Origin of the sequence: Microbacterium oleivorans (assembly GCF_013389665.1) — a bacterium.
Lineage (GTDB): Bacteria > Actinomycetota > Actinomycetes > Actinomycetales > Microbacteriaceae > Microbacterium > Microbacterium oleivorans_C.
Genome location: NZ_CP058316.1, coordinates 169,669 through 285,011, shown reverse-complemented (window position 1 = coordinate 285,011; position 115,343 = coordinate 169,669). Strand labels below are relative to the sequence as shown.

The window sequence follows — 115,343 nt, the reverse complement described above, 5'->3', positions numbered from 1 at the left end:
GGCGATTACGGCGACGTCCGCCGGGTCGACTTCGAGGAGCTCGCGCCCGACGTCGACACCTTCCTCGGGCAGGCGGCTTATCTGCAGCTCGGCTACTTCGAGACGCTCAGCGATCTGATCGCCGCCACGCCGGAGCTGTCGCAGAAGGAGTCGCTCTCGCTCGCGGCGGGCACGGCGCTGCTGAAGCACCGCGAGCTCGTGGGTGTCATCCGCGACCGCGGTGCCGATCCGCTCGAGCTCATGCTCCCGTTCCGCGAGCCGCTGGACGCCTTCCGTCGTGCGACGCACGGGGCGCGGCCGCTCGAGACGATGCTCTCGGTGCATCTGACGGCGGGCATGCTCGACGACTTCTACCTGGCCCTGTCGGCGAGCTACGGCGACACCGGACGGCAGGTCGCGGTCATCCTGCGCGCACACGACGACCGCAGCGCGTTGGTGCGCATCATCACCGAGGCCATCGCGTCGGACGAGCAGTGGCGGAGCCTGCTGTCGCTGTGGGGGCGGCGGCTGGTGGGCGACACACTGCTCATCGCTCGGGCGGCTCTTCGTTCGACGTCGCTCGAACCGGCGAACGAGAAGCGCGTCGAACCCACCTACGCCGATGTCATGGCGGCGCACTCCCGGCGGATGGCCGCGATGGGTCTGGAGGCCTGAGGCCCCGGGGAGCGGATGTCAGCCGATCCGCAGCCGCTGCCGCTCCCGCTCATCGCGAGCAGCCCGTGCGCGCGTGAGGACCGACAGGACGACGGGGGTGACGATCGCGGGTGCCGCGATCGCCGTCACCCAGATGGCGGGGTCCGCGACGCCGAGTCCGGCCCACGTCAGCGCCGCCCATCCCGCTGCCGCCACCAGCGCCCCCAGCACGGGTGCCAGGACAGCCCCGCGGGACTCCCGTCCGCGCACGAGCATCTCGGCGGCGAGGCCGATCGCGGCGCCGAAGATGAGCGCCAGCAGGATCTGCACGATCAGGCCACGAAGCCCACACGCCGAGTCTGGTCGGTGCCGACCTCGACGAAGGCGATGCCCGCCGTGGGGATGATGTAGGCGCTGCCCTTGGCGTCGGTGAGCTCGACGAAGGCCGAACCGGAGGTGAGAGCCTCGGAGATCTTGTCGCGGACCGCGTCAGCGGGGTCGTTCGACTCGAGGCTGAGCTCACGGCCGGTGTTCGCGATGCCGATACGGATCTCCACGGATTCTTCCTCCTCCGCGACCCGTGTCTCGGGCGCTCCTCGACTCTACGACACCGTTCCGGGCCGGACGCGGGCACCGTCACGCCCTGGGCGAACGCGTGTCGGCGGGGGCGGTTACCGTGGAGCAATGGGTCCGGTCTCGGAGGACATCGTCCTCGATGCAGCGCAGTCGCGCGTGGTGGACCTTCCCGCCGAGGCGAGCGCGGTCGTCGTCGGAGCGCCCGGCACCGGCAAATCGGTCGCCATCGTGCAGCGCGTGCGCGCCCTCGTCCGCGGCGGCGTGTCGCCCGACGAGCTCGTCGTGCTGACGGCGACGCGTCAGGCCGCGACGAGCCTGCGCGACGAGCTGGGTCTCGCGGTAGGCGTGGCCACGGCCGGGCCGCTGGCGCGGTCCGTGCCGGCATTCGCCTTCCAGATCGTCCGGACGGAGGCCGTCCGGCGCGGCGCCGAACCGCCGCGGCTGCTGACCGGCGCCGACGAGGACGCGCTCGTGCGCGACCTGCTCGACGGCGACGCGGAGGACGAGCGCACCGGTTCGTCGCGCTGGCCGGAGTGGCTGCCGGCGGGCGTGCGCGACACGCGCGGCTTCCGAGCCGAGCTGCGGGCCTTCATCGCCGAGTGCACGGCGCTCGGCGTCGGCCCGCAGACGCTCGGCGAGCGCGCGCGACGCGAAGGCCGCGAGGCCTGGGCGGCCGCGGCATCCTTCCTCGCGGAGTACGACGCCGTGCGCGACGCGATGCGCTCACCCCACCGCGATGCTGCGGGCCTCGTGAGCGAGGCGGCCGCGATCGTGTCGGCACGGGGCCTGCCGGGGTTGCGCGTCGTCATCGTCGACGATGCGCAGGAACTGACCCGAGGCGGAGTCGAGCTGCTCGAGGCGTGCCGCGACCGCGGCGTGGCCGTGCTCGCGTTCGGCGATCCCGACGTCGGCTCGGGGGCCTTCCGCGGTGCGGCGCCCGAGAACTTCGCCCGGCTCGCGTCGGGCGTCGAGCTGCACGTGCTCGACACCGCTCATCGAGCAGACGGTGCGCATGCCGATCTCGTCTCGGCGGTGACCGCGCGCATCGGTGCGATCGGGGTGGTGGCGCACCGGCGGCCGCCCCGCACGACCGGGGCGGCGCGTTCCGAGCGGGTGCGGGCTCTGGTGCTCCGTTCGCGGTCGGAGGAGTACGACACGATCGCGCGCCTCCTGCGAGAGCGCCACGTGCACCATGCCGTGCCCTGGGAGCAGTGCGCCGTCATCGCCCACGACAGTCGGCAGGTCACCGCCCTTGAGGCGGAGCTCGCCGCGCGCGAGGTCCCGACCGTCACCTCGGGCACCGGCACGGCACTGCGCGATTCCGCCGTCGTGCGCGACCTCCTCCGCCTCATCGACCTCGCCGGCCGCCCCCACGACTCCTGGGAGCGCGATGAGATCGTCGACGCCCTCAGCGGTGCCGGGCTCGACGCCGTGGACCAGCGCCGGCTGCGCTCGGCGCTCCGGCACGGGAGCGCAGACGGCGACGGCGTCGCCGTCTCGCCGTGGGAGACGCTGCGCTCGGCGATGGCGCACCCCGCCGAGTTCGCGCTGCTCGACCTTCGCGAGGCCCGGCGCGCCGCCCGAGTGGGTGAGACCCTCGCCGCCGTGCAGGCCCTCATCGCCGACGGCGCGACCGCCCACGAGCTCCTCTGGGCCGCCTGGGAGGGCTCGGGCCGCGAGCGGAGTCTACGAGAGGGCGCCCGGGGCCACGGGCCGCTCGCCGCGCAGGCCGGCCGCGACCTGGATGCCGTCGTCGCGCTCTTCCAGTCCGCGAAGCGCCACGGCGAGCGTGAGGACGGCACGACGCCGTCGGCGTTCCTCCGCGGCATCCTCGACGCCGACGTCGGCGACGACCGATTCGTGGCACCGCCCTCGAGCGGCGCGGTGCGCGTGCTGACGCCCGCCGCCGCGCTGGGGACGGAGTTCGACACGGTGGTCGTCGCGGGTGTCCAGGACGGCGTCTGGCCGAACCTCCGCGTCCGTGGCAGCCTGCTCGAGACGTGGCGGCTGTCGTACGAAGGCGACGACGCGGCCGAGGCGCTCGACCGCCGCCGGTCGGTGCTCCACGACGAGCTGCGGCTGTTCGCTCGGGCCGTATCGCGCTCCCGCGACCGGCTCGTGGTGACGGCGGTCGACGACGACGACACCGGTCCGAGCCCCTTCTTCGAGATGCTTCCCGATCCCGAGGGCGCACCCTCCGAGGCCGCGCACCCGCTCACCCTGCGGGGTCTGGTCGCGCAGCACCGCCGCACGCTCACCGACCCCCGCTCGACGGACACGGCCCGCCGCACGGCGTCGGAGCAGCTGGTGCTGCTCGCCGAAGCGGGGGTGGCGGGCGCTGATCCCGATCAGTGGTTCGGTGTGCGCGAGCCCACGAGCACCGCGCCCCTCCGCGATCGCGACACCGAGAGCATCCGGGTCTCTCCCTCGCGCCTGGAGACCCTCGAGGAGTGTCAGCTCAACTGGGTCATCGGCGACCTCGGCGGTGATTCCGGCAGCGCCACGGCCGGCATCGGCACGATCGTGCACAGCGCGCTCGAGGTAGCCCGGCCCGACGAGGCTGCGCTGTGGGAGGCGGTCGAGGCACGATGGGGTGAGCTCGAGTTCGAGTCGGCATGGCGCGACCGGGCCGAGCGAACGCGCGCCCGCGACCTCGTCCGCCGGCTCGCGCGCTACCTCCACGACTTCGAGCGCGACGGCGGCCGGCTGCTCGACGCCGAGCCGCGCTTCGAGGTCGAGCTCGCGCGCGACGACGCCGCGGGCCGGATCGTCGTCAGCGGCGCGGTGGACCGGGTCGAGCTCCGCGGTGACGGGTCGGTCGTGATCGTCGACCTCAAGACCGGCAAGCGCGAGCCGCAGACCGACCGCTCGGTGACGACCCACGCCCAGCTCGCCGCGTACCAGCTCGCGCACGAGCACGGGGCGATCCCCGCCGCGGCCGGTCGCCCGGCCGGTGGCGCGATGCTCCTGGTGCTGCGTCCGACGGCGACGACGAAGGACTACGCCGCCCCCCGGCAGCCGCCGTTCGACGACGAGTCGCGGGCGGCGTTCGTCGCTCGTGTCCACGAGGCGGCGCGCGTGATGGGCGGGCGGGAGTTCTCGGCGCCCTTCGAGGAGCACTGCCGCGACGACCACTCGTTCGGCCTGTGCCGCATCCACACGATCGCCCCGGTGAGCGCCACGTGATCGTGTCACCGGCCGCCCTCGCCGCGGCGCTCGGGCAGTTCCCGCCGACCCCCGAGCAGAGCGCCGTCATCGGCGCGCCCCTCGAGCCCGCGCTGGTGGTCGCGGGCGCAGGCAGCGGCAAGACCGAGACGATGGCGGGCCGCGTGGTCTGGCTGGTGGCGAACGGGCTCGTCCCCCGCGAGGGCATCCTGGGTCTCACCTTCACCCGCAAGGCAGCCGGCGAGCTCGACGAGCGCATCCGGCGCCGCCTCGACCGGCTGGCCGAGTTCGAGGACGCGGGGCTCGTGCCGCACCTGGATGCGCTGCACGCACGCGGAGCGCTCGACGTGTTCGGCGAGTTGGAGCGGGGGGCCGGCGCGCCGCGGGCATCACGTTCCGAGGCGATCGAGCGCGCGCGATCGGACACCCGAGCCGAGGCGGCCGGATCCCGTGCCGACACGCTTCTGGAGCGTCCGACCGTCTCGACCTACAACAGCTTCGCGGACGGCATCGTGCGCGAGAACGCCGTGCGCATCGGCCGCGACCCGGAGTCCGCCGTCCTCAGCGAATCGGCGGCGTGGCTGCTGATGCGCCGCGTCGTGCTCGATTCCGACGACGAACGTCTCGAGAGGCGCGAGAACGCCGTGCGCACCATCATCGACGGGGCCCTGCGCATCGCACGCGACGGGGTGGACAACCTCGTCGACTTCGACGATCTCGAGCGCTTCGGCGAGGCGTTCCGCGACGTCCTGGAGCGGCCTTCGACGCGAGCCGGCACGTCGGTCTACGTCGACGTGGCCCGCGCGGCGGAGAACGTCGGGGCCCTTCCGCTCCTGGCCGACCTCGCCCGCGAGTACCAGCGCCGGAAGGCGCGTCTGGGCGTCATCGACTTCGCCGACCAGGTCGCCGGGGCGCTGACGGTGATCCGGCGACATCCCCAGGTGGGCGCCGAGCTGCGAGCCCGGTACCCGGTGGTCCTGCTGGACGAGTACCAGGACACCTCCGTGGTGCAGACCGAGCTGCTCGCCTCGATCTTCGCCGACACGGCGGCGATGGCCGTGGGGGACCCGCACCAGTCGATCTACGGCTGGCGCGGAGCCAGCGCCGGCAACCTCGGCGACTTCGCGGGCGCGTTCGCGCCCGGGGGCCGCTCCGGTCAGTACTCCCTCGCCACGAGCTGGCGCAACAGCGGCCGCATCCTCCAGGCGGCCAACGCCGTGCTCGAGCCCCTGGCGAGCCGGTCACCGGTGCCGGTGGACGAGCTCCGCCCGCGCCCGGGCGCCCCGGCGGGCATCGTGGATCTGGCCTTCGACGTCGACCTCGACGCCGAGACCGAACGGGTCGCCGCGTGGTTCGCACGGGTGCGCGCCGAACGCCGGGCGCGCGGCGCGACCACGAGCGCCGCCATCCTGCTGCGGAGCAAGAAGCACATGACCCGCTTCGCCGATGCGCTCGGGCGCCGCGGCATCCCGCATCGGATCCTCGGCCTGGGCGGACTGCTCAGCACACCGGAGGTGGTCGACGTCGTCTCGGTGCTGCGGGTGATCAGCGATCCGACCGCGGGGTCGGCGCTGCTGCGATTGCTGTCGGGGCCGCGCTGGGCGGTCGGGCTGCGCGATCTGCGCTCGCTCGCCGAGCTCGCGCGCCGTCTGGCGCGCTCGGACGCCGCTCTGCAGCCGCTGCCCCCCGCCCTGGCCGGCGGCGACGAACGGGCCTCCCTGATCGACGCGCTGGACTTCGTGCTGCGGGTCCCCGCCGACCACGGCTGGCTTGCCGGATTCTCCGAGGCGGCGCGCGACCGGCTCCGCGAGGCCGCCGCCGTGTTCGCGGGGCTCCGCCGGGCCGCGGCGATGCCCATCCCGGAACTGGTGCGGCTCATCGAGGCGGAACTGCGCCTCGACATCGAGCTGGCCGCGAACGAGAGCCGCGGCCCGGCCCGAGTCGCCTCCGACCAGCTGCGGGCCTTCGTCGACGAGCTGCAGGGCTTTCTGGCCACCGATGAGTCCGGGTCCCTCCCGAGCCTGCTGGCCTGGCTCGATCACGCCGAGCGGCAGGACGAGTTCGCGCCGCGGACCGAGCCTCCCGAAGACGACGTCGTGCAGATCCTCACCATCCACGGGTCCAAAGGACTCGAGTGGGATGCCGTCGCGGTGGGGCGCGTGGTGGCCGACGAGCTCCCGGCGCGTGCCCGCGACAAACAGGGCTGGCTCGGTTTCGGCGTGCTGCCGTACGGGTTCCGCGGCGACGCGCCCTGGCTGCCGCGGTTCGGATGGGAGGCGCACCTCGCTCCCACGCAGCAGGATCTCAAGGCCGCCCTCGCCCGCTTCGCCGACGACAACGCCGATCGTCAGCGCGACGAGGAGCGGCGGCTCGCCTACGTCGCCGTCACCCGCGCCCGCGACGCGCTGCTCCTGTGCGGCGCGTCGTGGTCGGGCACCCGCAACCCGCGCGGACCCAGCCCGTTCCTCCTCGAGGTCGCCGGGGCGCTCGGACAGCAGCTCGCCGACATCGATCCCGGCGAGAACCCCTACCTCGAACGGCGGCAGGTGCTGTCGTGGCCGCTCGACCCGCTCGGCGCGCGCCGCGACGGCGTCGAGCTCGCCGCACGGTCGGTTCGAGAAGCCGCAGCCTCGGACGTCCGAGCCGAGCCGAGCCGCGACCTCGCCCTTCTCCTCGCCGAGCAGGCGGAGCGTCGCGGCTCGATCGCGCCGGCGGCGCCCACCCGCATCCCCGCGTCGCGGTTCAAGGACTTCGCGGCCGACTACGCAGCCGCCGCCGAGCTCACGCTGCGGCCCCTGCCCGAGCGTCCCCACCGCGAGACCCGACTGGGCACCCGGTTCCACACCTGGGTCGAACAGCGGTCGGGCCTGACGCCGCGCGGACCGCAGCCCGACGCTGCGCTCTGGGACCTCGACGACGACGCCGAGGGCGGGGATGCGACACCGGAGGCCGATCTGCGCCGCCTGCAGGACAATTTCCTCCGGTCCGAGTGGGGCGCGCTCCAGCCGATCGAGGTCGAGACGGAGATCGACTTCGCCGACGACACGCTGCTCGCGGACGGCCGGTCCCACGTGATCATCTGCAAACTCGACGCCGTCTACCGCCGCGCCGACCGTGGTGGGCGCATCGAGATCGTCGACTGGAAGACGGGTCGACCGCCCCGCACACTCGCCGAGCGTGAGGAGCGGATGCTGCAGCTGCAGCTGTATCGGCGGGCCTACGCGGCCCGACACGGCATCGCTCGATCCGAGATCGACGTTGCCCTGTACTACGTCGGCGACGACCTCGTCCTGCGTGGCTGAGCGCAGCGACAGGCGGCCGCCGGCGACGGTTCAGTCGGTGCCGGCCCACCGTCGCAGCGCGTTGCGCGCGGACTCGGAGTGCTCGGGGTCCTGCTCCGCGGCGTCGTCGTCGTGCGCGACCGAGCCGGCGGCGTCGCGCGCGACGGGCCCCGTCGCACCCGGCCCGGCCTCGCGGCGACGATCGCTCGACGCGCCCTCGGGAGTCCAATCCGACAGGTCGATGGGGATCGTCTCGATGTCGGCCTGCTCGGCAGCATCCTGATCGGCGAGGTAGGCGGCGAGGACCGCGGGGTCGTAGGTGTCGGTCTGCATCGACGTGTCACCCGGGGTGGTGGCGGTCGCCGGGGTGCGCCCGAGCATCTCGAGGGCGTCGTCGACGGAGCTGTGATCGTCGGTGAGGAGCGGCTCGTCGCGCACGCCGTCGTCGAGGGCCGTCAGGAGGGCGACGGCGTCGTCGACGACACGCGACGCACCCGTCTCGTGACCGTGGGCGAGCCAGCGCGCGAACTCGAGCTCGGCGTAGAGGCGCGCGCGGGCGGCGAGTTCGGCGTCGGGCGTGTGGTGCGCCGCCGCCGCGTAGGCATCGAGCACATCGTCGCGCGCGTCGGGCGCCGACGCGAGCCATCGGAGGTCTTCCGCCGGGTCGCCGACTCCGAGACCGTGCCATGCCAGCAGGCCCGTGACGGTCGGACCGGCCGAGGTGTCGGTCAGGACGAATCGGCTCGGGTCGACCCCGCCGAGGGTCACCGTCGTCTCGAACCGCCAGAGACGATCGGCAGCGAGAGCGGTGCTCCATCGCCGCAGCAGCCCGAACGGGAGCGCCCCGGTGGCCTCAGCGCGGTCGAGCAGCCGTTCCGCGTCCGCGCGCACCTCGCCACTGGTCCGCGTGCGCAGCCCGGCATTGCGGGCGACATCGGCGGGCAGACCGTGCACTCGGGCGATCGCTGCTCCCAGCGACCACGCCACACCACGGCCGGCGGGGATGTGCGCGGCCTCGACGCGGTATCCGGGAACGAACTCCTGCACCACCGCGATGAACGCATCGATGCGGGCGGTGCCGAGCACGGTGGGGGCGGCGAAGGGGAGCAGGGCTCGAACGCCGGGGGTCAGTGCGCGCAGCGCACGGGTGTCGGCGACCAGCTCGCGGTCGGCATCGGGGTCGTTCGGGACGCGGACGACCACCCGACGGCCGTCGTCCAGTGTCACCAGCGCGCTGTCGTAGCGACCGTCTGCACCCTCGGTGAGATCCGCGGCTCCGACGACGGCGGCACCGGGGAGAGCCGAGCTGACGGACGCGGCTAGAGTGAAGGGAGAGCGAGCCATGCCATCAGGGTAGGTCGGGCGGCGGCGCAGGCCGACGCGCCACGCCCGCGAGAGAGGTCCCCGACATGCGATTGCAGCCGCCGGCTCTTGCCCGGTCCTCCTTCGACACCGCAGCCGCCGAGCGCGCGTCGGAGGATCTGATCCCGCGCCTCCGGGCGGACGCGGGCACCCGTGTCCTGGTCATCCGCGGGGATCGCGCCGAGATCACCGGAGATCGGCTCCGGTGGCGGACCCCGGACGAGGCGGCCGCGGTCGCGGGCACCGCCGAATGGGGCTTCCTCGGACGTGCCGGCGACGGCTCGGCGCGGTTGGTGGCCGCCTCCGTGCCTGCCGCCGCCGGCGACGATGCGGTCGATGACGACGGCTGGGCATCGCTGCGGATGGCCGGCGGCGACCTCGTCGACGAGGACGCCGGGGCCTTCGTGACCGCCGTCGCGCTCGGACGGTGGTTCGCCGACTTCCGGTTCTGCCCCCGGTGCGGAGCCCCCGCGCCGCTGCGCTCGGCCGGTTGGTCGCGTTCGTGCACGGGTTGCGGACGGGAGCAGTTCCCTCGCACCGACCCGGCCGTCATCGTGGCCGTGCGCGACGTACGGAACGAGCGGATCCTCCTCGGACAGAACGCTTCGTGGGCCGCCCACAACCGGTTCTCGACATTCGCGGGGTTCGTCGAGGCGGGGGAGTCGCTCGAGACCGCCATTCGTCGCGAGGTGGCCGAAGAGGCCGGGGTGGTCGTGGACGACCTCGAGTACCGCGGATCGCAGGGATGGCCGTATCCGCGTTCGCTGATGCTCGGGTTCCACGCGGTCGCCGCAGACGCGCCCGCCGCCCGCCCGGACGGCGAGGAGATCGTCGCGGTGCGCTGGTTCACACGCGACGAGATCGTCAGCTCCTTGGCCGGAACCGGGCCGGTATCGCTGCCGGGGACGGCCTCGATCGCGCACCGTCTCATCGCCGACTGGTGCGGGGAGCACGCGTGACCGACCCGTTGGCGGGGCTGGATGAGCAGCAGCGCGAGGCCGCCTCGGCGCTGCGTGGTCCGGTGTGCGTGCTCGCGGGCGCCGGGTCGGGCAAGACGCGGGTGATCACCCATCGCATCGCGCACGGCGTCGACACGGGCGCCTACTCGCCCGGTCGGGTCATGGCCGTGACGTTCACGGCGAAAGCCGCCGGCGAGATGCGGGGGCGCCTGCGCGCCCTGGGCGTCGGCGGTGTCGCGGCGCGGACCTTCCACGCCGCGGCCCTGTCGCAGCTGAACTACTTCTGGCCGCAGATCGCCGGCGACACGGCGCCCACCATCCTCGACAGCAAGGTGCGCCTGCTGGCCCAGGCCGCCGACGAGATCGGGGTCAACCCGGATCCGTCGGTGCTGCGGGACGTGGCGACACGCATCGAATGGCGCAAGATCACGATGCGATCCATCGAGCAGTACGCGCAGGACCGGCCGGAGGGCGTCGGCATGCTCTCGCTCGATGCGGTGGTCGCTCTCCAGCGCTCGTACGAGCGGCTCAAGGACGAGCGTCGCCAGCTCGATTTCGAGGACGTGCTGCTGGCCTGCGCCGGGATGCTCGAGGCCGAGCCGCGCGTCGCCGCCGAGGTGCGCGAGCAGTACCGCCACTTCACCGTCGACGAGTTCCAGGACGTCTCTCCGATCCAGCACCGCCTGCTGGAGCTCTGGCTCGGCGACCGGCACGACCTGTGCGTGGTGGGCGACGCGAGCCAGACCATCTACTCGTTCGCCGGCGCCGACCCGCGCTACCTGCTGGATTTCGGCGTGCGGCATCCGGATGCGCGCGTCCTTCGCCTCGAGCGCAACTACCGATCCGAGGCCACGGTCGTGGCCGTGGCCAACGAGCTCATGCGCGGCCGGCCCGGAGCCCTCGAGCTCGCGGCCCAGCGCGCGACACCCGATCACCCGCGTCCGACCCTCCGCGAGTACCCCGACGATGCCGCCGAGGCGGACGGCGTCGCCGGAGCGATCGCCGACCAGCTCGCGGCGGGCGCCGATCCCCGAGAGATCGCCGTGCTCTACCGGGCCAACGCGCAGTCGGCGCCGCTGCTGGCCGCTCTCGCGCGCCGAGGGATCGCCGCGTCGGTGCTCGGGGGCACGCGGTACTTCGACATCCCCGAGGTTCGGCAGGCGGTCATGGCACTGCGCGGTGCCGCCGTGGCCCCGTCGTCGGGCGACCTGGTCTCGGACGTGCGGGCTGTGCTGCACTCGCTGGGACTCAGCGACGAGCCCCCGGCCGCAGGCGGCCCGCTGCGTGACGCGTGGGAGGCACGAGCCGCGCTGCTGCGCCTCGCCGAGGAGGCGGCTCCGGGCACGAGCATGCGCTCGTTCACCGATGATCTGCAGGCGCGGGCGAAGGATCAGCACGAGGTGGCCACGCGCACGGTGACCCTCTCGACTCTCCACGCGGCCAAGGGCCTCGAATGGCCCCACGTGCATCTCGTCGGACTCGCCGAGGGTCTCCTCCCGATCTCGTATGCGACCACGTTCGAGCAGGTGGACGAGGAGCGCCGTCTGGCTTACGTCGGCATCACGCGGTCTGCGCGGACGCTCTCGCTGTCGTGGGCCCGTGGATCGGGGCGGTACGAGCGGCAGGTGTCGCGCTTCGTCCGGGAGATCGGCACCAGCACGCTGGATGCGGCTCGTGCACGTGCCACCTCGGCTCGACGTTCGACGACCGCAGCGTCGCCGAGCGCGTCCGCGCCTGCACGGGTTCGCTGACCAGGCCGACCGCGAGGCCCACCGCAGCGGTCACCAGCGCCCGATCGCTCGGCGGCGCCGGCCGCGCGATCAGCTGCGCGGCGATGATCGGCCAGTCCGGGTCGGCCTCGCGCAGATGCGCGTGCCGACAGGCCTGACACGGGGTCAGGCCGGGCACGACCAGAGGACCGACCGTGATGCGGTCGCCGCCGAGCTCGATCGCCAGATGGGGCCTCCCGGCAGAAACCAGCGCCGCCGCCCGGCGCGGCTCGACCAGATGCGCGGCCACGAGGAGGACGACAGGCCCCGCCCCACCCGGCTCACCCGCCCTACGCGGCTCGTCCGCGGCGTCGTCGAGCACGTCGTCGCCGACACCCGCGGCGCGCAGAGCCGCACGCACGACGCCGCGGTCGTCGTCCCCGACCCCGGCGCCGAACCGCACGGCGAACGCCGAGGGTGAGGGCGAGGCCGGCTCCAGCACCGGAGCGAGCTCGGACACGAATCGACGGACCTCGGTGGCGGACCCGCCGGAACCGGCCGCGACGGCGACGAGCAGACCTTCCGGCGCTCCCGTTCGGAGCACCTCGATGAGGTGCTCCTGCCAGGGCGCGACGTCGGTGATCCGCACCGCACCGTCGAGGCCGAGCTGGAGAGTGGTCGGCGACCGCCACAGGGGGACGGCGGAGGGGAGGAGGCGCGGCATGCTCACGATTGTGGATCGCCGCCGCACCCGCGGACGCGGTTGTCCACATCGATGCCGCCCCCGGCGTCGGGATGACGCGCGGGGGAGGAATCGGCGGTAGTCAGACCGGGCGGGGACCCTCGGGACCCTCGGGATCGGTGTCCTCGGCGACGGGCTCGGGCTCGGATGCGTCGCCGGGGAGCTCGGACCGGGAGGCGGCTTCGGAGAGCAGCGCGTCGAGCGCATCGTCCATCTCGTCGCGCTCCGGCGCCTCGCCCCGGGCGTGCGCCTTCAGACGCCCGATGAGGGCGGAGGGGTCGTCGATGTCTGCGGGAGTGGGCATGAGATCGGGGTAGTCCCAGAGGCCGTCGCGGGCTTCGCGGCCGACGGCATCCGTGATCGCGCGCCACATCGCCGCCGCTTCGCGCAGACGGCGCGGGCGCAGCTGCAGGCCCACGAGCGAGGCCATGGCCTGCTCCGCGGGGCCGCCCACCGCCCGGCGCCGGCGCACCGCCTCGGCGATGCGGTCCGCGCTCGGCAGACGCGTGGTGGCATCGGCGGTGACGACGTCGACCCACCCCTCGATGGTCGCGAGCAGGTGCTCGAGACGGCCCAGGGCCGCGGCCTGGGCCTCGGACTGCTGCGGCAGGAGCACGCCGCTCTCGAGCGCCTGGCGCAACTCGTCGGGCTGCGACGGGTCGAACCGGGAGGCCAGCTCCTCGAGGGCGTCGGTGTCGACGTGGATACCGCGCGCGAAGTCCGTCACCTGGGAGATGACATGCAGGCGCAGCCACCGTGCGTGACGGAAGAGCCGGGCGTGGGCGAGTTCGCGGGTCGCCAGCGAGAGTGCGAGCTGATCGTCGTCGATGCCGAGATCACGGCCGAAATCGGCGAAGTTCTGCGGGAGGATCGCGGCTTCGCCGTCGGGCATCACCGGAATGCCGACGTCCCCGCCCGAGACCACCTCCTGCGAGAGCTTGCCGATCACCGCGCCGAGCTGAGCGGCGAACAGCGAGCCGCCGACCGTACGCAGGAGCCGTCCGGCGCCGGCGATCATCTCGCGCATCTCCTCGGGCGCCTGCGTCTCGAGGGCCGCGGTGAGCGCGTCGGCGATCGAGCCCGCCACGGGCTCGGCCAGCTCCTGCCACACCGGGAGGGTGGCCTCGACCCACGCCCCCCGCGTCAGGGCGCGCGGCGGCACGGCGAGGTCGGATATCGTCGTCGCCTCGCTCAGCCAGAGCGTGGCGAGCGAGAACGCGTCGGAGAAGTCCTGCCGGTCGCCCGAGCGGATGCCGTGGTCGTCCTTGTTGGCCAGGTGCAGCGCCTGCGTGCGCGTCGCGCTCCAGTCGATGCCGCCGTCGCCGCCGGCCGCGAAGGCACCCTGCAGCTGCCGCATCATCTGCTGCAGCATCGCGGGGTCGACGCCCATCGCGCCGAGCTGCTCGAGTTGCTCGGGACCGAGGGTTCCCCCCTGGCCCATCAGGCTGCGCAGCAGCTCCTGGAACTCGTCCTCGGGGGAGCGGTCATCGTCAGCCATGTCAGGCGCCTTTCAGCAGGGCGGTCAGCTCGCGTTCTACGCTAGCCGCACGACCTCGTCGCACGGCTCGAACGACCCCCGTTCGCTTTCGCCGGTCGCGAACGACCGGGACCAGAAAGCAGCACGTGTCACTTTTCGACGAGAACGCCCCCGTTCCCGCGCCTCGGCGGCGCCTCGGCCGTCCGGCCCTCGCCGGCCTGTGGGCGGTGTCGCTGTCGCTCGTGGCCCTGCTCGTGCTCACGCTGGTGCCCACCTCGTTCGTCATCCAGCGACCCGGGCCGGTCTACGACACGCTCGGCAGCGTCACCACCGGCGACGGCGACGAGCGGCCGCTGATCAGCGTGTCGGGCGCGGAGACCTACCCGACCTCCGGCTCGTTGGACCTGCTGACCGTCGAGGTCCTCGGAAACCGCGAACGGACGCCTTCGTGGTTCGAGCTGGCGGGCGCCTGGTTCGACCCGTCCCGTGCCGTCGTTCCGATCGACGACATCTTCCCCGACGGGGTGACGACCGAGCAGCGCAACGACGAGAACGCCGCGCTGATGGTCGACTCGCAGAAGGAGGCCACGGCGGCGGCCCTGACCGAGCTCGGCTACGACGTCGAGTCGCTCGTGCGCGTCTTCCAGCTCACCGACGACTCGCCCGCCCAGGGCATCCTGGAGCAGAACGACATCATCCGAGCGGTCGACGGCCGACCGGTCACCACGACGGCCGCGCTGCGGGATGCGATCGGCGCCGGCGACGGCGCCCCTGTCGCCCTGACGGTCGAGCGGGGCGCCGAGACGATCGAGCAGGAGGTGACGCCGGCCGAGGTGACCATCGACGGCGAGACCCGGTGGGCCATCGGCGTGACGATCGCGCAGGATTTCGACTTCCCGATCGAGGTCACCCTCCAGCTCGACAACGTCGGCGGCCCGAGCGCCGGCATGATGTTCGCGCTGGGCATCATCGACACCCTCACCCCCGGTGAGTTGACCTCCGGCGAAAGATTCGCCGGAACGGGCACCATCGACGCCGAGGGTACGGTGGGGCCGATCGGCGGCATCCGGCAGAAGCTCTACGGAGCGAAGGATGCCGGCGCCGACTGGTTCCTCGCTCCCGAGCGCAACTGCAACGAGGTCGTCGGGCACGTCCCGGACGGGCTGCGGGTCTTCTCCGTCGCCGACCTCGACGATGCGCTGGCGGCGATCGAGACCGTGACCGCCGGCGGCGACCTCGACGCGCTCCCGACCTGCACGACGGGCTGAGCGCTCGGCGTCCCCCCAGCAGGGCGGCGCCTAGGATGGAGAGGTGACCACGACCTCAGCGCCGAACCCGGCCACACCCAGCAGATCCCGCCGCGCCATAGCCATCACCCTCGCCGTCATCGCGGCCGTCGTGGTGGCCTTCTTCATCTTCGCGAGCCTCTACGCCGACTGGTTGTGGTTCCGCCAGCTCGGTTTCGACAACGTCCTCGTCACACAGTGGACCGCGCGGGCCCTGATGTTCGTCGTCGGCTTCGTCGCGATGGCGGTTCCGGTGTGGCTGTCGATCCAGCTCGCCTACCGGCTGCGTCCCGTCTACGCGCGGCTGAGCTCGCAGCTCGACCGCTACCAGGAGGTCGTCGAACCGCTCCGCCGCCTCGGCATGTGGGGCATCCCGACCTTCTTCGGCTTCTTCGCAGGCTTCGCCGCCTCGGCGCAGTGGGAGACCGTGGCGCTGTGGTTCAACGGCGTGACCACCGGGGTCACGGACCCGCAGTTCAACCTCGACACCGGGTTCTATCTCTTCACGATGCCGTTCCTCTCGGCCGCCATCGGGTTCGTCTCGGCGATCGTCATCGTCTGCCTCCTCGTCACCGCTCTGGTGTCGTACCTGTACGGCTCGGTGCGCGTCGGTCAGCGCGAGCTGCGCATCTCGAAGTCGGCGCGCATCCAGATCGCCATCCTCGCGGGCGTGTACCTGCTCGTGCAGGGCGCGAGCCTCTGGCTCGATCGCTACCGGACCCTGGTGACCCCCAACGACCGCATCACCGGTGCCGCCTACGTCGACGTGAACGCCGTCATCCCCGGGCAGGCGATCCTGGCGATCGCCGCGGGCATCGTCGCCGTCGCATTCTTCGTCACCGCTGTGATCGGCCGCTGGCGCTACCCCCTCATCGGCACCGGTCTGCTCATCGTCTCGTCCCTCGTCGTCGGCATCGCCTACCCGTGGTTCGTCGACAACGTGCAGGTCCGACCGAATCAGCTGACCCTCGAGTCGCAGTTCTACGAGCGCAACATCGAGGGCACCAAGGCGGCCTACGGCATCGACGGCCTCGAGAAGACCGACTTCGAGGCGGTCACCGACGTCGAGCCCGGTCAGCTGCGCGCCGACGCCGACACCACCGCCTCGATCCGCATCATGGACCCGGCCATCATCGGCCCCACGGTGCGTCAGATCGAGCAGTACCGCTCCTACTACCAGTTCGCCGAACCCCTCGACGTCGACCGCTACGAGATCGACGGCGAGTCGCAGGACACCGTCGTGTCGGTGCGCGAGCTCAACGTCAACCAGCTCGGCGACGCCGCCTCGTGGTACAACACGACCCTGGTCTACACCCACGGCTACGGCATGGTCGCCGCCAAGGGCAACGAGCGCACCGCCGACGGCAACCCCGTCTTCGTCGAGCGTGGTATCCCGGCATCCGGCGAGCTCACCCTCGAGCAGGAGTACGAGCCCCGGGTCTACTTCGGCGAGTTCTCTCCCACGTACTCGATCGTCGGCGCTCCGGAGGGCACCTCGCCCATCGAACTCGACTATCCGCGCGGCCAGGAGGGCGAGAGCCAGACGAAGACGACGTTCGACGGCGAGGGCGGCCCCTCGATCGGGGACGTCTTCCACCGCCTCATCTACTCGCTGAAGTTCCAGTCGACCGACATCCTGTTCTCGGATGCGATCAACGAGGACTCGCAGATCCTCTACGACCGGTCGCCGGCTGAGCGCGTGCAGAAGGTCGCTCCCTACCTGGAGCTCGACAACGACCCCTACCCCTCGGTGGTCGACGGGCGCATCGTCTGGATCGTGGACGGCTACACGTTGAGCGCGAACTACCCGTACTCGTCGATCGTCAGCCTCAGCGACGCGATCTCCGACTCGTCCAACCCGCAGCCGCGCGTCGCTCTGGACAACATCAACTACATCCGCAACTCGGTGAAGGCGACCGTCGACGCATACTCGGGCGAGGTGACCCTCTACGCCTGGGACGCGGAGGACCCCCTGCTCCAGACATGGCAGAAGGTCTACCCGAGCACGCTGCGGCCCATCAGCGAGATGAGCGGCGACCTGATGAGCCACGTGCGCTACCCGACCGACCTGTTCAAGGTGCAGCGCGCCATGCTCGGCACCTACCACGTCGACACCGCCCAGTCGTTCTACTCGCGCGACAACGCGTGGAAGACCCCGAACGACCCGCAGCAGGACACCCAGCTCCAGCCGCCCTACTACCTGACGATGAAGATGCCGGGGCAGGAGGCTCCGTCGTACTCGATGTTCTCGTCGTTCATCCCCGGTGGACAGGACACCCGGAACGTCCTGATGGGTTATCTGTCGGTCGACTCCGACGCCGGTGCCGAGGCGGGAACCGTCAGCGGAGAGTACGGCAAGCTCCGGATGCTCGAGATCAACGCCGAGACCCCGGTCGCCGGCCCCGGACAGGTGCAGAACACGTTCGACGCCGATCCCGAGGTGTCGTCGTTCTCCAACATCCTGCAGCAGGGCCAGTCGGAGGTCATCAACGGCAACCTGCTGACGCTCCCGGTCGGCGGCGGGCTGCTCTACGTGCAGCCGGTCTTCGTGCAGTCCTCCGGTGCCACCAAGCTCCCGACGCTGCAGAAGGTTCTCGTGGGCTTCGGTGACGAGGTCGCGTTCGAGAACACGCTCCAGGAGGCGCTCGACGTGCTCTTCCGCGGTGACTCGGGTGCGAGCACCGGAGACACCGACGTCGTGCCCGATCCCGTACCCGGCGAGGAGGGGACCACTCCGACCCCGGCGCCGACCACGCCCGGCGAAGACGGCGGGACTACCGCGCCGACCGTCCCGAGCCTCGACTACCAGCAGGCGCTCGACCAGGCCCGCGACGCCCTCGCCGAGCGCAACACGGCGATGCAGAACGCCGACTGGGCGGCGTACGGCGAGGCCGACGCCAAGCTGACGGCGGCCATCGCCCGACTGCTGGAGCTGGGCGAGCAGGGCTGAGTCAGGCGCGGCGGCGTCACCGCAACAGGGAAGGGCCCCGGCTGATCAGCCGGGGCCCTTCCCTGTTGCGTGAGCTGTGTGCGGGAGCTCGTCGCTCGTGGCCGGTCAGTCGCGGCCGTACCGGCGCGCCCGACCCGCCAGCCCGGCGAAGTGGAACGGCCCCGCGGAGGCGGGCTCGATCTCGACGTCGACGGTGCTGTCGCGGTGCGCGGCGTCGTGCAGATCCCGGTAGGTGGGGACGTCGACCGGTGTCCGAGCCGCGAGGATCGCCTCGGTCTCGGCGCCGCGCGTCGCCTCGCGGTAACCGGGCTGGACGACGAGGGTGAAGAACTCGCTCACCGAACCGGAGCCGTAGCTGAACAGACCGATGCGCGATCCGGCCAGGTCGTTCTCGCCGTCCAAGAGCGCCGCGAGGGCCATGTAGAGCGACGCGGTGTAGGAATTGCCGATACGGCGGTTGTAGCCCGTCGTCGCGGTCACCAGCTCGGGATCGAGTTCCACGCCGACGTGCTGGCCGAGCGCCCGATGCGCCTTGACGGCCATCTTGGTGAACGGCTGGTGGTGGCAGAACCAGTCGATGTCGGCGATGTCCACACCCCCGCGCGAACGGTAGTCGTCCCACGCGCCCGCGACACCGTCGAGGTAGGCGCTGACCGACAGCTTGCCGTCGACGACGGCCGTGACGCTGTCGTTGGGCCGCCAGAAGTCGTCCACCTCGGCCGTGTGCACGCCGGCGGCGAGCTCGAGCACCGCGAGCGCGGGATCGGCAGACACCAGGAAGGCGACCGCGCCCGCGCCCTGCGTCGGCTCGGCCGCGGTGTCGAGCTCGTACCGGGCGACGTCGCTGGCGATGACCAGCACGCGCTCGCCCGGGTTGCGCGCGATGAGGCCTGCGGCTGCCTGCAGGGCCGCGGTCGCCGAGTAGCAGGCCTGCTTCAACTCGACGACGCGCACGGAGCGGGGGAGGTCCAGGAGCTCGTGCACGTGGACACCGGCAGCGCGGGACTGATCGATGCCGGTCTCGGTCGCGAAGAACAGGGTGCGGATGCCGTCGACTCCGTGACGGTCGATGATGCGCTGCGCGGCCGCGGCTCCCATCGTGACGATGTCCTCGTCGAGGCCGGGGATGCTCATCTGCTCCTGGCCGAGTCCGACGCGGAACTTCGCGGGGTCGATGCCGGCGCGTTCGGCGAGGTCGTCGAGCTCGACGACGTGCGAGGCGGTCGCGACGGCGAGGTCGTGGATTCCGATGGTGGTCACTTCGAGGAGTCCTTCCGGCGCTCGAGGAGCAGGTGCGACTGCATCAGCTCCCCAGGGTTGGTCTGGGCGGCGAGCAGGGAGAGCTCGCCGCAGAGGACGGTGGCGGCGATGAGGCTAGCCAGCCGTCGGGCGTTCTCGCCGGGTGCGCGATCCTCGCGGCACCCGAGTCGGGTCAGCGCATCGTCGACGGCGGGCAGGTCCTTGCCGTTGCCGACCGTCCCGACGATCAGGTGGGGGAGTGTGCACGAGAAGTACAGGTCGCCGTCGCCGCGCACCTCGGCCCACGTGAATCCCTGAGAGCCCTCGACGATGTTCGCGGCGTCCTGGCCCGTCGCCAGGTAGAAGGCCAGCAGCATGTTGGCGTAGTGGGCGTTGGCCGAGCGCAGTGCGCCTGCGATGGTGGATCCGACGAGGTTCTTCTGCACGTTGAGGTCGACGATCCGCTGGGCGGTCGATCGGAGCTGCTTGTCGACGAGTTCGGCGGGGATGAGGATCTCGGCGATGACGCTCCGGCCGCGACCGAGGATGCCGTTGACGGCGGTGGCCTTCTTGTCGGTGCAGTAGTTGCCCGAGATCGAGCCGTACGACAGCTCGGGGTGCCACGACAGGACGCGCTCCATCAGAGTCTCGGCGGCGAGGGTGACCATGTTGTGACCCGAGGCGTCGCCGGTGGTCAGCGCGAAGCGCAGGTACAGCAGGTTGCCGACGATCTCGGTGTCGAGGTCGATCAGGCGCGCGTGCCTGCTGCGCTCCGAGACCGCGGCGGCGAGGTCGTCGAAACGCGCGCCGATCGCGCGCGAGGCGGCGACGGCGGCGGCGGCGCTCTCGGCGACGAACAGCGAGGACCTCGTCATCCTCTCGTCGACGACCGTCACGCGGATGCCGTCGTCGACGAGGCGGGAGATGCGGGCGCCGCGTCCGACGGAGGGCCACAGGGGCGACTCGTACGTGGCCAGCGGCACATCCTGCTCGGTCTCGACGTCGCCGGTCAATCGCAGCGGGCCGACCCAGCGCAGGGGGATGGGGGTGAACTCGGCGCTCATCGCGCGTCCTTCCCGCCGGCGCGTCGCGCCAGGCTGTCGAGATCGACGCCGCGGGCGCGCGCGAAATCGGCGGCGCGACCTCGGACGATCAGGTCGGTATGGCGAAGGGCTTCGGGAGTGGTCGCCCCCACCAGTGAATGCAACGCAGCGAGGTGGTCAGACCATTCCCGGATCCGGGAGATCAGCGCCTCGGCGCCGCCGTCGATGACGACCGAGAGGAACGACCCGGACGCGCCGACGGCGCGGGCGCCGAGCGCGAGCCCCCGTGCGACGTCGAGCGGGGTGCGCACACCCCCCGACGCGAACAGCGTCGGAGCGTGCAGCGGCGCCTCCAGCAGGCACTCCACGGCCGACTGGCCCCAGCCCGCGAGGTACGCGTAATCGCGACCGGCGCGGCGGTCGTTCTCGACACGGACGAAGTCGGTGCCGCCGACGCCGGACACATCGGCGTATCGCACGCCCATGTCCGCCAGCCGCGTGAGGGTCGCAGCGCTCAGACCGAAACCGACCTCCTTGACCACGACGGGCACGTCCACGCCCGCGACGATCGCCTCGAGGGAGGCGGGCCAGCTCGAGAAGGAGCGGCTGCCCTCGGGCATCACCGTCTCCTGCACCGCGTTGACGTGAACCTGCAGCGCGTCGGCGCCGAGGGCGTCGACGGCGCGACGAGCGTCGTCGGGCCCGCGCTCGATGCCGACGTTGGCCATGACGAAGCCGTCCGGGTTCTCGTCGCGGATGACGCGGAAGGTGCCGAGCAGCTCGGGGTTGTCCAGGGCGATGCTCAGCGAGCCAGACGCGATGGCGACGCCGGTCTCGCGTGCCGCGATCGCGAGGTCGCGGTTGATGACTCCCGTCGACGCGCTGCCCCCCGTCATGGCGTTGACGTAGAACGGCAGGGCCCAGCGCTTCCCGGCGACCTCGACGCCGAGGTCGACCCGATCCGCGTCGACGCCCGCCAGGGCGTGGTGGACGAAGGTCACATCGTCCCAGCCGTTCGGGCGCGGGGCCTCGCGCTGCTGGGCGTCGGCGAGACGGACGTGGTCGTCCTTGCGTTCGGAGGAGCGCTCAGCCGTCATTGTTCTCTCCTTCGGGCGGGTGCACGCCGATCGTGAGGTGTCGGATGTCGTTGGTCTCCCAGGTGCGCAGCATCCCGGCCACGTCCGCGTCGGCGGGAGCGAGCACGATGCCGCAGTCGCCGCCGCCGGCGCCCGAGGGCTTTGCCGCCGCCCCGATGCCTTCCGCCGCGTCGCAGAGGATGCGCAGCCGGTCGGTCTCGATGGTGACGCCTGAGCGCTCACCCAGATGCTGGAGCAGCCGACGATTACGCCGGATCGCGCGGAGCGCCAGCTGATCGTCGGCCGGTTCGACCGGGTCGCCGGATGCCGCGGGCGAGAGGGCGCGCCACAGGTCGCCGACGCACTCGCGCGAGGCCGACAGGAACGCGGCCTGGTCGGGTCCGGTCGCGCTCGTGCCCCGCGAGACGCCGCTCACGAGGCGCTCCGTCGAGGCGGGGTGCCCCGTCCAGCCCACGAGCAGGTCGAGACCGGCGGGCGGCTCCAGGCGCACGATCTCGGTGTCGGCCCAGACCTCCGAGCCCAGCATCGCGTCGACGCCGATCTGGGCTCGAGCCGCTCGCAGGCGGTCGCGGTCGGGCGAGCGGTAGCCGATCCAGCCGCCGTAGGTGCTGGCCGCGACATCGCCGCCCGAGGCGTTGGGGGCGACGGCGATGGTGGCGAGCATCGCCAGCTCGTATCGCCCGCGCAGGCCCAGTCCGAGACCGTAGAACGCATCGATCGCGGCGATGGTGGCCACCGTGACGGCCGCCGACGATCCGAGTCCGAACTTCCGTCCGCTCGGGTCGTCCAGGCCGCTGTCGATGCGCAAGTCGAAGAATCGCGGCTCGATCCCGCGTTCGGCGCGCAACCGCTCGGCGACCTCGATCGCAGCGATCACGTAGTCGTAGGGGTGGTGCTCGCGGTCGAGGGTCAGGCCGTCGGCGCCGTGCGTCCAGCGCACCGGCATCCGGCCGTACTCCGGCGAGTGGATGCTGCCGGCGTCGACGCCCCGGGTCAGCGAGACGGTGAGGTAGCGGTCCACCGCGATCAGCACCGACGGCTCGCCGGGTGAGACGACGGCGTACTCGCCCGCGACGAAGAGCTTCCCCGGTGCTCGGACGACGATGGCGTCCGGCTGGGTGGGCACGCTCACCCGTGCGCCCGCCCGGTCAGCGCGGCCGCCGGACCCGGGCGCGCCACGGCGAGCTCGGCGAGGCCGGAGAGGGCGGCGGTGACGGCGGGCACGTCGTCCGGGCGGGTCAGCACCACGACGTTGGGGCCGGCATCGGCCGTGGCCCATGCGCCGACTCCGCTCTCGCGCAGCGCGGCCACGCGGTCGAAGATCTCCACACTCACCGGCGTCAGGTATCGGATCGGAGGATCGCACGACTGGATGAGGGCGTGCATGCGCAGCGCGTTGACCTCGGTGATGCGCCCCAGCCGGTCGACGTCGCCGTCGGCACACGCCAGCACGGCGGCATCGAGGGTCTCCGCGGTCGACTCCACCCACGCGCGGTAGTACGGCGAGGTGAGGATCGTGCGACGCATCGCCTCACGGCTGGACACCGGCTTCTCGCGCTTCTCGACCATCGCCACGACCATCGCGAGGTCGGGGGCGTCGAGGGGCTCGGCGAACGACGTCGTGTCGTCGTCGCCCGCGTGCCACACCGCGAACCCCGGGATGATCGAGCGCGAAGCAGAGCCGGAACCCCGTCGCGCGAGCCGGCTCAAGGCGGGGACGTCGAGGTCGAGCCCGTACGCAGCGGACGCGGCGAGGGCGAGAGCCGCGAAGCCCGAGGCCGACGACGCGAGCCCGGCGGCCGACGGCACGGTGTTCGCCGTCTCCACCCGCGCGAAACGATCGCTGCCGGCCAGCTGGCGCACGAGGTCGAGGAAGCGTGTGACGCGCTGCGCCGGACCGTCGGAGCGCATCACGCCGCCGAACACGAGCACGTCGCCGTCGGCCGCGTCGTCGACGGTGACGGTCGTCGTGGTGGGGAAGATGTCGAGCGTCATCGACAGGCTGCCGGTCGCCGGCAGGTTCAGGTCGCTGTCGCGTTTGCCCCAGTACTTCACGAGGGCGATGTTGGGGTGCGCGGTGGCGGTCGCGGAGGTCATGCCGCTCCTTCGACGGTGGTGGTCCAGACCGCGGCGGCGCCGGCGCGGGTGAGTCGGTCGCTGAGTGCGGCCGCGGCATCCAGATCGGGTGCGAGGGCCAGGACGCAGCCGCCGCGGCCGCCGCCGGTGAGCTTGGCCCCGAGCGCGCCCGCAGACATGGCCGCGCGCACGAGATGGTCCAGCGCCGGGTCGCCGACGCCGAGCCCGTCCAGCAGCACGTGCGCCCGGCTCATGGCCGCGCCGATGTCGTCCCGCGCGCCCGACGAGACGTCCCGGCGCAGGGCGGTGGCGAGCGTTCCCAGCTCGTCGAGGGCGGCCTCGACCCCCTCCGGGTCGTCGTGGCGGCGAGCGGCGACGGCGGCCACCGCTTCGCGCGTGCGCCCGCGTACGCCGCTGTCGGCGATGACGAAGGTGAGGTCGCGCCCGACGCTGACGGGTTCGATGCGTCCGCCGTCGAACCACACCGCGGCCCGCGCGCGGACCGTGCGGGCGTCCAGTCCGCTGGGTGAGCCGTGGGCGGCGCGCTCGGCGGTCTGGATGAGCTCGTGGAGGCGTTCGTCGTCGACCGTCACGCCGCAGGCGCGGAGCGTCGCCTCGATGACCGCAGCCGAGACCGCGGCACTCGAGCCGAGGCCGCGCTCGGCGGGGATGCTGCTCTCGATCGCGATGTCGACGGGCACGGCGCGGCCGCCCGCGGCCTCGAGCGCGGCCGACAGCGCCGTCAAGGTCACCCCGAGGCGTTCGGGCGCCCGCGAGATCGCCCCGTGGTAGAGGGCGCTCGACAGGCGGGGTTCTGCGACGGCGGGCCGCGCCTCGGCACGAGCGCCCAGCGCACGCACCGGGATCGCGATGGCCGGACGCCCGTAGACGACGGCGTGCTCGCCGAGGAGGATAGCCTTCGCACCGGCGCGGCCCGTCGCGACGGGCGCCACGGCTGAGCCGTTCGTCGCCGCGTGCGGATGAGCGTCCGGTGCGATGGGGACGTCGGTCGATGCAGTCATGGAATTTCGACGAGCGTAACAGCCCCTCCCGCACCCGGGCTGGAGACGCATCCGATGTGACCGGAGGGCGCTGCGGGCGCTAGGATGGGCGCCGCACCCAGCAACCTTTAACACCGTCCCGTGAGGCGGAGAAGGGAGCGGCGGATGAGCACGCGAACCGTGCTGCATGAAGCCGACATCGCCCGGGCCCTGACGCGGATCTCGCACGAGATCCTCGAGTCCAACCGGGGCCCCGCAGAGCTCGTGATCCTCGGCATCCCTCGTCGAGGCGTCCCGCTCGCCGCCCGCATCGGCGCGATCCTCGCCGACATCTCCGGCGTTCCCGTACCGGTCGGTGCGCTCGACGTGACGATGTACCGCGACGATCTGCACCGCAATCCGACGCGCGCGCCGCAGCCGACCGAGATCCCCGCCGGAGGCATCGACGGACGGACGGTCGTCCTCGTCGACGACGTGCTGTTCTCGGGGCGGTCCATCCGCGCCGCGCTCGATGCGCTGCAGGACATCGGCCGGCCCGCCGCCGTGCGGCTGGCGACCCTGATCGACCGCGGCCACCGCGAGCTCCCGATCCGCCCGGATTTCGTCGGCAAGAACCTGCCGAGCGCCCGCGACGAGCGCGTGAACGTGCGGCTGCGCGAGGCGGACGGCATCGAGGAGGTGACGATCGGCTCATGAGGCACCTGCTCGACACCAAGGGACTCGGCCGAACCGACGCGCTGCGCATCCTCGACGTGGCGGAGGACATGGCCGCTACGCAGCACCGCGAGGTGCGCAAACTCCCGACGCTGCGGGGCAAGACCGTCGTCAACCTCTTCTTCGAGGACTCGACGCGCACCCGCATCTCGTTCGAGGCGGCGGCGAAGCGCCTGTCCGCCGACGTCATCAACTTCTCGGCGAAGGGCTCGTCGGTGTCCAAGGGCGAATCGCTCCAGGACACCGCGCAGACGCTGCAGGCGATGGGTGCCGACGCGGTCGTCATCCGGCACGGCGCGTCGGGCGCACCGCACACCCTCGCCACGAGCGGATGGATCAGCGCGGGCGTGGTCAACGCCGGCGACGGCACCCACGCCCACCCCACCCAGGCTCTGCTCGACGCCTTCACCGTGCGCAAGCGGTTCTTCGGCGACGCGAGCCGCGGGCGGGATCTCGCCGGGCTCCGGGTCACCATCGTCGGCGATGTGCTGCACTCTCGCGTGGCCCGCTCGAACGTGTGGCTGCTCACGACGCTCGGCGCGGAGGTGACCCTCGTCGCCCCGCCCACCCTCGTACCCCAGGACGTCTCGGCCTGGCCGGTGCGGGTCGTCTACGACCTCGACGACGCCATCGCCGACGGCCCCGACGCGCTCATGATGCTGCGTATCCAGCTCGAACGCATGAACGCCGCGTATTTCCCCACTGAACGGGAGTATTCCCGCACGTGGGGGCTGGACGCCGCGCGCTTGGGGGCGCTTCCGGCCGATAGCATTGTGCTGCACCCCGGCCCGATGAACCGGGGGATGGAGATCTCCGCCGCCGCTGCCGATTCGCCGCGCTCGACCGTGCTCGAGCAGGTGGCGAACGGCGTCTCGGTGCGGATGGCCGTGCTCTACCTGCTGCTGGCGGGCGAGCGCATCGAAGCTGAGGAGGACGGACGATGAGCGAGAGCTTCCTCATCCGCGGAGCACGACCGAGCGGCGGCGCCGCGACCGACATCGTCGTCGTCGACGGACGCATCGTCGAGACGGGCACCGGGCTGAGCGCGGCCGGGGCCTCCCTCGTCGACGCCGACGGGCTGATCGCCCTGCCCGGTCTGGTCGACCTGCACACACACCTGCGGGAGCCCGGCTACGAAGCCTCCGAGACGATCCTCACCGGCACGCGCGCCGCCGCGGCCGGCGGCTTCACCACCGTGTTCGCGATGCCCAACACCTCGCCGGTGGCCGACACCGCCGGCGTCGTCGAGCAGGAGCTCGCCCTCGGCGAGGCCGCCGGCTTCGCGCACGTGCAGCCGATCGGCGCGGTGACCATCGGGCAGAAGGGCGAGCGCCTCGCCGAGCTCGGCGCGATGGCGTCCTCGCGGGCGCGGGTCCGCGTCTTCAGCGACGACGGCTTCTGCGTCTTCGACCCGCTGATCATGCGGCGCGCGCTCGAGTACGTGAAGTCGTTCGACGGCGTCGTCGCCCAGCACGCGCAGGACCCGCGGCTGACCGAGGGCGCCCAGATGAACGAGGGCACGGTCTCGGCCGAGCTCGGGCTGGCCGGATGGCCCGCGGTGGCGGAGGAATCGATCATCGCCCGCGACGTGCTGCTGGCCGAGCACGTCGGCTCCCGGCTGCACGTGTGCCACCTCTCGACCGCCGGCTCGGTCGACATCATCCGGTGGGCCAAGAAGCGCGGTGTCGACGTGACCGCGGAGGTGACGCCCCACCATCTGCTGCTGACCGAAGAGCTGGTGCGCGGGTACGACGCACGGTTCAAGGTCAACCCGCCGCTGCGGCGCGACGAGGACGTGCTCGCGGTGCGCGAGGGCCTCGCCGACGGCACGATCGACATCGTCGCGACCGACCACGCCCCCCACCCCGCCGAGGCCAAGAGCTGCGAGTGGGCGGCGGCGGCCAACGGCATGGTCGGCCTGGAGTCGGCGCTGCGCGTCGTGCAGCAGGCCGTCGTCGACACCGGGATGCTCACGTGGGAGGACGTCGCCCGGGTCATGTCGACGGCGCCGGCCCGCATCGGGCGCCTGCCCGGCGCCGGCACGCCGATCGCACCCGGACAGCCCGCGTCGCTGACGCTGTACGACCCCCGCCCCGTGCGCCCGTTCACGGATGCCGATCTGCGCGGGCGCAGCGTCAACTCGCCCTACCTCGGCCGCGAGCTGCCCGGGGAGGTGCGATGGACCTTCTTCGGCGGAGTCCCCACCGTGGCCGACGGCGCGCTCCTGGCCGAGCCGGGAGCGCTCGCATGACCCGCGAGGGCGCCCTGCTGGTCATGGTCGCCGTCGCACTCGTGCTGCTGGCCCTGGGCGTCTGGGCCTGGCGACGACGTACTCGACGCGACGGCGGGCTCGTCGCTCCCGTGGGCGAACTGCCCGTCGGCGCGGTCGAGACCGCCTCCGTTTCGGGCCTCTACGTCGCCACGACGCGCCACGACGAGCCGCTGGAGCGCCTCGCGATCCGCGGTCTGGGCTTCCGCTCCCGGGTCGACGTCATCGTCGCCGGCGGCGCAGCGCCGGGCGTCGCGATCGACCTGACCGGGCAGCCGCGCCTGTTCATCCGGGCCGACCGCATCGTCTCCGTCGACCAGGCGACGGTCGCCATCGACCGCGTGGTCGAGAAGCAGGGCCTGACCCGCCTGTGCTGGCGGATCGACGGCGAGAGCGTCGTCGACAGCTACTTCCGGCCCCAGACCGCCTCGGCCCGCGCCCTGGCCGAGGCCATCCGATCCGTTCTGACCCCCACCCAGACCCCAGGAGGCGACGCGTGACCCTGTTCACCCGCGACCCCGCCGTTCTCGTGCTCGAGGACGGATCCCGCCACGTCGGACGCGCCTACGGCGCTCGCGGCACCACACTCGGCGAGGTCGTCTTCGCCACCGGCATGACCGGGTACCAGGAGACGCTCACCGATCCCTCGTACGCCGGTCAGATCGTCCTGCAGACGGCACCGCACATCGGGAACACCGGCATGAACGCCGAGGACGTCGAGTCCCGACGCATCTGGGTGGCCGGGTACATCGTGCGCGACCCGGCGCGCGTCGTGTCGAACTGGCGCTCCGAGAACTCCCTCGACGAATCTCTGGAGCAGGACGGCATCGTCGGCATCAGCGGCATCGACACCCGGGCGGTCACGCGCGTGCTGCGCTCGGCCGGGTCCATGCGCGGCGGCGTCTTCAGCGGCGACGCCGCCGACATCGATCCCGACGAGCAGCTGCGCATCGTGCGCGAGGCACCGCAGATGAGCGGCCGCAATCTCTCGGCCGAGGTCTCGGTGGCATCGGCCGAGGTGACGGCGGCCACGGGGGAGCGCATCGGCAACCTCGCCGTGCTCGACCTCGGCGTGAAGCAGGCGACGGTCGACAACCTCGCGGCGCGCGGCTTCGATGTGCATGTCCTGCCCCAGAACGTCACGATCGACCAGCTGCGCGCCATCGACCCGGTCGCGGTGTTCTACTCCAACGGTCCGGGCGACCCCGCGGCATCCGATCACCACGTCGCGCTCCTGCGCGATGTGCTCGACTCCCGGCTGCCGTTCTTCGGCATCTGCTTCGGCAACCAGCTGCTCGGGCGTGCGCTCGGCTTCGGCACCTACAAGCTCCCGTTCGGCCACCGCGGGATCAACCAGCCGGTGCTCGACAAGCAGACGGGCCGCGTCGAGATCACGGCGCACAACCACGGATTCGCCGTCGATGCGCCCACCGAGGGCGTCACCGACAGCCCGGCCGGCTACGGCCGCGTCGAGGTGAGCCACGTGGGGCTCAACGACAACGTCGTCGAGGGACTGCGCGCCCTCGATCTGCCCGCCTTCTCGGTGCAGTACCACCCCGAGGCCGCGGCCGGTCCCCACGACGCCAACTACCTCTTCGACCGCTTCCGCGACCTCGTCGTCGCGAACCAGGAGAACGACAACTGATGCCCAAGCGCGACGACATCCACAGCGTCCTCGTCATCGGGTCCGGCCCGATCGTCATCGGCCAGGCCTGCGAGTTCGACTACTCCGGCACCCAGGCCTGCCGGGTCCTGCGCGAGGAGGGCGTGCGCGTCATCCTCGTCAACTCCAACCCGGCGACGATCATGACCGACCCCGACTTCGCCGATGCCACCTACATCGAGCCGATCACCTGGCAGGTCATCGAGACGATCATCGCCAAGGAGCGCCCCGACGCGATCCTGCCGACCCTCGGCGGCCAGACCGCGCTCAACGCGGCCATCGACCTCCACAAGAACGGCATCCTCGAGAAGTACGACATCGAACTGATCGGTGCGAACTTCGAGGCGATCAACAAGGGCGAGGACCGCCAGATCTTCAAGCAGCTCGTGCTGGACTCGGGTGCGGACGTGGCCGACAGCCGCATCTGCCGCACGATGGACGAGGTGCTCGCCGGTGCCGCCGAGCTCGGCTACCCGCTCGTCGTGCGCCCCTCGTTCACCATGGGCGGTCTCGGGTCGGGCTTCGCCTACGACGAGAACGACCTGCGCCGCATCGCCGGCGCAGGCCTGCGCGACTCGCCCACCACCGAGGTGCTGCTCGAGGAGTCGATCCTCGGGTGGAAGGAGTACGAGCTCGAGCTCATGCGCGACACGGCCGACAACACCGTCGTCGTGTGCTCGATCGAGAACGTCGACCCCGTCGGCGTGCACACCGGCGATTCGATCACCGTCGCCCCGGCGCTCACCCTCACCGACCGCGAGTACCAGAAGCTCCGCGACATCGGAATCGACATCATCCGCGCCGTCGGGGTGGACACGGGCGGGTGCAACATCCAGTTCGCCGTCGACCCGGCCACGGGGCGCATCATCGTCATCGAGATGAACCCGCGCGTCTCGCGCTCGTCGGCTCTCGCGTCGAAGGCGACCGGCTTCCCGATCGCGAAGATCGCCGCCAAGCTCGCCATCGGGTACCGCCTCGACGAGATCCCGAACGACATCACCAAGGTGACGCCGGCGAGCTTCGAGCCCACGCTCGACTACGTCGTGGTGAAGGTGCCCCGGTTCAACTTCGAGAAGTTCCCCGCCGCCGACACCACGCTGACGACCACCATGAAGTCGGTGGGCGAGGCGATGGCGATCGGACGCAACTACGCCACGGCCCTGCAGAAGGCGCTCCGCTCGCTCGAGAAGCGCGGGTCGAGCTTCCACTGGGGCGACGAGACGCGATCCGCGGAGGAACTGCTCGAGATCGCGAAGACGCCCACCGACGGCCGCATCGTCGTGCTGCAGCAGGCGATGCGCAAGGGGGCCACGACCGAGCAGGCGTTCGAGGCCACCGCGATCGATCCGTGGTTCCTCGATCAGATCGCCCTCATCAACGAGGTCGCCGAGTTCGTCGCCGGCGCCGCGGAGCTCGACGAGCACGTCCTGCGGATCGCGAAGGACCACGGTTTCAGCGACGCGCAGATCGCGCAGCTGCGCGGCCTGGAGGAGGACGAGGTGCGCAGCGCCCGCCACGGGCTCGGCATCCGTCCGGTGTTCAAGACGGTCGACACCTGCGCCGGAGAGTTCCCGGCGCTCACGCCGTACCACTACTCCTCGTACGACACCGAGACCGAGGTGACGCCCTCGGAGCGCACGAAGGTCGTCATCATCGGCTCGGGCCCGAACCGCATCGGCCAGGGTGTCGAGTTCGACTACTCGTGCGTGCACGCGAGCTTCGCGCTGTCGGATGCCGGCTACGAGACGATCATGGTCAACTGCAACCCCGAGACGGTCTCGACCGACTACGACACCAGCGACCGGCTCTACTTCGAGCCCCTGACCCTCGAGGACGTCCTCGAGGTGCTGCACGCCGAGGCGAAGTCCGGCACGATCCTCGGCGTCGTCTGCCAGCTCGGCGGGCAGACGCCGCTCGGCCTCGCGAAGGGCATCGAGGCGGCCGGGTACACGATCCTCGGCACGCAGCCCGCCGCGATCGATCTCGCCGAGGAGCGCGAGCTGTTCTCGCGCCTGCTCGACGACGCGGGCCTCGTCGCCCCGCGCAACGGCACCGCGATCGACGTCGAGGGTGCCGTCACGGTGGCCGAGTCGATCGGGTACCCGGTGCTGGTGCGCCCGAGCTTCGTCCTGGGCGGACGCGGCATGGAGATCGTCTACGACACCGACAGCCTGCGCGACTACTTCGTACGCGTGGCCGACCAGGCCATCATCGGGCCGGGCCTGCCGCTGCTGGTCGACCGGTTCCTCGACGACGCCGTGGAGCTGGACGTCGACGCGCTGTTCGACGGTGACGAGCTCTACATCGGCGGAGTCATGGAGCACCTCGAGGAGGCCGGCATCCACTCCGGCGACTCGAGCTGCACCCTGCCGCCCATGTCGCTCGGACGCACCGAGATCGACCGCGTGCGGGACGCGACCCTCGCCATCGCCCGCGGCGTCGGGGTGCGCGGGCTGCTGAACGTGCAGTTCGCGGTGTCGGCCGGCGTGCTCTACGTCATCGAGGCCAACCCCCGCGCGAGCCGCACGGTGCCGTTCGTGTCGAAGGCGCTGGGCATCCCGCTCGCCAAGGCCGCCTCGCGCATCATGGCCGGCTCGACGATCGCCGAGCTCAAGGGTGAAGGCCTGCTTCCCGTCGAGGACGGCTCGCGCGTGCCGTTGGACGCGCCGGTCGCCGTGAAGGAGGCCGTGCTCCCGTTCAAGCGGTTCCGCACCGCGGACGGCCGGACCGTCGACTCCGTGCTCGGCCCCGAGATGCGCTCGACCGGCGAGGTCATGGGCATCGATCGCGACTTCCCGACCGCCTTCGCCAAGAGCCAGGCTGCCGCCTACGGCGGGATGCCGACCTCGGGCACGGTGTTCCTCTCGGTCGCCGACGACGACAAGCGAGCGGTGATCCTGCCGGCCCACCGGCTGCAGGAGCTCGGCTTCCGGCTCGTGGCCACCGAGGGCACCGCTGAGATCCTCGCCCGCAACGGCATCCGGGTCGAGGTCGTCGGCAAGTACTCCGAGACCCAGCAGTCGGGGGAGCGCAACGTCGTCGACCTGATCAATGCGGGCGAGATCGACATGGTGGTGAACACCCCTTCGGGCGGTGTGGCCCGCGCCGACGGCTACGAGATCCGAGCGGCCGCCGTCGCCGGCGACCGGGCGCTGTTCACGACGATGGCCGTGCTCGGCGCGGCCGTCAGCGCGCTCCCGGTGCTGCGCGAGGGCTTCGCGGTCAAGAGCCTGCAGGACTACGCCCGCGAGCGGGCGGCGCGCGTGTGATCGGATTCGGTGAGCGCCTCGAGCGCGCGTTCGAGCGCCACGGCCGGCTGTGCGTGGGGATAGACCCGCATGCCGCGCTGCTGGCGGGGTGGGGGCTGCCGGCCTCGGCTGCCGGCGCCCGCGAGTTCGGTCTGCGGGTGGTCGAGGCCGCAGCAGGTCGGGTGGGCATCGTCAAACCCCAGGTCGCGTTCTTCGAGCGCTACGGCTCTGCGGGCTTCGCAGCGCTGGAGGACGTGCAGGCGTCTGCGCGCGAAGCGGGGCTGATCGTGATCGCCGACGCCAAACGAGGCGACATCGGAAGCACGATGGACGGCTACGCGGCAGCCTGGCTCGAGCCCGGCGCGCCGCTCGAGGCGGACGCGGTCACGGTGAGCCCGTACCTCGGACCCGGCTCGCTGCGCGGCGTCATCACCGCGGCCGCCCGCGCGGGCAAGGGCGTCTTCGTCCTCGCCGCGACCAGCAATCCCGAGGCGGCCGGTCTGCAGTCGGCCGAGGTGACCGTCGTCGACGCCGGCCGCGGTCAGACCGTCGCCGACTGGGTCGCCACCGGCGTCGGCTGGGCCAACCGGGGGGCCGGCGCGGCGGGCCGACTCGGTCCGGTCGGCCTGGTGGTGGGAGCCACCGTCGACCGCCGCGAGCTCGGCCTGTCGGACGATGCGCTCCGCGGTGCGCCCATCCTCGCGCCCGGCTTCGGTGCGCAGGGAGTCGGACTGCGCGAGGTGAGGGCCGTCTTCGGGTCTCACGCTCCCCGTGTCATCGCGAGCGCGAGCCGCAGCATCCTCGACGCCGGTCCCGACGGCGTCGGTGCCGCGATCGAGGCCCACCGCGACGAGCTCGCGGCCGCACCCGAGGAGGAAGCCCGTGGCTGAGCGCCCCCACCCGCCCGAGGTCGACCGGGTCGCCGCGTCGCGTCGTGCCGTCGCCGTGCGGCGCGAGCGCGCGAGCCTGAAGAAGGATGTCGCGATGCGCGTCATCTCGCCGCAGGAGCTGCTCCGTCGAGCGTGGGCCGACCCGGACTCGGCCGCCGGTTCCCTGCGCATCACCGATTTCCTCACGGCCATCCCGGCGATCGGCGAGAACAAGCGCGACCGCATCCTCGCCGATCTCGACATCTCGCCGGTGAAGAGGCTGGGCGGCCTGGGCTCGCGGCAGCGTGTCGACCTGCAGGCGTTCCTCGACGCGCGCCTCCCCGAGCCGCAGCCCCGCTCCGGACGATCTCGGCTGCTGGTGCTCGCAGGTCCCACGGCCGTGGGGAAGGGCACGGTGGCCGCGCACATCCGTGACAACCACCCCGAGATCATGCTCTCGGTCTCGGCGACGACGCGCTCTCCGCGGCCCGGGGAGGTCGACGGCGAGCACTACTACTTCGTCGACGACGCCGAGTTCGATCGGCTCATCGCCGCGGACGCCCTGCTGGAGTGGGCCACCGTCCACAACCGGCATCGCTACGGCACGCCCCGCGCGCCCATCGACGCGGCGCTGGCAGCGGGCCGCACCGTGCTGCTCGAGATCGATCTGCAGGGCGCCCGCCAGGTGCGCTCCGCGGCGCCCGACGCCACCCTGGTGTTCCTGCTGCCGCCCAGCTGGGACGAACTCGTCGACCGGTTGGTCGGTCGCGGCACCGAGGACGCCGAGGAGCGGGCGCGCCGCCTGCGCACCGCCCGGGTCGAGCTGGCCTCGCAGGGCGAGTTCGACTTCCGCGTCGTCAACGACACGGTGCCCCGGGCGGCCGCCGAGGTCGCCGCGCTCGCGCACTGACCGCGTCGCCGGCGGCACCCGAGCCCGCGCACTGTAGAATGGCAGGATGCCTGCGCTCGCACAGCGCGGCAGCAGACTCTCCACCACATCGATCCCGGAAGGATCCGCCATGGCCGGAAGCAACGAAGGCATCATCGACCCGCCCATCGACGCCCTGCTCGACAAGGTCGACTCGAAGTACCAGCTGGTGATCTACGCGTCCAAGCGTGCGCGTCAGATCAACGACTACTACTCCGACCTGCACGAGGGCAACCTGTTCGACAACGTCGGTCCGCTCGTGGACTCCTCCGTCGAGGACAAGCCGTTGACCATCGCGATGCACGAGATCCACGAAGACAAGCTGCGGCTCCGCTCGCTCGACTGATCCGACGGTCTCGCGCCGTCACATTCCTGCCCGCGGCAGCCGTACGTCGGTGGCCGCGGGCAGAATCGTTCTCGCCGTCCCGACACCGATCCCGTCCCGTCACGTCTCTGGGGAGCCCCGATGAGCCCGCTGCGCCTGTTCACGTCCGAGTCCGTCACCGAGGGGCATCCCGACAAGATCTGCGACCAGATCTCCGACAGCATCCTCGACGCGCTCCTGGCCGTCGACCCGGGTTCGCGCGTGGCGGTCGAGACCCTCGTGACCACGGGGCTCGTGCACGTCGCCGGCGAGGTCCGCACCGACGGGTACGCCGACATCCCCGGCATCGTCCGCGGCGTGGTCAACCGCATCGGGTACACCTCGAGCGAGACCGGGTTCGACGGCGACTCGTGCGGTGTCACGGTCTCGATCGGCGAGCAGTCCTCCGACATCGCCGCCGGCGTCGACAACGCGCTCGAGCATCGCGAGCAAGGATCGATCGACCCGACCGATGCGCTCGGGGCGGGCGATCAGGGCATCATGTTCGGCTACGCCACGAACGAGACGCCCCAGCTCATGCCGACCGCGATCTGGACGGCCCACCGCATCGCCGAGCGGCTGACCTCCGCCCGCCGCAGCGGCGCGCTGCCGTTCCTGCGCCCGGACGGCAAGACGCAGGTGACCCTCGGGTACGACGGGGCGACGCCGAAGACCGTCGAGACGGTCGTGCTGTCGACCCAGCACCAGCCCGACATCTCGCTGGCCGCGCTGCGGGCGGCCGTCCAGGCCGAGGTCATCGAGCCGATCCTGGCGCAGACCGGGCTCGACCTCTCGAACGTCGAGTACGTGATCAACCCCGCGGGGCCGTTCGTCACGGGCGGGCCGAAGGGGGACGCCGGGCTGACCGGCCGCAAGATCATCATCGACACCTACGGCGGCGCCGCCCGCCACGGCGGCGGGGCGTTCAGCGGGAAGGACCCCTCCAAGGTCGACCGATCGGCGGCCTATGCGATGAGATGGGTCGCCAAGAACGCCGTGGCGGCCGGGCTCGCCGAGCGGCTCGAGGTGCAGGTGGCATACGCGATCGGTCGAGCGGCGCCCGTCGGCCTGTACGTCGAGACCTTCGGAACCGGGACCGTCTCCGACGAGGTCATCACCGCCGCCATCCGGGACGTCTTCGATCTGCGCCCGCAGGCCATCATCGACCGTCTCGACCTTCTCCGGCCCATCTACGCCCAGACGGCCGCATACGGGCATTTCGGCCGTGAGCTGCCCGAGTTCACGTGGGAGCGCACCGACCGGGTCGAGGAGCTGCGCGCCGCCGCCGGCCTGTGAGCACCGCCCCGCGCCGCGTCGCGCGCGTGCTCATCGATTCGCCGCTGCCCCAGCTCGACCGGCTCTTCGACTACCTCGTCCCGGACGAGCTCGTGGCCCGCGCGAACCCCGGTGTGCGTGTGAAGGTCCCGCTGCGGACCGTCGGGCGCACCGTCGAGGGCTATCTCGTCGACCTCGCCGAGGAGAACGACGGCGATCGCCCGCTCTCCTCGCTCGAGGACGTCGTCTCGACCGTCGCCGTCCTGCCGGCGGCGCTGTACGCCACGGCACGCCGGACGGCCGACCGCGCGGCCGGCTCGGCGAGCGACATCCTGCGACTCGTCATCCCCAAGCGCATGGTGAGGGCGGAGAAGGCGTGGGCGAGCGCACCGCCTCCCGAGGCGCCGGTCGTCGACGACGGCGACCGCGCCTGGGCGCAGGGCGTCGCGGGCGCCTATCCGGACCTGCTGAACGCGGTTGCGGCCGGGGAGCGCGTGGCTCTGGATGCACCGCCGCGGCCCGGCGCCGAGGTGCCCGCGTGGGCCGAGCTGCTCGTCGCGATCGCGGTCGAGACGCTCGCGAGCGGACGCAGCGCCGTCATCGTCGTCCCCGACCATCGCGACGAGGCGCATGTGCTGACGGTCCTGGATACCCGCGTCCCGGAGTCGGCCGTCGTCCGCGACGACGCCCGTCGCTCGGGACCCGAACGTTACGCGAGCTATCTGCGGCTGCTCGCCGACACCCCCTGCATCGTCGTCGGCAACCGCTCCAGCGTCTACGCCCCCGCCCACGACGTCGGCGCCGTGCTGATCTGGGACGACGGCGACCCGCTGCTGGCCGAGCCGCTGAGCCCCGGGGTCCACGCCCGGGACGCCGCGCTCGTGCGGCAGGAGCTCGAGGGCAGCGCGCTCGTGTTCGCCGGTCTCACCCGCTCGACCGATGTCGAACGGCTCGTCGCGCTCGGGTGGGTGCGCGACGTGCCCGCACGTCGCCGGGAGAGCCCCAAGGTCGTGCTGTCGGCGACGCGCGAAGGCGAGTCGCGCGGCACCCGCGTGCCCTCGGCCGCGTTCGCCGCCGCTCGCGAGGCGCTCGCGGACGGCCCCGTGCTGGTGCAGGTCGCGCGCCCCGGTTACTCGCCCGTGCTGGTGTGCGCCGACTGCCGCACGCCGGCACGCTGCCCGCACTGCGCCGGTCCGCTGCGGGCCCGTCGCCCCGGAGCTGTCCCCGACTGCAGTTGGTGCGGCAGGTCCGCACCGGCCTGGGCGTGTGCGGCATGCTCGTCGCCGCGGCTGCGCATGGCGTCCTCGGGCAGCGAACGCACCGCCGACGAGCTCGGCCGTGCGTTCCCCAACACCCGGGTGATCGTCTCGGACGGCGAGCATCAGATGACCCACGTCGAACCGCGCCCGGCGCTGGTGATCGCCACGCGCGGCGCCGAGCCGTTCGTGCCCGGAGGGTACCGGGCGGTGATCCTGCTCGACGGCGACCGGATGCTGATGACCGAGCAGCTGCGCATCGCCGAGGCGTGTCTGCGGTGGTGGTCCGACGCCGCCGCTCTGGCAGCGCCCGGCGCACCCGTCCACCTGGTCGGCGTGGCCGGACCGGCCGCCCGGGCGCTCGCGACCTGGACGCAGCCCGCGTACGCCCGTACCGAGCTGTCGGAGCGCGCGCCGCTGCAGATGCCGCCGACCGTGCGGGTGGCCGCCATCGAAGGGTCGATCGCGGCCGTCAGCGGTGCGATCGAGCAGCTGCGCGCGGATGTGCCTCCGCTCGCCGACGGCGCCGTCCTCGGTCCCGTGCCGCGCGAGGAGGGCACGGTACGCGCGCTCGTGCGATTCGAGTACGCCCACGGCCGCGCGGTGGCCGACTCGCTCCGGGCCGCCGTCATCGCCGAGGCGCTACGTGGCCGCCGCCGCCGCGGTGCGAGCCCGGGACCGCGCAATACACTCAAGGTACGGCTCGACGTGCCCGATCTCGACCTGTGAGGAGCGCTATGCGCATCGTGTTCGCCGGGACCCCCGAACCCGCACTTCCGTCGCTGCGACGTCTCGCAGCATCGGGCCACCACGTCGTGGGCGTCGTCACCCGGCGTGACGCGCCGCTCGGGCGCAAGCGCGTCCTCACACCGTCGCCGGTCGCCGCACTGGCCGACGAGCTCGGTCTCCCGGTGCTCAAGACCGACCGGCTGGGTGACGACGCGACCGCTGCGATCGCCTCCTGGCGGCCCGACCTCGGCGTCATCGTCGCCTATGGCGGTCTCGTCCGCGAGCCGCTCCTGTCGCATCCCGCCCACGGGTGGATCAACCTGCACTTCTCGCTGCTGCCGGCCTGGCGGGGTGCGGCGCCGGTGCAGCGCGCTCTCATCGCGGGCGATCGCGTGACCGGGGTGAGCGTCTTCCAGCTCGTGCCGGCGCTGGACGCCGGCGACGTGTTCGCCGAGGCCCGGTACGACGTTCCTCGCGGCGCGACGGCGGGGGAGGTGCTCCGCGACCTCGCCGAAGTGGGAGCGGACACCCTCGCCGGCGTCGTCGACGCGATCGCCGCGGGCACCGCGCACGCGCAGCCGCAGCGCGGCGAGGCGTCACTCGCCCCCAAACTCGCCCTCGCCGACGGTCTCCTCGACTTCGACCTGGACGCCGATGACGTGCTCGACCGGTTCCGCGGCACCACCCCCGAGCCTGGCGCGCACACGACGATCGACGGGCAGCGCCTGAAGATCCTCGCCGCGATGCGCGGGCCCGATGCGTCGGTGCCGCCGCGGACCATCCGCCTCGTCGGCAAGGACGTGCTCGTCGGCACGCGCGCGGGCACGGTGCTGCTGCGCAGCGTGCAACCGGCCGGCCGCGGCGCGATGCCGGCCGCCGACTGGTGGCGCGGGCAGCGCGTCGAGAGCATCGAGGTGGGCTCGTGAGCCCGGCGCGTCGCGTCGCGTTCGAAGTGCTGCGGGCCGTCGACGAATCGGACGCGTACGCGAATCTCCTCCTCCCGCAGGAGCTGCGGCGTGCCGGCTTGTCCGCGGCCGACGCGGCACTGGCCACCGAACTCACCTACGGCACGCTGCGGCGTCGGGGCACCTATGACGCCATCATCGAACACGCCTCGGGGCGGTCGGTCGAGGCGATCGACCCGCCGGTGCGGGACGCGCTGCGGCTCGGCGTCCATCAGCTGCTGTCAACCCGGGTCGCCTCGCACGCCGCCGTCAACGAGAGCGTCGAGCTGGTCCGTCGTGCCGGGGCGGCCGGCGCGTCCGGGTTCGCGAACGCCGTGCTGCGCCGTATCGCGCGCGACAACCCGGGCGACTGGCTGCAGCGCGTCGCGGACGCGGCGCGCTCGGACGACGAGCGGTTGGGGCTGCGCTACGCCCACCCGGTCTGGATCATCCGCGCCTTCCGTCGCGCCCTGGCGGCCGAGGGCCGCCAGGACGAGCTCGAGGAGCTCCTCGCCGCCGACAACGTCTCGCCCTCGGTGACGATGGCGGCCCTGCCCGGGCTCGCCGAGATCCCCGCCGACGCGTCGCGGACGCCCTATTCACCGCTGGGCTTCCGCCTCGGTGGCGGCGACCCCGAGCCGGTCGTGAGAGCGGCCGGGGGCCGCATCCGCGTTCAGGACGAGGGCTCGCAGCTCGCCGTCCTCGCGCTCGCCCGCGCACGTCCGGTTCGTGCCGGGGAGCGCTGGCTCGACCTGTGCGCCGCTCCCGGCGGCAAGACGGCCGTGCTGGCCGCCGAAGCGCTCGCGGGCGGTGCGTCGCTGGAGGCGAACGAGATCTCACCGGTGCGGGCGAAGCTCGTCCGGACGTCCGTCGCGGGCGTGCCGCTCGAGGTTCCGGTGTCGGAGGAGGACGGTCGCACGCGCGCCGGGCGTGGTCGCTACGACCGCATCCTCGTCGATGCCCCGTGCACGGGTCTGGGCGCATTGCGACGCCGGCCCGAGGCGCGGTGGCGCAAGACGCCCGCCGACGTGCCCGACCTGTCGACGCTCCAGCGCGAGCTGCTCACCGCCGCGGTCGATGCCCTCGCGCCCGGGGGGATCGTGGCGTACGTGACCTGCTCGCCGCATCTGGCCGAGACCGCCGCCGTCGTCGCCGACGTCCGACGCGGGCGCGAGGACCTCGACGAGCTCGACGCGCGAGCGGTGCTCCGCGATGCGGCGCGCGGCGACCTCGATCTGCCGGACCCGGGCGACGCGTCGGGGCGAGCCCAGCTCTGGCCTCATCGCCACGGCACCGATGCGATGTCGGTCACGCTGCTTCAGCGACGATGACCCCCGATAATGGTCGGATGAGCGACGCCGTCCGCATCAACCCGAGCATCCTGGCCGCCGATTTCGTCAACATGCAGACGGAGCTCGGTCGCATCCGCTCGGCGGACTTCGTGCACGTCGACGTCATGGACAACCACTTCGTGCCCAACCTCACCTTCGGGCCGCAGATGGTCGAGCGCATCCAGGCGACGAGCCCGGTGCCGCTGGATGTACATCTGATGATCTCCGACGTCGACCGATGGGGGCCCGGATACGCCGAGCTCGGCGCGGCGAGCGTGACCTTCCACCTCGAGGCGGCAGCCGACCCCGTCGCCCTCGCTCGCCGGCTGCGGTCCATCGGCGCGCGTGCGGGGGTCGCGGTGAAACCCGGTACCCCGGTGGAGGGACTGTTCGAGGTGCTCGACGAGTTCGACCAGATCCTGGTGATGACCGTCGAGCCCGGTTTCGGTGGGCAGAGCTTCCTGGCCGACCAGATGCCGAAGCTGCGGCTGCTGTCCGACGAGGCGCGCCGTCGCGGCTCGTCGGTGTGGTTGCAGGTCGACGGCGGCGTCTCGGAATCGACGATCGCGCAGGCCGCCGCGGCCGGGGCCGACACCTTCGTCGCCGGCTCGGCGGTCTTCGGTGCGAGTGATCCGGATGCTGCGATTGCGAGCCTGCGTGGCATCGCCGCGGTGGCCCACCGGCACTGACGCCGGGCCGGTCGGGTCTGCGAGGGCCTCGGCTCCCGGTAACCTGGCTGGGTGAAGACGTTCGACGCCCTGTTCGCAGAGCTCACCACGATCGCCGAGACCCGGCCCGAGGGTTCGGGCACCGTCGCGCAGCTCGATCGCGGCGTGCACGCCATCGGCAAGAAGATCGTCGAAGAGGCGGCCGAGGTCTGGATGGCCGCGGAGTACCAGTCCGACGCCGAGACGGCCGAGGAGATCTCGCAGCTGCTCTACCACCTGCAAGTGCTGATGATCAGCAAGGGGCTGCGCCCCGAGGACGTCTACCGACATCTCTGAGCGACGCCCCGTCCTCCCGCTCCGAGAAAGAAAGACCCCCATGCTGCGCATCGCCGTCCCGAACAAGGGATCGCTCGCCGAGACCGCCGCCGAGATGCTGGCCGAAGCCGGCTACAGCGGCCGCCGCGATTCCAAAGACCTGCACGTCATCGACCCGGTCAACGAGGTCGAATTCTTCTACCTGCGCCCGAAGGACATCGCGACCTACGTCGGCTCCGGCGCGCTCGACGTCGGCATCACCGGCCGCGATCTCCTGTTGGATGCCCGCATGCCCGGCGCCCGCGAGATCGAGCGCCTCGGATTCGCCGGGTCGACGTTCCGCTTCGCCGCGCCGACCGGCACCTTCACCGATATCGCCGAGCTCGCCGGCAAGCGGATCGCGACCTCCTACCCGGGTCTCGTGGACGCGTTCCTCGACGAACGCGGGATCGCCGTGGACCTCGTCCCGCTCGACGGAGCAGTGGAGTCCGCTGTGCGTCTGGGGGTCGCCGACGCCGTCGCCGACGTCGTCGAGACCGGCACGACCCTGCGTCAGGCGGGGCTCGAGGTCTTCGGTCCCGAGATCCTGCGTTCGGAGGCCGTGCTCATCGCCGGCCCCTCCGATATCGACGGCACCGAGCGGCTGCTGCGACGCCTGCGCGGCGTGCTCGTGGCGCGCCGTTACGTGCTGGTCGACTACGACCTGCCCGCCGCCCTGGTCGATGAGGCCGTCGCGATCGCGGGCGGCATCGAGTCGCCGACGATCTCGCCGTTGCGCGACCCGGAATGGGTCGCCGTCCGCGTCATGGTTCCTCGCGCGAGCGTGAACACGACGATGGACGACCTGTACGCGATCGGCGCGCGGGCGATCCTGGTCACGGCGATCCACAACGCGAGGCTCTGAGATGACGTTGGCACGCCGCGTCATCCCGTGCCTCGACGTCGCCGCCGGCCGGGTCGTCAAGGGTGTGAACTTCGAGAACCTGCGCGACATGGGCGACCCTGTCGAGCTCGCACGGCTGTACTTCGACCAGGGCGCCGACGAACTGACCTTCCTCGACGTCACGGCGACCGTGGACGGTCGCGCGACCACCTACGACGTGGTCCGACGCACCGCCGAGCAGGTCTTCATTCCGCTCACGGTGGGGGGCGGCATCCGGTCGGTCGACGACGTGGCGCGCCTGCTCTCGGTCGGGGCCGACAAGGTCGGGGTCAACTCCGCGGCCATCGCCCGGCCCGACCTGCTCGGCGAGATCGCCGACCGTTTCGGCGCGCAGGTACTGGTGCTCTCGCTCGATGTGAAGCGCGCGCCCGGCACCGAGTCCGGGTTCGTCGTCACGACGCACGGCGGACGTACCGCGACCTCCCTCGATGCGCTCGCGTGGGCACGCGAGGCGATCGAACGCGGCGCCGGCGAACTGCTGGTCAACTCGATCGACGCCGACGGCACGAAGGACGGCTTCGACCTCGAGCTGATCGGCCTCATGCGCGAGCTCTCGGGCGTTCCCGTCATCGCCTCCGGCGGAGCCGGCGCGGCCGAGCACTTCGCGCCGGCGGTCGGGGCCGGAGCCGACGCCGTGCTCGCAGCATCCGTGTTCCACTCCGGGCAGCTGACCATCGGCGACGTCAAGGACGCCCTGGCGGCCGCCGACATCGAGGTGCGGCGATGAGCGAGTCGGTCAGCGAGCAGGTCGCCCGGGTCGCGTTCGACGCGAACGGCCTGGTCGCCGCGATCATCCAGCAGCACGACACGCGCGAGGTGCTGATGCTCGCGTGGATGGATGCCGAGGCGCTGCGGCGCACGCTCACCACCGGACGCGTGACCTTCTGGTCGCGGTCGCGGCAGGAGTACTGGCGCAAGGGCGACACCTCCGGCCACATCCAGCTCGTGCGGGGGGCGCGTCTTGACTGCGACGGCGACGCCGTGCTGATCTTCGTCGAGCAGGTGGGTGCCGCGTGCCACACGGGCACCCGCACGTGCTTCGACAGCGACGATCTCGATCCCGTGGTGGCGCCGTCGTGACGCGGAGCACCCGGACGCCGGCGGTCCTCGCCGCCGTCCTCGGCGGCGGGCTGGCCGTCATCGGTTCGACGCAGCCGTGGCTGGAGGCTACGTTGCGCGACGGGGCCCACGCCGTGCTGCCGGTGCCCGGTACGGAGGCCCTGCCGCTCGTGACGCCCCTGGGGCTCGCGGCGCTCGCCCTCGGACTCGCACTGTCCATCGTGGGGACGGTCCTGCGCTACGTGTTCGGCGCGATCGGCGTCCTCATCGGGGGGATGCTGTTCGCGGCGTCGCTGCGCATCGCCCTCACGGCGCCGCCCGAGGCAGTGGTCGGGGTCGTGGCCGACACCACCGGACTCACCGGCGTCGCGGCGGTCGAGGCCCTCGTCTCGGGGATCGCGGTCACGGCGTGGCCGTGGATCACCGCCGTCGGCGCGCTCCTGATCGCCGCCGGCTGTGTCGTCACCCTGGCCACCGCCCGGTCGTGGCGCAGCACCGCTCGCCGATATCGCACCGACCCCGCCGCCGAGACCGCACGTCCGCGCGGGTCACGCCCGCACGACGCCCACGACCCGATCGATTCGTGGGACGACCTGAGCCGCGGGTCCGATCCCACGGCCTGAGCCCCGGTAGACTGATCACAGCCCGAGAGATCCCGCTAAGGAGAACAATGAGCAACATCGGCGACCCCGGCCACGGACATTCCCCGGCGGCGTGGACCGCAGTGGTGATCATGCTCCTCGCGTTCGCGCTGGGCACCCTGTTCTTCTGGCTCGACATGCCGGTGCTCGTCTGGGCATCGGTCGGTCTGCTGGCCGTCGGCGGGATCGTCGGCTTCGCGATGTCGAAGGCCGGCTACGGCGCGTACGGCGACAAGTACATCTCGAAGGGGCACTGACGTGCTGGCCGGTCTCACGGCCGGCGCTGTCGAGGACGCGGCGCTCCGAGCGGCGGAGCGGCCGCTCGATGTCGTCGAACGCGAAGCGCTCGCCCAGAGCCCCGCTCGTGACGCCCTCGCGGCGCTGCGTCCCGCCGAGCGGGTCAAGATCATCGCCGAGGTGAAGCGTGCCAGCCCGTCGCGCGGAGATCTCGCGGCGATTCCCGACCCCGCACTGCAGGCGTCGCGGTACGAAGAAGGCGGCGCGTCGGTCATCTCCGTGCTGACCGAGGGGCGCAAGTTCAAGGGCAGCCTCGCCGACCTCGAGGCGGTCAAGGGCGCCGTGTCGGTGCCGGTGCTGCGCAAGGACTTCATCGCCAACCCGTACCAGGTGCTCGAGGCGCGCGCCTCGGGCGCAGACCTCGTCCTGCTCATCGTCGCCGCATTGGAGCAGGGCCTGCTCGCCGAACTCCACGAGCTCGTCCTCGAGCTGGGGATGACTCCGCTCGTCGAGACGCACTCGCTGGACGAGGTGCACCGCGCCGCCGACATCGGGGCACGTCTGATCGGCGTGAACGCCCGAAATCTCTCCACGTTCGAGCTCGACCGCGATCTCTTCGGCCGCCTGGTCGAGCACCTGCCCGCGGATGCGGTGAAGGTCGCAGAATCGGCCGTGCTGACTCCCGCCGACGTCGCCCACTATCGGGCCGCCGGCGCCGATGCCGTGCTCATCGGCGAGGCGCTGGTGACCAACGATCCCGTGACGACCCTCAATGCATTCCTGGAGGCGGGCGCGTGAGCCTGAGAGAACAGCACGGACCGTTCTTCGGCGAGTTCGGCGGCCGGTTCATGCCGGAATCGCTGATCGCCGCCATCGACGAGCTCACGGCCGTGTACGAGCAGGCGATGTCCGATCCGGCCTTCGCCGCCGAGCTGTCGCACATCCTCGCCACCTACGCCGGGCGACCGTCCGCTCTCACCGAAGTGCCGCGATTCGCGGCGCACGCGGGCGGCGCGCGCGTCTTCCTCAAGCGCGAGGACCTCAACCACACCGGGTCGCACAAGATCAACAACGTCATCGGCCAGGCCCTGCTCACCAAGCGCCTCGGCAAGACACGCGTCATCGCCGAGACCGGCGCGGGTCAGCACGGCGTCGCGACCGCGACGGCGGCCGCTCTCTTCGGCTTCGACTGCACGATCTACATGGGCGAGGTCGACACCAAGCGCCAGGCGCTGAACGTCGCCCGCATGCGTCTCCTGGGCGCCGAGGTGATCCCGGTCACCACCGGGTCCCGCACCTTGAAGGACGCGATCAACGAGGCGTACCGCGACTGGGTGGCCTCCGTCGAGACCACCAACTACGTCTTCGGCACGGCGGCCGGTCCGCACCCGTTCCCGGCGATGGTGCGCGACTTCCAGAAGATCATCTCCGAAGAGGCACGCGAACAGCTGCTGTCCGAGACCGGCCGCCTGCCCGACGCCGTGGTGGCGTGCGTGGGCGGCGGCTCGAACGCGATCGGCATGTTCGATGCGTTCCTCGACGACGACGGCGTGGCGCTCTACGGCGTCGAGGCGGCCGGCGACGGAGTCGACACCGAACGCCACGCGGCCTCGATCGAGCGAGGCCGCCCCGGCGTCTTGCACGGTGCGAAGACGTTCGTGCTCCAGGACGAGGACGGCCAGACCGTGGAATCGCACTCGATCTCGGCGGGACTGGACTACCCCGGCGTCGGGCCCGAGCACGCCTGGCTGGCTTCGATCGGCCGCGCGCAGTACATCCCCGCCACCGACACCGAGGCGATGGAAGCGCTGAGGCTGCTCAGTCGCACCGAGGGCATCATCCCCGCCATCGAGTCCGCGCACGCGCTGGCGGGAGCCCTGCGCATCGGACGTGAGCTCGGCCCCGACGCGATCATCGCCGTCAACCTGTCCGGTCGCGGCGACAAGGACATGGACACCGCCGCGCGCTGGTTCGAGCTGTACGACGAGGGGAGCGACCCGGTCGTCGAGCCGCAGCACGACGAGGCGGCCTCCGGCGAGGGCGTGGAGCTGTGAGCTCGCGGGTCGCCGCGGCGATCGACGCCGCCCACGCCGACGGGCGCGGCGCCTTCGTCGGCTACCTGCCGCTCGGATTCCCCGATCTGCAGACGAGCATCGACGCCGCTGTCGCGCTGGCCGAGGCCGGCGCCGATGTGCTCGAGCTCGGACCGCCTTACTCGGATCCCGTCATGGACGGCACCGTCATCCAGGAGGCCACGCAGACGGCCCTCGCTGCCGGATTCCGACTGCGCGACACCTTCACCGCGGTCCGCGAGATCGCATCCCGCGTCGATGTGCCCGTCCTCGTCATGACCTACTGGAACCCGGTGATGCAGTACGGCGCCGACCGGTTCGCCGACGACCTCGCCGCGGCCGGCGGCGCCGGGCTGATCACTCCGGACATCACGCCGGACGCCGCGCCCGACTGGATCGCCGCGTCGGAGCGCACCGGACTCGACCGGGTGTTCCTCGCCGCCCCGACCTCGACCGACGAGCGACTTCGGATGATCGTCGGCGCGTCGACGGGATTCGTCTACACCGTCTCGACGATGGGCATCACGGGGGAGCGGGCCGAGCTGGACGCCGCCGCGCGCACCCTGGTGTCCCGTCTGCGCGAGCTCGGTGCCGCTCACGCGTGCGTGGGCATCGGCATCTCCACACCCGATCAGGTCGCCGGTGTCGTCGACTACGCCGACGGCGCCATCGTCGGTACCGCGCTCGTCCGCGCGCTGCGCGACGGCGGTGTGCCGGCACTGTCGGAGACCGCCCGAGCTCTCGCTGCGGGCACGTCGCGCAACGGCGTCTAGACTTTTCCGGTCGCACGACCGCCGAATCCCGAGGGACGACCCGATGATCCACGCTGCACACACGCTCGTCGCGAGCATCCCGAGCCCGTCGGTGAGCTACATCGACCTGGGTCCGCTGCGCATCCACTTCTACGCGCTGTGCATCATCGCGGGCATCATCGTCGCGACCCTCATCACCAACCACCGCCTCACCAAGCGCGGCGCAGAGCCGTGGGTCGTCATCGACATCGCCCTCCTCGCGGTGCCCCTCGCCCTCGTCGGCGCCCGTGCCTTCCACGTCCTGACCCACCCGGGCTTCTACTTCGGCCCCGACAAGAACCCGTGGGCGGTCCTGTTCATCTGGGAGGGCGGCATCGCGATCTTCGGAGCCCTCCTCGGCGGCGCCGTGGGCGCCTACCTGGGCTGCAAGTGGACCGGCATCCGGTTCTGGAGCTTCGCCGACGCGCTCGCGCCGGCGATCCTGCTCGCCCAGGCGATGGGCCGGTTCGGCAACTGGTTCAACCAGGAGCTGTTCGGTCTGCCGACCGACCTGCCCTGGGGTCTCGAGATCGACAGCGACAACCCCGCCATCCCCGCGGGGCTCGCCCCCGACACCCTGTTCCACCCGACGTTCCTCTACGAGGTCCTGTGGAACGGTCTCGGCGTGCTCGTCCTGCTCTGGGTCGGCCGGACGGCGTGGGCGCAGTGGGGCAAGCTCTTCGGCCTCTACCTCATCTGGTACGGCGCCGGCCGCGTGGTGTGGGAGTCGATCCGCATCGATCCGAGCGAGATCATCCTCGGCCTGCGCACCAACGTCTGGGCGGCGATCTTCGCCGTCCTGGTCGGACTGGCCGTCATCGTCGTGCAGACGCGCCGGCACCCGGGACACGAGCCTTCGCCGTATCAGCTGGGGCGCGAATGGGTGTCTCCGAGCGCGCTACAATCGCAGAGCACCGAAGACTTCGTGGATCTGAGCGCACCCCCGACGCCCGAAGCTCACGCAGACAGCGCCACAAGCGCGGTCACCTCGAAGCAGTAGTTCCCCAGGGCCGACGTCGTCCCGGTTCAGCACCAATGTGAGGACGGTCAGCATGGCCTCGAACCCTCGACCCCGAAACTCCGGATTCGGTTCGTTCCCCCCCAAGCAGGGCATGTACAACCCTGACTTCGAGAAGGACGCGTGCGGTCTGGCGATGGTCGCCACGTTGCGCGGTCACGCCGGGCACGACATCGTCGAACTGGCGCTCACGGCGCTGCGCAACCTCGAGCACCGCGGCGCGATCGGCTCGGATGCGGGCACCGGAGACGGCGCCGGCATCCTGACGCAGATGCCCGACGCGTTCCTCCGCGAGGTCGTGGGCTTCCCGCTTCCGCCGGTGGGGGAGTACGCCGCCGGCATGGCCTTCCTTCCCCGAGACGCCGACGAGCGCCACGCGCTGAAGTCGAACATCGAGCAGCTGGCCGCCGCCGAGGGTCTGGTCGTCCTGGGCTGGCGCGAGGTGCCCACCGAGGACGAGAACCTCGGCAAGCTCGCGTTCGACGCGCGCCCGTCCTTCGAGCAGCTGTTCGTCGCGCGCCCGGCCGTCGGCGACGCGCCCGCTCTGTCGGGCATCGCACTGGACAGGCGTGTCTACCGACTGCGCAAGCGTGCACGCCATGAGCACGACGCCTACTTCGTGTCGCTGTCGAGCCGGACGCTCGGCTACAAGGGCATGGTCACGACCCTCCAGCTCGAGCCGTTCTACCCCGATCTGCAGGACGAGCGCTTCGCATCGGAGCTCGCGGTCGTGCACTCGCGGTACTCCACGAACACCTTCCCGTCGTGGCCGCTCGCCCAGCCGCTGCGCATGCTCGCGCACAACGGCGAGATCAACACGGTCAAGGGCAACCGCAACTGGATGCGCGCGCGTCAGTCGCAGCTCGAGTCCGAGCTGCTGGGCGACGTGCGGCCGCTCCTGCCGATCTGCACCGACGGCGCCAGCGACTCCGCCTCGTTCGACGAAGTGCTCGAACTGCTCACCCTCACCGGCCGGAGCCTGCCGCACGCGGTCATGATGATGGTGCCCGAGGCATACGAGAAGCAGACCGACATCGATCCGGATCTTCGGGCCTTCTACGACTACCACTCCATCCAGATGGAGCCGTGGGACGGACCGGCCGCCCTCATCTTCACCGACGGGACGCTCGTCGGCGCCACCCTCGACCGCAACGGCCTGCGCCCGGGACGCTGGACCGAGACGACCGACGGTCTCGTCGTGATCGGCAGCGAGACCGGTGTGCTGGACTTCGCCCCCGAGCGCATCAAGCGCCGCGGACGCCTGCGCCCGGGCCGCATGTTCGTGGTCGACACCGCGCAGGGTCGCATCGTGGAGGACGACGAGATCAAGCGCGACCTTGCGGCCCTGCATCCCTGGCAGGAGTGGCTCGACGCCGGCCGCGTGCGGCTGAAGGAACTGCCCGAGCGCGAGCACATCGTGCACCCCATCGCCTCCATCACCCGTCGCCAGCGCACGTTCGGCTACACCGAGGAGGAGGTGCGGATCCTGCTGACCCCGATGGGCCAGGTCGGCGCCGAGCCCCTCGGCGCGATGGGCAGCGACACGCCCGTCGCCGTGCTCAGTGAGCGTCCGCGACTGCTGTTCGACTACTTCACCCAGCAGTTCGCGCAGGTGACGAACCCACCGCTGGACTCGATCCGCGAGGAGGTCGTGACCTCGCTCTCGCTCGGTCTCGGTCCCGAGCGGAACCTCCTGTCGTGGGGGCCCGAGCACACGCGTACCGTGACGCTGGACTTCCCCGTCATCGACAACGACGAGCTCGCGAAGATCCAGCACATCGACACCGCCCTTCCCGGGCGCTCGTCGGTGACCATCCGAGGGCTCTACCGCGTCGAGGCCGGGCACAAGGGGATGCAGAAGCGTCTCGCGCAGATGTGCGCCGAGGCCGATCAGGCGATCGAGGACGGCGCCGAGTTCATCGTCCTCAGTGACCGCGACTCCAACAAGGACCTCGCCCCGATCCCCTCGCTGCTGATGCTCGCGGCGGTCCACCATCACCTCATCCGTCAGGAGACGCGCATGCGCGTCGGCCTGGTCGTCGAGGCCGGTGACGTGCGCGAAGTCCACCACGTCGCAACGCTGCTGGGCTACGGCGCCTCGGCGGTCAACCCCTACCTGGCCATGGAGACGGTCGAATACCTGGTACGCGCCGGGTACATCACCGGCGTCGCGCCCGAGAAGGCGGTCAAGAACCTGATCTACGCGCTCGGCAAGGGCGTCCTGAAGATCATGTCCAAGATGGGCATCTCGACGGTCTCCTCGTACGCCGGGGCTCAGGTCTTCGAGGCGGTCGGCCTCTCCGACGACTTCGTGTCGAAGTACTTCACCGGCACCGAGACGAAGCTCGGCGGCATCGGCATCGAGGTGATCGCGGCCGAGAACGCCAAGCGCCATGCCTACGCCTATCCCGAAGACGCCGCCGTGCGGGCGCACGAGCGGCTGTGGACCGGGGGCGAGTACCAGTGGCGGCGCGACGGCGCGCCCCACCTGTTCAACCCGGACACCGTGTTCCGTCTGCAGCACGCCACACGCACCCGTCGCTACGACATCTTCCGGGAGTACACCAAGCTCGTCGACGACCAGGCCGCCGAGCTCAAGACGCTGCGCGGCATGTTCAAGCTGCGCGCCGGGGTGCGTCCGCCGGTGCCGATCGACGAGGTCGAATCGGTCGCCTCCATCGTGAAGCGCTTCTCCACGGGGGCCATGAGCTACGGTTCGATCTCGAAGGAGGCGCACGAGACGCTCGCGATTGCGATGAACCGTCTCGGTGCGAAGTCCAACACCGGCGAGGGCGGCGAGGACGTCGAGCGCCTGCTCGACCCCGAGCGCCGCAGCGCCATCAAGCAGGTCGCCTCCGGCCGCTTCGGAGTGACGAGCATGTACCTCACCCACGCCGAGGACATCCAGATCAAGCTCGCCCAGGGTGCCAAGCCCGGCGAGGGCGGTCAGCTGCCGCCGGGCAAGGTGTACCCGTGGATCGCGCGGACGCGCGGCGGAACGCCGGGGGTGGGGCTCATCTCCCCGCCGCCGCACCACGACATCTACTCGATCGAGGACCTCAAGCAGCTGATCTTCGACCTCAAGCGGGCGAACCCCGCCGCCCGCGTGCACGTCAAGCTCGTGAGCCAGTCGGGTATCGGCGCGGTCGCGGCGGGAACGGCGAAGGCCCTCGCCGACGTCATCCTCGTCTCGGGGCATGACGGCGGCACCGGCGCCAGCCCGCTCAACTCGCTCAAGCACGCCGGCACCCCGTGGGAGCTGGGCCTGGCGGAGACCCAGCAGACCCTCATGCTCAACGACATGCGCGATCGGGTCGTGGTGCAGGCCGACGGGCAGCTGAAGACCGGACGCGACGTCGTCATCGCCGCCCTGCTCGGTGCGGAGGAGTTCGGCTTCGCCACCACCGCGCTCGTGGTCGAGGGCTGCATCATGATGCGGGTGTGCCATCTCGACACCTGCCCGGTCGGCGTGGCGACGCAGAACCCGGTCCTGCGCGAACGCTTCACCGGCAAGCCCGAGTTCGTCGTCAACTTCATGGAGTTCGTGGCGCAGGAGGTGCGCGAGTATCTCGCCGAGCTCGGCTTCCGCTCGCTCGACGAGGCGATCGGCCGGAACGACGTTCTCGACGTCGACGGCGCGATCGAGCACTGGAAGGCGAACGGGCTCGACCTCTCGCCGATCCTCACCGGACCGGCGTTCGCCGACGGTGCGGCCCGACGACACCTGCGCGACCAGGACCACGAACTCGAGGACCACTTCGACGTGCAGCTCATCGAGCGTGCGCAGGATGTCGTCGCGCACGGCGGGCGGGTCGAGATCGACCTGCCCATCCGCAACACCGAACGCGCGGTGGGCACGATGCTCGGCAACCGCGTCACGCTCGCGCACGGTGAGAACGGCCTGCCGGCCGACTCCATCGTCGTGACCCTGACCGGATCGGCGGGACAGTCGTTCGGCGCGTTCCTCCCGTCGGGCATCACCCTGCGTCTCGAGGGCGACTCGAACGACTACGTCGGCAAGGGGCTCTCCGGCGGTCAGATCGTCGTGCGGCCCCCGCGCGACGCGGCGTTCGACGCGTCCGAGAACGTCATCGCCGGCAACGTGATCGGCTACGGCGCGACCCAGGGCACCATGTTCCTGCGCGGGGTGGTGGGGGAGCGGTTCCTCGTCCGCAACTCCGGCGCGACCGCGGTCGTCGAAGGGGTGGGCGACCACGCTCTCGAGTACATGACCGGCGGGCTCGCCGTCATCCTCGGCGCCACCGGGCGGAACCTCGGCGCCGGGATGTCGGGCGGCAACGCCTACGTCTACCGACTCGAGCGGGCCAACGTGAACCGCGAGGCCCTCGCCAGCGGTGAGCTGGTGCTCGAGGAGATGGGGTCCGGCGACGCCGAGATCCTGCGCGATCTGCTCGAGCGGCACCGGGCCGAGACGGGATCCGAGCTCGCGGCCCGCCTGCTCGAGAACTTCGACGACGAGGTCGCCGACTTCGTCCGTGTGGTGCCGCGCGACTATGCCGCGGTGCTCGAAACCCGACAGACGGCAGCCGCCGAGGGGCTCGACCCCGATGGCGACGAGGTCTGGAGCCGCATCCTGGAGGTGACACGTGGCTGACCCGAAGGGCTTCCTGAAGACGACCGAGCGCGAGCTCCCGAAGCGTCGTCCCGTCCCGGTCCGCATCATGGACTGGCGCGAGGTCTACGAACCCGGCGACAGCGCCGTGCTGCGCCGACAGGCGGGCCGCTGCATGGACTGCGGCGTGCCGTTCTGCCACCAGGGTTGCCCCCTGGGAAACCTCATCCCCGAGTGGAACGACCTGACGTGGCGGGGCGAGGGACGTTCGGCGATCGAGCGGCTGCACGCGACGAACAACTTCCCGGAGTTCACCGGTCGGCTGTGCCCCGCGCCCTGCGAGAGCTCGTGCGTGCTGGGGATCAACCAGCCCCCGGTCACGATCAAGCAGATCGAGGTCTCCACGATCGACGAGGCCTTCGCGAACGGCTGGGTGGAGGCCGAGCCCCCCGGGCGTCTCACGGGCAAGACCGTGGCCGTCGTCGGATCCGGTCCCGCGGGGCTGGCCGCCGCACAGCAGCTCACCCGCGCCGGTCACACCGTCGCCGTGTACGAGCGCGACGACCGCATCGGCGGTCTGCTGCGGTACGGCATCCCCGACTTCAAGATGGAGAAGCGCCACATCGAGGCGCGACTGCGGCAGATGCAGGACGAGGGGACCCGGTTCCGCGCCGGCGTCGAGATCGGCAAGGACATCACGTGGGACGCGCTGCGCGCGCGCTACGACGCCGTGGTGGTCGCCACCGGCGCCACCGAGCCGCGCGATCTGGCGATCCCGGGCCGCGATCTCGCGGGCGTGCACTTCGCGATGGAGTACCTCGTCGAGTCCAACAAGGCCGTCGCGGGCGATCAGGTGTCCAACCAGATCCACGCCGAGGGCAAGCACGTGGTCGTGATCGGCGGCGGCGACACCGGCGCCGACTGCATCGGCACCGCCCACCGTCAGGGCGCGCTCAGCGTGACGAACCTGGCGATCGGCAACCAGCCGCCGTCCGAGCGTCCCGATCACCAGCCGTGGCCGATGATGCCGACCGTGTTCGAGCTGGCCTCGGCGCACGAGGAGGGCGGTGAGCGGTCGTTCCTGGCCTCCACCGTCGAGTTCCTCGCGAACGACGCGGGCGAGGTGCGCGCGCTTCGCGTCGCCGAGACCGAGTTCGTCGACGGCCGCCGCGTGCCCAAGAGCGGCACCGAGCGTGAGATCCCCGCCGACCTCGTGCTCATCGCGATGGGTTTCACCGGCCCGGAGCGCAGCGGGCTCGAGGGACAGCTGGGTACCGTCTTCACCGATCGCGGCAACGTCGACCGCGCCGACGACTACCAGACGGCCACGCCCGGCGTGTTCGTCGCGGGAGACGCGGGGCGCGGCCAGTCCCTCATCGTGTGGGCCATCGCCGAGGGACGGGCGGCGGCCTCGGCTGTCGACCGGTACCTGATGGGAGACACCGACCTGCCGGCACCGGTGCGTCCGACCGACGTCGCGATCGGGCTCCAGCGGGCATAGGCTGGACCCATCCCCTCCCCACCCGACACCACCGGAGATTCAGTGAGACGCGCCAAGATCGTCGCCACCCTGGGACCGGCCACAGCCAGCTACGAGATGGTGCGAGCCATCATCGACGCCGGCGTGGACGTGACCAGATTCAACCTCAGCCACGGAGACTATTCGGAGCACGAGGTCCGTTGGGCCAACGTGCGCAAGGCGGCGGACGACGCCGGTCGCCCGGTCGCCATCCTCGTCGACCTGCAGGGACCGAAGATCCGTCTCGGCAAGTTCGAGAACGGTCCCCATCAGCTCGCGGTCGGCGACATCTTCAAGATCACGACAGAAGACATCCTCGGCACCAAGGAGATCGTCTCGACGACCTTCAAGGGTCTGCCCGGTGATGTGAAGGCCGGTGACTTCCTGCTGATCGACGACGGCAAGGTGCGCGTCGAGGTCGTCTCCGTCGATGGCCCCGTCGTCACGACGAAGGTGATCGTCGCCGGACCGGTGTCCAACAACAAGGGCATCAACCTGCCCGGTGTGGCCGTCAGCGTGCCGGCGCTCTCCGAGAAGGACGAGGCCGACCTGCGGTGGGGGCTGCAGCAGGGAGCGGACATCATCGCCCTGTCCTTCGTGCGCGACGCCGGTGACGTCACCCGCGTCCACGAGATCATGGCAGAGGAGGGCCGCAAGGTCCCCGTCATCGCCAAGATCGAGAAGCCGCAGGCCGTCGACAACCTCGAGCAGATCATCGACGCCTTCGACGGCATCATGGTCGCCCGCGGCGACCTCGGTGTCGAGCTGCCGCTCGAGGCCGTCCCGATCGTCCAGAAGAAGGCCGTGGCCCTGTGCCGCCGCATGGCCAAGCCGGTCATCGTCGCGACGCAGATGCTCGAGTCGATGATCGAGAACCCGGTGCCCACACGCGCCGAGACCAGCGATGTCGCCAACGCCGTGCTCGACGGTGCCGACGCCGTCATGCTCTCGGGCGAGACGAGCGTGGGCAAGTACCCGGTGGGTGTGGTCGAGACGATGGCACGCATCGTCGACTCGACCGAGACCCACGGTCTGGACCGGATCGCGCCCCTGACGGCCAAGCCTCGCACGCAGGGCGGCGCGATCACGCTCGCGGCGATGGAGGTGGCTCAGTTCATCGAGGCGAAGTTCCTCTGCATGTTCACCGAGTCCGGCGACACCGCCCGTCGGATGTCGCGTCTGCGCCCCGAGATCCCCATGATCGCCTTCGCCACCGACCCGGCCATCCGCCGGCGCATGGCCCTCACGTGGGGCATCCGTTCGAGCCTGGTCGAGGAGGTGGCGCACACCGATCTGATGTACCACCAGGTCGACGACTTCTTCCTCTCGAACCGCCTCGCCGAGGTCGGCGACAAGGTCGTCGTCATCTCCGGTTCCCCTCCCGGAATCCAGGGATCGACCAACGACATCCGCATCCACAAGATCGGCGACGCCGTCCACGGCCGCGCGCCGATCTACCAGGCGATCCAGTAGTCGCCGGAATCCGTCGAAACCGTCGCAGGGCGGATGCCTCCTCTCGAGGCATCCGCCCTGCGGTCTTCCCCGGTGCACCGGGCTCGGCGGGTCAGCCGTTGAGCAGGAACAGCACGGCGGCGTACGGCGGGGCCGCGACGAGGAGCAGCTGGCCGAGCTGCGCCGAGAGCGCACTGCCGAAGCGGCGCCACTGCCGGGCGCCGCGAGGCCAGAACCCGGGGACGACGTGGCGCACGCCCCGCATCCCCGAGAAGACCGCCGTGCTCCATCCCGATGCCGCAAGAGGGATGAGCACCGGCCACTGCGCTGCCGGGGTCGTGAGCGCCGTCAACACGCCGAAGATCCCGGCGCCGCCCACGCTCATGACGAGACAGAAGCGGAACCGGTTCTCGGACGCCCGATCGTAGGCGGCGCTGCGGACGTCTATGCAACGGGTGCCGCATCGAGCGCATTCGCGCACGCCGTCGTGAACGTAGACGGACTCGCCGGACGACGGGGGCTCACCGGTGTGGCGTACCAGGACGGCGGCGTGCATCGGAGGGGGCGGAGCCACGACGGATGTCATCGCACCACGCTAGCGGCGGCGAGCCGCCCGTTCTCGTGCCGATGGTGGGAGTCGAACCCACACGTCCGAAGACAACCGAGTTTGAGTCGGTCGCGTCTGCCATTCCGCCACATCGGCGCACGTGTATGGGAGCCTACCGCCTCCCGGGGGCCGGTGATGCGCCCGTCCCCGTCGGCCGTGGTCTCCGGGGCGTCGGGGGAACGGGGCATACCGTAGGATCGAAAGGTGACAGAGCAAGAAGAGGCCCCCACGTCGGCCGCGCCCGCCCCCCGTCGGGTCGTCGTGGCCGAGGACGAGTCGCTGATCCGTCTCGACATCGTCGAGATCCTCCGCGACAACGGATACGACGTCGTCGGCGAGGCGGGCGACGGTGAGACCGCCGTCCAGTTGGCCACCGAGCTCCGTCCCGACCTCGTGATCATGGACGTCAAGATGCCCGTCCTCGACGGCATCTCAGCGGCCGAGCGTCTGGGCAAGGCGCACATCGCCCCCGTCGTGCTGCTGACCGCCTTCAGTCAGAAGGAGCTCGTCGAGCGGGCGACCGAAGCCGGTGCCCTCGCCTACGTGGTCAAGCCGTTCACCCCGAACGACCTCTTGCCGGCCATCGAGATCGCCCTCGCGCGATACGAGCAGATCATCACGCTCGAGGCCGAGGTCGCCGACATGGTCGAGCGCTTCGAGACCCGCAAGCTCGTCGATCGTGCCAAGGGCCTGCTGAACGAGAAGATGGGCCTGAGCGAGCCCGAGGCGTTCCGCTGGATCCAGAAGGCGTCGATGGACCGTCGTCTCACGATGCAGGATGTGGCGAAGGCGATCATCGAGCAGCTCGCTCCCAAGAAGTAGCGGCCACCGCTTCACGCGAAGACCCCGCCCGACGACCGCGCCGCCTTGGCGGGCTCGTCCGGGCGGGGTCTTCGCGTCAGCGCCGGCTCAGGACGCCGGCGCGTCCTTGATGTGGTTGGTGATCCGGATCGTCGAGCACCGACGGCCCTGCTCGTCGGTCACGACGATCTCGTGGACGGTGAGGGTGCGACCGAGGTGCAGGGGAGTGCACACGCCGGTGACGGTGCCGCTCGTGGCCGACCGCGTATGGGTGGCGTTGATGTCCACGCCCACCGCGACTCGTCCGGGGCCGGCGTGCATGTTCGCGGCCATCGATCCGAGCGACTCGCCGAGCACCACGTAGGCGCCGCCGTGCAGCAGCCCGATCGGCTGGGTGTTGCCCTCCACCGGCATCGTCGCGACGCAACGGTCGGTGGAGAACTCCAGGAAGTCGATACCCATGCGTTCGGCGAGGGCGCCTTTTCCGCGGCTCTGCGCCCACGCCATCCCGGTCTCGGAGTCGGTCGTCTCAGGCATGCTCCACCCTCGGTCGCAGCGGGTCGTCATGTCCGCGGCCGTCGTTAGGCTGGACGGGTGACGGACTCCTCAAAGCCTACCCTCCTCGTCGTCGACGGCCACTCGCTGGCCTATCGGGCGTTCTTCGCCCTCCCCGTCGACAACTTCACGACGAAGGACGGCCAGCACACGAACGGCATCTACGGATTCCTGTCGATGTTCGTCAACCTCATCAAGGCCGAGAAGCCGACGCATCTCGCGGTGGCCTTCGACACCTCGCGGCAGTCGTTCCGAACCCGGGAGTACACGGAGTACAAGGCGAACAGGTCCGAGTCGCCGGCCGAGTTCAAGGGGCAGATCCCGCTGCTGCAGGAGTGTCTCGCCGCGATGAACGTCACGGTGCTGACCAAGGAGGACTTCGAGGCCGACGACATCCTCGCCACTCTCGCGACCCAGGGCGCCGAGGCGGGCTACGACGTGCTCGTCTGCTCGGGGGACCGCGACACCATTCAGCTCGTCACCGAGGATGTGACGCTGCTGTACCCCAGCGTGCAGGGGGTGTCGCAGCTCAAGCGCTACACCCCCGAGTCGGTGATCGAGAAGTACGGTCTGCCTCCCGAGAACTACCCCGACATCGCCGCGCTCGTGGGCGAGACGAGCGACAACCTGCCGGGCGTTCCCAAGGTGGGGGAGAAGACCGCCGTCAAATGGCTGACGCAGTGGGGCACGCTCGACGCGCTGATCGAGAACGCCGACAAGATCGGCGGCGTGGTGGGCGGCAATCTGCGCGAGCACCTCGACGACGTCCGCCGCAACCGCTCGCTGAACCGCCTGTTGCGCGATGTCGAGCTGGGCGTCACGCCGGCCGATCTCGAGGTTCGGCCCATCGACGCCGAGGCGGTGCGCGACATCTTCGCCCGCCTCGAGTTCCGCACCCTGCTCCCGCGCGTCTTCGAGGCGGCGGGGGCCGACCCGGCGATGGCCGTCGAGACGGCGCCGCCCGCGGTACCCGCACCAGCCGCCGCCGAGCCCGACGCAGCGGGGATGGCTGCGTGGGCGGCGTCCCAGGACGGCGAGATCGGTGTCACCGTCATCGTCGCGGGCGGCTTCCCGCAACGCATCGGGCTCGCCACGCGTGACGAGGCCGTCGAGGCCACCTGGGACGATGCCATCGCCGAAGCGCTGCGCCCCTGGCTCGAATCCGACGACGTCGCCAAGGTGCTCTCCGACGCCAAGACCCAGGTCAAGGCCCTGAGGCGGGCCGGCGTACGTCTGGGCGGGCTCGCGTTCGACCCGATCCTCGCGGGGTGGCTGCTGCGTCCGAGCTTCCCCGACAAGACCCTCTCCGACCTCGTGCACCGTTACCTCGACGAGAAACTCCCCGAAGCCGACCCGTCGCAGCTGGTGCCCGAGACCGAGGGCGCGACCCCGGGCCAGCTGTCGTGGTTCGCGCTCCGCGTCGCCGACGCCGTCCGCACCGAGCTGCCGGCTCCCGTGGCCGGGGTCCTCGCCGACATCGAGCTTCCGACTCTCGACACGCTCGCCGACATGGAGCTCGCCGGTGTGGCCGTCTCGCACGAGAAGCTGTCGACCTTCTCGGCCGAGCTGGCGTCCCGCGCCGACGACATCGCGCAACGGGCGTTCGCGACGATCGACCGCGAGGTCAACCTCGGCTCCCCCAAGCAGCTGCAGGAGGTGCTCTTCGAGCAGCTGGCGCTGCCGAAGACCCGCAAGACCAAGACCGGCTACTCGACCGACGCCGCCGTGCTCGCCGACCTGCAGGAATCCAATCCGCACCCCTTCCTCGAGCTGTTGCTGCAGCATCGCGAGGCGACCAAGCTGCGCCAGATCATCGAGTCGCTCGACACCGCGATCGCCGCCGACGACCGGATTCACACGACGTACGTGCAGACCGGCAGCCAGACCGGGCGACTGTCGAGCACCGACCCGAATCTGCAGAACATCCCGATCCGCAACGAGGAGAGCCGACGCATCCGTGCCGCGTTCGAGGTCGGCGCCGGGTACGAGACCCTGCTGACTGCCGACTACTCGCAGATCGAGATGCGCATCATGGCGCACCTGTCGGAGGACCCGGGTCTGATCGAGGCGTTCGTGTCGGGGGAGGACCTGCACCGCTTCGTGGGCGCACGTGTCTTCGGCGTCGAGCCGGCCGATGTGACACCGGCGATGCGCACGAAGGTGAAGGCGATGTCGTACGGCCTCGTGTACGGCTTGTCGGCCTTCGGGCTCTCGAAGCAGCTGCGCATCGAGCAGTCCGAGGCGAAGCAGTTGATGCTCGAGTACTTCGCCCGGTTCGGGTCGGTGCGCGATTACCTGCGCTCCAGCGTGGAGCAGGCACGCATCGACGGCTACACCGAGACGATCTTCGGCCGACGTCGGCCATTCCCCGACCTCGCGAGCCCCAATCGGGTACTCCGGGAGAACGCCGAGCGGGCGGCTCTGAACGCTCCCATCCAGGGCAGCGCCGCCGACATCATGAAGATCGCGCTGTTCCGGATCGCGCAGGAGTTCCATGCCGAGGGCCTGCAGTCGCGCGTGCTGCTGCAGATCCACGACGAGCTCGTCGTCGAGGTGGCGACGGGGGAGTGGGATGCCGCGGAGCGGATCGTCCGCGACCGCATGGGGGACGCCGCACAGCTCACCGTGCCGCTCGACGTGCAGATCGGTCGCGGCGGCGACTGGGACGTCGCGGGGCACTGAGCTCACCGACCGTTCCGGCCCGCCTCGCGCGCCCGGTGGCGGCGGACGGCCCGGACTAGGCTCGGAGGATGACCGAAGCACAGCGCACCCCGACGCCGATCGACCGCATCGCGGACGAATGGGTCGACACTCTGGCCGAGCTCTCTCCCGGGCTCGCCACCTATATCGGCCGGTTCGAGCACAACGGGCGTCTCGACGACTACTCGCCGGCGGGCACGGAGCGCGCGCTCGATGCTGCTCGCAACACCCTCGCCGCACTCGAGGCGGCAGACCCGGTGGACCAGGTCGATGTCGTCACCCAGGCCGACCTCGCCGGTGACCTGCGTCTGCAGATCGAGCTCAGCGAGGCGGGCGCACACCTGCGGGACGTGAACGTGATCGCCTCGCCCGCGCAGGAGATCCGCAACACCTTCGACCTCATGCCCACCGACACCGTCGAGGACTGGGCCGTCGTCGCCACGCGACTGGCCGCCGTGCCCGCCGCGATCGAGGGATACATCCAGACCCTCCGCGAAGGGATCTCGCGGGGCATCGTCCCCGCGCGCCGCCAGGTGTCGGAGGTCGCGACCCAGATCGGCCGCTACACCGCCGACACCGGATTCTTCGCGACCTTCGCTGCCGAGGCAGCTCCCGCAGAGGGGGGTCTGCCGGCATCCCTGGCCCGTGACCTCGCCGACAACGCCAACGCCGCCCGCGTCGCGTACGACCACCTCGCCGCTTTCTTCACCTCCGAGCTGCTGCCCGAGGCGGGTCATAACGACGCCGTCGGCCGCGAGCTGTACGCGCTGCACTCGCGTCGTTTCCTCGGGGCCACGATCGACCTCGACGAGACCTACGAGTGGGGGCTGCAGGAGCTCGCCCGCATGGTGGCGGAGCAGGAGTCGATCGCCAACGAGATCCTGCCCGGGGCCTCGGTCGAGGAGGCGGTCGCGTTCCTCGAGAAGGATGAGACCCGCAAGCTCCGCGGCACCGAGGCGCTGCAGCGCTGGATGCAGGAGACGAGCGACCGCGCCGTCGAGGAGCTCGGGCGCACCCACTTCGACATCCCCGAGCCGATCCGCACACTCGAGTGCATGATCGCCCCGACCAACGAGGGCGGCATCTACTACACCGGCCCCACGGACGACTTCTCGCGTCCGGGACGGATGTGGTGGTCGGTGCCCGAGGGCGTGGACTCGTTCGACACCTGGCGCGAGCTGACGACCGTGTACCACGAGGGTGTTCCCGGTCACCACCTTCAGATCGCCCAGTCGGTCTACAACCGGTCGGAGCTCAACTCCTGGCGTCGGCTGCTCGCTGGGTCGAGCGGACACGCCGAGGGCTGGGCGCTCTACGCGGAGCGCCTCATGGAGCAGCTCGGCTACCTCGACGACCCGGCCGACCGTCTCGGCATGCTCGATGGCCAGCGCATGCGCGCAGCGCGCGTGGTGCTCGACATCGGCGTGCATCTGGGCAAAGAGCGCCCGGACGGCGGCGGGATCTGGGACGCGGAGTACGCGCTGGCGTTCATGCAGCGAAACGTCAACATGTCGGACGAGTTCATCCGGTTCGAAGTGAACCGCTACCTCGGATGGCCGGGACAGGCGCCCTCGTACAAGGTCGGTCAGCGCATCTGGGAGCAGATCCGAGACGACTACGCGGCCCGCGCGGGCGACGGCTTCGATGTGAAGGCCTTCCACATGACGGCGCTGCGGCTGGGCGGTGTGGGCCTCGACACCCTGCGGATGGCCCTGACCGGAGAGTGATCGACGCGGCGCGGCCGGGCGGCGGGAATAGACCCGCCGCCCGGCCGTTGTATGCGTGTGAATGAAAGGTGTGCCCATGACCACGACCTCCGTCCAGTTCGGACTCGACACGTTCGGTGACGTCACGCAGGATGCCGACGGTTCCCTGCTCTCGGATGCGCAGACCATTCGCAACGTCGTCGCCCAGGCGGTCCGCGCCGACGAGGTCGGCCTGCACTTCTTCGGCGTGGGGGAGCACCACCGCCGCGAGTTCGCGGTCTCGAGCCCCGAGATCGTGCTCGCCGCGGCCGCATCGCGGACGACCGACATCCGCCTCGGCACGGCCGTCACGGTGCTCTCGAGCGACGACCCCGTGAGGGTGTACGAGCGTTTCGCGACCCTGGACGCCGTCTCGGACGGCCGGGCCGAGATCATCCTCGGGCGCGGCTCGTTCACCGAGTCCTTCCCGCTGTTCGGATTCGATCTCGCGGACTACGAGATCCTGTTCGAGGAGCGGCTCGACCTGTTCGGCCAGCTCCGCGCCGAGCAGCCCGTGACCTGGCAGGGCAAGACCCGTCCTGCCTTGACCAACGCGGACGTGTTCCCGAAGACCGAGAACGGGCTTCGCGCATGGGTGGGCGTGGGCGGCTCGCCGGAGTCGGTGCTTCGGACGGCGCACCACGGGTACGGACTGATGCTCGCCATCATCGGCGGCGGAGCGGCGCGATTCCGCCCCTACGTCGACCTCTTCCACCGCACCCGCGACGCCATGGGCGCTGAACGCCTGCCGGTCGGCGTGCACTCGCCCGGGCACATCGCCGACACCGACGAGCAGGCATGGGAGGAGGTCTTCCCGGCCATGAAGGCCAACCGTGACGCGATCGGAGCGGAGCGCGGCTGGCCGCCGTACTCGCGTCTGCAGTTCCAGCACGACCTCGGCCCCGACGGCGCGGTCTACGCCGGATCGCCCGAGACGGTCGCCCGCAAGCTCGCCGAGACCGTGCGCACCCTCGGTCTCGACCGTTTCGATCTCAAGTTCTCGCACGGCACGCTCGCTCACGAGAGCATGATGCGCTCGATCGAGCTCTACGGCACCCGCGTGGTCCCGCTCGTTCGCGAGATGCTCGCCGACGACTGACTCGGTGGCGTCCCGCCGCCTGCGGGGTCAATAGCATGGAGCAATGACCGATACCGCGACGCCCTCGGTGGCGCGCCGCCTCGACGATCTCCCCTTCGGCCGTCGGCATCTGAAGGTCCTCACCGGCTCCGGCCTCGGGTGGGCCCTGGATGCGATGGACGTCGGGTTGATCTCGTTCATCATCACGGCGCTGATCGCGGAGTGGTCTCTCGAGACCTCGCAGGCCTCGTGGATCGCCTCGGCCGGCTTCGCCGGCATGGCCATCGGCGCGAGCCTCGGCGGGCTGCTGGCCGACCGCTTCGGCCGGCGCTCGGTGTTCGCCGTCACCCTCCTGGTCTACGGCGTCGCGACCGGGGCCAGCGCGGCGGTCGGGGGTCTCGCGGTGCTTCTCGTGCTGCGCTTCGTCGTGGGTCTCGGGCTCGGCGCGGAGCTGCCGGTCGCCAGCACGTACGTCAGCGAGTTCGCTCCGGCGCGCATCCGCGGGCGAATCATCGTCGTGCTCGAGGCCTTCTGGGCCGTCGGGTGGACGGCATCGGCTCTGATCGGATACTTCGTGATTCCGCAGGTCGAGGACGGATGGCGGTGGGCACTGCTCATCGGCGCGGTCCCGGCGGCGTACGCGCTCATCGTGCGTTGGGGTCTGCCCGAGTCGCCGCGCTGGCTGGAGCGCCGTGGCCGCCACGCCGAGGCTGACGCGATCGTGCGCCGGTTCGAGGCCGAGTCCGGCCCCGCGGCGTCGCGGGCGTCTCGCGACCCCGCCGTCGCGGTCGACGCGGCCGAGGTACGTCCGCCCGCCGCCGTCTCTGCGGGAGGACGGCTCCGCGCGCTCTGGTCCGGCGAGTTCCGTGTGCGCACCGCGTGCCTGTGGCTCGTATGGTTCTGCGTCAACTTCTCCTACTACGGCGCCTTCATCTGGATCCCCACGATCCTGTACACGCAGGGCTACGACCTCGTCCGATCGTTCGGATTCACCCTGATCATCACCCTCGCGCAGCTGCCCGGCTACGCCGTCGCCGCCTGGCTGATCGAGGTCTGGGGCCGCCGGCTCACGCTCTCGGTCTTCCTCGTGGGGTCCGCCGTCTCCGCTGTCGCATTCGGGACCGCCGGCACCGAGGCCGTGATCATCGGTGCGGGCATGGCACTGTCGTTCTTCAACCTCGGCGCCTGGGGCGCGCTGTACGCCGTGACCCCCGAGATGTACCCGACATCGTTGCGCGCCACCGGATCGGGCTGGGCGGCCGGCGTGGGACGCATCGCGTCGATCCTCGCTCCGCTTTCGGTCCCGCCCCTGCTCTTGTGGGGCGGCGCGCCGGTGCTGTTCGTGGTGTTCGCGATCTTCTTCATCGTCGCGGCCGTCGGTGCCTGGGGCCTGGCCGACAAGAGAGGAATGGCTCTCGATGAGCGCTGAGGCACGGATGGTGCGGTACGTGGCGATCGGCGACTCTTTCACCGAGGGCGTCGGCGACGAGCTTCCCGACGGCGCCGTTCGGGGATGGGCCGATCTCGTGGCGGCGGGGTGGGCCGACGCGACCGGTCAGCCGGTCGCCTATGCGAACCTGGCCATCCGTGGCAAGCTCGTGCGCCCCATCGTCGACGAACAGCTCGAGCGCGCCCTCGCGCTCAGACCCACGCACCTGTCGTTCAACGGCGGCGGCAACGACATGCTGCGCCCGCGCACCTCGATCGAGAGCATCCTCGAGGCGTTCCTGCAGGTCCTCCGACGCTGCGACGAGGAGAACGTGACCCTCATCCTGCTCTCGGGGGCGAATCCTTCGGCTCAGCTGCCGCTCGGGGGATTGGTCAGCCGGCGCGGTGACGCCCTGTCGGACGCCGTGATCAGCCGCCTCGAGCACCGCGAGGACGTCGTCCGCGCCCTCAACTGGTACGACCGCACACTGACGCATCCCTCGTACTGGTCGCAGGACCGTCTGCACATGAACGTCCGCGGTCATCACCGGGTGGCTGCGCGCGTGCTGGCCGCGCTGGGCCACGACGCACCAGGGGAGTGGTGGTCGCTCCCGGTGACCGAGACGGCGCCGACCCTCGCTCGAGGCGAGTACTTCCGAGACCACCTCGCCCCATGGGTGCGCCGGCGCCTCACCGGACGCTCGTCGGGCGACGGCCGCGAGCCCAAGTTCGGCTCCTGGGTCGAGGTTGCTCCGCGCGCGTGACACGGCGGCGCACCCGGTGTCAACCTGGTGCGCCGCCGGCTACGGCGCACCAGGATCGGGAGCGTCCGCACGCCCCGAAGGAGCTGTCATGAGCATTGGTGCTGGAATCGCCCTGTTCGTCATCGGCGCGATCCTCGCGTTCGCCGTCAACGTCGAGGTCGAATGGGTCGATCTCGACCTGGTCGGCTACATCCTCATGGGCGCCGGCGCGCTCATCTTCCTGCTGGGCATCATCCTGCTCGCCCGCCGCCGGCAGACCGACACCGTCAGCCGCACCGCGGTGGACCCCGCCAGCGGCCAGCGGGTCACGCGCAACAGCACGACGACCTCGGGCGACCCGACTCTCTGAGTCGCCGCGGATCATCGCGTCGAGCGGGGGCGGCGCGGCGCGTCCATGCCGATGTGGATGCGGGTGCGCTTGCGTTCGATCGCGATGAAGGTGCCGCCGAGGACCCAGAGCGGGATCTGCGTCGCGAACGCCAGCCGGAACGCGTCGAGCGTGTAAGTAGCGGGCGTCCCGGCACCTTGGAGATCGAGCGCGAGTCCGATGGAGAAGACCGCGACGAGGGCCGCGAGGAAGCCACCGGAGTTGGTGAGCCCGGTCGCCGTGCTCAGCCGGTGGGACGGGTTGTGCGTCCGCGCGTGGTCGAAGGCGATCATCGAGGCCGGCCCGCCGGTGGCGAGGGCGATCGCGAGGGCGACGAGCAACCAGATCGGCGCGGGCCCCGGCCAGAGCAGCACGGCCGACCACGCGGCCAACTGGATACCGACCGCCGGCAGGACGAGTGCGCGCGACCGGAGGTTCGGAATGCGCCGCGACAGGTCACCCATGATCGGGCCGAGCACCATTCCCGTGAACACGTAGAGGGTGGTCAGGAGGGTCGCCTCGGCCTGCGTTCGTCCCTCTCCTGCGGTGAGGAACGGGATGCCCCACAGCAGGATGAACGCCGTACCCGCGAAGGGCGCGGTGAAGTGCGACCAGAACGCCAGTCGCGTTCCCGGGTGCGCCCACGCGGCGCGGATGCCGACGCCCGTGTCGACGCTCGAGGTGACCACGCGGATGGCCCCGGTGTCGGTGTCGACGCTCACGTCGCGGCCGACCTCGGGTGGATGGTTGCGCACGACGAGGAAGACGAGGATCGCGAAGAGGATGCCGAGACCGGCGATGCTGCCGAACGTGATCGACCACGTGGTGGCGTGGAGGAGCGCGGAGAGCGGGATGACGGCCACGAGCTGTCCGGCCTGCCCGATGATGCCGGTCAGCTGAACCATGACGGGGCCCCGCTGCGCGGGGAACCAGGTCGCGACGAGTCGGAGAACCGCGGGGAAGACCGCGGCATCACCGGCCCCGAGGAGCATGCGCGCGATGATGGCGACCCCCACGCTGGGGGAGAGGGCCATGGTGAGCTGGCCGACGGCCATCAGGACCATACCGATGGTCATGATGGGGCGAGACCCGAAGCGATCGAGGAGGACGCCGATCGGAAGCTGCATCCCGCCGTACACGGCGAGCTGGACGACGGCGAACATCGACAGCGTCGCGGCGTCGGCCTGAAAACGCTCGGCCGCGTCCACGCCCACGGCCGAGAGCGACGTGCGGTTGGTGATCGACAGCACGTAGGCCGCGACGCCCGTGCCCCAGACGAGCCAGGCGCGCAGCCCCGGGCCGTCGGTGCGCGTCAGATCCGTCATGCGTCGCGACCGAGGGGGAGAACGGGCGCGATGGTCACGCCTCCACGCTACTCCCGTCGCGGTCTGCGATGATGCGAGCATGAACGCTGCGGATCGTCCTCGATGACCGCGCTGTCGTCCCTCGAGACCGACACCGCGCACGTCGTCGCCCAGGTGGCGAGCCGGGGGATTCCGGTCGACGGCGAGACGATCGCCCGAGTCCGCGCCGAGTTCCCGCGACTGCACCGCCTCTTCCGCGCGCTGTACGGGGCCCGCGCCGATGGACTCGAGGCGCTGCTTCGTCTCATATCCCTCACTCTCGACGCGCACGACGCACGCCCCGCCGCGCTGCGCGCCCTCGACCGGCGGCGCGCCGCAGAACCCGACTGGTTCCAGTCGGAGCGGATGCTGGGCGGTGTCTGCTACGTCGACCGGTTCGCCGGCGATCTCGAGGGCATCCGTCGCGCGATCCCCTACTTCCAGGAGCTCGGGCTGACGTACCTGCACCTGATGCCGCTGTTCCAGAGCCCCGAGGGCAGCAACGACGGCGGGTACGCCGTCTCGGACTATCGCACCGTCGACCCGTCGCTCGGGACGATGGACGAGCTTCGCGCCCTCGCCGACGACCTCCGGGCGGCGGGCATCTCGCTCGTGCTGGACTTCATCTTCAACCACACCTCGAACGAGCACCACTGGGCTCGGCGTGCCGTGGCGGGGGACCCGGAGTTCGCGGACTTCTACCTGATCTATCCCGATCGCGAACTGCCCGACGCCTACGAGCGGACGACGCGCGAGATCTTCCCCGACGACCATCCGGGCTCGTTCGTGCCTCTGCCCGACGGGCGCTGGATCTGGGCGACGTTCTATCGGTTCCAATGGGACCTCAACTACGCCCATCCCGACGTGTTCGCCGCGATGGCGGGCGAGATGCTGTTTCTCGCCAACCAGGGCGTCGAGATTCTGCGGATGGATGCCGTCGCCTTCATCTGGAAGCGACTGGGAACGCCGTGCGAGTCTCTGCCCGAGGCGCATCTGCTCCTGCAGGCGTTCAACGCCGTGCTGCGCATCGCCGCGCCCGCGGTCCTGTTCAAGTCCGAGGCGATCGTGCACCCCGACGAGGTGAAGGACTACATCTCACCCGACGAGTGCCAGCTGTCGTACAACCCGCTGCAGATGGCCCTGACCTGGGAGGCGCTGGCGACGCGCGATGCCCGCCTGCTGCAGCGTGCGCTCGATGAGCGGCACGCTCTGCCGGAGGGCACGGCGTGGGTGACCTATGTCCGCAGCCACGACGACATCGGCTGGACCTTCGACGACACCGACGCCGCGGCGCTGGGCATCGCGGGCGCCTCGCATCGCCGATTCCTCAACGACTTCTTCATCGGGCGCTTCGACGGATCGTTCTCTCGCGGCTATCCGTTCCAGGAGAATCCGCGCACCGGCGATGCCCGCATCGCCGGCACGACGGCGTCGCTCGCGGGGATCGAGGCCGGCGATGCCGGCGGGGAGGATCGCGTCGTGCTCGCGCACGCGCTCGCCTTCTCGACCGGGGGCGTGCCGCTGATCTACTTGGGGGACGAGGTGGCGCAGTTGAACGACGACTCCTTCGCCGACGACCCCGATCACCGGGACGACAGCCGCTGGGTCCATCGCCCCCGGCGCTCGGACGAGCGCTACGCGCAGCGCCATGATCCGACCACGCCGGCGGGCCGCGTGTTCGGACGACTCCGCGAGCTGATCGAGCGCCGACGCGCGACCCCGGAGTTCGCGGGCAACGCCCTGGTGCTGTTCCACACGCCCCATGCCTCGGTGCTCGGGTACACCCGTCCTGGGCGCGGCGACTCCGACGCAGCCGTCCTCGTGCTGGCCAATGTCGGCGACGACGCTCAGCTCGTCACCGCAGAGACGCTCAGAGGTCTCGAGCCCGAGGCGACCGACGTCATCACCGGGGGAGCGGTGAACCTTGCCGGCGGCCTGATTCTCGCGCCCCATGGCTTCGTCTGGCTGCGGGTGCGGGGTCGCTGATCGCGACCGGCCCACCCGCCGACACCATCACCGCGTCGAGAGTCCGACTCGACCCGCGCCATACGGCAGCCATGGGGCGCGGTACTCCACGCCGGTGTGGTCTGACAACACCGTGATCTGGGCCTCACCGAAGCGCCACAGGCGGTTGAAGAGGAAGACGCCGATCTCGACGCGAGCATCGGCCGGAATCATCCAGGTGCCGAGGCCCCACTGGGCAGGCTGCCCGCGACCGGCGATCACCACGGTCGGGCGGACGCCCGGCAAGAGGTGGATTCGTGGTCGTCGGAGCATCAGCTCGAGACGACGCGATCCGGCGTCCGGCTCGGCGATCACGTCGGCGGTCCTGAGGTGAGCACGGATGCGGGCGATGCGGGCATGCTCGACGGTATCGTGTCGGCGCGCGGCCGCGAGCCGTCGCGACGCCGGTGAAGCAAAGGGGGAACGCGGCAGAGAGGGTCGCGCCGCCCGCGAGTTGACATAATGTGCATTATCAGCGCAACCGTGACGGTGACCGGGCAGCGTCTGACCTAGGCTCGATGGTGTGCAGGTCGTGACCGGATTCGTCGTCATCGGAGTCGCGATCGTGGTCGGCTACGTCATCGGTCGCATCGACCTGCTCGGACCGCACGGGCGCCCGGTGCTCGCGCGTCTGATCTTCTTCGTGCTCTCGCCGTTCCTGATGTTCGTCGTGCTGTCCCAGGCGGACGTCTCGACGCTGTTCTCGGCGCTGCTGCCGGTGTCGGCCATCGCCGCGCTGTCGATGTTCGTCGTCTACGCGATCGTGGCGCGCTTCGTCTGGCGTCGCAGCGTCGGCGAGACCCTCATCGGGACGCTGTCGGCGGGCCAGGTCAACTCCAACAACATCGGCATCCCGCTGTCGCTCTACCTGTTGGGTTCGGCGGCATTGCCGGCCCCGGTGATCCTGATGCAGTTGATCGTGTTCACGCCCGTCACCATGGCGATCCTCGAAGCCGTCACGACCGGTCAGCGCCGCCCGCTCCCGATCCTCAAACGCACGTTCGGCAACCCGATCGTCATCGCGTCGATCGCCGGAGTCGTGGTGTCTGTCTCGGGACTCGAGCTGCCCCCGATCGTCCTCGATCCGCTGCGGTTGATCGCCGATGCCTGCGTTCCCGTCCTTCTCATCGCCTACGGCATGTCGCTCCATGGGCAACGTGTGCTGTCGGCCTCCGGCCGACGTCGCGACATCCTGCTGGCGAGCGCGCTGAAACTCATCGCGATGCCATCGGTGGCCTGGGCCGTGGCGGCGTTCGTCTTCCGCCTCTCCCCCGCCGACATCCTGGCCGTGACAGTGCTGGCTGCTCTGCCGACCGCTCAGAACGTTTTCAACTTCGCCCAGCGGTACGACATCGGCGAGACCATCTCCCGCGACACCGTCTTTCTCACCACCCTCGGTTGTGTCCCCGTGTTGCTGACGGCGACGCTCCTGCTCGGGTAGGAGTGCCGGCGCGCTACCGGCTGCACTAGCGTGTGGCGTGTCGGGGGTGTGCGACCCCCGCACGAAGGAGGTCCTGTCATGTCAACAACGCAGAACACCACGTCGACGTTCGTGCGGTCACTGCGTACCGCGTTCATCGTCGGCGGCATCCTGTCGGTGATCCTCGGGGTCCTCATCCTCGTCTGGCCCGGCCGGACGGCGCAGGTGGCGACGGGCATCATCGCCGCCTACACGATCATCGCGGGAATCGTATATGCCGGACTCGGCATCTTCTCGCGTACCAAGGGCGGATGGTCCCGTGTCGGCCACATCGCGCTCGGCGTCTTCTTCATCGTCGTCGGGGTCGTGGCGTTCGCGAATCTCGCCGCTTTCACCGTGTCGTTCGCTCTGTTCCTCGGCGTCCTCGTGGGCATCCTGTGGATCATCGAGGGGGCCGTGTCGCTCTCGGTCGTGGGCGAGTCGTCCTCCCGCGGGTGGACGATCGCTTTCGCCGTCCTGTCGATCATCGCCGGTGTGACGCTGCTCTTCTCGCCGCTGTGGGGCGCGATCGTGCTCTGGTGGCTCCTCGGCATCTCCGCGGTGGCATTGGGCGTGGTGAACATCGTGCGCGGGCTCTCGTTCCGCCCCTGACGCCGCTGGGGCGCAGCCGTCGCCTGCCGTCGTGTCAGACCGGCAGGTGACGGCTCCACCACTCGAGGATCGCCTCGAAGCGTTCCACGCGGTGACGCGGCCGGCCGGACCGCGTGAGTTCGTGGTCCTCCCCCGGGAAGATCAGCAACTCGGCCTCGATGCCCTGTCGCCGCAGCGCCGAGTAATAGCGCGTGGCCTGTTCGAGCGGGCAGCGATAGTCCAGCTCCGAGTGGATCACGAACGTCGGCGTCGTGACCCGATCGACCACGGCCATCGGGCTCTGTGCCCGGATCGCGTCGGGATCGGTTCCGACGTACTCGTCGCCGAAGAAGGAGCCGATGTCGCTCGTGCCCTGGAAGCTCACCGGGTCCAAGAACCCGCGCTCGACGATCGCGGCCGCGAACCGGTGATCGTGCGCGATCGCCCACGCCGTCAGGTAGCCCCCGTACGACCCGCCCATGATCCCGACTCGCGTGCCGTCGAGGCGATCGTCCGAGGCGAGCGCGCCATCGAGGAAGGCCAGCACGTCGACGAGGTCGTCGGTGCCCATCCGGCCCCGGATGCTGCGCCCGTGGCTGCGCCCATACCCCGCACTCCCCCGCGGGTTGCAGTACACCACCGCGTAGCCCGCGTCGACGAGCACCTGCGTCTCGTCGAAGAGGTGCACGCCGTACGAGGCGTACGGGCCGCCGTGGATCTGAAGGAGAACCGGGAACGGCCCGGGCCCCGTGGGCGTCGCGACCCAGCCGTGCACCGGATAGCCATCGGGTGCGGCGACCTCGAGCTCGCGGGGCAGCACGTATCCCGCGCGTCCGGCGGCATCGCCGAACGCCGTCAGCAGCCGGGCGTCGGCCCCCTCGGAGTCCAGAAGGAGGATCTCGCCGGCCGAGCGGCTCGTCGCGACGGCGCAGACGATGCGCTCGCCCGCAGCATCGGCGGCGTGGCCGGCGACCTCGAGTCCGGCGCGCAGCCGCTGCACCGTGCCGTCACGCGTGACACGCAGCAGCTCGACCTGCCCGCGGGTGCGGTTCTGCACCAGGAAGTCCTCACCGACAGGGGTGATGTGCGACCCGACCTCGCCGAGATCGACGGTCTCGGGGTCGGTCAGGCGGCGCGGCTCGTCGCCGTCGAGCACCCAGAGTGCGACCCCGGGAGCGACGAAGTCGCGTCCGTCGGGTCCGGGATCGGACGCGAGGAACGCGACGGCACCATCGGACGCCACTGCGACGTCTCCGATCGAGAAGCGGGGCGCGAGCACCTCGCGCTGGCCCGAGCCGTCGACCCTGACTGCGACGAGCGGCGTCCGGAGGTCTCGATGGTCCGGTTCGATCGCGTCGATCGTGGTGAGCACCTCGCTGCCGTCGGAGGTGAAGACGACACCTTCGTGCGACGACGAGCCCTCGGTGAGCTGTCGAGCCTTACCGGAACCTCCGGTCGCGCGCGCCGCTGCGGCATCGTCGTGCAGCACCGGGGCGTCCTCGTAGGCCGGCTCGTCGCCGACGTCGGGCACGGCGACGACGAACACGTGACCGGGCCGGTCGAGGACGTACCCGACACCGTTCGCGTGCCACCGCACGCCGGTGATGCGCCGCGGCGACTCTGCCTCGGGGGCCAGACCGTCGACGGTGCCGTAGCGTCCGGGTTCGGGCACCCGTGCGACGAACGCGATCCGGTCACTCGTGGGCGACCACGCGAACGTGCTGACACCCAGCGGCGCGTCGGTGACCTGGAGGGCCTCGGAACCGGATGCCGCGACGACATGAACCTGCGCCCGACCGCCCGCGTCGGCACGCAGGAAGGCGACGTGACGGTCATCCGGTGACAGCCGCGGCGAGGCGTCTGCGATCCCTCGCGTCAACCGTCGGGGCAGGCCAACGGGAAGGTCGATCCGCCACAGCTGGCCGACGTTGCGGTTGGCGGCGACGTCGGCGCGGGAGGTGGCGAAAACGGTGAACGAGCCGTCCGAGGCGATCGCGGGGCGACCGACCGAGACGAGAGCCTCGATGTCGGCTGGACGCACCGTCACTCACCGCCGAACGACGAGATGTCTCCCACCAGGCGGGTGTTGTCGGCAGGGATCGGCTCCACCGCGGCGAGGGCGATCTCGGCGGCGAACTCCGAGACGTTGTAGAGCTTGCCGGCCGACTCGCGGCGGGTGGCGATGGCCCCCGGGTTCGCGCGCTCCAGCAGGGTGGCGGTGATCGTGCCTTCGATCATGTCGCCCGAGACGACGACGAAACCGATGCCGCGCTCGGTCAGCTCGCCGACGCGCTCGCGGAGCGCATCCTCCCCCGCGCGCTTGGAGAGTGCGACGGCCTCGTACTCGGGCATCGTCGGGGTCGTTCGGATGAAATGCGCTTGGTGACTGGTGACGAAGACCACGCGCGATCCGTCCTCGAGGACGGGGAGCGCGGCATCGAGCACGCCGAGCTGCGCGTCGCGGTTCAGCTTGAGCGCGTAGTCCTCGGCCATGCCGCCTTCCATGCCGCCCGAGGCGTTCAGCACCAGGAGATCGAGGTGACCGAACGTCTCGCGCACGGCGGCGAACATCTCGTCCACCGATGCGCGGTCGGTCAGGTCGGCTCCGACGACGAGCACGTCGACGCCGAACGCGCGCAGCTCAGCGGCGAGCTTCTCGGCGCGCGGGGCCTTGTTGCGGAAGTTGATGACGACGTTCGCGCCCGCCTGCGCGAAGTAGCGCGCGGTGTCGGCGCCGATGCCCCGCGAGGATCCGGTCACCAGTGCGGTGCGCCCGCTGAGGGTTCCGGCGGGAAGGGGCTGAGTCATGGGGTGCTCCTGCGGGGAAGGTCTCGGGGCGCCGCGGATCGCCGGCACCGCACGAGCCTATCAACCGGCCCTCGCTCGCCCCTCGACTGCTAGGTTCGAGCCAGGGACGAAGGAGCGCCGATGTTGCCCGATCTCACGCAGTACCTCTGGATCGCGTGGCTCGTCCTGGCCCTGATCTTCGTCATCGTCGAACTGCTGACGCTGGAGTTCACGTTCCTGATGCTCGCGGCCGGGACGCTGGTCGGCGGTCTCGGCACGAACCTGCTCTCCGCGCCCTGGTGGCTGCAGGTGGCTGCGGCCGCGGCCGTATCCGCCCTTCTCCTGTTCACGATTCGGCCGCTCCTGCTGCGAGCCTTGCGCCGGAGCAGCGCGCACATCCCCACCAACGTCGACGCCCTCGCCGGAATCGGAGCGCGGGTCCTCGTCCCCTTCGTCGACGGCGCGGGATCGGTCAAGCTCGACAACGGCGAGACCTGGACGGCGCGCCTGACCGATCCGACCGCGGACGTCGCAGTCGGCAGCCGTCTCATCGTCCACGCCGTCCGCGGGGCGACCGTCGAAGTCGTCGCCGCTGGTCCGAAGGAGAACACCCATGGTTGATGTCGGCGCCTTCATCGGGCAGATCTTCGTGATCGTCCTGCTCGCCGTTCTCGCGATCTTCGTGGTCGTCGTGCTGTTCCGCGCGATCCGGATCATTCCGCAGGCCTACGCCGGCGTGGTCGAGCGCCTCGGCCGCTACCAGAAGACCCTGACCCCCGGTCTGAACATCCTGATCCCCTTCATCGATCGGGTCCTCCCCTTGGTCGACATGCGCGAGCAGGTCGTCTCCTTCCCCCCGCAACCCGTCATCACCGAGGACAACCTCGTCGTCTCGATCGACACCGTCGTCTACTTCCAGGTCACCGATGCCCGCGCCGCGACGTACGAGATCAACAACTATCTCGGGGCCGTCGAACAGCTCACCACGACGACGCTGCGCAACGTCGTGGGTGGCCTGAACCTCGAGGAGGCCCTGACCAGCCGCGACAACATCAACGGGCAGTTGCGCATCGTCCTCGACGAGGCCACCGGTAAATGGGGCATCCGGGTCTCGCGGGTCGAGCTCAAGGCGATCGACCCGCCCGCCTCGATCAAGGACTCGATGGAGAAGCAGATGCGCGCCGAGCGTGACCGTCGCGCCGTCATCCTGACCTCGGAGGGATCGAAGCAGTCGCAGATCCTCGAGGCCGAGGGGCGCCGACAGGCCGACATCCTGCGTGCCGAGGGCGAGAAGCAGTCTGCGATCCTCCGGGCCGAGGGTGAGGCGCTCGCCATCACCAGCGTCTTCGAGGCGATCCACGCCGGACGTCCCGACGACAAGCTGCTCGCCTACCAGTACCTGCAGACCCTGCCGAAGATCAGCGACAGCGCGTCCAGCAAACTGTGGATCATCCCAAGCGAGTTCACCGAAGCGCTCAAGGGCATGAGCGCGGGGTTCGCCGCGCGGTCGGACGAGCGATCGGCACCGCCGACACCGTGATGCACCCCTACTTCGACCCCGAGAGGCCTCGCGTCCTGGCACATCGGGGGTTCGTGCCGCCCGATGCCGAGAACATCGTCGAGAACACCTTCGCGGCCTTCGCCGCGGCGCATGCCGCGGGTGTGCGCTATGTGGAGTCTGATTGTCATCTGAGCGCCGACGGCGCCGTGATCCTCTTCCACGACACCGATCTCACGCGGGTGGCGGGTGATCCGCGTCGCATCTCGGACGTGCCCCGTCGCGAGCTCGAGAAGATCATGGCCGAACGCGGCGGTCTGATCACCCTCCCCCAGGCGCTCGAGGCGTTCCCGACTCTGCGGTTCAACCTCGACGTGAAGGCCGACGATGCGGCGACGGCGGTCGGCGAGGCCGTCGCGCCTCACGCGGACCGGGTGCTGGTGACCAGCTTCTCGGATCGTCGTCGGATGCTCGCTCTCCGCGCGGCGCGGGCCGCCGGCGGCGACCCGGCCACGTCCGCGGGTACGGTCCGCACCATCGCGCTCGTCGTCGCCGTCGCCTCGGGTGTGCCATGGTTGATACGCCGGGCTCTGCGCGGCATCGATGCGGTCCAGGTGCCCGAACGCCGGGGACCTCTTCGCATCGTCTCCCCCCGAATGATCCGCGCGGTGCACCGCAGCGGTGTGGAAGTGCACGTCTGGACGGTCAACGACGCGGACGACATGAAGCGCCTGCTCGCCGCCGGCGTCGACGGACTCGTCACGGATCACGCCGACCGGGCGCAGCTCGTCATCGGCGGTCCGCGCTGAATACCCCGACACGCTGAACATCGGCTGTGAAACCCCGAGGACACCCGTCCGTTCGGATGATGCACACAGCCGCGCACGTTACAACTGATAGCCGACGAGAGGACCACACAATGGCAGACCGCAGTTTGCGCGGCATCCGACTCGGCGCCTCGAGCCTACAGAGCGAAGAGGGCGTCGTCTTCCACGACCGGGTCAACCACACGTACGTGTGTTCGCGCTGTGCGCACGAGACCGTCATGACCTTTGCCGCCGACGCCGATGCGCCCGAGACCTGGGAGTGCCGCGCGTGCGGCGCCGAGGCCCTGTTGCGCGTCGGAGAGAACGTCGTCGAGGTCGACCACTCGGGTGACAAGGCCGCACGCACCCACTGGGACATGCTGCTCGAGCGCCGCACCCTCCCCGAACTGGAGGAGCTTCTCGAAGAGCGACTCGCGATCCTCCGAGAGCGTCGCGGTTCGCGCCTGAGCGCCTGACCACGCCCCGCGCGCGAAGAGCGCCGGCCCGTCATACGGGTCGGCGCTCTTTCACGTGCGGCGGCGACGGAGGGCGAGGACGAGTCCGGCCGCGAGGAGCGCGATGACGCTGCCCCAGCCGAGGGCCACCTGGACGGCGCCGCCGGCGATCACGGCAGGAGTCAGTCCGGTACGCAGCGGGACATCGGTGATCATGGCACCGGCCACGGCCGCCGGCAGTCCGTCGAGTTCGCGCCCGTCGGGGGCGATGACCTGGCTCGTCCCGACCGTCGAGATGTTGACCACCGAGCGTCCGGTCTCGATGGCGCGCATGCGCGCGAACGCGAGCTGCTGAAGGTTCTCGTCCGTGTCGCGGAAGTCGGCGTTGTTCGTCTGGAACACGTACACCTGCGCCCCCTCGGCCGCGCCCGACCAGATCACGTCGTCGTACAGGACGTCGAAGCAGATCGCGAGTCCGACGCCCACACCCGCCACGTCCATGAACGGTGGATTGCTGCCGGGCGTGTACTCGCGCTGGATGAGGCCGATCAGGTCGGGCACGATCAGCTCGAAGAACCAGCGATCGGGAACGTACTCCCCCATCGGGACGGGACGGGATTTGTCGTGGATCGCGAGCGGGTTGTCCGCGCCCGCCTCCCAGAGCATCGAGGTGTTGTAGATGTTCTCGCCCCGCGCCGTCGCGGCGTTGACGAGCAGGGGTGCGTCGACGCGCGTCGAGAGTCGATCCAGGACCTCGGCGACCGAGTCGTTGGAGAGCGGATCGGCGTCGATGCCGCCCTCGGGCCACACGAGCAGGTCCATCGGCTCATCGATGATCGCTTCGGTCGCGTCGAGCTGTGCGCGCATGACCCCGTAGGGCTCGCGCTCGTCGAAGTACCCGGCAGGGCCGTTCCCCTGCACCGAGCCGATGCGGTACGAGCCGGCGTCGGTGGTGGGGAAGGCCGGCACGACCAGGAGCACGACGGCGACCACGCCCGCCGGAAGGGCGGCGCGGATCCCGACCCGCCGGACGACGCGTACGCCCTCGATCGCAGCGGCGACGACGAAGACCATGAGGAAGGTGAGCCCGGAGACGCCCGTCCATGACGCGATCTGCGCCAGCGGACTCTCGGACTGGCTCATGCCGATGCGTCCCCAGGGAAAGCCGGTGTACGGCCACGAGCCCATGAAGAGCTCGCGAGCGGTCCACAGCCCGGCAACGAGCGCCGGCAGCGCTATCAATCGGGCCCAGCGGCCACCCGCGAGACGGGGCAGCCAGCGGTACGACAGCGCGATGGGGATCGAGCCGAGCGCGAAGAAGACCGTCTCGATGCCGGCGAGTCCGAACCACGGCAGCGCGCCGAGATACCGCGTGATCCACGAGATGTGGATGAAGTAGAACGAGGCTCCGAAGACAGCGCCCACGGCGACGGCACCCCAGCTCGACCGGCCGATCAGGCCGACGAGGGAGAAAGCGACCCCGAAGAACGCGAGCGGCCACCAGCCGATGTCGGGAAAGGCGGCGTCGAGCACCGCTCCGCCCACGAGCGCCCCGACGAGCGCCAACCACAGGGGGATCAGGGGCCGCGACGCGGCCGGGGTCGAATCGGGCACGTCATCGAGCCTAAACGCCCGAGTACGACACGATCCCGCGCCGCACGGCCTCGAGAGCGGCGCGTGCCGTGCGGGCCAGTGGCGCGTCCGCCACGAGCGAGAGCTGGTCGAGCAGGTCGATGGTCTGCTTCGCCCAGCGGACGAAGTCGCCGGCCGCCATGTCGGCCTCGACCAGCACACGGTCGAGCATGACGCCGCGCGCCCACGAGTGCATGGCCTTGGCGATCCCGGTGGGCACCGGCTCGGTACCCGGCAGCCGGTGGTCGCGTTCGAGGTCGTCGAGGACGGCCCAGAGCTCCTGCGTCGCGGTGAGCGCCGTGCGGAACGCGCCGCGGGGAAGCCCGTATTCCCCCGGCCCGTCGCTCTCGCGTCGCGGCTCGTACACGAGGCTGCACGCGAGGGCCGCCAGACCGGCCGGGTCGAGGTCGCGCCAGATGCCGCGTCGCAGTGCTTCGGCGACGAGGAGGTCGCGCTCTCCATAGATGCGTCGCATCGTGGCACCCGCGGGCGTGAGCGAGGTCGCGCCGTCGTCGTCGACCCGCACGTATTCCAACGCCGTCAGCACGTCGACCACACGGTCGAACACCCGCGCGACCGTCCCCGTCCGGGTATCGATCTGCTGGCGCACCTTCTGAACGTCGCGGTGCAGACGCCAGTACCGCTCCGCCCAGCGAGCGTGGTGCTCGCGGTCCGGGCACCCGTGGCACGGATGCCGCTGCATGCGGCGACGCAGCTCGGCGAGGTCGTTCTGGCGCCGCTGACGGATGCGGGCCGGCGCGGTCCGGTCGTTGCGGTTGAGCTTCTCGAGATCACTGAGCTCGCGGCGGATGCCCGAGTACTCGCCGAAATCGCCGCGGTCGCACGACATAGACCCCGCGTACCCGGCGAGGGTCTGCTCCTTGTCCTTCACCTGGCGGGCCAGGCCGACCACCGAGCGGTCGGCCTGGAACTGGGCGAACGACGACTCCAGCACTTCGCGCGCTCGGTCTCGGCCGAACCGGTCGATGAGGTTGACGGCCATGTTGTACGTCGGGCGGAAGCTGGAATTCAGCGGATACGTCCGTCGCGAGGCGAGTGCGGCGACGGCTTGCGGGTCGAGCCCTTCGGTCCACTGGATGACGGCGTGGCCTTCGACGTCGATCCCGCGGCGGCCGGCTCGGCCGGTGATCTGGGTGTACTCGCCAGAGGTGATGGCGACCCGCGCCTCGCCGTTGAACTTCTCGAGCTTCTCGAGCACCACGGTGCGCGCCGGCATGTTGATCCCCAGCGCGAGCGTCTCGGTGGCGAAGACGGCTTTGACAAGCTTGCGCTGGAAGAGCTCCTCGACGACCTCCTTGAACGCCGGCAGCAGCCCGGCGTGATGGGCCGCGACACCACGCTCGAGGTTGTCGCGCCATTCCCAGAAGCCGAGCACCGCGAGATCCTCCTGCGCGAGCGCATGGGTGCGCCGCTCGACGACCGCCCTGATCTCGTCCCGCTCTTCGGGGGTCGTCAGGCGGACACCGGACCGCCGCACCTGCTGCACGGCCCCGTCGCACCCGGCGCGGCTGAAGATGAAGAAGATCGCCGGAAGCAGATTCGCACGCGCGAGGAGCCCGACGACCTCGGGGCGATCGAGCCGTTCGATGCGCTGCGCGGCGGCCGCTGCCGGGGGCCGCTTGCCGTTGCGGTAGGGACGATGCGCCTCGCGCCCGCCTCCGCTGCGGTGGCCCTGGGAGCGTCGGGGGCTCTCGAAGCGCTGACCCTGCGGCGAACGCAACCGCGTGAGCTCCTGATTGACCTGCGCCGTGGCGACGCCCGCTCGGTCGTCGAACAACGGCAGCAGATCGCCGCGTACGAGGACGTGCTGCTCGAGGGGCACGGGGCGGACCTCCGAGACCACGACCTCCGTGTCCCCTCGCACGGTGTCGAGCCAGTCGCCGAACTCCTCGGCATTGGACACCGTGGCCGAAAGCGCCACCATGCGCACCGACGGGTGGAGGTGGATGATGACCTCTTCCCACACCGCGCCGCGGAACCGATCGGCGAGGTAGTGGACCTCGTCCATGACGACGTAGCGGAGACCGCGCAGCGCGGGCGAGTCGGCGTAGAGCATGTTGCGCAGCACCTCGGTGGTCATCACCACGATGCGCGCGTTGCCGTTGATGTTGGTGTCGCCCGTGAGGAGTCCGACGTCGTCGGCACCGTAGATGTCGACCAGCTCGCGGAACTTCTGATTCGACAGCGCCTTCATCGGCGTGGTGTAGAACGCCTTCGTGTCGGGCTCGAGCATCGCCAGATGCATCGCGAACTCGCCGACGATGGTCTTCCCGGCCCCGGTGGGCGCCGCGACCAGCACGCCCCGCCCGTCCTCGAGTGCGTGGCACCCGGCGACCTGGAACGGGTCGAGCTCGAACCGCTGCATCGCCGCGAAGTCGGTCGTGAGCGGGTGCGAACGCGCGGTCTGAGCGGCGAGATACCGCTCCGCAGGACTGCCCCCGCTCACGGAAGCGGATCTGTCGTCGGCACCGGTCCGGGGACCACGAGCTCGGGGCGGCGCCGCGAGCGCCGCAGATCGAGGAGCAGAGAGAGCCCGGCGGCGGCGAAGTAGAGCACGGTGAGGATCGAGGCCAGCATCAGCATGCTGACGATGTCGGCCGCCGGCGTCGCGAGCCCTGAGAAGACGACGGCGATGAGGATCGCCACGCGCCACCCCTTCAGAATCGCCTTGCCGCTCATGATCCCCGCGAAGTTCAGGGCGACGAGGAAGACGGGGATGATGAAGGCCACACCGACGACCAGGAGCAGCTTGAACACGAAGTCGTAGTAGTACTTGCCCTCGTAGAAGTTGGCGGACGATTCCGGAGAGAAGGTCGCCATGATCTCGACGATGTGCGGCATCACGAGCCAGCCCGTGAAGACCCCGGCGAAGAAGAGGGGCACCGCGGCCGAGACGAACCCCACGGTGTATCGCACCTCCTTGCGGGTGAGTCCCGGCATCAGGAACGCCCAGATCTGCCACAGCCAGACCGGTGCAGACAGGATGATGCCCACCGAGAACGAGATGCGCAGACGCATGTCGAACGGCCCGGTGATCGTCGAGTACATCAGCTTGACGGCGTCCGTGTCGCCCCGCTGCTCGGCCACCACACGGATGGGCTCGGTCATGGCCCAGATGATCCAGTCGGTGAGGAAGAACGACACCACCATCGACACGACCAGCGCCAGCGCCGCGAAGATGAGTCGGCGTCGGAGCTCGACGAGGTGCTGCCCCAAGGACATGCGCTTGTCGCGCCGGGGCGCACCGTCCGCCCCTGAGCGCGTGCGCTCAGCCGTCACCACGCGAGGCTACGGCGTGGGTGCGGCCGGGCCGCTCTTGGGCTCCGCCGGCTTCTCCGTCGGCGCGGCGTCCACGGTCGACGACGCCGTGCCAGCCGTCGTGTCGTCATCCTTCATCGCCTTCATCTCACCCTTGAAGATGCGGGCGGACTGTCCCATGCTCTTCGCCAGCGCCGGCAGCTTCGCCGCGCCGAAGAGCAGCAGAATGACGATGAGTAGGATCCACAGGTGCGGGCCTGCGAACAGATTGCTCATGTCGTCTCCTCGTCGGTCGTTTCGGCCAGTCTAACCCGCGGATCCGATGCACCCGCTGTGCGGCGGATATCAGTAGTACTGGTCCAGCGCGGCTTCGGCCCACTCGAGCGCGGCGCGCCGCGCATCGGCGGGCGCGACCACTTCGATCGCGCCTCCCGCTCGCGCGACGAGTCGCTTGAGCGATCGGGCGTCGGCCACCCGGATCCGTGCGAAGCGCCAGGGACCGTCGGCCCGGATCTGCGCGTTCGCGAGGTACTCCCCCACGGCGGCGGCGGCCGTGGCCGGATAGCGGATCTCGGCGACCACCTCGTCCTCGCCGGGTTCGAAGAGCTCGGGCACCGGCTCCGACGCGTGCACGGCGGCGATGTCGGTGAGCACCGGCTCAGCGACGCGATCGAGATGGAAGGTGCGCATCGCGCGGCGGGTGTGACACCAGCCCTGCAGGTACCACTGACCGTCGGAGATCGAGACCTTCACCGGGTCGACGATGCGGGTCGTGACGGGCGCGTCGGGAGCCCGGTAGGTGAATGAGACCGCGACGCGTGCCTGCAAGGCGCGCGCGACCGTCTCGCGCACCTCGTCGACCGGCGCCGGAGCGATGATCACCTGTGCCGGCTCCTGACCAGCTCCCCGGGCGAGCTTGGCGAGCAGGCCCTGCACGACGACGGTGTCGCCGACGCCCGGAAGGGATGCCGCCAGCTGCAGACCCGCGAGCAGGGCGGCGGCCTCGCGCGCTGTGAGACGGGGCGATCGCTCGAGCCCGACGGCATTGGTGATGACGATGCGATCCTCGCGGTCGAGCAGGTCCCAGTCGATGTCGAACAGGTCGTTGGCCATCTGCCAGAACCCGCCCTCGCCGGGCAACCCGATGACGGTGAGCTTCTCGACCATCGCCCGCATCTGCGCGGGCGAGACGTCGAAATCGCGCGCGGCCTCGTCGACGGTGACCTCGCCCTGGGAGATCAGGTAGGGCACGAGCTGGAGGATCAACGCGGCGCGGTCGGTGGCCACGATCGGCTGCGCGCTCACGTCGCCGCTCCCGAATGCTCACGGGCGCCGCGCAACCGTTCGACGACGGCATCGCGCAGCGGCAACGGCTCGATGACGCGCACCTCCGGTCCGTAGGAGGCGAGCTCGTCGGCGAGCACCTGCAGGTCGACGAACGGCACCCGCAGTCCCCGCGTGTCGGTGCCGACGGGATCGGCGCGGCGCCCGAGCCGGACGGCCGCTTCGGTCCCCGCCATGACCTCGACGACCGCTCGCTGACGTGCGGCGAGATCGCGGAGCCCCGCCAGCGCCCGCTCGCCCGCGCCGGCGCCCCCGCCCCCGTCGAAGGAGCGGCGGGTGATCGCGACATCCGAGCAGATCCGCGAGAGCAGGAAGGTGCGCTCTGCATCGACGGAGGTATCGAAGGCGAACAGGTGCCAGCGCCCCTCGAACTCGACGAGGGCGTAGGGACGCACCTGCCGCCGTCGCGGATGGGCGGATCCCGGACGCAGGTAGTCGAACGCGACCTCGCGCGCCTGCTCGATGGCTCGCTGCAGCGGGACGAACGACGCCTCGCGCAGCGTGATGCGGGGAGCGAAGCCGATGATCGGCTCGTCGACGTCGATCCCGAGCGAGCGGATCTTGCGCAGCCCAGACCGTGCGCCCGCCGAGAGGGATCGCTCCTCCCAGACGCCGCCGGCCAGGGTGAGCACCGCCAGCTCCGCCGGCGTGAACTCGATGTCGGCGGGCAGAGCGTACTCGGTCGGCGGGATGCGGTAGCGCGCCTCACGAAGGTCGTCCGGGTCTGCGTAGTCGCCGATCGTCTCGATGGGCACGCCGAGTCCGCGGAGATTCTCCTTGTCGCGCTCGAACATCTTCTCGAGCGCTTCCTTGCTCGCTCCGTCCTCGGCCTGCTCGCGGTAGCCCGACACCGAACCGAGGATCGTGTCCTTCGTGAGCCCCTGCTCGGTGGCCATCAGCGCCACGACGAGATTCACCAGGCGCTCCTCTGGCGCGACGCGGGGAGGAGAAGTGGACACGTCTTCGATTCTAGGCGCGCCCGCCCGCCCGGCGACTCAGGCCGCGGGGTCGAGTCCGAGGATGTCGACGACATAGACGAGGGTGTCGTCCGCGGACGCCCCGCCCTGCGCCGCCCCGGCGGCTTCCTCGGGCGGGATGACCGCCAGGATCTGGGAGCCGACGGTCTGGCCGCGCAGCGCCTCGGCGAGTCCGGGCCCCATACCGTCGATCTCGATCGGACGCGCCCCGGTGCCCCAGGTCGAATCGACGACGTTGCGGTCGCTCCAGGTCACGGCCGTGAAGTGCACCCGCACCGGCACGTCGCCGGTCACTTCGGCGCCGTCGCCGCGCTTGAGGACCTCGACGGCGAGGTCGGTCGGCGCGTCGGCGTCGGGAACGACGATGCCGGGCCGTCCGTCGGGTGCGAGCACCACCGCGGGCATGCCGGGGCGGTCGTTGAACTGGTCGGCGCCGTCCGCAGCGGCCAGGTACACCTTCTGCAGATCGAGCACGACGACGGTCGTGGCGTCTTCGGCCATGCCGAATCGGGCGCGGGTGTCCGCGGTGACCTCGTCGGGTCCGAGGGCCATGACGATGCGGGAACCCTCGGTCGCGCAGTCGAGCGCGTCGACGAGGCCCGGGAAGGTCGCCGACCAGCTGTCGAGCGGGTACACCTGCGACAGGTCGCCGGTGTAGCCCGAGGCCGCGATGGGGGTGCCCGACGTGCCGTCGAGCACGGTGAGGTCGAACACGAGGTCCTGCGTGTCGGTGGTGATCGCCCGTCCATCACCCACGACACGGTCCTGCGCGGCGAGCTCGTCGACGTGCACCGGTGCGCTGAGGGTGATGCTGGGCTCTTCTCCTACCGTCGTGTCGCTGACATCGACCAGGTCGAGTGCGCTCGAGGACGGCAGCTCGCGCGAGCAGGAGCCAGACGTCGACGAGGGCGTCGAGCAGGCCGTCAGGGCGAGCACGGTCAGAGAGAGAGCGCCGGCGGCGGCGAGGATCCTACGCACCGCAGCAGTCTACGCGGACTCGTCGTCGCCCGATGCGGCCGTGCGGGCGCCGTCGGCGGCGCGCTGCGCCTCTCGCAGCCGCTTGCGCAGGTTCTTGTCGGTGATCTCGCGATCGCCGACGGCTCCGGGCGTCCAGAGGTCGACATCGACGTCGGCGTAGCTCGGCTTCTTGAGCGCCCGCTTGCGGACATCAGGCGGCACCGCCCCCGGCGCGAGCCGACGCGCCGTGACGAGGAAGCCCGTGTGCGCGACCATCCGATGATCCGGCCGCACGGCGAGGCCTTCGACGTGCCAGCCGCGGATCATCGTCTCCGATGCGTCGGGGTCGGTGAACAGCCCCGTGCCGCGGATGTACTCCGCGACGCGGCTGAGCTGGGTGGCGGTGGCGATGTAGCAGAGGACCACACCGCCCGGTACGAGCGCGTCGGCGACGGCGTCGATGCACTCCCACGGCGCCAGCATGTCGAGCACCACCCGGTCGACGCTCCCGGGGGCCGCCGCGTCGGGCAGGCTGTCGACGAGGTCGCCGACCACGACGTCCCAGTTCTCCGGACGCGACCCCGTGAACGTCGTCACGTTGGCCTCGGCGACCTCGGCGAACTCGGGCCGACGTTCGAACGAGAGCAGTCTGCCCTCGCCCCCGATCGCGCGCAGCAGCCACAGCGAGAGCGCGCCGGAGCCGACCCCCGCCTCGACGACGGTGGCGCCGGGGAAGATGTCGGCCGCAGCCAGGATCTGCGCGGCGTCCTTGGGGTAGACGATGGCGGCACCGCGCGGCATCGACATGACGAAGTCGCGAAGCAGCGGACGCAGGGCGAGATACTCGTGGCCACCGCTGTTCGTGACGACCGAGCCGTCGGGCTGACCCACCAGCAGCCCGTGGCGGAGCACACCGTGATGGGTGTGCAGCTCGCCCCCGTCCCGCAGGGTGATGGTGTGCATCCGCCCCTTGGGGCCGGTCAGCTGCACACGGTCGCCGTACCGGAACGGGCCGCGCGGCTGGAGGTCGTCGGTCATGCGGAGGCTCCGAGTCTGTGGCGGGCGTGGAGGGCGGCGAGGTCGGCGACCGTGCGGCCGGCGAGCGAATCCCAGAGCTCATGCGCGCCGACGCCGTCGAGCGGGACCATGAGCGGGACCCCGAGCGCGACGGCGCCCGAGGCGACCGCCGAGCGCAGACCGTTCGGGGAGTCCTCGATGGCGACGGTGTCGGCGATATCGACGCCGAGGGCGCGGCTGGCCTGGAGGTACGGGTCGGGATGCGGCTTGGGCCGCGACACCTCATCGCCCGCGACGACGACGTCGAACGCGTCGAAGGGGATGGCGGAGATGACGGTGTCGGCCATGCGGCGCATCGACATGGTCACCAGCGCCGTCTTGACCCCCGCTGCGCGCAGCTCGGAGAGCAGTTCGCGAGCGCCGGGACGGAACGGCGCACCCTCGGCCCGCAGACGGTCCGAGACGGTGTCGGTCAGGTGGTCGATGATCTCCTGCGTCTGCATCCGAACGCCGGCGCGTTGCAGGATGCCGGCGGAATCCTCGAGGCCCATGCCGACCAGTCCGAGAGCCTGCTCGTGCGTCCAGGTGCCGCCGTAGCTCGCGACGAGAGGTCCCTCCGCGGCCATCCAGAACGGTTCGGTGTCGACCAGGGTGCCGTCCATGTCCCACAGGACGGCGGCGGGATAGGGAGAGCTCATCCGCACCATGCTACCGACGCCGACGGAAGGTCCCGGCACTGCGTGCCCCGACCCGGCGCGGACCCCCGCGGCGTATCGTGGACCAGAACCTCACGGAAGGAGCACGGGTGGAGAGTCTCGGACGACGGGTGCTCGTGGTCGCCTTCGACGGGTGGAACGACGCGGGCGAGGCCGCGACGGCCGCCGCGACGCAGCTGCGGGAGTCACGCCCCTACGAGTCCGTCTACTCCGTGGACCCGGAGCTGTACTTCGACTACATGTACACGCGCCCCCATATCGAGGCCGATGCCGACGGCCGGCGCTCGCTGCGCTGGCCCGAGGCGACGATCTGGCGGCCGCAGGCCACCGCGCGCGGCACCCGCCTGTGGGTGCTCAGCGGAGCCGAACCCGCGCGCGCGTGGAAGTCCTTCGCGGCGGAACTGGTCGATGCCGCGCTGCGCGAGGACATCACCGGTCTCGTCGCCCTGGGGTCGATGATGAGCGACGTGCCGCACACCCGGCCGATCACCGTGTTCAGCGGGAGCGACAACGAGGAGCTGCGCACCGCGCTCGGACTCGAGCGCTCGACGTACGAAGGGCCCGTCGGCATCCTCTCGGTGATCGCCGCAGCCGCCGAGGAAGCGGGCATCCCCACCGCCGCGCTCTGGGCGAGCGTCCCCCACTACGTCGCAGGCCACTCCCCCTCGCCGAAGGCGACACTCGCTCTGCTCGACCGGCTCGAGACGATCACCGGAGCCAAGGTCGCCCGGGGCTCGCTCCCCGGTGACGCGCTCGCGTGGGAGGCGACGATCGACGCCGCCGCCGCCGACGACGAGGAGATGACGGAGTACATCCGTCAGCTGGAGCAGACTCGCGACACGTGGGACTCCCCCGACGCCTCGGGCGACGCGATCGCGCAGGAGTTCGAGAAGTACCTCCGCCACCGCGGCGACGGCGACGGCCGAGGCCCGGGTCGCGGCGGGCCGCACCGCTGACGCCTCCCGGTTCGCACCCTCCGCGCGAGTCGGCACGAACCGGGAGGAGCCGGGATCAGGTGGCCTGCAGCACGCCGAGCGACAGCAGCACGATCAGGACGACGCCGAGCACCACGCGGTAGAGCACGAACGGCAGGAAGCTGCCGCGCTTGAGGTACTGCATGAGGAACGCGATCACCGCGAGTCCGACGCCGAACGCGACCACCGTGGCGACAGCGGTCTCGCCGAGCGTGAACACCGAGGCGCCCGGTTCGCGGATGGCCTGCAGCAGCTCGTAGAGCCCACTGCCGAAGACCGCCGGAACGGCGAGCAGGAAGGCGACCTCGGCCGCCGCCGGCCGCGTGTAGCCGAGCGCGAGACCCATCGTCGTCGTCGCTCCCGAGCGCGAGACGCCGGGGATGAGCGCCAGCGCCTGAGCGAAGCCGAGTGAGAGCCCGTGACCGTACGTGAGGTCCTTCTCGGTGCGGATGCGGCGACCGAGGGCGTCCGCGATGCCGAGGATGACGCCGAACACGATCAGCACGATCGCCACCAGCCAGAGGTTGCGGAACGTGTCGCGGATGACGTCCTGGAACAGGAAGCCGAGCACGCCGATCGGAAGCGTTCCGATGATGACGATCCAGCCGAGTCGCACATCGGCGTCGTCCCGCGGAACGGACCCGGTGAACGACCGGAACCACCGGCCGATGATGCGGGTGATCTTCTTCCAGAAGTAGACCAGGACCGCGAGTTCGGTGCCGATCTGGGTGATCGCGGTGAAGGTCGCGCCCGGGTCCTGCGCCGACGGCAGGAACTCGCCCACGATGCGCAGGTGCGCACTGGAGGAGATCGGCAGGAACTCGGTCAGGCCCTGGATGACGCCCAGGATGATGGCCTCGAGGAGCTGCATGGACAGCCTTTCAGTACGTGCGGATGAGATCGGTGAGCACACGCTGCCCGAAGACGAGCGCGTCGATCGGGACGCGTTCGTCGACACCGTGGAACATACCGGTGAAGTCGAGCCCGGCCGGGAGGCGCAGCGGCGCGAAGCCGAATCCGGCGATGCCCAGCTCTGCGAGGGCCTTGTTGTCGGTCCCGCCGCCCATCAGATAAGGCAGCACCGGGACGCCTGGATCATGACGCCCGAGGGCGGCGACCATCGCGTCCACCAGGGCTCCCTCGAAGGGGACCTCGAGTCCGATGTCGCGGTGGACGATCTCGATGCGGATGTCGTCGCCAACGATGCGCTGGATCTCCGCCAGCACGGCGTCCTCCTGACCGGGGAGCGTGCGGACGTCGATCGCGGCGGCAGCGGCGTCGGGGATGACGTTGTGCTTGTACCCGGCGGTGAGCCCTGTCGGGTTCGCCGTGGTGCGGAACGTCGAGGCCAGGAAGGGCGACGTGGCGCCCGTCGCGTCAGCGACGGCGTCCGGGTCCGACGCGTCGCGGTCGCTCAGCCGGGCGAGGTCGGCGACCAGGCGCCGGGTGGTGGCGGTCAGCTCGATGGGCCAGCGGGCGCGGCCGAGCTCTGCGACGGCCTCGGCGAGGCGTGTGATCGCGTTGTCGGGATGCAACCGGCTGCCGTGCCCGGCGCGTCCGGTCGCATGGAGTCGGAGCCAGACGAGCGCCTTCTCGCCCACCTGCAGCAGGTAGGCGCGGCCCCCGCCGACGCCGATGGAGTAGCCGCCCACCTCGCTGATCGCCTCCGTGGCGCCGGCGAACCACTCGGGGCGGTCGCGGACCACGAGCTGCGAGCCCTCGACGCCGCCGTTCTCCTCGTCGGCGAAGAACGTCACGATGAGATCGCGCTCGGGCTGCTCCCCCGCTCGGAGCAGCTCGGCGACGGAGGTGAGGATCATGGCGTCCATGTCCTTCATGTCGACAGCGCCCCGCCCCCACAGCATCCCGTCGCGCACGACGCCGGCGAACGGATCGACAGACCAGTCGTCGGCCACGGCGGGGACGACATCGAGGTGGCCGTGCAGCACCAGGGCCGGCTTCGTGCGGTCGCGGCCGGGCACCCGCACCGAGACGTTGGTGCGACGCGGGATGGGCTCGTAGTACTCGGGCCGCAGCCCCAGCGACTCCAGATAGGCGCCGACGTACTCGGCCGCCTCGCGCTCGCCGCGCGACCGCCCCTCGCCGAAGTTCGTCGTGTCGAAGCGGATGAGGTCGCGCGCGACGCGGGCGACCTCGGGCAGATCGTCGTACTCGGACATGTTCTCAACGGTAGTCGCGAACCGCACGCGGAAATGACGAAGGGCCCCGTCTCCGGGGCCCTTCTGTCCACTGTGCGCGAGGGGGGACTTGAACCCCCACGCCCTATACGGGCACTAGCACCTCAAGCTAGCGCGTCTACCTATTCCGCCACCCGCGCAGTGTTTTTGCGGTTGTTCCCAACCGAGGATCAACACTAACACGTCGGCGGCGCGGCCGAGAATCGCCGCCGTCCCGGGCGTGGCGCGGCCCCGCGGCCCCGCGGCCTTCAGGATCGGACCCGTGAGCGCAGCACCGCGATGCGCGCCTGCAGCTGTGCGACCGTCGCGTGCGAGACAGCGGGTCCGCCGCACACGCGCCGGAGCTCCGCGTGGATCTGACCGTGCGGTTCGCCGCTCTGGCGCGCGTAGAGCCCGACCAGGCTGTTCAACAGCTGTCGCTGTTCCTTGAGCGACCGATGAAGCGGCTCGGGAAGGGTGGTCTCGGGTGCCTCGTCTGCGCCGGACGCGGTGGCGGTCTGCTCCCTCGCCTCGCGGGTGTGACGGTGGCGGGTCTGCCGCGACTGGCGCTGCATGAGCAGCTCGTGGACGTGCTCGGGCTCGAGGAGCCCCGGGATGCCGAGGAACTCCTCTTCCTCGGGGGTTCCCGGCACCGCGAGCTGCCCGAACTCCGCGCCGTCGAACATCACGCGGTCGAAGTGGGCGACCGAGCCGAGCGCCTGGTAGCTGAACTCCTCGGTCAGGGCGTCGGAGGCCTTGTCCTCGCTCTCGGCCTCGGCGAGCAGTGTGTCTTCGAGACCGTCGTCGTCGCCCGCCTCGCGGTCGAGCGCGTGGTCGCGCTGCCGCTCCATCTCTCCCGCGAGTCCGAGGAGCACCGGCACGTTGGGGAGGAACACGCTGGCCGTCTCGCCCCGTCGACGCGCCCGCACGAAGCGGCCGATGGCTTGCGCGAAGAACAGCGGCGTCGACGATGAGGTCGCGTACACCCCGACCGCGAGGCGCGGCACGTCGACACCCTCCGACACCATGCGCACCGCGACCATCCACCGGGTGGTCGCCTGCGCGAAGATCTCGATGTTGCCCGAGGCGGCCTTGTCGTCCGAGAGCACGACCGTGGGGGCCTCCCCGGTGATGTTCCGCAGGATGTCGGCATAGGCCCGTGCCGCCGTCTGATCGGTCGCGATCACCAGGCCACCGGCATCCGGAACGTCCTGTCGCACCTCGCTCAGGCGACGGTCGGCGGAACGCAGGACGGCAGGGATCCAGTCGCCCTCCGGGTTCAGCGCGGTCCGCCAGGCCTGTGAGGTGATGTCCTTGGTGTTGTCCTGGCCCAGGTGCGCCTCGAACTCGTCGCCCGTCTTGGTGCGCCACTTCATGTGCCCCGCGTAGACGAGGAACAGCACCGGCCGGACGACCCCGTCGGCCAGGGCCCGTCCGTAGCCGTAGTTGAAGTCGGTGCGCGAGAGGCGGATGCCCTTGTCGTTCGGGTGGTACTCCACGAACGGGATCGGCGCGGTGTCGCTGCGGAACGGCGTGCCTGACAGGAGCAGCCGCCGCGTCGCGCGGCCGTACGCCTCGCGCAACGCGTCGCCCCAGCTGAGGGCGTCGCCGCCGTGGTGCACCTCGTCGAGGATCACGAGCGTGCGCGCGTCCATCGTCAGGCGCTGGTGCACCGAGGCCTTCACGGCCACCTGCGCGTAGGTGACGGCGACGCCGTGGTACTGCCGCGAGGGCACGGCGTGCCGGTTGCTGAAGCGAGGGTCGAGGCGGATGCCGACACGGCCGGCGGCGTCGGCCCACTGGGTCTTCAGGTGCTCGGTGGGAGCGACGACGATGATGCGGTCGACCACGTCACGGCGCAGCAGCTCGGACGCGAGTCGGAGGGCGAAGGTCGTCTTTCCGGCGCCGGGGGTCGCGGCGGCGAGGAAGTCGCGCGGCCCGCGACCGACACCCTCCGGACCGTCGGCGCCGAAGTACTGGTCCAGTGCCTCGGCCTGCCAGGCGCGCAGCCGCTGCGCGGTTCCCCAGGGCGCGCGCTGCGGGAAGGAGGGCGACAGGTGCTCGGCGGCGAAGCTTCCGAAGTGCTCCTGCGGGTCCTCTGTCACGATGGACCACCCTAAACGACCCCGGGTACACGATCGGCCGTGAGCGGCTACCGTGGAAGGACCGACGTCGCCAGGAGGGTCATGAGGAACAACGAGCCATCCCAGGACGCGAGCCGTACGCCCTACGTGCCCAACGAGACGGCCCATCCCTGGCGCCGATTCGTGGCCATCGGCGACTCGTTCACCGAGGGCATCGGAGACCCCGAGCCCAACCGCCTCGGTGGTCACCGCGGCTGGGCCGATCGCGTGGCCGAGGTGCTGAGCGCCCAGGTGCCCGACTTCGCGTACGCGAACCTCGCTGTGCGGGGCAAGCTCATCGGTCAGATCGTGGCCGATCAGATCGAGCCGGCGCTGGCGCTCAAGCCCGATCTCGTGACGTTCTCGGCGGGCGGCAACGACGTGATCCGGCCCGGTTCCGACCCCGACGCCGTCGCTCAGCAGTTCGAGGACGCGGTCGTGCGGCTGTCCTCGACGGGCGCGACCCTCGTGCTCTTCACCGGGATCGACACGAACTTCACGCCGGTCTTCCGCGGCATCCGAGGGCGGGTGGCGATCTACAACGAGAACATCCGCGCCATCGCCGACCGCTACGACGCCATCGTCGCCGACCAGTGGGCTTTGAAGGAGGTGCAGGACATGCGGTTCTTCGACGATGATCGCCTGCACTACAACTCCCTCGGACACCACGAGATCGCGCGCATGGTGCTGCGAGCCTTGAACGTGCCCAACGACCTGCAGCCGATGCAGCCCGACACCCTGCCGCCCCTCACCTGGCGCGCCGCACGCACGAACGACCTGGTCTGGGCCCGGGAGTACTTCGTGCCGTGGGTGCTGCGTCGGCTCCGGCACCAGTCCTCGGGCGATCACATCACCGCCAAGCGGCCCGAGCCGTTGCCCGTCCTCAGACGCTCCGACGATCGGGACTGATCAGCGCAGCGCCCACAGCGCCACGGCGCTCGCAGCGGCGACGTTGAGAGAGTCCACTCCCCCGGACATGGGGATCGTCACGATCGTGTCGGCCGCCTCAAGAGCACGCCGGCTCAGACCGTCGCCCTCGGTTCCCATCAGCAGCGCGACGCGTTCGGGTCGGTCGGCCGCGAAGACGTCCAGCGGCACCGCGTCGTCCGCGAGGGCGAGAGCCGCCAGGTGCAGTCCCGCCTCGCGCAGCAGCGGTGCCGCATCCGGCCAGGCGGGCAGGCGCGTCCACGGCACCTGGAACACGGTCCCCATGCTGACCCGCACGCTTCGGCGGTACAGCGGATCGGCGCAACGATCGCTCACCAGCACCGCGTCGGCGCCGAGGCCGGCGGCCGCGCGGAAGGCCGCCCCCACGTTGGTGTGGTCGACGATGTCCTCCAGGATCAGCACGAGGCGCGCGTCGGCGACGACCTCGGCGAGGGATGCCGGAGCCGGACGGTGCATCGCCGCAAGCGCCCCGCGATGGACGGCGTAACCCGTCACCGATTCGGCGACGGCGTCCGAGACGACGTACACCGGTGCCTCGCCGGCGAGTCCCTCGACCTCGCTCAGCCACTTCTCCTGCACGAGGAACGACCGTGCCCGGTGCCCGGCGCGGTGCGCCCGCGCGATCACCTTGGCCGACTCGGCGATGTACAGACCGCCGGCGGGCTCGATCACCCGCCGCAGCGCGACGTCGGTGAGGTCGCGATAGTCGGACAGGCGGGGGTCGGACGCATCCTCGACGCGGAGCACGGGCATCCCCCCACTCTCGCACGCATGCGCCTGGGCGTACGGCGACATCGACGCCCGGGACGCTCGTAGAGTAGGAGGGTGACGCCTCCCGACCTCGCTCCGCCCGCCGGCGACGAGGTGCAGCGCGCCATCGACGTCCTCTCGGGGCGGCGCATCGCGGTGCTGACCGGCGCCGGCGTCTCGACCGACTCCGGCATCCCCGACTACCGCGGCGCGGGTGCACCGGTGCGCACACCCATGACCGCGCAGCAGTTCCTCGCCAGCGAGGACGCGCGGCGTCGCTACTGGGTCGGCAGCCACCTGGGATGGCGCGCCTTCGCCGCAGCGCGGCCCAACGACGGCCACGTCGCCCTCGCCGACCTCGAGAATTCGGGGCTCGTCTCGGGTGTGGTGACGCAGAACGTCGACGGCCTGCACCTGCGGGCCGGAAGCCGCCGTGTCGTGGAGCTGCACGGAACGATGCGCCGGGTCTTCTGCCTCCACTGCGGCCAGGTGTTCGACCGTCGGGACCTCGCCGAGCGCGTCGAGTCGGACAACCCGTGGATCAGCGTCCCCGAGAACGTCGAGCTCGGTCCCGACGGCGACGTGCTCCCGTCGACCAGCGACGGGTTCGTGGTGCCGCGCTGCTCGGTCTGCGCCGGCACGCTCAAGCCCGACGTGGTGTTCTTCGGCGAGTTCGTCCCGCGCGAGAAGTTCGCCGAGGCGGAGCAGCTCGTGCGATCGAGCGACGCGCTCGTGGTCGCCGGCTCGTCACTCGTCGTGAACTCCGGCGTACGTCTCGTGGAGCGGGCTCGCCGCCGGCGCCTGCCGGTCGTCATCGTCAACAGGGGCGTCACGCGGTCGGATGCGAAGGCGACCGTCAAGATCGACAGCGGCGCCTCCGAGGTGCTCCGGGCCTTCGCATCGGGTCTGCCGCCGCTCGGCTGACATCGGGCCGTCACGGCCACGTAGGGTCGGAGAGTGACCGTCCTGATTCTCGTACGCCACGGTGAGACCGACTGGAACCGCGACCGCCGGATCCAGGGTTCCACCGACATCCCCCTCAACGACACCGGACGGGGCCAAGCGCGGGAGGTCGGGGTGAGGCTCCGACAGGCCCTCGCGCAGCCCGACCGCGCAGTCGTCGCGTCGAGCGATCTCGTGCGCGCCGCCGAGACGGCTCGGCTGATCGCCGCGGAGCTGGGCACGGCCGCCGCCCCGCCCGCCTACCCGGAGCTGCGCGAGCGGGGCTACGGCGAGGCCGAGGGCGTCGGAGTCGAGGAGTTCCACGCCCGATGGGGCGAATGGGCCCTCGCCGAGGTGCCGGGCGCGGAGGCCTGGCCGGCGGTGCGCGAACGCGCGCTCCGGGGCCTGCGCCGCGCGGCGCGCGATGCGCGGATGCTGCGTGCACCCGCGTCGGTCCCGTTGATCGTCGTGGCGCACGGCGCGCTCATCCGCGAGGTGATCCGGCATGCCACCGGTGACGCGTTCCCGGCGCAGGGGGTGCGCCTGGCCAACGGCTCGACGCATACGTTCCTGCTCGAGCGCGAGCGACTGAGCCTCATGGAGTCGCCGGCTCTCATGACGGACTGAGTCCGCAGGGGGTCGTGACGACGCAGGATGCTCAGCCCGATCGCGGCGGCCGTGTATCGTCCAGCATTATGGCAACGAACGACCAGGTCGATCTGGCGCTCCTCGAGGCCTTGGCCGACGATCCCCGCGCCACCGTGGTGGCGTTGTCGGAGCGCCTCCGGATGTCGCGCAACACGGTGCAGGCGCGGATGGCGAGGCTCGAGCAGTGCGGTGCGTTCCTCTCCTACGAGCGGTCCATCTCGACCCGCGCCCTGGGCTATCCGATCGAGGCGCTCGTGAGCGTCGTCCTGCGCCAGCCGGACCTGCCGCGCATCGCCGCCGAGCTCGCCACGATCCCGGAGGTGCTGCAGGCGCAGGGCCTCAGCGGTCAGGTCGACCTGATGGTGCGCGTCGTCGCGCGCGACACGCAGCACCTGTTCGCCATCGATGCGCAGATCCTGGCGATCGACGGCGTGGAGCGCACCGAGACCTCGCTCATCATGGACGAGGTGATCCCGCAGCGGGTGAAGCCGCTGCTGCGGCAGGGACGCGACGCGTCCTGACGCGTGATCCGCGGTCGGCATCGAGACGGACGAGCACGACGCCGGTGAGGATGAGCGCACCGCCGACGAACTGCACCCCGGCGGGCGTCTCGGCGAGGAGCAGCCAGGCGAAGGCGAGCGCGAACAGCACCTCGGACAGTCCGAGGAACGAGGCCAACCGCGACCCGGTCCGGGGAACGGCGCAGACGCCCAGGGCGTAGGCGAGGCCCGTCGTGGCGCCGACCCACAGCAGCACGATGAGCGGGGGAAGCGGGATCCCGAGCACGGCCGCGGGGTCGGGCCCGGCCGAGAACGGGAGGATTCCGGTGAGCAGCAACAGAGCGATGCACACCGTGGCGACCACCATGCCGCCTGCCGCGAGCACGAGCGGCGGCAACGTGTCGCCCGTGCGCTCGGCCATCACGAAGTAGACGCAGGTGCACACGGCGGCGCCCAGCGCCAGCAGCGTGCCCCAGAAGTCGAACCGCGCGCCGACGATGTCGACGACGAGCACGAGCCCGACCATCGCCACCACGGATCCCGCGAGCACGGTATGCGAGGGGCGGCGGCGGGTGCGTGCCCAGACCCAGATGACCAGCATGACCGGAGCGAGGTACTGGATCAGCAGCGCCACGGCCACCGGCATCCGCTGCATCGCCGAGAAATAGAACAGCTGGCATCCCACGACGGGCATGACCCCGAACGCCACCAGCGCGCCCCCGTGGCGCTGCAGGAAGCGCTTCTCGCGCAGAACCGCCCGGACGAGGAACGGCGAGAGGACGAGTGCGGCGGTGCCGATGCGCACCAGCAGCGCCGCGCCGAGCGACCAGCCGTCCTCGAGGAGCGGCTTGACCAGCGGGCCGCTCGAGGAGAACGCGAGCGCGGATGCCAGCGCCATCGCGATTCCCAGTGTGCGCCGGCGCCCCACGGGCGCGGCGGGGATGTCGGCGACGGGGGCTGGGATGATGGGCAGCGGCGCCGTGGGATTCGTCATCGTGCGACCTCGGATGTCACAGGTAGGGGATGTCACAGGTGAAAGTTATCTACACTCGTGACAGTAACGCTCGCACGAGTCAGGAGTCAATATGGTCTTCATCCATGACACGGAGCTGTCGCTGCGGGCCGCGGCGGCCCTCGTGAACACTCTCCCGCGCACCGGCGCGGGCACGGCGGACACTCTCACCGACAGCGCTGGCCTCGATGCGTACCTCGCGGAGTTCGCCTTCACCGGCGCGATCGTCCGCGACGACGCCGAGCTGCAGGCCATGCGGCGCATCCGACCTCGCCTCCGCGAGCTCTGGGACCTCGGGCGCGACGACGCGGTCGCTCGGGTGAACGCCATGCTGCGCGACGGCGACGCACAGCCGCAGCTGGTGATCCACGACGACTACGACTGGCACATCCACGCCACGCCCGACGACGCACCGCTGGCCACTCGGGTCCTCGTCGAGGCGGCGATGGCCTTCGTCGACGTCATCCGCGCCGACGCCTACGATCGCGTGCGCATCTGTGCGGCCGACGACTGTGCAGCGGTGTACGTCGACTTCTCGAAGAACGGCTCGAAGCGCTACTGCGACACCGGGAACTGCGGCAACCGCATGAACGTCAACGCGTACCGGCGGCGGAAGGCCCGAGAGAACCCCTGATCGCGGATGCCGCCTCGAGCGGCTTCTCGTAGTGGATCAGGTGTCCGACTCCATCGATCTCGACCAGTTCGGCGTCGGCGAAGAGCTCGACCAGGCGGCGCTCCGCCTCGATCGGGGTGATGTCGTCCTGCACCGCCGCGATCAGCAGGGTCGGCTGCGCGATCCGTGGCGCGAACGCACGCACGTCGTTCGACACCGAGGTCACGAACGCGTCACGCAGCACGTCGCGGTCGGCGAAGCTCGAGAAGTAGGCGTCGTGTTGCGCATGGACGAAGCGGCGCAGGGGTGCGTCACGGGTCTTGACCATCGCCAGGCTCATGACCCGCACGATGACGCGGTTGCGCAGCAGCGCCTCGCCGAGACGGCGCGGGAGGCGCGCACCGAGGTCGTAGTACCAGATCGCGAGACGGGTGAACACTCCCCGCGGGCCTTCCAGAGCGGGGGCGCCGATCGGGTTGATGAGGATCAGTCGCGGTGTCGCCAGTCCCCCCGCCACGGCGGCCGATGCCACGATCGAGCCGAAGGAGTGGCCGATGACGACCGCCCCGGGCGCGGCGGCGGCGGCGAACGCGATGAGCCAGTCGGCGTACGCCGCGAGGTCGTGCCGCCGTCCCGGCAGCGGGGGTGTCTCGCCGAAACCGGGCAGGTCGGGCATCACCACGCGGACGCCGGGAAGGTGGGCGACGACGGGTTCGAGTCCGTGGTGCTCGCCGCGGAACCCGTGCACCGCGAGGACGGTGTGGGCGGCATCGTCCTCGCCGTACACCCAGTACGCCGTCGTGCCGCCGAGCACGCCGGCCTCGCGTCGGCGTACCGGGATGCGCGAGAGGAGGTCGGCGTACGGCGACGAGGCGGAGGTCACTCCTCGAGTCTACGGACGCGGCGCGCCGCTCCTCGCGTGTCGGCGACCCGCCCTAGCCTCGGGATGTGGACTCCTCACCTCGACTCGTCACCGGGCCCGACGAGCTGGAGCTCTGGCCACGCGCCGCGCCGGAGTGGACTCGTACGATCGGCGTCTTCGATCTCGAGACCACCGGCGTCGACGTCGTCTCCGACCGGATCGTGACGGCGCACGTCGGTCTTCTCGACGAGTCCGGGCGTCCCGTGCGCTCCGCCAGCTGGATCGCCGACCCCGGCATCGACATCCCCGCCGGGGCGACCGCCGTGCACGGCATCACCACCGAACACGCGCAGCGCGAGGGCCGGCCCGCGACCGAGGTCGTCGCCGAGGTCGTCGCAGCACTCGCGGCGCTCTTCGACGCCGGCATCCCCGTCGTCGCCTACAACGCACCGTTCGACTTCTCCATGCTCAAGCACGAGGCCCTCCGCCACGGTGTCGAGCCGATCCTCGTCCCGAGGCCCGTGATCGACCCGCTCGTCATCGACCGACGCTACGACCGGTATCGCCGCGGCAAGCGCACGCTCTCGGTCGTCGCCGCGCACTACGCGGTCGACCACGCGGCGGCGCATGAGGCCGCTGCCGACGCCATCGCCGCGGGTCGTGTCGCGCAGACGCTCGCGGCGCGCTACGCCGACGGGATGCCGCTCACGGCAGCCGAGCTGCACACCCGTCAGATCGGCTGGGCACGGGCGCAGGCCGACAGCCTCAGCGAGTACTTCGTGAGCATCGGGCGCCTCGACGCCGATGTCGACGGGTCGTGGCCGATCCGCTGAGCGGCGCTGCGCGTCCGCCTCCCCGCGCGGGCGGCGGCCTCTCACTGAGCCGGCAGACAGCCGCCGTCGAGGATGTAGCCGCCCGCCTCGACGGTGACGGCCTGCTCCTCGAGCGCGCCGAACACGCATCCCCCGCCCGGCGGCACGGCCCCGAAGAGCACGTCGCCGGCGCCGGTGCGCGTCTGGATGTCGCTCAGACCGGCCTTCTCGAGCACGGCGCGCACCGATTCCTCCGACCAGCTCCCGTCCGCGCGGGCGTCTTCGAGACGAGCACGCACCTCGTCGACGAGGACGGCAGTGGCCGCCGGCGACGCGTTCGACGACGGCATCCGCTGCCGGTACGCGTCGTTCAGCGCCATCGCCGCGTCAGGATCGTACGGTGCACAGTCCTCGGGGAGCTCGACGCCCGCCTGGACGGGGCAGGCCGCCGTCGGTGACGCCGCGGACGGGGTCGGCGCGCTCGGGCTCGCGAACCCGGGCGCGCCGACCGTGGCGCATCCGCCGGCGAGGAGGACCGTGACGACCGTCCCGGCGACCGCGGCCGCCCACCTCGTCACGGTCATGGCATCACACGGCGGTGAGCTCGCCCGCGCGTTCGCGGGTGCGGATCGCCCGGTTCACGCACGAGACGACGGCCTTCAGGCTCGCTGTGGAGATGTCTCCGTCGATGCCCACACCCCACAGGCGCTGATCGTCCACCTGCAGCTCGACGTACGCGGCCGCCTGCGCGTCACCGCCGCTGCTCAGCGTGTGCTCGACGTAGTCGTAGAGCGCGATGTCGAATCCGCGCTCGCGGAGAACCGCCAGGAACGCCGCGATCGGACCGTTCCCCGTGCCCGACACATCGTCGCGCTCGTCGCCGTCGCGCAGCGTGACGTCGAGGCGGACATCACCCGACATGTCGCTCTGCGTGCGGGTTCCCAGCAGCTCGAAGCGGCCCCACTTGTCATCGGCCGCGGGGGCGGGAAGGTACTCGTCGACGAAGATCGACCAGATCTGATCGCTCGTGACCTCGCCGCCGACGGCGTCCGTCTTCTCCTGGACGACCCCGGAGAATTCGATCTGCAGCTTGCGGGGCAGATCCAACGCGTGATCGGTCTTGAGCAGGTATGCGACTCCGCCCTTGCCCGACTGCGAGTTGACGCGGATGACCGCCTCGTACGAGCGTCCGAGATCCTTGGGGTCGACGGGCAGGTAGGGCACCGCCCACTCGATGTCGTCCACCGACACGCCCTCGGCGGCGGCGCGCGCGGCCATGGCCTCGAAGCCCTTCTTGATGGCGTCCTGGTGCGATCCGCTGAACGCGGTGAACACGAGGTCACCGGCCCACGGGCTGCGCTCGGGCACCGGCAACTGGTTGCAGTACTCGACGGTGCGCTTGATGCCGTCGACGTCGCTGAAGTCGATCTCGGGATCGATCCCCTGAGTGAACAGGTTGATCCCCAGAGCGACGAGGTCGACGTTGCCGGTCCGTTCGCCGTTCCCGAACAGGCACCCCTCGATGCGGTCGGCACCGGCCATGTAGCCGAGCTCCGCGGCGGCGACGGCGGTGCCGCGGTCGTTGTGCGGGTGAAGCGACAGGATGACGTTCTCGCGGTGCGCGAGGTGCCTGCTCATCCACTCGATCGAGTCGGCGTAGACGTTGGGGGTCGCCATCTCGACCGTCGCAGGCAGGTTGATGATGACCTTGCGCTCGGGGGTCGGCTCGAACACCTCGATGACCTGGTTGCAGACGTCCACGGCGAACTCGAGCTCGGTGCCCGTGTAGCTCTCGGGCGAGTACTCGTAGTAGACGGCTGTCTCGGGGATCGTCTTCTCGTACTGCCGGCAGAGCCGGGCGCCGTCGAGCGCGATGTCGATGATGCCCTGGCGGTCGGTGCGGAAGACGACCTCGCGCTGGAGCACGCTCGTGGAGTTGTAGAGGTGCACGATGGCCTGCTTCGCGCCGGCGATCGCCTCGTAGGTGCGCTTGATGAGGTGCTCGCGCGCCTGGGTCAGCACCTGGATGGTGACGTCGTCGGGGATGAGGCCGTCGTCGATGAGCTGGCGGACGAAGTCGAAGTCGGTCTGGCTCGCACTCGGGAAGCCGACCTCGATCTCCTTGTAACCCATCTTCACGAGCAGCTCGAACATCACGCGCTTGCGCTCCGGGCTCATCGGGTCGATCAGCGCCTGATTGCCGTCCCGCAGATCGACGGCGCACCAGCGGGGCGCGGTCTCGATGCGGCGTGAGGGCCAGGTGCGGTCGGGAAGGTCGACCCGGATCTGCTCGTGGAACGGCCGGTACTTGTGCGTCGGCATCGCCGACGGCTTCTGGTTGTTCTCCATGGTGGTCTCGCTATTCCTCATCGGGGGTGGCGGGCCAACGCGAGCTCCGCGACGAGGGAGGCCCTAGAACGAGGACTCGTCGCGGCAGCTAAGAAGGAGAGGCCGGCCGAAGCGCATGCGCCCAGGCTACACCTGCGGGCAGTTCGAGTGTGCACGGGCGTGCCGACGGTGAGACGAAGCCGTCGTCGGCGACACTGACGGAGTATGAGAACTCCGCGCATCGTCATCGCCGCCTTCGTCGTCTCCGTCGTCGTCGCCGCTTCCGGTTGCGCGACCACCCCGGGCGCCGTCGGAGGCTCGCTCTCCCCCGCTCCGCCCGAGGGCGAGGTCGTGGCGCAGGGCACGGTGCTCGACGACGGCACGGGGACGCGGCTGTGCCTCGGCGGGGTGGCGGAGTCCGCCCCGCCCCAGTGCAGCGGCATCCCGCTCGCCGGGTGGGATTGGGACGGCACCACCGACGAGACGGAGATGTCGGGCGTGACGTGGGGCGCCTACGCCGTGCAGGGCACCTTCGACGGAGAGACGATGACGTCGACCCGGCCGCCGGTGTCGCTCGCCCTCTACGACCCGCTCCCCGTCGCCGATCCCACCGACGGCACGCCCGGAACCGCCGACGAGGCGACGCTGCGCGACGTGGAGCAGCGCGTGCGCGACACGCTCGGCGACACCGTGCTGGTGACGGGTGCGTACGACGGGCGCCTATGGGTCACCGTCGTCTGGGACGACGGCACGCTGCAGGCCGCTGCCGACGACGAGTTCGGAGCGGACGTCGTCGTCGTGCAGTCCGCGATCCGCGAGGTGGGCTAGAACCCCAGACGGCCCAGCTGCTTGGGGTCGCGCTGCCACTCCTTCGCGACGCGCACGCGCAGCGACAGGAAGACCCGGCTGCCCACGAGCGGCTCGATCTGCGCGCGAGCGCGCGCTCCGACGTCGGCGAGCCGCGATCCCTTGCGTCCGATGATGATGGCCTTCTGGCTGTCGCGCTCGACGACGATGTTGGCGAAGACATCGGTCAGGTCGGAGTCCTCGCGCGCCGCGACGTCCTCGACCGTGACGGCGATCGAGTGCGGCAGCTCGTCGCGGACGCCCTCGAGAGCGGCCTCGCGGATGATCTCCGCGATGCGGTCGGCGGTGGACTCGTCGGTCACGACGTCGTCGGGATACAGCGCCGGCCCCTCGGGCATGAGAGACAGGAGCTCGTCGGTGAGCACGTCGAGCTGCTCGTCGGTGACCGCGGACAAGGGGATGACGGCGGCCCAGTCCTCGCGGAGACTGTCGACCTCCATCAGCCGTTCCATGATCTCGTCGCGTCCGGCCAGGTCCGTCTTCGTCACGATCGCGACCTTCTTCGCTCGCGGGTACCCGTCGAGAGAGGCCGCGATGCGCCTGTCGCCCGGGCCCACCTTGTCGGTGGCGGGGACGAGGAAGCCGATGACGTCCACATCGCCGAGAACCTGCTCGACGAGATCGTTGAGGCGCTGGCCGAGCAGCGTCCGGGGCTTGTGGATGCCGGGGGTGTCGACGATCACCAGCTGACCGGCGGGTCGATTCAAGATGCCGCGGATGGCCCGTCGTGTCGTCTGGGGCTTGTCGCTCGTGATCGCGACCTTCTCACCGACCAGCGCGTTCGTCAGCGTGGACTTGCCGACGTTCGGTCGCCCCACGAACGTCGCGAATCCGGAACGTGTCGCTCCTGAGGTCATCGGTCCTCTCCTTTTCGTGCCAATCGGATCTCGCCTGTGCGCGGACGTGCGGAATCGTCGTCGACGACGACCGGGGCGCGTTCGACGAACACCGTCGCCAGGCCCCGTCCTCGGCCCCGAGACACACCGCCGGTGATCCTCAGGCCCCCGGCGTCCACGGTGGCGCCCGGCATCGGAACCCTCCCGAGACGTTTGCCGAGAAGGCCGCCGATCGAGTCGACGTCGTCGTCGTCGAGCTCGATGCCGAACAGTTCGCCCACCTCGTCCAGGCCCAGGCGCGCGCTGACGCGGAACCGCCCCGGCTCGATCTCGACGACCTCCGCCGCACCACGGTCGTACTCGTCGGCGATCTCGCCCACGAGCTCCTCGATGAGGTCCTCGAGGGTGATGAGGCCGGCCACGCCACCGTACTCGTCGACGACGAGACAGACGTGCACGGCATCGCGTTTCATCTGCTGCAGAAGGGTCTCGGCGCGCATCGACTCCGGAACGAAGACGGCGGGACGTGCCACCCGGCCGACCGGCACGTCGCGCCACCCCGCGGCGTCGCCGAACGAGAACTGGACGAGGTCCTTCAGGTACACGACGCCGACGATGTCGTCGCGGTCGTCGTCTGTGACGGGAACCCGCGATACCCCCCGCTCGAGGAACAGTGCGAGCGCCTCGTGCGTCGTGGCCGTCTGGGGCACCGTCACCATGTCGGTGCGCGGAACCATGACCGAGCGCACGAGGGTGTCGGTGAAGTCGAAGACCGAGTGGATGAGGTCGCGGTCGTCCGCTTCGATCAGGTCGCGCGAGGCGGCCTCGTCGACCATGCTGAGCAGCTGCTCCTCGGAGGCGAACGAGGTTCCGCGCGAGATCCCCGGCGTGACCCTGTTGCCGACGATCACGAGCAGGTGCGCCAACGGACCCAGGACGATGCGCGCGCCGCGGACGATCGGCGCGCACGCGATCAGAAGGCCACGCGCGTGCTGGCGTCCGACGGATCGCGGGCTCGCGCCGACGAGCACGAACGACACCGCCGTCATCAGCAGCGCCGCTGCCAGGATCGCCCACCACAGGTTCTCGAGCGCGATCGTGAAGGCGGCGGTGACGACGACGGCCGCCGTGGACTCGGCGAGGATGCGGATGAACACCACCGCGTTGCCGTGAGCCGTCGTGTCGTCGGCGATGCGGCGCAGGGCCGGTCCGTTTCGGCCCAACTCGGCCCAGTCGGCCAGGTCCGCCCGCGACGTGACGCCGAGGGCGGCGTCGAGGGCGGCCATGAGCCCCCCGAGCGCGACGAGGATGACCGCGCCGAGGACGAGGAGGATCTCGGTCACGCTCTGCGGCGCTCGCTGGCGTGGAAGGCGGTGATCAGCTCGCGCTGCAGACCGAACATCTCGCGCTCGTCCTCCGGCTCGGCGTGGTCGAAGCCGAGCAGGTGCAGCAGCCCGTGCGTCGTGAGCAGGATGAGCTCGTCGAGGGTCGTGTGGCGGGCCGCCTGAGCCTGGGCCTCCGCCACCTGCGGGCACAGCACGATGTCGCCGAGCAGCCCCGGCGGCGTCGGCGACTCCTCGGTCCCCGGACGCAGCTCGTCCATGGGGAAGCTGAGGACGTCGGTCGGCCCGGGCTCGTCCATCCACTGCACGTGCAGCGACTCCATCGCGCCCTCGTCGACGAGGAGGATCGCCAGGTCGGCGTCCGGGCTGACGTTCAGCTGCGCGAGGTTGTGCTCGGTCAGGCGGAGAAGCACGGTCTCGTCGACCGAGACGCCGGATTCGTTGGTGATCTCGATCGTCATGATGAGCGTCCTCGTTTCGGGAGTCGGTCGCGGGGCCCGGACGGCCGGGACGACGAGCGTCCCTCTGCGCGGCTCGCGAATTCGCTCGCCTCATCGCGCTCCCGGCGCGCGAGCAGTCGCTGCTCGTCGTACTCGCTGTAGGCGTCGACGATGCGGCCGACCAGGGTGTGGCGCACGACGTCCTCGCTCGTGAGCGTCGCGAAGTGGATGTCGTCGACGTTCTTCAGCACGCGCGTCACGGTCCGAAGCCCCGACGTGCCCTGGGGCAGGTCGACCTGGGTGATGTCGCCCGTGACGACCATGCGCGTGCCGAAGCCCAGGCGGGTGAGGAACATCTTCATCTGCTCGGGCGTGGTGTTCTGCGCCTCGTCGAGGACGACGAACGAGTCGTTCAGCGTGCGACCGCGCATGTACGCCAGCGGGGCGACCTCGATCGTGCCGGTGGCCATGAGCTTGGGCACCAGCTCGGGGTCGAGCATCTCGTTGAGGGCGTCGTAGAGCGGTCGGAGGTAGGGGTCGATCTTGTCGGTCAGGGTTCCGGGCAGGAACCCCAGCCGCTCCCCCGCCTCGACGGCGGGGCGGGTCAGGATGATGCGGTTGACCTCTTTGCGCTGCAGCGCCTGCACCGCCTTCGCCATGGCGAGATAGGTCTTGCCCGTTCCCGCCGGGCCGATGCCGAAGACGATGGTGTTCTCGTCGATCGCGTCGACGTACGCCTTCTGCCCCAGGGTCTTCGGACGGATGACCTTGCCCCGCGACGACAGGATCGCCTCGCCCAGGACTTCGGAGGGGCGCGGCCCCTCGTCGCCTGCCGTGCGGCGCTGCAGGATGCGGTTCGACGTCGAGACGTCGCTCGGGTCGAGTCCCTGGCCGGCGCGAGCCATGGCGATCAGCTCGTCGACGAGCGAGGTGGCGGCAGCCACGTCGTGCTCGCTGCCGGTCAGCGTGATCTCGTTGCCTCGGACCAGGACGTCCACGTCGGGGTGCTCGCGCTCGACGACCCGGAGCAGGCGGTCCTGGGGGCCCAGGAGCTGGACCATGGCGATGCCGTCGGCGAGGATCTTCGCGACGGCGGGTTCGGGAGCGTCAGCCACCGAGGCTCCCTTCGGAGAGGTCACCGGCGAGGACGTGGGCGTGGACGTGGAAGACCGTCTGCCCCGCACCGGCACCGGTGTTGAAGATCAATCGGAAGTCACCCGCGGCGTGCTCGTCGGCGACCGTGCGGGCGAGGCCGACGAGCTCGCTCAGCAGAGCGGGGTCACCCGCTGCGAGCTCGACGACGTTGCGGTACTGCTCGGATTTGGGAATCACGAGCAGGTGGACCGGAGCCTGCGGGGCGATGTCGCGGATGGCGAACACGTTCTCGGTCTCGGCGACGATCTCGGAGGGGATCTCACCGCGGAGGATGCGCGTGAAGACGGACGGTTCGCTCATGATCTCAGTCTATCGGCGGGGTGTGCGATCGGACCGGAGCCGGCGCTCACCAGCGTCCGAGAGCCACGTTGACCACACCGAGCGCGGCGGGCCCGGCGGTGGAGGTGCGCAGGACGGTGCCGCCCAGGCGGACGAGGGTGGCACCGGCGCCCCGCAGCGCCTCGAGCTCCTCCGGCGCGATCCCGCCCTCGGGACCGACGACCAGGTCGACGTCGCCGTCGCCCAGGTCGACGCGGCTGAGCGGCTGCGTCGCCGACGGCTCGAGCACCAGCATCCGCCTCCCCGTCGCCCGCGTGACCAGATCGGCCGTCGATGCCGGCGCGGCGACGTCGGGCAACCATGGCCGGTGTGCCTGCTTCGCGGCCTCGCGAGCGATGGTCGACCAGCGTTGCATGCCACGCTCGATCTTGGGTCCGCTCCAGCGCGAAACGCTGCGCGCCGCCTGCCACGGGACGATCTCGTCCACCCCGAGCTCGGTGCACGCCTGCACTGCCAGCTCGTCGCGGTCGCCCTTGGCGAGAGCCTGCACGAGGGCGACGCGGCGCTCGGGCGCCGGGAGGTCCCGACGCCCGGTGACGTCGATGCGCACGAGTCTCGGGTCGGCCGACACGACGGTCCCGCTCAGCCAGGTGCCGGCACCGTCGCCGACCGTCACCGCTTCGCCGGGCCGCACCCGCCGCACGCCCGCAGCGTGGTGAGCCTCGGCGCCGGTGAGTTCGACGCTCTCGCCCGGCTGGGCGTCCAGCGGCGCGTCGACGACGAAGTGCAGCGCCATGGGATCAGCTGTTCCGGAACCGGTCGCGCAGTTTCGCGAACATCCCCTGGTGGAACTCCGCCAGGTGCGGGGCCGGTGCCTTCGTGCGGCGCTTCAGCTCCTCGATCAGCGCGCGTTCCTTCGCGTCCAGGCGAGTCGGCGTCACGACGTGGACGCCGACTCGGAGGTCGCCGCGGTTCGTTCCGCGCAGGGGCGTGATCCCGCGGGCCTTGATCGTCAGCACGTCACCCGACTGCACGCCGGGCCGCAGCTCGAGGTCGACCGGGCCGTCGAGCGACTCGATCGTGGTGGTGGCGCCCAGCACCGCGTCGGGCATCGACACCTCGAGCGTGGCGAGAAGATCGTCGCCCTCGCGGCTGAACACGTCGTGGGCGGCCACGGTCACCTCCAGGTAGAGGTCCCCATTGGGTCCGCCCGCCGGACCGACCTCGCCGGACCCCGGCAGTTGCAGCCGCAGCCCCGTCTCGACACCGGCGGGGATGTCGAGCGAGACAGTGCGGCGAGCACGCACCCGTCCCTGTCCCTGGCACGTCGTGCACGGGTAGGGGATGGTCGTCCCGTAGCCCTGGCACACGTTGCAGGGCTGCGAGGTCACGACGTTGCCGAGCAGGCTGCGGACCGTGCGCTGGACGTTGCCGGCGCCGTGGCAGACATCGCAGGTGACCGGCTGGGTGCCGGGCTGGCAGCACGAGCCCTGGCAGGTCTCGCACAGCACCGCGGTGTCGACCTCGATGTCGCGGTGCACACCGAAGACGACGTCGCCGAGCTCGAGCGTCACGCGGACGAGGGCGTCCTGTCCGCGCTCCCGGCGCGATCGCGGCCCGCCGGCGCGGCCGCCGCCGGCACCACCGCCGCCGAAGAATGTCTCGAAGATGTCGCTGAACCCGCCGAAGCCCGCGGCTCCCCCGAAACCGCCGGGACCATCGCCGCCCATGTCGTAGCGCTGGCGCTGCTCGGGGTCGCTGAGCACGTCGTAGGCGTGCGTCACCAGCTTGAAGCGCTCGGACGCGTCCGCGCCGGGATTCACGTCGGGGTGCAGCTCTCGTGCGAGGCGTCGATACGCCTTCTTGATCTCGTCGGGCGACGCGTCGCGCGCGACGCCCAGGACCTCGTAGTGGTCAGCCACGGATCGCCTTTCCGCCCGGAGGGGCGTGGGTGGGTGGGGTCAGCGGGAGCTCTCGTCGTCCTCGAGCAGCCGGCTGAGATAGTGGGCGACGGCGCGGACCGTCGCGAGGTTGGTCGGGTAGTCCATCCGGGTCGGCCCCATGAGCCCGACCCGCGCATGGGAGCCGGGGACGTCGTAGTCGCTCGTCACGACGGATGCCTCCGAGAGCCCGAAGGCCTCGTTCTCACGGCCGATGCGGGTCGCCACTCCCCGCTCGTCGGTGACCATCTCGCCCATGAGGCGCAGGAGGGTCACCTGCTCCTCGATCGCCTCGAGCAGCGGGTAGATGCTGCCGCGGAAGTCGGCCTCCCGCCGAGCGAGCGTGGCGGTGCCGGCCATCACCAGACGGTCCTGCCGGAAGGTCTCGAGTTCCTCGACCAGGATCCGGGCGATCTCGCGCACAGCCTCCCCGATCGCGTCGCGCGATGACACGTCGCCGGCGAGGGCGGAGACGGCCTGCGACGCGTCGCGAATCGAGCTCCCCGTCACCGCGGCGCGCAGGGTCGCCTTCGCGACAGCGAACTGGGCCTCGTCGAGGACTGTGCGCACGACCCCGACGCGCTGCGAGACGCGCCCGGTGTCGGTCACCACGATCACCACGAGGCGCCCGCCGCCGAGATCGACCAGCTCGAGATGAGACACCTGCGCCCGCGCGAACGACGGGTACTGCACCATGGCCACCTGCCCCGTGAGCTGGGTGAGAGCACGGACAGTGCGCACGAGGAGGTCGTCGAGGTCGCTCGGGCCGTCGAGGAAGGTCGCGATGGCGGAGCGCTGAGCAGAGCTGAGCGGACGCAGCCCCGCGAGGTGGTCGACGAACACCCGGTATCCCTTGTCCGTCGGGACGCGTCCCGACGACGTGTGCGGCGCGGCGATGAGGTCTTCGTCCTCGAGCAGCGCCATGTCGTTGCGGATCGTCGCCGCCGACACTCCGAAGGCATGGCGTTCCACGATCGACTTGCTGCCGACGGGCTCACGGGTGTCGACATAGTCCTGCACGATCGCCCGCAGCACCTGCAGTCCGCGTTCCGAAACCATGTCACCTCCTCGCTGGCACTCGCTGTACGGGAGTGCCAATTCTACCGCGCCGCGAGCGAGGATCGCCGCCGGGACTCACTCGGTGAGCGTTCGCACGACGGCGTCGGCCATCAGCCGCCCCCGGAGGGTCAGCACGATGCGGCCGCGGACCGCGGCGGCCCCGTCGATCAGTCCGTCGGCGATGAGACCGGCCACACCGCGCCGGGCATCGTCATCGAGCTCCGCGATCGGGAGGCCCTCGGCGATCCGCGTGCGCAGGAGCACCGACTCGAGGCGACGCGCCTCGGCGTCCGGCCGTTCCCGCCCGGCTCCGGGCGACACGCCCCCGGAGAGCCGCTGCGCGTAGGCGGCGGGATGCTTGACGTTCCACCAGCGCAGCCCGCCGACGTGGCTGTGCGCGCCCGGCCCGTAGCCCCACCAGTCGGTGCCGCGCCAGTAGGCCAGGTTGTGACGCGAACGCTGCTCGGGAGTCGTGGACCAGTTGGACACCTCGTACCACCGGTAACCGGCCGCGGCCAGCAGGTCGTCGGCGAGCTCGTACATGTCGGCCTGCAGATCGTCGTCGGGGGCGAGCACCTCGCCGCGGCGGATCTGCCGCTCGAGCTTGGTGCCCTCCTCGATGATGAGCGCGTAAGCCGAAACGTGGTCGGGGCCGAGGGCGACCGCCGTCTCGAGCGAGCGACGCCAGTCGTCGAGACTCTCGCCGGGAGCTCCGTAGATGAGATCGAGCGAGACATCGAGGCGGGCCGCTCGGGCCGCGGCGACCGCCGTCGCGACGTTCGCCGGATCGTGGGTGCGATCGAGCGCAGCGAGCACGTGCGGCACTGCCGACTGCATCCCGATCGACAGGCGGGTGACTCCGGCATCGGCCAGCTCGCGGGCGACCTCGTCGGTCAGCGTGTCGGGGTTCGCCTCGACCGTGACCTCGGCGCCGCGCGCGATCCCGAAGGTGTCGCGAACGCCCGCCAGCATGCGGGCGAGGTCGCCCGGAGGCAGGAGGGTCGGCGTGCCGCCGCCGAAGAACACCGTCTCGGCGGGGCGCCGCGGGCCCCGCTCGTCGAGGACACGCGCCGAGAGCGCGATCTCTCGCAGGACCTCGTCGGCGTACGCATCCTGGCGCGCTCCGCGCAGCTCGGTGGCGGTGTACGTGTTGAAGTCGCAGTAGCCGCATCGGACGCGGCAGAAGGGCACGTGCAGGTACACCCCGAACGCGCCGTCGGCCGCGATGGCGAGGTCGTCCGGGAGCGATCCGTCGGCCGGCACCGGATCACCGAGAGGCAGCGCTGCGCCCATCAGGCCCCGGGCGTCGTGTACAGCGGCGAGATCGCCCGGAGATAGCCCTGGAACAGCATCCGTCGTCGGCGGCGCACGAGCGCCGGAAGCATGCGATACGTCAGGGCCGTCGGCCGGTCGAACGCGCGCACCACGAACCACACCTCGTCGCTGTCGCGCCATTCGAGCAGGAACGACTCCTCGCCGCTGACGACCGAGCCGCCGACCGTGCCGAGCGCGAAGGCGACCCGACGCGGCTCCTCGTCGACGAAGATCACGCGCAGCTCGGCGTCCGCGCTGAGGCCCGAGACGCGCCCGTGCACGCGAAGGGTCGTGCCCGCGCCGACGTACGGGGTGCCGTCCGAGTCGAACCGCTGCTCGTGCTCCATGCTGCTCGGCGCCACCGCATTGCCCTCTTCGTCGAACGCGACGCCGGTGTACATGGGGCCCGATGCGGGCCGCACGTCGCTCACGCGCAGGCCGGCACCGCGCAGGGCCGACCATGACATCAGGAGGTCGGCGGCCGTGTCGAAGCGCGACTGACCGCTGCCGATGCGCCAGGCGCTCTCGGCGGGGAGGCTGCGCTCGGGCGGATACGCCATCAGGTCGTGCGCGCGCGTCGCACCGACCGCCGCGTAGTCGACGGTCTCGTCTCGGAAGGTCCCGCGTCGCTGATGCATCGGTCTCCTCGTGGATCCGGTTGGGGCTACTTCTTGTCCTTGCCCTCGACGTCGCCCGAGAGCGCCGCGATGAAGGCCTCTTGCGGCACTTCGACGCGCCCGACCATCTTCATGCGCTTCTTGCCCTCCTTCTGCTTCTCGAGGAGCTTGCGCTTGCGGGTGATGTCACCGCCGTAGCACTTCGCGAGCACGTCCTTGCGGATCGCGCGGATGTTCTCGCGCGCGATGATGCGAGCGCCGATGGCGGCCTGGATCGGCACCTCGAACTGCTGTCGCGGGATCAGCTTGCGCAGCCGCTCGGTCATCATGGTGCCGTAGGCATAGGCCTTCTCACGGTGCACGATCGAGCTGAACGCGTCGACCTTCTCACCCTGGAGCAGGATGTCGACCTTGACCAGGTCGGCCGTCTGCGAACCGGCCGGCTCGTAATCGAGGCTCGCGTAGCCCTGGGTGCGCGACTTGAGGTGATCGAAGAAGTCGAACACGATCTCGCCCAGCGGCATGTTGTAGCGCAGCTCGACACGGTCCTCGCTCAGGTAGTCCATGCCCAGCAAAGTGCCGCGGCGCGTCTGGCAGAGCTCCATGACCGTGCCGACGTAGTCCTTCGGCGCGAGGATGCCGACCTTCACGACCGGCTCCGACACCTCGGCCACGCGGCCGTCCGGGTATTCGCTCGGGTTGGTCACGACCACCGTCTCGCCGGTGTCGGTCGCGACCTCATAGGTGACCGACGGAGCGGTGGTAATGAGGTCCAGGCCGAATTCGCGCGAGAGACGCTCGGTGATGATCTCGAGGTGGAGGAGCCCGAGGAACCCGCACCGGAACCCGAAGCCGAGCGCCACGGAGGTCTCGGGCTCGTACTGGAGCGACGCGTCGGAGAGCTTGAGCTTGTCGAGCGCCTCGCGCAGGTCGCCGTAGTCGCTGCCGTCGATCGGATAGATGCCGGAGAAGACCATGGGCTTGGGGTCGGTGTACCCGGGCAGCGCCTGCGTGGCGGGCTTGCGGTGGGTGGTGATCGTGTCGCCGACCTTGGACTGGCGGACGTCCTTCACGCCCGTGATCAGATAGCCGACCTCGCCGACGCCGAGCCCCTTGCCGGGGATCGGCTCGGGGTTGGACACGCCGATCTCGAGCAGCTCGTGGGTGGCGCGCGTCGACATCATCTGGATCCGCTCGCGCGGCTCGAGCTTTCCGTCGACCATCCGCACGTAGGTGACGACGCCGCGGTAGGCGTCGTAGACCGAGTCGAAGATCATCGCGCGCGCTGGAGCGTCCGGGTCGCCGACCGGTGCCGGGATGCGGTCGACGATGCGGTCGAGCAGCTCCTCGACCCCCATGCCGGTCTTGCCGCTCACCCGCAGCACGTCCGCGGGATCGCCTCCGATCAGATTGGCGAGCTCCGCGGCGTACTTCTCGGGGTCGGCCGCCGGCAGGTCGATCTTGTTGAGCACCGGGATGATCTGCAGGTCGTTCTCGAGGGCGAGGTACAGGTTCGCGAGCGTCTGGGCCTCAATGCCCTGAGCCGCGTCGACGAGCAGAATCGCGCCCTCGCACGCGGCGAGCGACCGGCTGACCTCGTAGGTGAAGTCGACGTGGCCGGGCGTGTCGATCATGTTGAGCGCGAAGGTGCCGGCGTCCTTCGACCACGGCATCCGCACGGCCTGGCTCTTGATCGTGATGCCGCGCTCGCGCTCGATGTCCATCCGGTCGAGGTACTGCGCGCGCATGTCGCGGTCGGCGACGACGCCGGTGATCTGCAGCATCCGATCGGCCAGCGTCGACTTGCCGTGGTCGATGTGGGCGATGATGCAGAAGTTGCGGATGAGCTCGGGCGGCGTGGCGGCAGGCGCGAGCGGCTGGGAGGCGCGCGGAGACATGTCCTGGGCAGTCTACCCGGGGCCTCGCCCGGCCACGCGCCGCAGCGGCGTCGGGTCGCATCGCGCTCCCGCCCGCGGGTAGACGGGATGAGGAAGATTTAACACATTCGTTGCTTGCTCCCAGGCGATCCTCAGCCGAAGCTCGAAGCACGGCCGGTCCCCGCGCGACATCCCCCTCGTGCCCGCGCCGCTGGGAGATCTCCGTGACCTCGTCAGTTCACGTTCGCGCGCGCTCGCGCACTCTGACCGCCGCGATCGCCGCGGCCACCGTCGCCTCGGCGATCGGATTCCCGATCAGCGCGGCGGCGGCCGTGGATCCGGCCGCCGACCTCGTCATCTCGGAGGTCTACGGCGGCGGCGGCAACAACGGCGCACCGTTCAACCGCGACTTCGTCGAGATCGCCAACGTCGGGGACGCCGCCGTCGACCTGTCGCAGTACAGCGTGCAGTACGCCTCCGCGACCGGAGCATCGTGGCAGGTGACCCCGCTCGCCGGCGCCGTCGTCCCGGCAGGCGGCCAGGTGCTGGTCGGTCAGGCCACCGGGGCGAACACCTCGCTCCCTGGCTTCGACGCCGACGTCGAGGGCACGGTCGCCCTCAGCGGCTCGCAGGGCAAGGTCGCGCTGGTCTCGAGCCGCGACGCGCTGGCGGGCGCGACCGGCATCGCGAATCTCCCTCAGGTGGTCGACCTCGTCGGCTGGGGCGGCGCGACGCACTTCGCCGGTGCCGGCGCGGCCCCGGCCACGACCAACGCGACATCCGTCGCGCGTGACGACGCCCTCACCAACACCGCCGACAACGCCGCGGACTTCACCGCCGGTGCGCCGACGCCCCAGGGCCTCGGCGGCAGTGACCCCGACCCCGACCCGGAGCCGGAGCCGGACCCGATCGCGCTGACGATCGCGCAGATCCAGGGCGACGGTGACGCATCCCCGCACGTCGGCGCCACCGTCACGACCTCGGGCGTGGTCACCGCGCACTACCCGACGGGCGGACTCGACGGCTACGTGATCCAGACGCCCGGGACGGGCGGCGACACGACGGCCGGTCGCGCCGCATCCGACGCCGTCTTCGTCTACGCCCCCGGCGCCGTCGACGAGGTGGCCCTGGGCGACACCGTCGAGCTGACGGGTGTCGTGTCGGAGTTCAACGGACTGACCGAGATCACCGTGGCCACCGGAGCAGCGGCCGTCATCGCCGCCGCCGAGCAGCCCGTCCCGGTGCGCCTGGCGTGGCCGGCCGACGCCGCCGGCCGCGAGGTGCTCGAGTCGATGCTCATCGAGCCGCAGGGGGCGTTCACCGTCACCAACACCTACTCGACCAACCAGTACGGCGAGGTCGGTCTCGCGTTCGGCGACGCGCCGCTGCGCCAGCCGACGGACGCCGCACGCCCGGGTTCCCCGGAGGCCGCGGCGATCGCGGCGGACAATGCCGCGCGTGCGGTCACGCTCGACGACGGCACGAGCGTCAATTTCCTCTCGAGCGACAATCGCGCCCTCACTCCCCCGTACGTGTCGCTCCGCGAGCCGGTGGTTGTCGGAGCCGGCGCCACCTTCACGGCGCCGCACATCGTCGACTTCCGCAACGACACCTGGAAGCTCAATCCCACGGTGCCCCTCGTCGGCGACGGCGCGGGTGAGGATCAGGTCGTCTTCGAGCAGGTGCGCACGGCAGCTCCGGAGGCGGTCGGCGGCGACATCACGATTGCCTCGTTCAACGTGCTCAACTACTTCACGACCCTCGGCACCGACGACGCCGCGTGCGTCGCGTACACCGATCGCTTCGGCGACGGGGTCACGGTGCGCGACGGCTGCGATCAGCGCGGCGCCTGGGATGCCGGCGACTTCGAGCGCCAGGAGCGCAAGCTGGTGGCCGCGATCACCGAGCTGGATGCCTCGGTGGTCGGCCTCATGGAGATCGAGAACTCCGCTGCTCTCGGCGAGGCCCCCGACGAGGCGACGTCATCCCTCGTCGACGCGTTGAACACCGCCGCCGGGGAGGACCGCTGGGCGTTCGTGCCCTCGTCGGCCGATCTGCCGCCGGCATCCGAGCAGGACGTCATCACGAACGCGATCATCTATCAGCCCGCTCTCGTCACCCCGGACGGTGCGGCGCGGGCGCTGGGCGATCAGAGCGACGACGGCGGGGCGTTCGGCAACGCCCGTGAGCCCATCGGGCAGGTCTTCGCACCCGTCGGCGGCGGGGCCGATCTGCTCTTCGTCGTGAACCACTTCAAGTCCAAGGGATCGGCCGGTCCGTGGCCGGGGGACGCCGACACCGGCGACGGCCAGGGCGCGTCGGTCGAGTCGCGGGTCCGCCAGGCGACGGCACTGCGCGACTGGGTGTCGGAGGTGCAGTCCGAAACAGACGTGGACTCCGTCGCGCTGGTCGGCGACTTCAACTCGTACGGCCAGGAGGATCCGCTTCAGGTCCTGTACGAGGCGGGCTTCAGCTCGGCGGAACAGGCCTTCGACGTCGCCGGGAGCTCGTACAGCTTCTCGGGCCTGTCGGGCTCGCTGGAC

General features: G+C 70.9%; 101 protein-coding genes and 2 tRNA genes (2 of these 103 only partly in view). 57 read left to right on the top strand and 46 right to left on the bottom strand.

Annotated features, from left to right (window positions below; genetic code table 11):
- Nucleotides 1-654: the 3' portion of a ferritin-like fold-containing protein gene (locus HW566_RS01425; RefSeq protein ID WP_178009759.1), read on the top strand. The gene continues 63 nt to the left of window position 1, outside the view; 654 of the gene's 717 nt are visible here — the last part of the coding sequence; the start codon falls outside the window, past its left edge; its stop codon occupies nucleotides 652-654.
- An 18-nt stretch (nucleotides 655-672) separates the two neighbouring features.
- On the opposite strand, the gene HW566_RS01420 is transcribed toward HW566_RS01425, so the two are convergent.
- Together HW566_RS01420 and HW566_RS01415 are read right to left on the bottom strand one after the other, a co-directional pair.
- Nucleotides 673-963, bottom strand: a complete 291-nt coding sequence (locus HW566_RS01420) for a hypothetical protein (protein ID WP_178009758.1) — start codon at nucleotides 961-963, stop codon at nucleotides 673-675.
- 2 nt (nucleotides 964-965) lie between these two features.
- On the bottom strand, nucleotides 966-1,190 hold the full coding sequence (locus tag HW566_RS01415) for a DUF3107 domain-containing protein (RefSeq protein WP_178009756.1): 225 nt from the start codon (nucleotides 1,188-1,190) through the stop codon (nucleotides 966-968).
- A gap of 127 nt (nucleotides 1,191-1,317) precedes the next feature.
- Here HW566_RS01415 and HW566_RS01410 point away from each other — a divergent pair, with 127 nt between their 5' ends.
- Together HW566_RS01410 and HW566_RS01405 are read left to right on the top strand one after the other, a co-directional pair.
- Nucleotides 1,318-4,395, top strand: a complete 3,078-nt coding sequence (locus tag HW566_RS01410; RefSeq protein WP_178009754.1) for an ATP-dependent helicase — start codon at nucleotides 1,318-1,320, stop codon at nucleotides 4,393-4,395.
- Nucleotides 4,392-7,676: an ATP-dependent DNA helicase gene (locus HW566_RS01405; RefSeq protein WP_178009753.1), complete on the top strand. Its 3,285-nt coding sequence runs from the start codon at nucleotides 4,392-4,394 to the stop codon at nucleotides 7,674-7,676. The genes HW566_RS01410 and HW566_RS01405 overlap by 4 nt, the downstream gene beginning before the upstream one ends.
- 30 nt (nucleotides 7,677-7,706) lie before the next feature.
- Here HW566_RS01405 and HW566_RS01400 read toward each other — a convergent pair whose 3' ends face one another.
- Complete coding sequence (locus tag HW566_RS01400) at nucleotides 7,707-8,999, bottom strand: aminoglycoside phosphotransferase (RefSeq protein WP_178009751.1); 1,293 nt, start codon at nucleotides 8,997-8,999, stop codon at nucleotides 7,707-7,709.
- 65 nt (nucleotides 9,000-9,064) lie between these two features.
- On the opposite strand from HW566_RS01400, the gene nudC reads away from it, so the two are divergent.
- Complete coding sequence (gene nudC, locus HW566_RS01395; protein WP_178009749.1) at nucleotides 9,065-9,976, top strand: NAD(+) diphosphatase; 912 nt, start codon at nucleotides 9,065-9,067, stop codon at nucleotides 9,974-9,976.
- Nucleotides 9,973-11,727 carry an ATP-dependent helicase gene (locus HW566_RS01390; protein WP_178009747.1) on the top strand — a complete coding sequence of 585 codons (1,755 nt, stop codon included), beginning with the start codon at nucleotides 9,973-9,975 and terminating at the stop codon, nucleotides 11,725-11,727. Before nudC ends, HW566_RS01390 begins: the two co-directional genes overlap by 4 nt.
- A gap of 782 nt (nucleotides 11,728-12,509) precedes the next feature.
- Here HW566_RS01390 and HW566_RS01385 read toward each other — a convergent pair.
- On the bottom strand, nucleotides 12,510-13,925 hold the full coding sequence (locus HW566_RS01385; RefSeq protein WP_178009745.1) for a zinc-dependent metalloprotease: 1,416 nt from the start codon (nucleotides 13,923-13,925) through the stop codon (nucleotides 12,510-12,512).
- 125 nt (nucleotides 13,926-14,050) lie between these two features.
- Here HW566_RS01385 and HW566_RS01380 point away from each other — a divergent pair, with 125 nt between their 5' ends.
- Together HW566_RS01380 and HW566_RS01375 are read left to right on the top strand one after the other, a co-directional pair.
- On the top strand, nucleotides 14,051-15,172 hold the full coding sequence (locus tag HW566_RS01380) for a YlbL family protein (protein WP_178009744.1): 1,122 nt from the start codon (nucleotides 14,051-14,053) through the stop codon (nucleotides 15,170-15,172).
- 43 nt (nucleotides 15,173-15,215) lie between these two features.
- Nucleotides 15,216-18,140 carry a UPF0182 family membrane protein gene (locus HW566_RS01375; RefSeq protein ID WP_178009742.1) on the top strand — a complete coding sequence of 975 codons (2,925 nt, stop codon included), beginning with the start codon at nucleotides 15,216-15,218 and terminating at the stop codon, nucleotides 18,138-18,140.
- A 105-nt stretch (nucleotides 18,141-18,245) separates the two neighbouring features.
- Here HW566_RS01375 and HW566_RS01370 read toward each other — a convergent pair whose 3' ends face one another.
- The 6 genes from HW566_RS01370 to mvk are packed head-to-tail and all read right to left on the bottom strand — an operon-like array spanning nucleotide 18,246 to nucleotide 24,617.
- Nucleotides 18,246-19,400 carry a hydroxymethylglutaryl-CoA synthase gene (locus tag HW566_RS01370; protein ID WP_178009740.1) on the bottom strand — a complete coding sequence of 385 codons (1,155 nt, stop codon included), beginning with the start codon at nucleotides 19,398-19,400 and terminating at the stop codon, nucleotides 18,246-18,248.
- On the bottom strand, nucleotides 19,397-20,443 hold the full coding sequence (locus HW566_RS01365) for a hydroxymethylglutaryl-CoA reductase (protein WP_178009738.1): 1,047 nt from the start codon (nucleotides 20,441-20,443) through the stop codon (nucleotides 19,397-19,399). Before HW566_RS01365 ends, HW566_RS01370 begins: the two co-directional genes overlap by 4 nt.
- On the bottom strand, nucleotides 20,440-21,519 hold the full coding sequence (fni, locus tag HW566_RS01360; RefSeq protein ID WP_178009736.1) for a type 2 isopentenyl-diphosphate Delta-isomerase: 1,080 nt from the start codon (nucleotides 21,517-21,519) through the stop codon (nucleotides 20,440-20,442). Before fni ends, HW566_RS01365 begins: the two co-directional genes overlap by 4 nt.
- A complete protein-coding gene (locus HW566_RS01355; protein ID WP_256728810.1) occupies nucleotides 21,509-22,645 on the bottom strand; it encodes a phosphomevalonate kinase in 1,137 nt (378 codons plus the stop codon). The genes fni and HW566_RS01355 overlap by 11 nt, the downstream gene beginning before the upstream one ends.
- A 2-nt stretch (nucleotides 22,646-22,647) precedes the next feature.
- On the bottom strand, nucleotides 22,648-23,616 hold the full coding sequence (gene mvaD / locus HW566_RS01350; protein WP_178009734.1) for a diphosphomevalonate decarboxylase: 969 nt from the start codon (nucleotides 23,614-23,616) through the stop codon (nucleotides 22,648-22,650).
- Nucleotides 23,613-24,617: a mevalonate kinase gene (gene mvk / locus HW566_RS01345; protein WP_178009732.1), complete on the bottom strand. Its 1,005-nt coding sequence runs from the start codon at nucleotides 24,615-24,617 to the stop codon at nucleotides 23,613-23,615. Before mvk ends, mvaD begins: the two co-directional genes overlap by 4 nt.
- A gap of 144 nt (nucleotides 24,618-24,761) precedes the next feature.
- Between mvk and pyrR the strand changes: the two genes are divergently transcribed.
- The 27 genes from pyrR to pyk all read left to right on the top strand — a co-directional run bounded on the left by pyrR (nucleotide 24,762) and on the right by pyk (nucleotide 55,495).
- Nucleotides 24,762-25,292 (top strand): bifunctional pyr operon transcriptional regulator/uracil phosphoribosyltransferase PyrR, encoded by a 531-nt coding sequence (pyrR, locus tag HW566_RS01340; protein WP_178009731.1) that lies wholly within the window; start codon nucleotides 24,762-24,764, stop codon nucleotides 25,290-25,292.
- Nucleotides 25,289-26,254, top strand: coding sequence for an aspartate carbamoyltransferase catalytic subunit (locus tag HW566_RS01335; protein ID WP_178009729.1), 966 nt, complete (start codon nucleotides 25,289-25,291; stop codon nucleotides 26,252-26,254). Before pyrR ends, HW566_RS01335 begins: the two co-directional genes overlap by 4 nt.
- Complete coding sequence (locus HW566_RS01330) at nucleotides 26,251-27,561, top strand: dihydroorotase (RefSeq protein WP_178009727.1); 1,311 nt, start codon at nucleotides 26,251-26,253, stop codon at nucleotides 27,559-27,561. The genes HW566_RS01335 and HW566_RS01330 overlap by 4 nt, the downstream gene beginning before the upstream one ends.
- On the top strand, nucleotides 27,558-28,079 hold the full coding sequence (locus tag HW566_RS01325; protein ID WP_178009725.1) for a PH-like domain-containing protein: 522 nt from the start codon (nucleotides 27,558-27,560) through the stop codon (nucleotides 28,077-28,079). The genes HW566_RS01330 and HW566_RS01325 overlap by 4 nt, the downstream gene beginning before the upstream one ends.
- On the top strand, nucleotides 28,076-29,224 hold the full coding sequence (gene carA / locus HW566_RS01320) for a glutamine-hydrolyzing carbamoyl-phosphate synthase small subunit (protein WP_178009723.1): 1,149 nt from the start codon (nucleotides 28,076-28,078) through the stop codon (nucleotides 29,222-29,224). Before HW566_RS01325 ends, carA begins: the two co-directional genes overlap by 4 nt.
- Nucleotides 29,224-32,511 (top strand): carbamoyl-phosphate synthase large subunit, encoded by a 3,288-nt coding sequence (gene carB, locus HW566_RS01315; protein ID WP_178009721.1) that lies wholly within the window; start codon nucleotides 29,224-29,226, stop codon nucleotides 32,509-32,511. Before carA ends, carB begins: the two co-directional genes overlap by 1 nt.
- Complete coding sequence (pyrF, locus tag HW566_RS01310) at nucleotides 32,508-33,380, top strand: orotidine-5'-phosphate decarboxylase (protein ID WP_178009719.1); 873 nt, start codon at nucleotides 32,508-32,510, stop codon at nucleotides 33,378-33,380. The genes carB and pyrF overlap by 4 nt, the downstream gene beginning before the upstream one ends.
- The gene (gene gmk, locus HW566_RS01305) at nucleotides 33,373-34,269 is read left to right on the top strand and encodes a guanylate kinase (RefSeq protein WP_178009717.1); all 897 of its coding nucleotides are present in this window, start codon (nucleotides 33,373-33,375) and stop codon (nucleotides 34,267-34,269) included. Before pyrF ends, gmk begins: the two co-directional genes overlap by 8 nt.
- Nucleotides 34,270-34,378: 109 nt before the next feature.
- Nucleotides 34,379-34,633, top strand: a complete 255-nt coding sequence (rpoZ, locus tag HW566_RS01300; RefSeq protein ID WP_023950606.1) for a DNA-directed RNA polymerase subunit omega — start codon at nucleotides 34,379-34,381, stop codon at nucleotides 34,631-34,633.
- 120 nt (nucleotides 34,634-34,753) lie between these two features.
- Nucleotides 34,754-35,947, top strand: coding sequence for a methionine adenosyltransferase (gene metK, locus HW566_RS01295; RefSeq protein WP_178009716.1), 1,194 nt, complete (start codon nucleotides 34,754-34,756; stop codon nucleotides 35,945-35,947).
- Nucleotides 35,944-37,911, top strand: a complete 1,968-nt coding sequence (locus HW566_RS01290; protein ID WP_178009714.1) for a primosomal protein N' — start codon at nucleotides 35,944-35,946, stop codon at nucleotides 37,909-37,911. The genes metK and HW566_RS01290 overlap by 4 nt, the downstream gene beginning before the upstream one ends.
- 8 nt (nucleotides 37,912-37,919) lie before the next feature.
- Nucleotides 37,920-38,837 (top strand): methionyl-tRNA formyltransferase, encoded by a 918-nt coding sequence (gene fmt, locus HW566_RS01285; RefSeq protein ID WP_178009712.1) that lies wholly within the window; start codon nucleotides 37,920-37,922, stop codon nucleotides 38,835-38,837.
- Nucleotides 38,834-40,186: an RsmB/NOP family class I SAM-dependent RNA methyltransferase gene (locus tag HW566_RS01280; RefSeq protein ID WP_178009710.1), complete on the top strand. Its 1,353-nt coding sequence runs from the start codon at nucleotides 38,834-38,836 to the stop codon at nucleotides 40,184-40,186. Before fmt ends, HW566_RS01280 begins: the two co-directional genes overlap by 4 nt.
- Nucleotides 40,187-40,203: 17 nt before the next feature.
- On the top strand, nucleotides 40,204-40,875 hold the full coding sequence (gene rpe / locus HW566_RS01275) for a ribulose-phosphate 3-epimerase (RefSeq protein ID WP_178009709.1): 672 nt from the start codon (nucleotides 40,204-40,206) through the stop codon (nucleotides 40,873-40,875).
- A gap of 51 nt (nucleotides 40,876-40,926) precedes the next feature.
- Nucleotides 40,927-41,190 carry a phosphoribosyl-ATP diphosphatase gene (locus tag HW566_RS01270; RefSeq protein ID WP_178009707.1) on the top strand — a complete coding sequence of 88 codons (264 nt, stop codon included), beginning with the start codon at nucleotides 40,927-40,929 and terminating at the stop codon, nucleotides 41,188-41,190.
- 40 nt (nucleotides 41,191-41,230) lie between these two features.
- On the top strand, nucleotides 41,231-42,073 hold the full coding sequence (gene hisG, locus HW566_RS01265) for an ATP phosphoribosyltransferase (RefSeq protein ID WP_178009705.1): 843 nt from the start codon (nucleotides 41,231-41,233) through the stop codon (nucleotides 42,071-42,073).
- A gap of 1 nt (nucleotide 42,074) precedes the next feature.
- Complete coding sequence (gene hisF / locus HW566_RS01260; protein ID WP_178009704.1) at nucleotides 42,075-42,839, top strand: imidazole glycerol phosphate synthase subunit HisF; 765 nt, start codon at nucleotides 42,075-42,077, stop codon at nucleotides 42,837-42,839.
- Nucleotides 42,836-43,192 (top strand): phosphoribosyl-AMP cyclohydrolase, encoded by a 357-nt coding sequence (gene hisI, locus HW566_RS01255; RefSeq protein WP_178009702.1) that lies wholly within the window; start codon nucleotides 42,836-42,838, stop codon nucleotides 43,190-43,192. The genes hisF and hisI overlap by 4 nt, the downstream gene beginning before the upstream one ends.
- Nucleotides 43,189-43,794: a Trp biosynthesis-associated membrane protein gene (locus HW566_RS01250; RefSeq protein WP_178009700.1), complete on the top strand. Its 606-nt coding sequence runs from the start codon at nucleotides 43,189-43,191 to the stop codon at nucleotides 43,792-43,794. The genes hisI and HW566_RS01250 overlap by 4 nt, the downstream gene beginning before the upstream one ends.
- Before the next feature lie 47 nt (nucleotides 43,795-43,841).
- A complete protein-coding gene (locus HW566_RS01245; RefSeq protein WP_178009698.1) occupies nucleotides 43,842-44,069 on the top strand; it encodes a DUF6704 family protein in 228 nt (75 codons plus the stop codon).
- Between the two features lies 1 nt (nucleotide 44,070).
- Entirely contained in the window at nucleotides 44,071-44,847 is a 777-nt protein-coding gene (trpC, locus tag HW566_RS01240; protein WP_178009696.1) for an indole-3-glycerol phosphate synthase TrpC, read from the top strand.
- The gene (gene trpB, locus HW566_RS01235) at nucleotides 44,844-46,103 is read left to right on the top strand and encodes a tryptophan synthase subunit beta (protein WP_178009694.1); all 1,260 of its coding nucleotides are present in this window, start codon (nucleotides 44,844-44,846) and stop codon (nucleotides 46,101-46,103) included. Before trpC ends, trpB begins: the two co-directional genes overlap by 4 nt.
- Entirely contained in the window at nucleotides 46,100-46,894 is a 795-nt protein-coding gene (gene trpA / locus HW566_RS01230; protein WP_178009692.1) for a tryptophan synthase subunit alpha, read from the top strand. Before trpB ends, trpA begins: the two co-directional genes overlap by 4 nt.
- A 43-nt stretch (nucleotides 46,895-46,937) precedes the next feature.
- Nucleotides 46,938-47,912: a prolipoprotein diacylglyceryl transferase gene (lgt, locus tag HW566_RS01225; RefSeq protein ID WP_178009690.1), complete on the top strand. Its 975-nt coding sequence runs from the start codon at nucleotides 46,938-46,940 to the stop codon at nucleotides 47,910-47,912.
- A 52-nt stretch (nucleotides 47,913-47,964) separates the two neighbouring features.
- A complete protein-coding gene (gene gltB / locus HW566_RS01220; protein ID WP_178009688.1) occupies nucleotides 47,965-52,545 on the top strand; it encodes a glutamate synthase large subunit in 4,581 nt (1,526 codons plus the stop codon).
- A complete protein-coding gene (locus HW566_RS01215) occupies nucleotides 52,538-54,004 on the top strand; it encodes a glutamate synthase subunit beta (protein ID WP_178009686.1) in 1,467 nt (488 codons plus the stop codon). The genes gltB and HW566_RS01215 overlap by 8 nt, the downstream gene beginning before the upstream one ends.
- Before the next feature lie 42 nt (nucleotides 54,005-54,046).
- The gene (pyk, locus tag HW566_RS01210) at nucleotides 54,047-55,495 is read left to right on the top strand and encodes a pyruvate kinase (RefSeq protein ID WP_178009684.1); all 1,449 of its coding nucleotides are present in this window, start codon (nucleotides 54,047-54,049) and stop codon (nucleotides 55,493-55,495) included.
- A gap of 91 nt (nucleotides 55,496-55,586) precedes the next feature.
- On the opposite strand, the gene HW566_RS01205 is transcribed toward pyk, so the two are convergent.
- Together HW566_RS01205 and HW566_RS01200 are read right to left on the bottom strand one after the other, a co-directional pair.
- Entirely contained in the window at nucleotides 55,587-56,060 is a 474-nt protein-coding gene (locus HW566_RS01205) for a hypothetical protein (RefSeq protein ID WP_178009682.1), read from the bottom strand.
- A 36-nt stretch (nucleotides 56,061-56,096) separates the two neighbouring features.
- Nucleotides 56,097-56,177 (bottom strand) — tRNA-Leu (locus HW566_RS01200).
- Nucleotides 56,178-56,285: 108 nt separating this feature from the next.
- Between HW566_RS01200 and HW566_RS01195 the strand changes: the two genes are divergently transcribed.
- Entirely contained in the window at nucleotides 56,286-56,903 is a 618-nt protein-coding gene (locus tag HW566_RS01195; protein WP_023950638.1) for an ANTAR domain-containing response regulator, read from the top strand.
- 87 nt (nucleotides 56,904-56,990) lie between these two features.
- Here HW566_RS01195 and HW566_RS01190 read toward each other — a convergent pair whose 3' ends face one another.
- A complete protein-coding gene (locus HW566_RS01190) occupies nucleotides 56,991-57,419 on the bottom strand; it encodes a hotdog fold thioesterase (RefSeq protein ID WP_178009680.1) in 429 nt (142 codons plus the stop codon).
- Nucleotides 57,420-57,476: 57 nt separating this feature from the next.
- Between HW566_RS01190 and polA the strand changes: the two genes are divergently transcribed.
- From polA to HW566_RS01160, 6 genes are all read left to right on the top strand, one after another.
- Nucleotides 57,477-60,119, top strand: a complete 2,643-nt coding sequence (polA, locus tag HW566_RS01185) for a DNA polymerase I (RefSeq protein ID WP_178009678.1) — start codon at nucleotides 57,477-57,479, stop codon at nucleotides 60,117-60,119.
- Nucleotides 60,120-60,187: 68 nt separating this feature from the next.
- Entirely contained in the window at nucleotides 60,188-61,864 is a 1,677-nt protein-coding gene (locus HW566_RS01180; RefSeq protein ID WP_178009676.1) for a DUF885 domain-containing protein, read from the top strand.
- Between the two features lie 76 nt (nucleotides 61,865-61,940).
- Nucleotides 61,941-62,981, top strand: coding sequence for an LLM class flavin-dependent oxidoreductase (locus HW566_RS01175; protein ID WP_178009674.1), 1,041 nt, complete (start codon nucleotides 61,941-61,943; stop codon nucleotides 62,979-62,981).
- 43 nt (nucleotides 62,982-63,024) lie between these two features.
- The gene (locus HW566_RS01170; protein ID WP_178009672.1) at nucleotides 63,025-64,389 is read left to right on the top strand and encodes an MFS transporter; all 1,365 of its coding nucleotides are present in this window, start codon (nucleotides 63,025-63,027) and stop codon (nucleotides 64,387-64,389) included.
- Complete coding sequence (locus tag HW566_RS01165) at nucleotides 64,379-65,152, top strand: SGNH/GDSL hydrolase family protein (RefSeq protein WP_178009671.1); 774 nt, start codon at nucleotides 64,379-64,381, stop codon at nucleotides 65,150-65,152. Before HW566_RS01170 ends, HW566_RS01165 begins: the two co-directional genes overlap by 11 nt.
- A gap of 88 nt (nucleotides 65,153-65,240) precedes the next feature.
- The gene (locus HW566_RS01160; RefSeq protein ID WP_178009669.1) at nucleotides 65,241-65,501 is read left to right on the top strand and encodes a DUF6458 family protein; all 261 of its coding nucleotides are present in this window, start codon (nucleotides 65,241-65,243) and stop codon (nucleotides 65,499-65,501) included.
- Between the two features lie 11 nt (nucleotides 65,502-65,512).
- On the opposite strand, the gene HW566_RS01155 is transcribed toward HW566_RS01160, so the two are convergent.
- A complete protein-coding gene (locus HW566_RS01155) occupies nucleotides 65,513-66,844 on the bottom strand; it encodes an MFS transporter (protein ID WP_178009667.1) in 1,332 nt (443 codons plus the stop codon).
- Nucleotides 66,845-66,946: 102 nt separating this feature from the next.
- Here HW566_RS01155 and HW566_RS01150 point away from each other — a divergent pair, with 102 nt between their 5' ends.
- On the top strand, nucleotides 66,947-68,848 hold the full coding sequence (locus HW566_RS01150; RefSeq protein WP_178009666.1) for an alpha-amylase family protein: 1,902 nt from the start codon (nucleotides 66,947-66,949) through the stop codon (nucleotides 68,846-68,848).
- A gap of 27 nt (nucleotides 68,849-68,875) precedes the next feature.
- On the opposite strand, the gene HW566_RS01145 is transcribed toward HW566_RS01150, so the two are convergent.
- Nucleotides 68,876-69,181 carry a hypothetical protein gene (locus HW566_RS01145; RefSeq protein WP_256728807.1) on the bottom strand — a complete coding sequence of 102 codons (306 nt, stop codon included), beginning with the start codon at nucleotides 69,179-69,181 and terminating at the stop codon, nucleotides 68,876-68,878.
- A gap of 208 nt (nucleotides 69,182-69,389) precedes the next feature.
- On the opposite strand from HW566_RS01145, the gene HW566_RS01140 reads away from it, so the two are divergent.
- Together HW566_RS01140 and HW566_RS01135 are read left to right on the top strand one after the other, a co-directional pair.
- On the top strand, nucleotides 69,390-70,307 hold the full coding sequence (locus HW566_RS01140; RefSeq protein ID WP_178009664.1) for an AEC family transporter: 918 nt from the start codon (nucleotides 69,390-69,392) through the stop codon (nucleotides 70,305-70,307).
- A 78-nt stretch (nucleotides 70,308-70,385) separates the two neighbouring features.
- Nucleotides 70,386-70,937, top strand: a complete 552-nt coding sequence (locus tag HW566_RS01135; RefSeq protein WP_178009662.1) for an HdeD family acid-resistance protein — start codon at nucleotides 70,386-70,388, stop codon at nucleotides 70,935-70,937.
- Nucleotides 70,938-70,971: 34 nt separating this feature from the next.
- Here the strand turns inward: HW566_RS01135 and HW566_RS01130 are convergent, their stop codons facing one another.
- Nucleotides 70,972-72,957 carry a S9 family peptidase gene (locus HW566_RS01130; protein WP_178014574.1) on the bottom strand — a complete coding sequence of 662 codons (1,986 nt, stop codon included), beginning with the start codon at nucleotides 72,955-72,957 and terminating at the stop codon, nucleotides 70,972-70,974.
- Between the two features lie 2 nt (nucleotides 72,958-72,959).
- A complete protein-coding gene (locus tag HW566_RS01125) occupies nucleotides 72,960-73,724 on the bottom strand; it encodes an SDR family oxidoreductase (protein ID WP_178009660.1) in 765 nt (254 codons plus the stop codon).
- A 120-nt stretch (nucleotides 73,725-73,844) separates the two neighbouring features.
- Here HW566_RS01125 and HW566_RS01120 point away from each other — a divergent pair, with 120 nt between their 5' ends.
- From HW566_RS01120 to HW566_RS01105, 4 genes are all read left to right on the top strand, one after another.
- On the top strand, nucleotides 73,845-74,324 hold the full coding sequence (locus HW566_RS01120) for an NfeD family protein (protein WP_178009658.1): 480 nt from the start codon (nucleotides 73,845-73,847) through the stop codon (nucleotides 74,322-74,324).
- A complete protein-coding gene (locus tag HW566_RS01115; protein ID WP_178009656.1) occupies nucleotides 74,317-75,243 on the top strand; it encodes an SPFH domain-containing protein in 927 nt (308 codons plus the stop codon). The genes HW566_RS01120 and HW566_RS01115 overlap by 8 nt, the downstream gene beginning before the upstream one ends.
- Nucleotides 75,240-76,010, top strand: a complete 771-nt coding sequence (locus HW566_RS01110; protein WP_372955784.1) for a glycerophosphodiester phosphodiesterase family protein — start codon at nucleotides 75,240-75,242, stop codon at nucleotides 76,008-76,010. The genes HW566_RS01115 and HW566_RS01110 overlap by 4 nt, the downstream gene beginning before the upstream one ends.
- 110 nt (nucleotides 76,011-76,120) lie before the next feature.
- Nucleotides 76,121-76,483 carry an RNA polymerase-binding protein RbpA gene (locus tag HW566_RS01105; protein WP_178009654.1) on the top strand — a complete coding sequence of 121 codons (363 nt, stop codon included), beginning with the start codon at nucleotides 76,121-76,123 and terminating at the stop codon, nucleotides 76,481-76,483.
- 51 nt (nucleotides 76,484-76,534) lie between these two features.
- On the opposite strand, the gene lnt is transcribed toward HW566_RS01105, so the two are convergent.
- From lnt to HW566_RS01060, 9 genes are all read right to left on the bottom strand, one after another.
- Entirely contained in the window at nucleotides 76,535-78,076 is a 1,542-nt protein-coding gene (gene lnt / locus HW566_RS01100; RefSeq protein ID WP_178009652.1) for an apolipoprotein N-acyltransferase, read from the bottom strand.
- 10 nt (nucleotides 78,077-78,086) lie between these two features.
- On the bottom strand, nucleotides 78,087-80,561 hold the full coding sequence (locus tag HW566_RS01095; protein WP_178009650.1) for a DEAD/DEAH box helicase: 2,475 nt from the start codon (nucleotides 80,559-80,561) through the stop codon (nucleotides 78,087-78,089).
- On the bottom strand, nucleotides 80,558-81,337 hold the full coding sequence (gene tatC / locus HW566_RS01090) for a twin-arginine translocase subunit TatC (protein WP_178014570.1): 780 nt from the start codon (nucleotides 81,335-81,337) through the stop codon (nucleotides 80,558-80,560). Before tatC ends, HW566_RS01095 begins: the two co-directional genes overlap by 4 nt.
- Nucleotides 81,338-81,403: 66 nt before the next feature.
- Entirely contained in the window at nucleotides 81,404-81,649 is a 246-nt protein-coding gene (locus HW566_RS01085; RefSeq protein ID WP_178009648.1) for a twin-arginine translocase TatA/TatE family subunit, read from the bottom strand.
- A 69-nt stretch (nucleotides 81,650-81,718) separates the two neighbouring features.
- On the bottom strand, nucleotides 81,719-82,678 hold the full coding sequence (locus tag HW566_RS01080; RefSeq protein ID WP_178009646.1) for a helix-turn-helix transcriptional regulator: 960 nt from the start codon (nucleotides 82,676-82,678) through the stop codon (nucleotides 81,719-81,721).
- Nucleotides 82,675-83,676, bottom strand: a complete 1,002-nt coding sequence (locus HW566_RS01075) for a helix-turn-helix transcriptional regulator (RefSeq protein ID WP_256728806.1) — start codon at nucleotides 83,674-83,676, stop codon at nucleotides 82,675-82,677. Before HW566_RS01075 ends, HW566_RS01080 begins: the two co-directional genes overlap by 4 nt.
- A gap of 36 nt (nucleotides 83,677-83,712) precedes the next feature.
- Nucleotides 83,713-84,672 (bottom strand): FKBP-type peptidyl-prolyl cis-trans isomerase, encoded by a 960-nt coding sequence (locus tag HW566_RS01070; protein ID WP_178009644.1) that lies wholly within the window; start codon nucleotides 84,670-84,672, stop codon nucleotides 83,713-83,715.
- A gap of 9 nt (nucleotides 84,673-84,681) precedes the next feature.
- The gene (locus HW566_RS01065) at nucleotides 84,682-85,689 is read right to left on the bottom strand and encodes a tRNA (adenine-N1)-methyltransferase (protein ID WP_178009642.1); all 1,008 of its coding nucleotides are present in this window, start codon (nucleotides 85,687-85,689) and stop codon (nucleotides 84,682-84,684) included.
- The gene (locus tag HW566_RS01060; RefSeq protein WP_178009640.1) at nucleotides 85,686-86,366 is read right to left on the bottom strand and encodes an HAD family hydrolase; all 681 of its coding nucleotides are present in this window, start codon (nucleotides 86,364-86,366) and stop codon (nucleotides 85,686-85,688) included. Before HW566_RS01060 ends, HW566_RS01065 begins: the two co-directional genes overlap by 4 nt.
- A gap of 107 nt (nucleotides 86,367-86,473) precedes the next feature.
- On the opposite strand from HW566_RS01060, the gene HW566_RS01055 reads away from it, so the two are divergent.
- The gene (locus HW566_RS01055) at nucleotides 86,474-87,340 is read left to right on the top strand and encodes a PAC2 family protein (protein ID WP_178009638.1); all 867 of its coding nucleotides are present in this window, start codon (nucleotides 86,474-86,476) and stop codon (nucleotides 87,338-87,340) included.
- Between the two features lie 55 nt (nucleotides 87,341-87,395).
- Here the strand turns inward: HW566_RS01055 and HW566_RS01050 are convergent, their stop codons facing one another.
- The 4 genes from HW566_RS01050 to HW566_RS01035 form a co-directional block, all read right to left on the bottom strand.
- Nucleotides 87,396-88,229 carry an undecaprenyl-diphosphate phosphatase gene (locus HW566_RS01050; RefSeq protein WP_178009636.1) on the bottom strand — a complete coding sequence of 278 codons (834 nt, stop codon included), beginning with the start codon at nucleotides 88,227-88,229 and terminating at the stop codon, nucleotides 87,396-87,398.
- A gap of 10 nt (nucleotides 88,230-88,239) precedes the next feature.
- A complete protein-coding gene (locus tag HW566_RS01045; protein WP_178009634.1) occupies nucleotides 88,240-89,538 on the bottom strand; it encodes a M20/M25/M40 family metallo-hydrolase in 1,299 nt (432 codons plus the stop codon).
- Nucleotides 89,539-89,611: 73 nt separating this feature from the next.
- Nucleotides 89,612-89,696: transfer RNA gene (locus tag HW566_RS01040), tRNA-Leu, on the bottom strand.
- A 108-nt stretch (nucleotides 89,697-89,804) separates the two neighbouring features.
- The gene (locus HW566_RS01035) at nucleotides 89,805-91,643 is read right to left on the bottom strand and encodes a DEAD/DEAH box helicase (protein WP_372955806.1); all 1,839 of its coding nucleotides are present in this window, start codon (nucleotides 91,641-91,643) and stop codon (nucleotides 89,805-89,807) included.
- Nucleotides 91,644-91,721: 78 nt separating this feature from the next.
- Here HW566_RS01035 and HW566_RS01030 point away from each other — a divergent pair, with 78 nt between their 5' ends.
- Nucleotides 91,722-92,567, top strand: a complete 846-nt coding sequence (locus HW566_RS01030) for an SGNH/GDSL hydrolase family protein (RefSeq protein ID WP_178009630.1) — start codon at nucleotides 91,722-91,724, stop codon at nucleotides 92,565-92,567.
- Here the strand turns inward: HW566_RS01030 and HW566_RS01025 are convergent, their stop codons facing one another.
- On the bottom strand, nucleotides 92,568-93,359 hold the full coding sequence (locus tag HW566_RS01025) for a TrmH family RNA methyltransferase (protein WP_178009628.1): 792 nt from the start codon (nucleotides 93,357-93,359) through the stop codon (nucleotides 92,568-92,570).
- 72 nt (nucleotides 93,360-93,431) lie between these two features.
- On the opposite strand from HW566_RS01025, the gene HW566_RS01020 reads away from it, so the two are divergent.
- The 3 genes from HW566_RS01020 to HW566_RS01010 all read left to right on the top strand — a co-directional run bounded on the left by HW566_RS01020 (nucleotide 93,432) and on the right by HW566_RS01010 (nucleotide 95,467).
- The gene (locus tag HW566_RS01020) at nucleotides 93,432-94,280 is read left to right on the top strand and encodes a Sir2 family NAD-dependent protein deacetylase (protein ID WP_178009626.1); all 849 of its coding nucleotides are present in this window, start codon (nucleotides 93,432-93,434) and stop codon (nucleotides 94,278-94,280) included.
- A 33-nt stretch (nucleotides 94,281-94,313) separates the two neighbouring features.
- Nucleotides 94,314-94,925 carry a histidine phosphatase family protein gene (locus HW566_RS01015; RefSeq protein ID WP_178009624.1) on the top strand — a complete coding sequence of 204 codons (612 nt, stop codon included), beginning with the start codon at nucleotides 94,314-94,316 and terminating at the stop codon, nucleotides 94,923-94,925.
- 68 nt (nucleotides 94,926-94,993) lie between these two features.
- Entirely contained in the window at nucleotides 94,994-95,467 is a 474-nt protein-coding gene (locus HW566_RS01010; protein ID WP_178009622.1) for an Lrp/AsnC family transcriptional regulator, read from the top strand.
- Here HW566_RS01010 and HW566_RS01005 read toward each other — a convergent pair.
- Nucleotides 95,403-96,440 carry an EamA family transporter gene (locus tag HW566_RS01005; RefSeq protein WP_178009621.1) on the bottom strand — a complete coding sequence of 346 codons (1,038 nt, stop codon included), beginning with the start codon at nucleotides 96,438-96,440 and terminating at the stop codon, nucleotides 95,403-95,405. The genes HW566_RS01010 and HW566_RS01005 overlap by 65 nt on opposite strands.
- A gap of 91 nt (nucleotides 96,441-96,531) precedes the next feature.
- On the opposite strand from HW566_RS01005, the gene HW566_RS01000 reads away from it, so the two are divergent.
- Complete coding sequence (locus tag HW566_RS01000; RefSeq protein WP_178009619.1) at nucleotides 96,532-97,092, top strand: CGNR zinc finger domain-containing protein; 561 nt, start codon at nucleotides 96,532-96,534, stop codon at nucleotides 97,090-97,092.
- Here HW566_RS01000 and HW566_RS00995 read toward each other — a convergent pair.
- Nucleotides 97,052-97,954: an alpha/beta fold hydrolase gene (locus HW566_RS00995; RefSeq protein WP_256728802.1), complete on the bottom strand. Its 903-nt coding sequence runs from the start codon at nucleotides 97,952-97,954 to the stop codon at nucleotides 97,052-97,054. The genes HW566_RS01000 and HW566_RS00995 overlap by 41 nt on opposite strands.
- Nucleotides 97,955-98,058: 104 nt before the next feature.
- Here HW566_RS00995 and HW566_RS00990 point away from each other — a divergent pair, with 104 nt between their 5' ends.
- Entirely contained in the window at nucleotides 98,059-98,766 is a 708-nt protein-coding gene (locus HW566_RS00990; RefSeq protein WP_256728981.1) for an exonuclease domain-containing protein, read from the top strand.
- A gap of 41 nt (nucleotides 98,767-98,807) precedes the next feature.
- Here HW566_RS00990 and HW566_RS00985 read toward each other — a convergent pair whose 3' ends face one another.
- Both HW566_RS00985 and leuA read right to left on the bottom strand, forming a co-directional pair.
- The gene (locus tag HW566_RS00985) at nucleotides 98,808-99,329 is read right to left on the bottom strand and encodes a hypothetical protein (protein WP_178009617.1); all 522 of its coding nucleotides are present in this window, start codon (nucleotides 99,327-99,329) and stop codon (nucleotides 98,808-98,810) included.
- 4 nt (nucleotides 99,330-99,333) lie between these two features.
- Complete coding sequence (leuA, locus tag HW566_RS00980; RefSeq protein ID WP_178009615.1) at nucleotides 99,334-101,094, bottom strand: 2-isopropylmalate synthase; 1,761 nt, start codon at nucleotides 101,092-101,094, stop codon at nucleotides 99,334-99,336.
- Nucleotides 101,095-101,298: 204 nt separating this feature from the next.
- On the opposite strand from leuA, the gene HW566_RS00975 reads away from it, so the two are divergent.
- The gene (locus HW566_RS00975) at nucleotides 101,299-101,901 is read left to right on the top strand and encodes a hypothetical protein (protein ID WP_178009613.1); all 603 of its coding nucleotides are present in this window, start codon (nucleotides 101,299-101,301) and stop codon (nucleotides 101,899-101,901) included.
- On the opposite strand, the gene era is transcribed toward HW566_RS00975, so the two are convergent.
- From era to lepA, 11 genes are all read right to left on the bottom strand, one after another.
- Nucleotides 101,898-102,797, bottom strand: a complete 900-nt coding sequence (gene era, locus HW566_RS00970; protein ID WP_178009611.1) for a GTPase Era — start codon at nucleotides 102,795-102,797, stop codon at nucleotides 101,898-101,900. The two genes, HW566_RS00975 and era, sit on opposite strands and share 4 nt — an antisense overlap.
- Nucleotides 102,794-104,119 (bottom strand): hemolysin family protein, encoded by a 1,326-nt coding sequence (locus HW566_RS00965; protein WP_178009609.1) that lies wholly within the window; start codon nucleotides 104,117-104,119, stop codon nucleotides 102,794-102,796. The genes era and HW566_RS00965 overlap by 4 nt, the downstream gene beginning before the upstream one ends.
- Nucleotides 104,116-104,580 (bottom strand): rRNA maturation RNase YbeY, encoded by a 465-nt coding sequence (ybeY, locus tag HW566_RS00960; protein WP_178009607.1) that lies wholly within the window; start codon nucleotides 104,578-104,580, stop codon nucleotides 104,116-104,118. Before ybeY ends, HW566_RS00965 begins: the two co-directional genes overlap by 4 nt.
- Nucleotides 104,577-105,620 carry a PhoH family protein gene (locus HW566_RS00955; RefSeq protein WP_178014561.1) on the bottom strand — a complete coding sequence of 348 codons (1,044 nt, stop codon included), beginning with the start codon at nucleotides 105,618-105,620 and terminating at the stop codon, nucleotides 104,577-104,579. Before HW566_RS00955 ends, ybeY begins: the two co-directional genes overlap by 4 nt.
- A 46-nt stretch (nucleotides 105,621-105,666) precedes the next feature.
- Nucleotides 105,667-106,014, bottom strand: a complete 348-nt coding sequence (locus tag HW566_RS00950; protein WP_178009605.1) for a histidine triad nucleotide-binding protein — start codon at nucleotides 106,012-106,014, stop codon at nucleotides 105,667-105,669.
- Nucleotides 106,015-106,060: 46 nt separating this feature from the next.
- The gene (locus HW566_RS00945; RefSeq protein ID WP_178009603.1) at nucleotides 106,061-106,789 is read right to left on the bottom strand and encodes a 16S rRNA (uracil(1498)-N(3))-methyltransferase; all 729 of its coding nucleotides are present in this window, start codon (nucleotides 106,787-106,789) and stop codon (nucleotides 106,061-106,063) included.
- 4 nt (nucleotides 106,790-106,793) lie between these two features.
- The gene (gene dnaJ / locus HW566_RS00940; protein WP_178009601.1) at nucleotides 106,794-107,915 is read right to left on the bottom strand and encodes a molecular chaperone DnaJ; all 1,122 of its coding nucleotides are present in this window, start codon (nucleotides 107,913-107,915) and stop codon (nucleotides 106,794-106,796) included.
- A gap of 39 nt (nucleotides 107,916-107,954) precedes the next feature.
- On the bottom strand, nucleotides 107,955-108,992 hold the full coding sequence (gene hrcA, locus HW566_RS00935; protein ID WP_178009600.1) for a heat-inducible transcriptional repressor HrcA: 1,038 nt from the start codon (nucleotides 108,990-108,992) through the stop codon (nucleotides 107,955-107,957).
- A gap of 75 nt (nucleotides 108,993-109,067) precedes the next feature.
- Nucleotides 109,068-110,285 (bottom strand): radical SAM family heme chaperone HemW, encoded by a 1,218-nt coding sequence (gene hemW / locus HW566_RS00930; protein ID WP_178009598.1) that lies wholly within the window; start codon nucleotides 110,283-110,285, stop codon nucleotides 109,068-109,070.
- On the bottom strand, nucleotides 110,285-110,944 hold the full coding sequence (locus tag HW566_RS00925) for a DUF1990 family protein (RefSeq protein WP_178009596.1): 660 nt from the start codon (nucleotides 110,942-110,944) through the stop codon (nucleotides 110,285-110,287). The genes hemW and HW566_RS00925 overlap by 1 nt, the downstream gene beginning before the upstream one ends.
- Before the next feature lie 26 nt (nucleotides 110,945-110,970).
- Nucleotides 110,971-112,821: a translation elongation factor 4 gene (gene lepA, locus HW566_RS00920; RefSeq protein ID WP_178009594.1), complete on the bottom strand. Its 1,851-nt coding sequence runs from the start codon at nucleotides 112,819-112,821 to the stop codon at nucleotides 110,971-110,973.
- A 203-nt stretch (nucleotides 112,822-113,024) separates the two neighbouring features.
- Between lepA and HW566_RS00915 the strand changes: the two genes are divergently transcribed.
- Nucleotides 113,025-115,343: the 5' portion of an ExeM/NucH family extracellular endonuclease gene (locus HW566_RS00915; RefSeq protein ID WP_306171782.1), read on the top strand. Its footprint extends 2,394 nt past the window's final position; 2,319 of the gene's 4,713 nt are visible here — the first part of the coding sequence; its start codon is at nucleotides 113,025-113,027; its stop codon lies beyond the right edge, outside the window.

Bases quoted from the DNA above. Each gene is read 5' to 3' on its own strand.
- nudC (WP_178009749.1), top strand. From the start codon at position 9,065: ATGCGATTGCAGCCGCCGGCTCTTGCCCGGTCCTCCTTCGACACCGCA.
- fmt (WP_178009712.1), top strand. From the start codon at position 37,920: ATGCGCATCGTGTTCGCCGGGACCCCCGAACCCGCACTTCCGTCGCTG.
- HW566_RS01330 (WP_178009727.1), top strand. From the start codon at position 26,251: ATGAGCGAGAGCTTCCTCATCCGCGGAGCACGACCGAGCGGCGGCGCC.
- HW566_RS01105 (WP_178009654.1), top strand. From the start codon at position 76,121: ATGGCAGACCGCAGTTTGCGCGGCATCCGACTCGGCGCCTCGAGCCTA.
- HW566_RS00925 (WP_178009596.1), bottom strand. From the start codon at position 110,944: ATGCATCAGCGACGCGGGACCTTCCGAGACGAGACCGTCGACTACGCG.
- HW566_RS01000 (WP_178009619.1), top strand. From the start codon at position 96,532: ATGGTCTTCATCCATGACACGGAGCTGTCGCTGCGGGCCGCGGCGGCC.
- ybeY (WP_178009607.1), bottom strand. From the start codon at position 104,580: ATGACGATCGAGATCACCAACGAATCCGGCGTCTCGGTCGACGAGACC.
- hisG (WP_178009705.1), top strand. From the start codon at position 41,231: ATGCTGCGCATCGCCGTCCCGAACAAGGGATCGCTCGCCGAGACCGCC.
- HW566_RS00945 (WP_178009603.1), bottom strand. From the start codon at position 106,789: ATGGCGCTGCACTTCGTCGTCGACGCGCCGCTGGACGCCCAGCCGGGC.
- HW566_RS01205 (WP_178009682.1), bottom strand. From the start codon at position 56,060: ATGACATCCGTCGTGGCTCCGCCCCCTCCGATGCACGCCGCCGTCCTG.
- hemW (WP_178009598.1), bottom strand. From the start codon at position 110,285: ATGGGCGCAGCGCTGCCTCTCGGTGATCCGGTGCCGGCCGACGGATCG.
- HW566_RS01150 (WP_178009666.1), top strand. From the start codon at position 66,947: ATGACCGCGCTGTCGTCCCTCGAGACCGACACCGCGCACGTCGTCGCC.
- HW566_RS01010 (WP_178009622.1), top strand. From the start codon at position 94,994: ATGGCAACGAACGACCAGGTCGATCTGGCGCTCCTCGAGGCCTTGGCC.
- HW566_RS00985 (WP_178009617.1), bottom strand. From the start codon at position 99,329: ATGACCGTGACGAGGTGGGCGGCCGCGGTCGCCGGGACGGTCGTCACG.
- HW566_RS01025 (WP_178009628.1), bottom strand. From the start codon at position 93,359: ATGCCCGTGCTCCGCGTCGAGGATGCGTCCGACCCCCGCCTGTCCGAC.
- HW566_RS01335 (WP_178009729.1), top strand. From the start codon at position 25,289: ATGAGGCACCTGCTCGACACCAAGGGACTCGGCCGAACCGACGCGCTG.
- HW566_RS01135 (WP_178009662.1), top strand. From the start codon at position 70,386: ATGTCAACAACGCAGAACACCACGTCGACGTTCGTGCGGTCACTGCGT.
- HW566_RS01385 (WP_178009745.1), bottom strand. From the start codon at position 13,925: ATGGCTGACGATGACCGCTCCCCCGAGGACGAGTTCCAGGAGCTGCTG.
- gltB (WP_178009688.1), top strand. From the start codon at position 47,965: ATGGCCTCGAACCCTCGACCCCGAAACTCCGGATTCGGTTCGTTCCCC.
- lgt (WP_178009690.1), top strand. From the start codon at position 46,938: ATGATCCACGCTGCACACACGCTCGTCGCGAGCATCCCGAGCCCGTCG.
- pyrR (WP_178009731.1), top strand. From the start codon at position 24,762: ATGAGCACGCGAACCGTGCTGCATGAAGCCGACATCGCCCGGGCCCTG.
- HW566_RS01400 (WP_178009751.1), bottom strand. From the start codon at position 8,999: ATGGCTCGCTCTCCCTTCACTCTAGCCGCGTCCGTCAGCTCGGCTCTC.
- HW566_RS01065 (WP_178009642.1), bottom strand. From the start codon at position 85,689: ATGACCGACGACCTCCAGCCGCGCGGCCCGTTCCGGTACGGCGACCGT.
- HW566_RS01005 (WP_178009621.1), bottom strand. From the start codon at position 96,440: ATGACGAATCCCACGGCGCCGCTGCCCATCATCCCAGCCCCCGTCGCC.
- rpe (WP_178009709.1), top strand. From the start codon at position 40,204: ATGAGCGACGCCGTCCGCATCAACCCGAGCATCCTGGCCGCCGATTTC.
- hrcA (WP_178009600.1), bottom strand. From the start codon at position 108,992: ATGGTTTCGGAACGCGGACTGCAGGTGCTGCGGGCGATCGTGCAGGAC.
- HW566_RS01085 (WP_178009648.1), bottom strand. From the start codon at position 81,649: ATGAGCAATCTGTTCGCAGGCCCGCACCTGTGGATCCTACTCATCGTC.
- mvk (WP_178009732.1), bottom strand. From the start codon at position 24,617: ATGACTGCATCGACCGACGTCCCCATCGCACCGGACGCTCATCCGCAC.
- leuA (WP_178009615.1), bottom strand. From the start codon at position 101,094: ATGGAGAACAACCAGAAGCCGTCGGCGATGCCGACGCACAAGTACCGG.
- HW566_RS01115 (WP_178009656.1), top strand. From the start codon at position 74,317: ATGGTTGATGTCGGCGCCTTCATCGGGCAGATCTTCGTGATCGTCCTG.
- hisF (WP_178009704.1), top strand. From the start codon at position 42,075: ATGACGTTGGCACGCCGCGTCATCCCGTGCCTCGACGTCGCCGCCGGC.
- HW566_RS01410 (WP_178009754.1), top strand. From the start codon at position 1,318: ATGGGTCCGGTCTCGGAGGACATCGTCCTCGATGCAGCGCAGTCGCGC.
- HW566_RS01245 (WP_178009698.1), top strand. From the start codon at position 43,842: ATGAGCAACATCGGCGACCCCGGCCACGGACATTCCCCGGCGGCGTGG.
- HW566_RS00955 (WP_178014561.1), bottom strand. From the start codon at position 105,620: ATGGTCCAGCTCCTGGGCCCCCAGGACCGCCTGCTCCGGGTCGTCGAG.
- HW566_RS01160 (WP_178009669.1), top strand. From the start codon at position 65,241: ATGAGCATTGGTGCTGGAATCGCCCTGTTCGTCATCGGCGCGATCCTC.
- HW566_RS01170 (WP_178009672.1), top strand. From the start codon at position 63,025: ATGACCGATACCGCGACGCCCTCGGTGGCGCGCCGCCTCGACGATCTC.
- HW566_RS00950 (WP_178009605.1), bottom strand. From the start codon at position 106,014: ATGAGCGAACCGTCCGTCTTCACGCGCATCCTCCGCGGTGAGATCCCC.
- metK (WP_178009716.1), top strand. From the start codon at position 34,754: ATGAGCCCGCTGCGCCTGTTCACGTCCGAGTCCGTCACCGAGGGGCAT.
- tatC (WP_178014570.1), bottom strand. From the start codon at position 81,337: ATGTCCTTGGGGCAGCACCTCGTCGAGCTCCGACGCCGACTCATCTTC.
- rpoZ (WP_023950606.1), top strand. From the start codon at position 34,379: ATGGCCGGAAGCAACGAAGGCATCATCGACCCGCCCATCGACGCCCTG.
- HW566_RS01125 (WP_178009660.1), bottom strand. From the start codon at position 73,724: ATGACTCAGCCCCTTCCCGCCGGAACCCTCAGCGGGCGCACCGCACTG.
- hisI (WP_178009702.1), top strand. From the start codon at position 42,836: ATGAGCGAGTCGGTCAGCGAGCAGGTCGCCCGGGTCGCGTTCGACGCG.
- HW566_RS01365 (WP_178009738.1), bottom strand. From the start codon at position 20,443: ATGAGCGCCGAGTTCACCCCCATCCCCCTGCGCTGGGTCGGCCCGCTG.
- era (WP_178009611.1), bottom strand. From the start codon at position 102,797: ATGACCTCAGGAGCGACACGTTCCGGATTCGCGACGTTCGTGGGGCGA.
- lepA (WP_178009594.1), bottom strand. From the start codon at position 112,821: ATGTCTCCGCGCGCCTCCCAGCCGCTCGCGCCTGCCGCCACGCCGCCC.
- HW566_RS01175 (WP_178009674.1), top strand. From the start codon at position 61,941: ATGACCACGACCTCCGTCCAGTTCGGACTCGACACGTTCGGTGACGTC.
- HW566_RS01165 (WP_178009671.1), top strand. From the start codon at position 64,379: ATGAGCGCTGAGGCACGGATGGTGCGGTACGTGGCGATCGGCGACTCT.
- HW566_RS01180 (WP_178009676.1), top strand. From the start codon at position 60,188: ATGACCGAAGCACAGCGCACCCCGACGCCGATCGACCGCATCGCGGAC.
- mvaD (WP_178009734.1), bottom strand. From the start codon at position 23,616: ATGACCTCCGCGACCGCCACCGCGCACCCCAACATCGCCCTCGTGAAG.
- HW566_RS01155 (WP_178009667.1), bottom strand. From the start codon at position 66,844: ATGACGGATCTGACGCGCACCGACGGCCCGGGGCTGCGCGCCTGGCTC.
- HW566_RS00975 (WP_178009613.1), top strand. From the start codon at position 101,299: ATGAGAACTCCGCGCATCGTCATCGCCGCCTTCGTCGTCTCCGTCGTC.
- HW566_RS01060 (WP_178009640.1), bottom strand. From the start codon at position 86,366: ATGAGCTCTCCCTATCCCGCCGCCGTCCTGTGGGACATGGACGGCACC.
- carB (WP_178009721.1), top strand. From the start codon at position 29,224: ATGCCCAAGCGCGACGACATCCACAGCGTCCTCGTCATCGGGTCCGGC.
- fni (WP_178009736.1), bottom strand. From the start codon at position 21,519: ATGACGGCTGAGCGCTCCTCCGAACGCAAGGACGACCACGTCCGTCTC.
- HW566_RS01190 (WP_178009680.1), bottom strand. From the start codon at position 57,419: ATGCCTGAGACGACCGACTCCGAGACCGGGATGGCGTGGGCGCAGAGC.
- HW566_RS01050 (WP_178009636.1), bottom strand. From the start codon at position 88,229: ATGCAGCTCCTCGAGGCCATCATCCTGGGCGTCATCCAGGGCCTGACC.
- HW566_RS01120 (WP_178009658.1), top strand. From the start codon at position 73,845: ATGTTGCCCGATCTCACGCAGTACCTCTGGATCGCGTGGCTCGTCCTG.
- HW566_RS01030 (WP_178009630.1), top strand. From the start codon at position 91,722: ATGAGGAACAACGAGCCATCCCAGGACGCGAGCCGTACGCCCTACGTG.
- HW566_RS01325 (WP_178009725.1), top strand. From the start codon at position 27,558: ATGACCCGCGAGGGCGCCCTGCTGGTCATGGTCGCCGTCGCACTCGTG.
- HW566_RS01045 (WP_178009634.1), bottom strand. From the start codon at position 89,538: ATGTCCGAGTACGACGATCTGCCCGAGGTCGCCCGCGTCGCGCGCGAC.